Origin of the sequence: Roseobacter sp. HKCCD5988, from assembly GCF_037830355.1 — a bacterium.
In the GTDB taxonomy this organism is placed as follows: Bacteria; Pseudomonadota; Alphaproteobacteria; order Rhodobacterales; family Rhodobacteraceae; genus M30B80.
This window is the reverse complement of record NZ_JBBLYJ010000001.1, coordinates 899,488-1,013,553: the sequence shown is the minus strand read 5'-3', so window position 1 is coordinate 1,013,553 and position 114,066 is coordinate 899,488. Positions and strand designations below refer to the sequence as shown.

111 protein-coding genes, 2 tRNA genes and 1 pseudogene (1 of these 114 only partly in view) are annotated in these 114,066 nt (G+C 55.1%); 48 read left to right on the top strand and 66 right to left on the bottom strand.

From position 1 onward, the window contains the following. The 7 genes from AAC636_RS05055 to AAC636_RS05025 form a co-directional block, all read right to left on the bottom strand. Positions 1-927, bottom strand: coding sequence for a dihydroneopterin aldolase (locus AAC636_RS05055; RefSeq protein WP_340300609.1), 927 nt, complete (start codon positions 925-927; stop codon positions 1-3). Between the two features lie 115 nt (positions 928-1,042). Beyond that, positions 1,043-1,747 carry a cell wall hydrolase gene (locus AAC636_RS05050; protein WP_340300608.1) on the bottom strand — a complete coding sequence of 235 codons (705 nt, stop codon included), beginning with the start codon at positions 1,745-1,747 and terminating at the stop codon, positions 1,043-1,045. A gap of 179 nt (positions 1,748-1,926) precedes the next feature. Further along, the gene (locus AAC636_RS05045) at positions 1,927-4,458 is read right to left on the bottom strand and encodes a putative PEP-binding protein (protein WP_340300607.1); all 2,532 of its coding nucleotides are present in this window, start codon (positions 4,456-4,458) and stop codon (positions 1,927-1,929) included. An 83-nt stretch (positions 4,459-4,541) separates the two neighbouring features. Then, on the bottom strand, positions 4,542-6,620 hold the full coding sequence (gene glyS / locus AAC636_RS05040) for a glycine--tRNA ligase subunit beta (RefSeq protein ID WP_340300606.1): 2,079 nt from the start codon (positions 6,618-6,620) through the stop codon (positions 4,542-4,544). Positions 6,621-6,644: 24 nt separating this feature from the next. After that, complete coding sequence (locus tag AAC636_RS05035) at positions 6,645-7,337, bottom strand: FkbM family methyltransferase (RefSeq protein WP_340300605.1); 693 nt, start codon at positions 7,335-7,337, stop codon at positions 6,645-6,647. Beyond that, positions 7,334-7,873, bottom strand: a complete 540-nt coding sequence (locus tag AAC636_RS05030; RefSeq protein ID WP_340261148.1) for a DUF6446 family protein — start codon at positions 7,871-7,873, stop codon at positions 7,334-7,336. The genes AAC636_RS05035 and AAC636_RS05030 overlap by 4 nt, the downstream gene beginning before the upstream one ends. Continuing rightward, positions 7,870-8,808 (bottom strand): glycine--tRNA ligase subunit alpha, encoded by a 939-nt coding sequence (locus AAC636_RS05025; RefSeq protein WP_340261149.1) that lies wholly within the window; start codon positions 8,806-8,808, stop codon positions 7,870-7,872. Before AAC636_RS05025 ends, AAC636_RS05030 begins: the two co-directional genes overlap by 4 nt. A 184-nt stretch (positions 8,809-8,992) precedes the next feature. Between AAC636_RS05025 and AAC636_RS05020 the strand changes: the two genes are divergently transcribed. The 5 genes from AAC636_RS05020 (at position 8,993) to AAC636_RS05000 (ending at position 16,044) form a co-directional block, all read left to right on the top strand. Beyond that, on the top strand, positions 8,993-10,771 hold the full coding sequence (locus AAC636_RS05020) for a peptidoglycan-binding protein (RefSeq protein ID WP_340300604.1): 1,779 nt from the start codon (positions 8,993-8,995) through the stop codon (positions 10,769-10,771). A 127-nt stretch (positions 10,772-10,898) separates the two neighbouring features. Continuing rightward, on the top strand, positions 10,899-11,885 hold the full coding sequence (gene cobS, locus AAC636_RS05015; protein ID WP_340300603.1) for a cobaltochelatase subunit CobS: 987 nt from the start codon (positions 10,899-10,901) through the stop codon (positions 11,883-11,885). Between the two features lie 17 nt (positions 11,886-11,902). Further along, on the top strand, positions 11,903-13,813 hold the full coding sequence (gene cobT / locus AAC636_RS05010) for a cobaltochelatase subunit CobT (protein WP_340300602.1): 1,911 nt from the start codon (positions 11,903-11,905) through the stop codon (positions 13,811-13,813). After that, the gene (locus AAC636_RS05005) at positions 13,806-15,629 is read left to right on the top strand and encodes an aminopeptidase P family protein (protein WP_340300601.1); all 1,824 of its coding nucleotides are present in this window, start codon (positions 13,806-13,808) and stop codon (positions 15,627-15,629) included. The genes cobT and AAC636_RS05005 overlap by 8 nt, the downstream gene beginning before the upstream one ends. Positions 15,630-15,699: 70 nt before the next feature. Next, positions 15,700-16,044 (top strand): DUF427 domain-containing protein, encoded by a 345-nt coding sequence (locus AAC636_RS05000; RefSeq protein WP_340261153.1) that lies wholly within the window; start codon positions 15,700-15,702, stop codon positions 16,042-16,044. 11 nt (positions 16,045-16,055) lie between these two features. Here AAC636_RS05000 and AAC636_RS04995 read toward each other — a convergent pair whose 3' ends face one another. The 3 genes from AAC636_RS04995 to AAC636_RS04985 all read right to left on the bottom strand — a co-directional run bounded on the left by AAC636_RS04995 (position 16,056) and on the right by AAC636_RS04985 (position 20,291). Next, a complete protein-coding gene (locus tag AAC636_RS04995; protein ID WP_340301090.1) occupies positions 16,056-17,723 on the bottom strand; it encodes a chloride channel protein in 1,668 nt (555 codons plus the stop codon). Between the two features lie 113 nt (positions 17,724-17,836). Further along, complete coding sequence (gene metG, locus AAC636_RS04990) at positions 17,837-19,549, bottom strand: methionine--tRNA ligase (protein WP_340300600.1); 1,713 nt, start codon at positions 19,547-19,549, stop codon at positions 17,837-17,839. Between the two features lie 82 nt (positions 19,550-19,631). Further along, entirely contained in the window at positions 19,632-20,291 is a 660-nt protein-coding gene (locus tag AAC636_RS04985) for an ImuA family protein (protein ID WP_340300599.1), read from the bottom strand. A 115-nt stretch (positions 20,292-20,406) separates the two neighbouring features. Here AAC636_RS04985 and AAC636_RS04980 point away from each other — a divergent pair, with 115 nt between their 5' ends. The 4 genes from AAC636_RS04980 to AAC636_RS04965 are packed head-to-tail and all read left to right on the top strand — an operon-like array spanning position 20,407 to position 23,855. Beyond that, a complete protein-coding gene (locus AAC636_RS04980) occupies positions 20,407-21,453 on the top strand; it encodes an aldo/keto reductase (RefSeq protein ID WP_340300598.1) in 1,047 nt (348 codons plus the stop codon). Further along, on the top strand, positions 21,453-21,944 hold the full coding sequence (locus AAC636_RS04975) for a lipocalin family protein (protein WP_340300597.1): 492 nt from the start codon (positions 21,453-21,455) through the stop codon (positions 21,942-21,944). Before AAC636_RS04980 ends, AAC636_RS04975 begins: the two co-directional genes overlap by 1 nt. 42 nt (positions 21,945-21,986) lie before the next feature. Further along, the gene (locus AAC636_RS04970) at positions 21,987-22,898 is read left to right on the top strand and encodes a DMT family transporter (RefSeq protein ID WP_340300596.1); all 912 of its coding nucleotides are present in this window, start codon (positions 21,987-21,989) and stop codon (positions 22,896-22,898) included. A 9-nt stretch (positions 22,899-22,907) separates the two neighbouring features. Beyond that, positions 22,908-23,855, top strand: a complete 948-nt coding sequence (locus AAC636_RS04965; protein ID WP_340300595.1) for an AEC family transporter — start codon at positions 22,908-22,910, stop codon at positions 23,853-23,855. On the opposite strand, the gene AAC636_RS04960 is transcribed toward AAC636_RS04965, so the two are convergent. The 7 genes from AAC636_RS04960 to AAC636_RS04930 all read right to left on the bottom strand — a co-directional run bounded on the left by AAC636_RS04960 (position 23,856) and on the right by AAC636_RS04930 (position 28,688). Continuing rightward, positions 23,856-24,698, bottom strand: coding sequence for an ATP-binding protein (locus tag AAC636_RS04960; RefSeq protein WP_340256281.1), 843 nt, complete (start codon positions 24,696-24,698; stop codon positions 23,856-23,858). Positions 24,699-24,713: 15 nt separating this feature from the next. Further along, positions 24,714-25,607 (bottom strand): twin-arginine translocase subunit TatC, encoded by an 894-nt coding sequence (tatC, locus tag AAC636_RS04955; RefSeq protein ID WP_340300594.1) that lies wholly within the window; start codon positions 25,605-25,607, stop codon positions 24,714-24,716. Then, positions 25,604-26,209, bottom strand: coding sequence for a Sec-independent protein translocase protein TatB (gene tatB / locus AAC636_RS04950; protein ID WP_340300593.1), 606 nt, complete (start codon positions 26,207-26,209; stop codon positions 25,604-25,606). Before tatB ends, tatC begins: the two co-directional genes overlap by 4 nt. Before the next feature lie 83 nt (positions 26,210-26,292). Then, positions 26,293-26,514 carry a twin-arginine translocase TatA/TatE family subunit gene (locus AAC636_RS04945; RefSeq protein WP_317656028.1) on the bottom strand — a complete coding sequence of 74 codons (222 nt, stop codon included), beginning with the start codon at positions 26,512-26,514 and terminating at the stop codon, positions 26,293-26,295. Positions 26,515-26,573: 59 nt separating this feature from the next. Beyond that, positions 26,574-26,717 (bottom strand): hypothetical protein, encoded by a 144-nt coding sequence (locus tag AAC636_RS04940; RefSeq protein WP_340300592.1) that lies wholly within the window; start codon positions 26,715-26,717, stop codon positions 26,574-26,576. Then, the gene (locus AAC636_RS04935; protein ID WP_340300591.1) at positions 26,718-27,821 is read right to left on the bottom strand and encodes an ABC transporter ATP-binding protein; all 1,104 of its coding nucleotides are present in this window, start codon (positions 27,819-27,821) and stop codon (positions 26,718-26,720) included. Between the two features lie 87 nt (positions 27,822-27,908). Beyond that, positions 27,909-28,688 (bottom strand): SDR family oxidoreductase, encoded by a 780-nt coding sequence (locus tag AAC636_RS04930; protein ID WP_340252072.1) that lies wholly within the window; start codon positions 28,686-28,688, stop codon positions 27,909-27,911. 171 nt (positions 28,689-28,859) lie between these two features. On the opposite strand from AAC636_RS04930, the gene AAC636_RS04925 reads away from it, so the two are divergent. The 4 genes from AAC636_RS04925 to AAC636_RS04910 all read left to right on the top strand — a co-directional run bounded on the left by AAC636_RS04925 (position 28,860) and on the right by AAC636_RS04910 (position 33,390). Then, on the top strand, positions 28,860-29,555 hold the full coding sequence (locus AAC636_RS04925) for a hypothetical protein (RefSeq protein WP_340300590.1): 696 nt from the start codon (positions 28,860-28,862) through the stop codon (positions 29,553-29,555). Further along, entirely contained in the window at positions 29,449-29,877 is a 429-nt protein-coding gene (locus AAC636_RS04920) for a Hint domain-containing protein (RefSeq protein WP_340301089.1), read from the top strand. Before AAC636_RS04925 ends, AAC636_RS04920 begins: the two co-directional genes overlap by 107 nt. Positions 29,878-29,945: 68 nt before the next feature. Beyond that, complete coding sequence (locus AAC636_RS04915; protein WP_340300589.1) at positions 29,946-31,565, top strand: peptide chain release factor 3; 1,620 nt, start codon at positions 29,946-29,948, stop codon at positions 31,563-31,565. Between the two features lie 139 nt (positions 31,566-31,704). Beyond that, on the top strand, positions 31,705-33,390 hold the full coding sequence (locus AAC636_RS04910; RefSeq protein ID WP_340300588.1) for a DEAD/DEAH box helicase: 1,686 nt from the start codon (positions 31,705-31,707) through the stop codon (positions 33,388-33,390). A gap of 27 nt (positions 33,391-33,417) precedes the next feature. Here AAC636_RS04910 and AAC636_RS04905 read toward each other — a convergent pair whose 3' ends face one another. From AAC636_RS04905 to AAC636_RS04800, 22 genes and pseudogenes are all read right to left on the bottom strand, one after another. Next, positions 33,418-35,097 carry a ribonuclease J gene (locus tag AAC636_RS04905; RefSeq protein ID WP_340300587.1) on the bottom strand — a complete coding sequence of 560 codons (1,680 nt, stop codon included), beginning with the start codon at positions 35,095-35,097 and terminating at the stop codon, positions 33,418-33,420. After that, the gene (locus AAC636_RS04900; RefSeq protein ID WP_317656040.1) at positions 35,097-35,873 is read right to left on the bottom strand and encodes a type III pantothenate kinase; all 777 of its coding nucleotides are present in this window, start codon (positions 35,871-35,873) and stop codon (positions 35,097-35,099) included. The genes AAC636_RS04905 and AAC636_RS04900 overlap by 1 nt, the downstream gene beginning before the upstream one ends. A 12-nt stretch (positions 35,874-35,885) precedes the next feature. Continuing rightward, a complete protein-coding gene (locus AAC636_RS04895; RefSeq protein WP_340300586.1) occupies positions 35,886-36,641 on the bottom strand; it encodes a biotin--[acetyl-CoA-carboxylase] ligase in 756 nt (251 codons plus the stop codon). Next, complete coding sequence (gene nuoN, locus AAC636_RS04890; protein ID WP_340300585.1) at positions 36,631-38,067, bottom strand: NADH-quinone oxidoreductase subunit NuoN; 1,437 nt, start codon at positions 38,065-38,067, stop codon at positions 36,631-36,633. The genes AAC636_RS04895 and nuoN overlap by 11 nt, the downstream gene beginning before the upstream one ends. A gap of 10 nt (positions 38,068-38,077) precedes the next feature. Further along, on the bottom strand, positions 38,078-39,622 hold the full coding sequence (locus tag AAC636_RS04885) for an NADH-quinone oxidoreductase subunit M (RefSeq protein ID WP_317656046.1): 1,545 nt from the start codon (positions 39,620-39,622) through the stop codon (positions 38,078-38,080). Between the two features lie 9 nt (positions 39,623-39,631). Next, positions 39,632-41,773 (bottom strand): NADH-quinone oxidoreductase subunit L, encoded by a 2,142-nt coding sequence (gene nuoL, locus AAC636_RS04880; RefSeq protein ID WP_340300584.1) that lies wholly within the window; start codon positions 41,771-41,773, stop codon positions 39,632-39,634. A 4-nt stretch (positions 41,774-41,777) separates the two neighbouring features. Further along, positions 41,778-42,086 (bottom strand): NADH-quinone oxidoreductase subunit NuoK, encoded by a 309-nt coding sequence (nuoK, locus tag AAC636_RS04875; protein WP_317656049.1) that lies wholly within the window; start codon positions 42,084-42,086, stop codon positions 41,778-41,780. A 68-nt stretch (positions 42,087-42,154) separates the two neighbouring features. Beyond that, positions 42,155-42,769 carry an NADH-quinone oxidoreductase subunit J gene (locus AAC636_RS04870; RefSeq protein ID WP_340300583.1) on the bottom strand — a complete coding sequence of 205 codons (615 nt, stop codon included), beginning with the start codon at positions 42,767-42,769 and terminating at the stop codon, positions 42,155-42,157. Between the two features lie 15 nt (positions 42,770-42,784). Beyond that, a complete protein-coding gene (locus tag AAC636_RS04865; RefSeq protein ID WP_340300582.1) occupies positions 42,785-43,189 on the bottom strand; it encodes a carboxymuconolactone decarboxylase family protein in 405 nt (134 codons plus the stop codon). A gap of 23 nt (positions 43,190-43,212) precedes the next feature. Then, positions 43,213-43,707, bottom strand: a complete 495-nt coding sequence (gene nuoI, locus AAC636_RS04860) for an NADH-quinone oxidoreductase subunit NuoI (protein ID WP_317656054.1) — start codon at positions 43,705-43,707, stop codon at positions 43,213-43,215. Positions 43,708-43,710: 3 nt separating this feature from the next. Beyond that, positions 43,711-44,748 (bottom strand): NADH-quinone oxidoreductase subunit NuoH, encoded by a 1,038-nt coding sequence (gene nuoH, locus AAC636_RS04855; RefSeq protein ID WP_317656056.1) that lies wholly within the window; start codon positions 44,746-44,748, stop codon positions 43,711-43,713. A gap of 7 nt (positions 44,749-44,755) precedes the next feature. Further along, positions 44,756-45,142: a hypothetical protein gene (locus AAC636_RS04850; protein WP_340243618.1), complete on the bottom strand. Its 387-nt coding sequence runs from the start codon at positions 45,140-45,142 to the stop codon at positions 44,756-44,758. Between the two features lie 49 nt (positions 45,143-45,191). Further along, positions 45,192-47,213 carry an NADH-quinone oxidoreductase subunit NuoG gene (nuoG, locus tag AAC636_RS04845; protein ID WP_340300581.1) on the bottom strand — a complete coding sequence of 674 codons (2,022 nt, stop codon included), beginning with the start codon at positions 47,211-47,213 and terminating at the stop codon, positions 45,192-45,194. A gap of 70 nt (positions 47,214-47,283) precedes the next feature. Then, positions 47,284-47,727, bottom strand: a complete 444-nt coding sequence (locus AAC636_RS04840; RefSeq protein WP_340300580.1) for a DUF5333 domain-containing protein — start codon at positions 47,725-47,727, stop codon at positions 47,284-47,286. Positions 47,728-47,844: 117 nt separating this feature from the next. Then, positions 47,845-49,131: an NADH-quinone oxidoreductase subunit NuoF gene (gene nuoF, locus AAC636_RS04835; RefSeq protein ID WP_317656062.1), complete on the bottom strand. Its 1,287-nt coding sequence runs from the start codon at positions 49,129-49,131 to the stop codon at positions 47,845-47,847. Between the two features lie 3 nt (positions 49,132-49,134). Then, positions 49,135-49,407 (bottom strand): DUF5337 domain-containing protein, encoded by a 273-nt coding sequence (locus AAC636_RS04830; protein WP_317656064.1) that lies wholly within the window; start codon positions 49,405-49,407, stop codon positions 49,135-49,137. Positions 49,408-49,533: 126 nt separating this feature from the next. Next, complete coding sequence (locus tag AAC636_RS04825) at positions 49,534-50,223, bottom strand: hypothetical protein (RefSeq protein WP_340300579.1); 690 nt, start codon at positions 50,221-50,223, stop codon at positions 49,534-49,536. Positions 50,224-50,426: 203 nt separating this feature from the next. Then, positions 50,427-51,272, bottom strand: a pseudogene (nuoE, locus tag AAC636_RS04820) (NADH-quinone oxidoreductase subunit NuoE); the annotation flags it as partial. Between the two features lie 66 nt (positions 51,273-51,338). Next, complete coding sequence (locus AAC636_RS04815) at positions 51,339-52,562, bottom strand: NADH-quinone oxidoreductase subunit D (RefSeq protein WP_340243165.1); 1,224 nt, start codon at positions 52,560-52,562, stop codon at positions 51,339-51,341. After that, positions 52,559-53,182: an NADH-quinone oxidoreductase subunit C gene (locus AAC636_RS04810; RefSeq protein WP_340300578.1), complete on the bottom strand. Its 624-nt coding sequence runs from the start codon at positions 53,180-53,182 to the stop codon at positions 52,559-52,561. The genes AAC636_RS04815 and AAC636_RS04810 overlap by 4 nt, the downstream gene beginning before the upstream one ends. A 48-nt stretch (positions 53,183-53,230) precedes the next feature. Next, positions 53,231-53,764: a NuoB/complex I 20 kDa subunit family protein gene (locus AAC636_RS04805; RefSeq protein WP_317656068.1), complete on the bottom strand. Its 534-nt coding sequence runs from the start codon at positions 53,762-53,764 to the stop codon at positions 53,231-53,233. Then, on the bottom strand, positions 53,755-54,120 hold the full coding sequence (locus AAC636_RS04800; protein ID WP_317656069.1) for an NADH-quinone oxidoreductase subunit A: 366 nt from the start codon (positions 54,118-54,120) through the stop codon (positions 53,755-53,757). Before AAC636_RS04800 ends, AAC636_RS04805 begins: the two co-directional genes overlap by 10 nt. A 258-nt stretch (positions 54,121-54,378) precedes the next feature. On the opposite strand from AAC636_RS04800, the gene ptsP reads away from it, so the two are divergent. Further along, positions 54,379-56,628, top strand: a complete 2,250-nt coding sequence (ptsP, locus tag AAC636_RS04795) for a phosphoenolpyruvate--protein phosphotransferase (RefSeq protein ID WP_340300577.1) — start codon at positions 54,379-54,381, stop codon at positions 56,626-56,628. Positions 56,629-56,631: 3 nt separating this feature from the next. On the opposite strand, the gene AAC636_RS04790 is transcribed toward ptsP, so the two are convergent. Further along, positions 56,632-57,381 carry an SDR family NAD(P)-dependent oxidoreductase gene (locus AAC636_RS04790; protein ID WP_340300576.1) on the bottom strand — a complete coding sequence of 250 codons (750 nt, stop codon included), beginning with the start codon at positions 57,379-57,381 and terminating at the stop codon, positions 56,632-56,634. Positions 57,382-57,513: 132 nt separating this feature from the next. Here AAC636_RS04790 and acuR point away from each other — a divergent pair, with 132 nt between their 5' ends. From acuR to AAC636_RS04770, 4 genes are all read left to right on the top strand, one after another. Continuing rightward, entirely contained in the window at positions 57,514-58,191 is a 678-nt protein-coding gene (gene acuR, locus AAC636_RS04785) for an acrylate utilization transcriptional regulator AcuR (protein WP_340300575.1), read from the top strand. After that, positions 58,173-59,165 (top strand): acrylyl-CoA reductase (NADPH), encoded by a 993-nt coding sequence (gene acuI, locus AAC636_RS04780; RefSeq protein WP_340300574.1) that lies wholly within the window; start codon positions 58,173-58,175, stop codon positions 59,163-59,165. Before acuR ends, acuI begins: the two co-directional genes overlap by 19 nt. Positions 59,166-59,243: 78 nt before the next feature. Then, complete coding sequence (locus AAC636_RS04775; protein WP_340301088.1) at positions 59,244-59,903, top strand: dimethylsulfonioproprionate lyase family protein; 660 nt, start codon at positions 59,244-59,246, stop codon at positions 59,901-59,903. 20 nt (positions 59,904-59,923) lie between these two features. Beyond that, on the top strand, positions 59,924-61,519 hold the full coding sequence (locus tag AAC636_RS04770) for a GMC family oxidoreductase (protein WP_340300573.1): 1,596 nt from the start codon (positions 59,924-59,926) through the stop codon (positions 61,517-61,519). Here AAC636_RS04770 and AAC636_RS04765 read toward each other — a convergent pair. After that, a complete protein-coding gene (locus AAC636_RS04765; protein WP_340300572.1) occupies positions 61,516-61,992 on the bottom strand; it encodes a GNAT family N-acetyltransferase in 477 nt (158 codons plus the stop codon). The genes AAC636_RS04770 and AAC636_RS04765 overlap by 4 nt on opposite strands. A gap of 82 nt (positions 61,993-62,074) precedes the next feature. Here AAC636_RS04765 and AAC636_RS04760 point away from each other — a divergent pair, with 82 nt between their 5' ends. The 4 genes from AAC636_RS04760 to AAC636_RS04745 all read left to right on the top strand — a co-directional run bounded on the left by AAC636_RS04760 (position 62,075) and on the right by AAC636_RS04745 (position 64,483). Beyond that, a complete protein-coding gene (locus AAC636_RS04760) occupies positions 62,075-62,677 on the top strand; it encodes a flavin reductase family protein (RefSeq protein ID WP_340300571.1) in 603 nt (200 codons plus the stop codon). A gap of 88 nt (positions 62,678-62,765) precedes the next feature. Beyond that, the gene (locus AAC636_RS04755) at positions 62,766-63,638 is read left to right on the top strand and encodes an S-methyl-5'-thioadenosine phosphorylase (protein WP_340300570.1); all 873 of its coding nucleotides are present in this window, start codon (positions 62,766-62,768) and stop codon (positions 63,636-63,638) included. Positions 63,639-63,661: 23 nt separating this feature from the next. Then, positions 63,662-64,201, top strand: a complete 540-nt coding sequence (locus AAC636_RS04750; protein ID WP_317656083.1) for an adenine phosphoribosyltransferase — start codon at positions 63,662-63,664, stop codon at positions 64,199-64,201. A gap of 197 nt (positions 64,202-64,398) precedes the next feature. Beyond that, positions 64,399-64,483, top strand: a tRNA-Leu gene (locus AAC636_RS04745). Positions 64,484-64,545: 62 nt separating this feature from the next. Here the strand turns inward: AAC636_RS04745 and AAC636_RS04740 are convergent. Further along, a complete protein-coding gene (locus AAC636_RS04740) occupies positions 64,546-64,857 on the bottom strand; it encodes a DUF6280 family protein (protein ID WP_317656084.1) in 312 nt (103 codons plus the stop codon). Between the two features lie 218 nt (positions 64,858-65,075). Between AAC636_RS04740 and efp the strand changes: the two genes are divergently transcribed. Beyond that, positions 65,076-65,639 (top strand): elongation factor P, encoded by a 564-nt coding sequence (gene efp, locus AAC636_RS04735; protein WP_317656085.1) that lies wholly within the window; start codon positions 65,076-65,078, stop codon positions 65,637-65,639. A gap of 65 nt (positions 65,640-65,704) precedes the next feature. On the opposite strand, the gene AAC636_RS04730 is transcribed toward efp, so the two are convergent. From AAC636_RS04730 to AAC636_RS04715, 4 genes are all read right to left on the bottom strand, one after another. Further along, a complete protein-coding gene (locus AAC636_RS04730; RefSeq protein WP_340300569.1) occupies positions 65,705-66,526 on the bottom strand; it encodes a rhomboid family intramembrane serine protease in 822 nt (273 codons plus the stop codon). Positions 66,527-66,566: 40 nt separating this feature from the next. Beyond that, a complete protein-coding gene (locus AAC636_RS04725; protein ID WP_340300568.1) occupies positions 66,567-67,391 on the bottom strand; it encodes a hypothetical protein in 825 nt (274 codons plus the stop codon). Between the two features lie 280 nt (positions 67,392-67,671). Then, positions 67,672-69,060 (bottom strand): TolC family outer membrane protein, encoded by a 1,389-nt coding sequence (locus AAC636_RS04720; RefSeq protein ID WP_340300567.1) that lies wholly within the window; start codon positions 69,058-69,060, stop codon positions 67,672-67,674. A 68-nt stretch (positions 69,061-69,128) separates the two neighbouring features. Next, complete coding sequence (locus tag AAC636_RS04715; protein WP_340300566.1) at positions 69,129-69,782, bottom strand: protein-L-isoaspartate O-methyltransferase family protein; 654 nt, start codon at positions 69,780-69,782, stop codon at positions 69,129-69,131. 232 nt (positions 69,783-70,014) lie between these two features. Here AAC636_RS04715 and AAC636_RS04710 point away from each other — a divergent pair, with 232 nt between their 5' ends. The 7 genes from AAC636_RS04710 (at position 70,015) to AAC636_RS04680 (ending at position 74,987) form a co-directional block, all read left to right on the top strand. Continuing rightward, complete coding sequence (locus AAC636_RS04710; RefSeq protein WP_317656092.1) at positions 70,015-71,031, top strand: rod shape-determining protein; 1,017 nt, start codon at positions 70,015-70,017, stop codon at positions 71,029-71,031. 71 nt (positions 71,032-71,102) lie between these two features. Continuing rightward, on the top strand, positions 71,103-71,495 hold the full coding sequence (locus AAC636_RS04705) for a bactofilin family protein (RefSeq protein ID WP_340300565.1): 393 nt from the start codon (positions 71,103-71,105) through the stop codon (positions 71,493-71,495). 29 nt (positions 71,496-71,524) lie between these two features. Next, positions 71,525-72,238 (top strand): leucine-rich repeat domain-containing protein, encoded by a 714-nt coding sequence (locus AAC636_RS04700; RefSeq protein WP_340300564.1) that lies wholly within the window; start codon positions 71,525-71,527, stop codon positions 72,236-72,238. A 96-nt stretch (positions 72,239-72,334) separates the two neighbouring features. Beyond that, positions 72,335-72,408: transfer RNA gene (locus tag AAC636_RS04695), tRNA-Cys, on the top strand. 295 nt (positions 72,409-72,703) lie between these two features. Continuing rightward, the gene (locus AAC636_RS04690) at positions 72,704-73,657 is read left to right on the top strand and encodes a sulfurtransferase (protein ID WP_340300563.1); all 954 of its coding nucleotides are present in this window, start codon (positions 72,704-72,706) and stop codon (positions 73,655-73,657) included. Positions 73,658-73,668: 11 nt separating this feature from the next. Then, positions 73,669-74,814 carry a YeeE/YedE thiosulfate transporter family protein gene (locus AAC636_RS04685; protein ID WP_340300562.1) on the top strand — a complete coding sequence of 382 codons (1,146 nt, stop codon included), beginning with the start codon at positions 73,669-73,671 and terminating at the stop codon, positions 74,812-74,814. Beyond that, positions 74,811-74,987: a hypothetical protein gene (locus AAC636_RS04680; RefSeq protein ID WP_340297382.1), complete on the top strand. Its 177-nt coding sequence runs from the start codon at positions 74,811-74,813 to the stop codon at positions 74,985-74,987. The genes AAC636_RS04685 and AAC636_RS04680 overlap by 4 nt, the downstream gene beginning before the upstream one ends. Positions 74,988-75,026: 39 nt before the next feature. Here AAC636_RS04680 and AAC636_RS04675 read toward each other — a convergent pair whose 3' ends face one another. Beyond that, positions 75,027-76,196, bottom strand: a complete 1,170-nt coding sequence (locus AAC636_RS04675) for a pyridoxal phosphate-dependent aminotransferase (protein WP_340300561.1) — start codon at positions 76,194-76,196, stop codon at positions 75,027-75,029. A gap of 156 nt (positions 76,197-76,352) precedes the next feature. Between AAC636_RS04675 and ltnD the strand changes: the two genes are divergently transcribed. From ltnD to AAC636_RS04625, 10 genes are all read left to right on the top strand, one after another. Then, the gene (ltnD, locus tag AAC636_RS04670) at positions 76,353-77,246 is read left to right on the top strand and encodes an L-threonate dehydrogenase (RefSeq protein WP_340300560.1); all 894 of its coding nucleotides are present in this window, start codon (positions 76,353-76,355) and stop codon (positions 77,244-77,246) included. Between the two features lie 4 nt (positions 77,247-77,250). Next, positions 77,251-78,522, top strand: coding sequence for a 3-oxo-tetronate kinase (otnK, locus tag AAC636_RS04665; RefSeq protein WP_340300559.1), 1,272 nt, complete (start codon positions 77,251-77,253; stop codon positions 78,520-78,522). Next, positions 78,519-79,166 carry a 3-oxo-tetronate 4-phosphate decarboxylase gene (gene otnC, locus AAC636_RS04660; protein ID WP_340300558.1) on the top strand — a complete coding sequence of 216 codons (648 nt, stop codon included), beginning with the start codon at positions 78,519-78,521 and terminating at the stop codon, positions 79,164-79,166. Before otnK ends, otnC begins: the two co-directional genes overlap by 4 nt. Further along, on the top strand, positions 79,166-79,927 hold the full coding sequence (locus AAC636_RS04655; protein ID WP_340300557.1) for a hydroxypyruvate isomerase family protein: 762 nt from the start codon (positions 79,166-79,168) through the stop codon (positions 79,925-79,927). Before otnC ends, AAC636_RS04655 begins: the two co-directional genes overlap by 1 nt. Positions 79,928-79,936: 9 nt before the next feature. Beyond that, the gene (nanR, locus tag AAC636_RS04650; protein ID WP_340300556.1) at positions 79,937-80,725 is read left to right on the top strand and encodes a transcriptional regulator NanR; all 789 of its coding nucleotides are present in this window, start codon (positions 79,937-79,939) and stop codon (positions 80,723-80,725) included. After that, a complete protein-coding gene (locus AAC636_RS04645; protein ID WP_340300555.1) occupies positions 80,722-81,969 on the top strand; it encodes a ribulose-bisphosphate carboxylase large subunit family protein in 1,248 nt (415 codons plus the stop codon). Before nanR ends, AAC636_RS04645 begins: the two co-directional genes overlap by 4 nt. Continuing rightward, complete coding sequence (locus AAC636_RS04640; RefSeq protein ID WP_340300554.1) at positions 81,966-83,336, top strand: four-carbon acid sugar kinase family protein; 1,371 nt, start codon at positions 81,966-81,968, stop codon at positions 83,334-83,336. Before AAC636_RS04645 ends, AAC636_RS04640 begins: the two co-directional genes overlap by 4 nt. 3 nt (positions 83,337-83,339) lie before the next feature. Further along, positions 83,340-84,179, top strand: coding sequence for a phosphogluconate dehydrogenase C-terminal domain-containing protein (locus tag AAC636_RS04635; protein WP_340300553.1), 840 nt, complete (start codon positions 83,340-83,342; stop codon positions 84,177-84,179). Positions 84,180-84,349: 170 nt separating this feature from the next. Then, on the top strand, positions 84,350-85,522 hold the full coding sequence (gene rhmD / locus AAC636_RS04630; protein ID WP_340300552.1) for an L-rhamnonate dehydratase: 1,173 nt from the start codon (positions 84,350-84,352) through the stop codon (positions 85,520-85,522). 29 nt (positions 85,523-85,551) lie between these two features. Further along, positions 85,552-86,490, top strand: coding sequence for a 2-hydroxyacid dehydrogenase (locus AAC636_RS04625; protein WP_340297401.1), 939 nt, complete (start codon positions 85,552-85,554; stop codon positions 86,488-86,490). Positions 86,491-86,544: 54 nt separating this feature from the next. On the opposite strand, the gene denD is transcribed toward AAC636_RS04625, so the two are convergent. The 7 genes from denD to AAC636_RS04590 are packed head-to-tail and all read right to left on the bottom strand — an operon-like array spanning position 86,545 to position 93,809. Next, the gene (gene denD, locus AAC636_RS04620; RefSeq protein ID WP_340252212.1) at positions 86,545-87,510 is read right to left on the bottom strand and encodes a D-erythronate dehydrogenase; all 966 of its coding nucleotides are present in this window, start codon (positions 87,508-87,510) and stop codon (positions 86,545-86,547) included. Further along, positions 87,510-88,394 carry a sugar kinase gene (locus AAC636_RS04615; protein ID WP_340297403.1) on the bottom strand — a complete coding sequence of 295 codons (885 nt, stop codon included), beginning with the start codon at positions 88,392-88,394 and terminating at the stop codon, positions 87,510-87,512. Before AAC636_RS04615 ends, denD begins: the two co-directional genes overlap by 1 nt. 32 nt (positions 88,395-88,426) lie before the next feature. Further along, positions 88,427-89,587, bottom strand: coding sequence for a fumarylacetoacetate hydrolase family protein (locus AAC636_RS04610; RefSeq protein WP_340261221.1), 1,161 nt, complete (start codon positions 89,585-89,587; stop codon positions 88,427-88,429). A 13-nt stretch (positions 89,588-89,600) separates the two neighbouring features. Further along, the gene (locus AAC636_RS04605; RefSeq protein WP_340261222.1) at positions 89,601-90,977 is read right to left on the bottom strand and encodes an FAD-binding oxidoreductase; all 1,377 of its coding nucleotides are present in this window, start codon (positions 90,975-90,977) and stop codon (positions 89,601-89,603) included. Between the two features lie 8 nt (positions 90,978-90,985). Beyond that, on the bottom strand, positions 90,986-92,176 hold the full coding sequence (locus AAC636_RS04600) for a mandelate racemase/muconate lactonizing enzyme family protein (protein WP_340297404.1): 1,191 nt from the start codon (positions 92,174-92,176) through the stop codon (positions 90,986-90,988). Next, positions 92,173-92,775: a LysE family translocator gene (locus tag AAC636_RS04595; protein ID WP_340252224.1), complete on the bottom strand. Its 603-nt coding sequence runs from the start codon at positions 92,773-92,775 to the stop codon at positions 92,173-92,175. Before AAC636_RS04595 ends, AAC636_RS04600 begins: the two co-directional genes overlap by 4 nt. Beyond that, on the bottom strand, positions 92,769-93,809 hold the full coding sequence (locus tag AAC636_RS04590; RefSeq protein ID WP_340297405.1) for an L-idonate 5-dehydrogenase: 1,041 nt from the start codon (positions 93,807-93,809) through the stop codon (positions 92,769-92,771). Before AAC636_RS04590 ends, AAC636_RS04595 begins: the two co-directional genes overlap by 7 nt. Before the next feature lie 170 nt (positions 93,810-93,979). Between AAC636_RS04590 and AAC636_RS04585 the strand changes: the two genes are divergently transcribed. The 3 genes from AAC636_RS04585 to AAC636_RS04575 are packed head-to-tail and all read left to right on the top strand — an operon-like array spanning position 93,980 to position 96,600. Next, on the top strand, positions 93,980-94,741 hold the full coding sequence (locus tag AAC636_RS04585) for an SDR family oxidoreductase (RefSeq protein WP_340252227.1): 762 nt from the start codon (positions 93,980-93,982) through the stop codon (positions 94,739-94,741). An 18-nt stretch (positions 94,742-94,759) separates the two neighbouring features. Then, positions 94,760-95,683 (top strand): NAD(P)-dependent oxidoreductase, encoded by a 924-nt coding sequence (locus tag AAC636_RS04580; protein ID WP_340261227.1) that lies wholly within the window; start codon positions 94,760-94,762, stop codon positions 95,681-95,683. A gap of 26 nt (positions 95,684-95,709) precedes the next feature. Beyond that, positions 95,710-96,600 (top strand): phytanoyl-CoA dioxygenase family protein, encoded by an 891-nt coding sequence (locus AAC636_RS04575; RefSeq protein WP_340252230.1) that lies wholly within the window; start codon positions 95,710-95,712, stop codon positions 96,598-96,600. Between the two features lie 16 nt (positions 96,601-96,616). Here the strand turns inward: AAC636_RS04575 and AAC636_RS04570 are convergent, their stop codons facing one another. From AAC636_RS04570 to AAC636_RS04560, 3 genes are all read right to left on the bottom strand, one after another. Further along, a complete protein-coding gene (locus AAC636_RS04570; protein WP_340261228.1) occupies positions 96,617-97,381 on the bottom strand; it encodes an SDR family NAD(P)-dependent oxidoreductase in 765 nt (254 codons plus the stop codon). Between the two features lie 14 nt (positions 97,382-97,395). Beyond that, the gene (locus AAC636_RS04565) at positions 97,396-98,100 is read right to left on the bottom strand and encodes an RraA family protein (RefSeq protein WP_340261229.1); all 705 of its coding nucleotides are present in this window, start codon (positions 98,098-98,100) and stop codon (positions 97,396-97,398) included. Between the two features lie 92 nt (positions 98,101-98,192). Further along, a complete protein-coding gene (locus tag AAC636_RS04560) occupies positions 98,193-98,675 on the bottom strand; it encodes a hypothetical protein (protein WP_340261230.1) in 483 nt (160 codons plus the stop codon). Between the two features lie 132 nt (positions 98,676-98,807). On the opposite strand from AAC636_RS04560, the gene AAC636_RS04555 reads away from it, so the two are divergent. Beyond that, complete coding sequence (locus AAC636_RS04555; protein ID WP_340261231.1) at positions 98,808-100,589, top strand: IlvD/Edd family dehydratase; 1,782 nt, start codon at positions 98,808-98,810, stop codon at positions 100,587-100,589. Between the two features lie 38 nt (positions 100,590-100,627). Beyond that, a complete protein-coding gene (locus AAC636_RS04550; protein WP_340300551.1) occupies positions 100,628-101,365 on the top strand; it encodes an SDR family oxidoreductase in 738 nt (245 codons plus the stop codon). A gap of 73 nt (positions 101,366-101,438) precedes the next feature. Here AAC636_RS04550 and AAC636_RS04545 read toward each other — a convergent pair whose 3' ends face one another. From AAC636_RS04545 to AAC636_RS04505, 9 genes are all read right to left on the bottom strand, one after another. Next, positions 101,439-103,151, bottom strand: a complete 1,713-nt coding sequence (locus AAC636_RS04545) for a dihydroxy-acid dehydratase (RefSeq protein ID WP_340261232.1) — start codon at positions 103,149-103,151, stop codon at positions 101,439-101,441. 19 nt (positions 103,152-103,170) lie between these two features. Further along, a complete protein-coding gene (locus tag AAC636_RS04540) occupies positions 103,171-104,073 on the bottom strand; it encodes a DMT family transporter (RefSeq protein ID WP_340261234.1) in 903 nt (300 codons plus the stop codon). 9 nt (positions 104,074-104,082) lie between these two features. After that, the gene (locus AAC636_RS04535; RefSeq protein ID WP_340300550.1) at positions 104,083-104,805 is read right to left on the bottom strand and encodes an SDR family oxidoreductase; all 723 of its coding nucleotides are present in this window, start codon (positions 104,803-104,805) and stop codon (positions 104,083-104,085) included. After that, positions 104,802-105,692 carry an NAD(P)-dependent oxidoreductase gene (locus tag AAC636_RS04530; RefSeq protein WP_340261237.1) on the bottom strand — a complete coding sequence of 297 codons (891 nt, stop codon included), beginning with the start codon at positions 105,690-105,692 and terminating at the stop codon, positions 104,802-104,804. Before AAC636_RS04530 ends, AAC636_RS04535 begins: the two co-directional genes overlap by 4 nt. A 20-nt stretch (positions 105,693-105,712) precedes the next feature. Beyond that, on the bottom strand, positions 105,713-106,777 hold the full coding sequence (locus AAC636_RS04525) for a Gfo/Idh/MocA family protein (protein ID WP_340261238.1): 1,065 nt from the start codon (positions 106,775-106,777) through the stop codon (positions 105,713-105,715). Between the two features lie 9 nt (positions 106,778-106,786). Then, positions 106,787-108,277, bottom strand: coding sequence for a UxaA family hydrolase (locus AAC636_RS04520; protein WP_340261240.1), 1,491 nt, complete (start codon positions 108,275-108,277; stop codon positions 106,787-106,789). 95 nt (positions 108,278-108,372) lie between these two features. Next, positions 108,373-110,001 carry a TRAP transporter large permease gene (locus tag AAC636_RS04515; protein ID WP_340261242.1) on the bottom strand — a complete coding sequence of 543 codons (1,629 nt, stop codon included), beginning with the start codon at positions 109,999-110,001 and terminating at the stop codon, positions 108,373-108,375. A gap of 2 nt (positions 110,002-110,003) precedes the next feature. Continuing rightward, complete coding sequence (locus tag AAC636_RS04510; RefSeq protein WP_340252258.1) at positions 110,004-110,807, bottom strand: TRAP transporter small permease subunit; 804 nt, start codon at positions 110,805-110,807, stop codon at positions 110,004-110,006. 101 nt (positions 110,808-110,908) lie between these two features. Beyond that, positions 110,909-111,922, bottom strand: a complete 1,014-nt coding sequence (locus AAC636_RS04505) for a TRAP transporter substrate-binding protein (RefSeq protein WP_340252260.1) — start codon at positions 111,920-111,922, stop codon at positions 110,909-110,911. A 195-nt stretch (positions 111,923-112,117) separates the two neighbouring features. Here AAC636_RS04505 and AAC636_RS04500 point away from each other — a divergent pair, with 195 nt between their 5' ends. The 3 genes from AAC636_RS04500 to AAC636_RS04490 all read left to right on the top strand — a co-directional run. Beyond that, positions 112,118-112,789 (top strand): GntR family transcriptional regulator, encoded by a 672-nt coding sequence (locus AAC636_RS04500; RefSeq protein ID WP_340261243.1) that lies wholly within the window; start codon positions 112,118-112,120, stop codon positions 112,787-112,789. 31 nt (positions 112,790-112,820) lie between these two features. Continuing rightward, on the top strand, positions 112,821-113,666 hold the full coding sequence (locus AAC636_RS04495) for a fumarylacetoacetate hydrolase family protein (protein WP_340261244.1): 846 nt from the start codon (positions 112,821-112,823) through the stop codon (positions 113,664-113,666). Positions 113,667-113,735: 69 nt separating this feature from the next. Next, on the top strand, positions 113,736-114,066 hold the start of the coding sequence (locus tag AAC636_RS04490) for a LysR substrate-binding domain-containing protein (protein WP_340300549.1). It continues 650 nt past the right edge of the window; the window shows 331 of its 981 coding nt (coding positions 1-331); its start codon is at positions 113,736-113,738; its stop codon lies off the right edge, out of view.

The following is a 114,066-nucleotide window of genomic DNA, read 5'->3' as shown; positions in this document are numbered from 1 at the left end:
TTAAAGATCAGGCATCACGTCAAACGGCCATGCCTGCACAGGGATAGACGATTTCAACGGCGGGTGGCCGCCCAAATAAACAATACGCTGCGCCTCAAATTGCTCGGCCAACCACAGCGCCAATTGCTCCCCCGTCACTTTAGCCCCTTTGGGTGGTTCGGCACTGTCCAAAACCAGTTTTGAAGGGGCCCAAACCGAAATTTGCCCCTGCCGCATGGCCCAGTCCAATTCTGTGCGACTGTCCACCACCACACAGCGATCATCGCAAGAGGCCAAGACCCAAGCGTTCTTTTCCATATCCAACAGATCAATCCGCCGCTGCGGCAGGCCGTGGCGGGCTTGGGGCTGCGCCAAGCCCGTGCTGCCCACGCATAGAATGACAGGGGCACCTGCCTGCTCAAGGTGATCCAGAAGCTGCGCCAAATCAGGGCGTGCAATTGCATCATTGGCCAAATACACGATCAAAGGATGCGGGCCATCATCCGCAAGAAGACTAAGGCGCTGATTGGTCTCTGCTTCGCGCATAATCTCGACCCCCAAAACATAGGGCCCGCGGTCCAATTTCTCAATTCGCACGAAACAGCGCGCAGCCAATGGGTGGCTCAAGACCCGCTCTGCAATTCGCACCGAGAGCGTTTCCAGCAAATTGACACGACCCTGCGCAAGTTCGGCATCAATCGCCTCGACAATGCGGTCATAGGACAAAATGCGATCCACATCATCCTCGGCGCTTTCCGCCTGAGAGCGCACCTCTACGACCACATTAAAACGGATACGCTGCAAAATCCCGCGCTCGGCTTGAAAGGCGCCGATTTCAACATCCCGCTCATGATTAGACATCGAAATACGATCAAGGGGGGCATCTGTGGCAGTCGCCTTGGCCCGCTCGGACGGGTGGGCAAAAGCAAGTCGAATATCATCCATCATAGGCGTAGGCTTTCGTGATCGTCTTTTTGCAGGTTGCATAGCCCAAAACAAAGCAAAAGACAGGCGTCAAAACCGCCGCAACCCGCGCTATCAGCGACCCACTCTTGCGCTGCGCTTAATATTGCTGACGATAGAACAGATGCTGCCCAATCGTGGCAGTGCGGGGATAAACCCGTGCCCAGTCAGGATGGACATAATCCGCATGATAATGCGTAGCCCCTGAGGTGAGGGTGCGCGGCGCGCCATCCATCATCAAACGGGCGATGCGCGTCAGGCGGTCCCATGTGGCACGATCCGTCACATTTTCAGGGATGCCATCACAGGCATAGGTGAATTGGCAGGCCAAGTGTCGATGCGCGTTTTGGTAGACGACATCGCAAATGTTATCTGGATAATTGTCGTTATCCACGCGGTTCAAAATCACTTCGGCCACGGCATATTGACCGCGGATCGGTTCACCACGCGCCTCGAAATAAAGCGCCTCGGTGAGGCATCGATGCTGCGCGTTACTGCGTGGACGGGGCAAAGACATCAATTGGGCTTCATTATAAATCTGACGCAGCGGCCCATTTCGACCAAAGGGGGAGCGCACAGCCGCACCCAAACGGGCAACTTGTGAGGGGCTGATGCCGCGCAACGCAGCGCGCTCATCAAACATCAAAGACGATAGGCGCAACTCCATCGAACCGGCTTGCGGCTGCGAAGATGACATAACAACGGGATAATCCCCATCATAGATTGAGGACGTTTCCGCCAAGGCGGCATGTGACATAAATAACAAGGAGGCCGCAATCGCAGCGCATGCCTGTTTGAAACCCATTACCTCTGCTCCTTGGGGTTGATCCCCAATGTCGCAATCCGTTGATCAGAATGCGACAGAGCCATTAGCACGGTTTTCTAAAACCGACAACTTGACCCACGTTTTTGCGTTTGACGCGCAGCACACCGCATCATTTAGACGTAGGCCTTGGCAATTCAGATGGCAGACTCAGCGCAATATCAACGCTTTGTGGGGAGAGTCTCATCCTCCAACACCCATTGTGCCGCCGACAGCTTGGCCAAGGGAACACGGAAAGGTGAACAAGACACATAGTCAAAACCAGCGATCCGCGAAAAGCGGATCGAATCTGGATCACCGCCATGCTCCCCACAGATGGAGAGGGTCACTTCGGGGCGGACAGCGCGCCCACGTTCTGCGCCGATGAGCAGCAATTCACCCACCCCTTCCGCGTCCAAGCGAGTAAACGGGTCTTCCACAAACACACCTTGCTGAACATAGGCCGACATAAAGCGCCCCGCATCATCGCGCGACAAACCATAGGTCATTTGGGTTAAGTCATTGGTTCCAAATGACAAAAAGGACGAAGATTCCGCGATCTCACCTGCCCGCAACGCTGCGCGCGGCGTCTCAACCATTACCCCAAGGCGATAGGTGAAACTTTTGCCGTTTTGGGCGGCAACGGCGGCGGCGACCACATCCACCCGTGATTTTACCAACTCAACCTCGCGCTTGGCCGAAACAAGCGGGATCATGATTTCGGGAACAACGGGATTTTTCCCCTCGCTTGCGGCAATGGTTGCCTCAAAAATCGCACGGGCCTGCATGTCATAAATCTCAGGCACGGTGATCCCAAGACGCACGCCGCGCATCCCCAGCATTGGGTTATATTCTTGCAACGATTCAATGCGCGCGGCCACGCGGCTTACGGGCAAATCCAACGCTTCGGCCAAGGCGCGAATGCCATCGCGATCTGAGGGCAAGAATTCGTGCAAAGGCGGGTCAAACAGTCGGATACACACGGGCTTGCCCTGCATCCGTTTAAACAGCTCGGTGAAATCCCCCCGTTGCATCGGCAATAATCGGTCCAAGGCTGCCGCGCGGTCACTTTCGGTTTCGGCAAAAATCATTTCGCGCATCAAAGTCAGGCGATTTGGATCAAAGAACATATGCTCTGTGCGGCACAATCCGATCCCGTCAACACCGAATTGCTGCGCGGTTTCCACATCCTCAACTGTGTCCGCATTGACGCGAATGCCGATGTCGCGAATTTCATCGGCCCAGTGGATCAGCGTGGCAAAGGCCCCGCCGACAGCAGGCTCGATCATCTTGGCCGCCCCCACCAAAATATCACCAGAGGAGCCATCAACAGTAATCACATCCCCCTCATGGAACACGCGCCGCCCTGCGGTGGTGAGCGTTTTCTTACGCATATCCAGTTGCAGGCTGCTTGCGCCTGTCACACAGGGCAAACCAAGCCCGCGTGCAATCACGGCGGCATGGCTGGTCATACCACCCCGCTCGGTCAAAACGGCCTGCGCAGCGTGCATCCCACGCACATCTTCAGAACTGGTTTCGCGTTTGACCAAAATTGTGGCTTCGCCTTGCGCAGCCAAGGCCTGGGCCGCGGTAGACGAAAAGACAATCTTGCCGGTCGCAGCCCCAGGTGCGGCGGCAATACCACGCCCCAAAACATCACGCGGGGCCTCGGCATCCACCTGACGGTGCAACAATTGCCCCAAGGAAAAGGGCGGTATCCGCGACAAAGCCTCGCCGCGCGAAATAACGCCATCATTGGCCAAATTGACCACCGTTGCGACTGCCGCGCGTGCAGACCGGGGCGCGCGCACCGCGTCAAGAATGTTCAGCTGACCATTCATCAAGGTGAATTCAATCTGCATTTCTTCGCGCAATTTCTCACGCATCAAAGCGCCCGCAGCGATCAAGTCATGATAGGCCTCTGGCGCCGCATCTTGAAGGGAATGGCCACGCGCATCACTGCGGACGTAGAGCGCATCATCATCACGCAATGCCACCCGGCCCTGCGCCTGCGACACGAAACGACCGATCACATCGGCGTCTCCCGTGTCGGGGTCAATCATTTGAACGATACCAGAGCCCGAAACGCCCTCACCGACACCCAGTGCCATGCGCTGCACCACAAGACCAAGCCCCGCATCAGCAGGTGCGCCTTGCGCCTGCCGCAACAGCCGCGCGGTTGTCCCCTCCCACGCCCGCGCCATAGAGCGCAGAACCTCGCGCAACTGCACGGCGGGGTCTTGGGGAAAGGCCTCCTCCGCTTCATCCTCGAAATAGTCTTTGGCAATCCGTGGGGTCAGTGGCCCCTCAAATTCATCGGCATCCAGACGCAAGACATCCACCGCATAGGCGCGGATGAAATTGACATAAAGCTGATCTGCCGCGCTGCGCCCATGAACCTTGGCCAAATGCTCAGCCAATTCGTCATTCATCCCGATATTTAGCACCGTGCCGGGCCCGCCCCAATCCGCAGCTTGGCTGCTGGAGCGCACAGAAACCAAGGCATGAGGGCCAAACTCAGCCCAAAGCGGGGCCAGATCAGGAACCACCCCTTGCGCGATTTGGCGCACAGCGTCAAAGGACAAAGCCGCTGTCAAAGGCACGGGCAAAGCCAAGCGCACCAAACGCTGCAAGCATTTGGCGCGATTGCCATGAGTGGCTGTGTGCATATCCGCCGTGGCGGTGATCAGCGTATAGTCGGGGCGATTTTTCATTTGCAATTCTTACTCTTAGCCGAAACTGGCCAAGACACTAAGATATAATCATAACGCGATCTGTAAAGCGCCGCGATGCAGCATTACCCCTCTATGCGCGACAAATCGGCGACCTTGCCACAAGTTTCCACGATTTCATGCAGCAAGTTCAGACGATTGCGCCGCACTATTTCACTATCCGCATTGACCTGCACCTTTTCGAAAAAGGCATCAATCGGCCCGCGCAGCGCGGCCAAAGCGGCCATGGCGGTCGCAAAATCCTCAGACGCTAGGGCGGGGTTGGCCGCGTCCCGCGCCGCGGCAAGGGCCGCGAAAAGCGCGCGTTCTTCATCGGTTTCTGCAAATTTCATATCTGCACCAAACCGATATTCCACCCCATCCTTAGCCTCTGCTTGCGTCAGGATGTTGTTGGCACGGCGATAGCCTTGGATCAGATTTTCACCATCATCGGTCGACAGCACCGCCTGCACGGCGCGCGCCCGCGCCACGACCAAGGCCAAATCATCATTGCCCGCCATCGACAGGCAGGCATCAATCACATCATGGCGAATGCCCTCATCGCGCAAATGCACCTTGAGGCGGTCGTGGAAGAACGAAAGGAGGTCTGTGGCTGCAGCCTCAGGTGCATCAGACCCAAAACCCGCACCACGCGAAACGAAGGGGACGGATAGGTTCAAGCGCACCCCATTGTCCAAAATCAATCTGATCACCCCCAAGGCCGCACGGCGCAGCGCGTAGGGGTCTTTGCTGCCTGTTGGTTTCTCATCAATCGCCCAGAAGCCCGTCAGCGTGTCGATCTTATCGGCCAAGGCCACGGCAACGGACAAAGGCGCGTTTGGCACATCATCTGACGGGCCAAGGGGTTGGTAATGTTCCTGCGCAACCGCTGCAATTTCAGGCGCATAGCCTGCCTCAGCGGCGTAATAGCGCCCCATCAGACCTTGCAATTCAGGGAATTCATAGACCATCTCAGAGGACAAATCCGCTTTGGCGATTTTGGCCGCTTGGCGCGCCTGATCTGCGTCCGCCCCCACAATGGGGGCCAGTTCCGCCGCCAACTCCGCAATCCGTTTGATCCGCGCGGCCTGCGAGCCAAGTTTCGCCTGAAAGGTCACATTCTCAAGGCTTTGCGTCCATTGGGTGATATCCGATTTGGCAACGCGCAAATCATTTTCCCAAAAGAATTTCGCATCTGACAGACGCGCAGAAAGCACCTTTTGATTGCCCGCCAAAATGGTCGCACCCTCATCTGCGGTGATGCGGTTGGCGACGGTCACAAAGCGCTCAATCCGCCCTGTCTTGGGGTTCTTCACAGAAAAGAATTTCTGATGCTCTTTCATCGAGGTCTGCAAAACCTCTGGTGGCAGGTTCAAGAAATCCGCGCCAATCTCGCCCATCAAAACAACGGGCCATTCCACAAGGCCCGCCACCTCGGCCAAAAGGCCGCGATCTTCGACCAATTCCATCCCCGCGGCGAAGGCCATTTGACTGGCCTCGTGCCAAATGGCATCTGCGCGTTCATCTGCGCGCAAGATCACATGGGCACGTTTCAGCTTGGCTTCATAATCCTCAAAACTGCTGACAGCAAAGGCATCAGGAGCCATGAAGCGATGGCCGCGCGTTTTGTCACCCGCCACAATATCATCAACCTCGAAGGGCACAACGCGTGCGCCCGCCTCATCGGTCAAGAGGCATAGGATGGAATGCAAAGGCCGCACCCAACGCAAAGACCCTGCCCCCCAGCGCATGGATTTCGGCCATGGGAAATTGCGAATGACCGATGGCACCAATTCTGCAATAATATCCGCAGCATCACGCCCCTTATGGGTGATACGGGCGACATAAATCTCGCCCTTTTTATCTTCGCGTGTCTCAAGCGCATCGCGTGACACGCCTGCGCCGCGCAAGAACCCTTCGATCGCCGCCTCTGGTGCATCCACGCGCGGGCCTTTGCGTTCTTCTGTTGTAGTTGGGGAATTGGCGCTCAGCCCGTCCACCACCAAACACAGGCGGCGGGGGGTCGCAAAACTTGCCGCAGATGCATAGCTCAGCCCCGCATCAACCAGACCATTGGTGACAAGCGATTTCAAATCCTCGGCCGCTTTGGCTTGCATGCGGGCAGGGATTTCTTCGGAAAACAGTTCCAGCAGAAGATCGGGCATAGATTTCGTCCTATTGCGGTCGCGTTAGATCCAATCAAGATTGACGCGGGTGATCGGATAGGCCTCGCTCAGGCGTTCGCGCAAAGCGCGGAAACGGGGGCGGAGCTCTTTGAATTTATTTTCATGGGTTTCAGCCACAGTCAGGCGGATTTTGTCAAACAGGCCCGCCGCCTCCATCGCTTCGAGAAGGTCAAGCTCAGCGCCCTCGACATCCATTTTGACAAAGGCGATTTCGCCATGCTCTGCGATGAGATCACGCAAAAAGGCCGGGAAATCCAACAGGCGCACATCTATCGCGTGCCCCAGATCCTGATCAATCATCCGCCCGCCCTCCAAGACAGTGGATTTGACGGATGCACCTTTCGGGTTTTCGTCAAAATTGACAGCCCGCATCAATTGGATCGTGCCTTCGCGCGTGCCAAGTGCCGCTTCGTGAATGGTTACGTTTGGCGCATCGGCAAAGCGTTTCTTCAACGTATCAGTACAATAGGGATCAGGATCAAATGCGTGAACATGGGCGCCTGACGCGGCAAGCTGTGCGGTCACATCCCCAACATTCGTCCCACAATCGCAAAACACATCACGCGGGGTCAGCATCGACACAACCCCCATCAACAGCCCATCCGCCTGCGCCTTGCGCGCACTACGGCGCGCGCGGCGGCGGAACCGATCAAACTCCGCTTGCAGCTGTTCAAGTTCGGTGAGGGTTTCGGTCATTGCATACCCTCAGGGACAGGCGGGCACCCTTCTGGCACAGGATCCTCATTAAAGGCCGCTTCGCCGCACGGGTTGATCTGCCGCCAAGCATGGCCCTGCCCTACGTCATCCAAGGCAACCACGATATCGACCCCATAGACAAAATCGCGCGCACCCAAATAGGCGGTTGCGCGCCCCGCCTCTAGGGCGGCACCAATCGCCTCGGCGTCAAAACATTGGAACCAAGATGGCGCGATCAAGGGCGTTGCACCCTCATAGAGTTCTGCTGCTGAAATCAGCACCTCTTGGCCTGCCTCAAGATCAAAACAGGCGCGGAACCGAATGGGCGAGCTGTTGCTGTCAATGCCATCGAAGTTGGAAATGGCCAAAGGCATGGGCGCGCCATCAACGCTGAGCGTGATCTGCCCGCGCGGATCATCGGGCATCACAGGGGCGTAATAGGCGCGGGTCTGCGCATACCACATTCCCGCCCCTGCCGCCAAAGCCGACAGGGCAATCGCCGCCACCACAAAACGACCCAAGCGTTTACTGCTCATGCGTGCTGCCCCTCATCAAATCCGCCCGCCTCAGTTTGTACGAAAGCGTCAGCGCAAAGTTTCGCCAATGCGCGCACGCGACCAATGTAACCTTGCCGCTCCGTCACCGAAATGACCCCACGGGCATCCAACAAGTTGAACATGTGGCTTGCCTTGATGCATTGATCATAGGCGGGATGCGCCATGATGATCCGCTTGCCTGTTTTGGGATCAATATTTTCTGCGGCAAGGATGCGCTGACATTCCGCTTCGGCCTCTTCGAACTGACGCAAAAGAATATCTGTATTGGCCGTGTCAAAGTTAAAACGGGAATATTCTTCCTCGGTCTGACGGAAAACATCCCCATATTTCAACGCAATCGGTGCATCTGGATCATTAAACGGCATCTCCATCACATGATCCACGCCCAGAACATACATCGCCAGACGCTCAAGACCATAGGTCAACTCGCCCGACACAGGGTGGCAATCATGCCCGCCCACCTGTTGGAAATAGGTGAATTGGCTGACCTCCATGCCATCACACCAAACTTCCCAACCAAGGCCCCAAGCGCCCAAAGTCGGACTTTCCCAGTCGTCCTCCACAAAGCGAATGTCATGCATCGCCATATCAATCCCAATGGCCTCAAGGCTACCAAGATAGAGATCTTGCAAATTGGGCGGGCTTGGTTTCATCAGCACCTGATACTGGTAATAATGCTGCAAGCGGTTAGGGTTCTCCCCATACCGGCCATCGGTGGGGCGGCGCGAGGGCTGCACATAAGCTGCTGCCCAAGGCCGCGAGCCTAAGCTGCGCAAGGTTGTGGCAGGGTGAAAGGTTCCCGCCCCGACCTCCATGTCATAGGGCTGCATCACGGCACAGCCTTTCTGCGCCCAGTAGGTTTGAAGACGCAGGATGATCTCTTGGAAACTGCGGGGCTTTTCCATGCGCGACATTGATCGTTCCTTGGGCTTAACGAAAGTTGTCGACCACATAGGACGCAGGATGCCGAGGGTCAATCACAGCTTATGAGCTGCGCGATGGGAAATTTAGGAAATTATTGGTGAAAACGGGGTGCATCCCGTCCGTTTCGCGGATAACCTGAACAAAATCATCCTTAAGGTTACGGATTAGGGCAGTATGCAAAATCACGGGGTTCGGGCAGGTCAGACTGCGCGGTTGCGGGCGGCAATTGTGATCTCTTTGGCCGTTCTATGCGCCAGTCTGATTGGCCACGCGCCACAGGCCCAAGCGCAGGCCCAAACAGATTTGGTTTGGGTGCAAATCGAAGCGCATCCTGATCTGGTTACAGCGCAATCGCGTCTGCGCGTCTGTGAGAGTCGCAGCGCCACCATGGGGGTAGCAGGGTTCATGATGCGCACGGGCCTATATGCACTGGCCCTCGGCCCCTATCCGCGCGAGGTCGCACAGGAACGCCTGCGCGATCTAAGGGCCTCGGGTCAAATCCATAGCGACAGCTATATGCAAACGCCGAAAAATTATACGCGCCAATTCTGGCCTATTGCGGCCCAAGCGACAGCACCGCAGGTGATCGCAATTGAACCTTTGCCCGAGATCGCGCCACAAGACGCGCCTGAAAAACCATCACAAACACCCGTGGAACCAAAAGCCGCCCCCGTAACCACGCCCCAACCAGATGCGCTACCGCAACAAACCCTTGCCCTAGCGCGCGCAGGCGAAGCAGATCTTGATCCCGCCGCGCGCGATGATCTACAGCGCGGGCTGCTATGGTTCGGGCTTTATGATGGGGCGATTGATGGGGTATTTGGCGCGGGCACGCGGGCGGCCATGGCGGCATGGCAGCGCAGGAATGACTGGCCCACAACGGGGGTATTAACCGCCGCCGAACGGTCAGATTTGATCGCGCAATGGCAAGCAGATTTGGGGGAACTTGGGCTAGAGCGGATCACGGACACCCGCGCGGGCATCGCAGCACTCTTGCCCATGGGATATGTGGAATTCGCGGCCTATGCCTCCCCTTTCGCGGTCTTTGCACCGACAGATGCTCGCGGGGTCGAGGTCGTGCTGATCTCCGCCGAGGGGGATCAGGCGCGGCTGCAGTCTTTGTTCGAGATCGTAACGAATGCCGACATCATGCCCGAAGGGGGCTTGCGCGATATGCTGCGGGGCCGTTTTGATATTGCCGCCAGTGATGCGGCACGCTTTACCACTGGTTTTGCCCGCTTAGAGGGCGGCGCGATTAAGGGTCTGATCATCCGCGGCCCCGCTGCTGAATATACCCCCATCGCACGGCTGATGCCGCAGATTGAGGAAAATTTCTTGGCATTAGAGGGCGTGTTAGAGCGTGACACCGCACAAAGCGGCACATCACCCGCGCTGAATGCATCGGAAACAGAGCCAAGCCCCCTTGCGCAACGCTCAGGCGTTTTTGTGACGGACACTGGCCATGTCCTAACCCATGCAAGCCTGCCGCAAACCTGCCCTACCCTGCGCCTCAATGATGCGATTGCCGCGCGGGAGATTTACCGCGACAGCGCCCTTGGGATTGTGGTGATTGCGCCAGACACCCCGCTGACCCCACCAGATTTGGCTGAATTTACCGCAGCCTCGCGGATGGGATCGGCGCAGTATATCGCTGGATTTGCCTATGAGGGCAGGGTTTCAGCCGCAACCTTGCGACCCTTGGAGGACGCAGGCCCCGCCTATCCAACCCCCTCGCAAACCGAGTTGGGCGGGCCCGTTCTTGATGCCACAGGCGGGCTTTTGGGGCTTTATCGCGGGGGGGCTGTCACGCCTGCTGCCGATATCACCACAACGCTTGCGGCGGCAGGGCTGCCTGCCCTGCCCCGTGTGATCCGAGAGGAACCGCTGCGCGGCGAGACCTTAGCGCGGCTTGCGCAGGCGATTACGGCAAAGGTGACCTGTCTTTCGCGTTAAGCGTGTATTTTGGCAGAAATAGCCCCAAATCGGAGACAAAATTCCTACGCCCCTTCCCCTTGCGGCGCGGCGCGATATGTTGCACCACCACAGATGACGCATTTTAACTCCCCCGAGGTTTTACGATATGGCAGATGGCAGCTTGGCAATGGATGCAAAACCCACCGAAGAAATTTCGGTGCGGGATGTCTTTGGCATCGACAGTGATATGAAGGTTAAAGGCTTTGCTGACGCGACTGATCGTGTGCCTGAGATCGACTCAACCTATAAATTTGATCGCGACACCACATTAGCGATTTTGGCAGGGTTTTCTCATAATCGCCGAGTGATGATTCAAGGCTATCACGGCACAGGGAAATCGACCCATATCGAACAGGTCGCCGCCCGCCTGAACTGGCCCGCCGTGCGCGTGAACCTCGACAGCCATATCAGCCGTATTGACCTCATCGGCAAAGACGCCATCAAACTACGCGATGGTAAGCAGGTGACCGAATTCCATGAGGGTATCCTTCCTTGGGCTTTGCGCAATCCTGTCGCCATCGTGTTTGACGAATATGATGCGGGCCGCGCTGATGTGATGTTCGTGATCCAGCGCGTGCTCGAGCATGATGGAAAGCTCACCCTGCTTGATCAAAACGAGATCGTTCAGCCGCATAAATATTTCCGTCTTTTCGCAACGGCAAACACTGTCGGTCTGGGCGATACCACAGGTCTTTATCACGGGACGCAGCAGATCAACCAAGCGCAGATGGACCGTTGGAGCCTCGTGGCGACCTTGAACTATCTCAGCCATGATGCCGAAGCCGCAATCGTTCTGTCAAAGGCCCCCCATTACAACACGGCAGAGGGGCGCAAAACGGTCAGCCAGATGGTCACAGTTGCAGATCTCACGCGCACGGCCTTTATGAACGGCGAATTGTCGACTGTGATGAGCCCGCGCACCGTCATCAATTGGGCGCAGAATGCCGAGATTTTCCGCGATACGGGCTATGCGTTCCGTTTGTCCTTCCTCAACAAATGTGACGAGCTCGAGCGCCAGACCGTGGCGGAGTTTTATCAGCGCTGCTTTGATGAAGAATTGCCAGAAAGTGCTGCAAGCGTCAGCCTTGGCTAAGGAAAGACCGACACCCAATGGGCAAGCCCACCGATAATCCAGCCGATCCGTTCAAAAAGGCGCTTGCCGATGCAACACGGGTTTTGGCCAATGACCCCGATCTTGGGGTCAGCTATTCGGTTGACCCGCCCGGTGCAAGCAATGACACGATCCGCCTGCCGCAAATCAGCCGCCGCATGAGCCGTGATGAGGTTCTGCTTGCGCGTGGCACGGCTGATGCGTTTGCACTGCGTCATCGCTTTCACAACCCCCGCATTGCCGCGAAATACGAACCCACGGGGCCTATTGCGCGCGATTTGATGACGGCGATTGAAACCGCACGTTGCGAAGCCATTGGTGCCCGCGTCATGCCTGGCACAGCAGGGAATATTGACGCAAAAATCGGCGCAGAGGCGCGGCGCAAGGCCTATGGTGAAATCACCGAGCGCAGCGATGCGCCGCTGTCGACCGCGGCGGGATATATGCTGCGCCAGATTGCAACAGGCCGCCCGCTGCCCCCTGAGGCGCAAAATATCGTAGAGCTGTGGCGCCCCTTCATTGAAGAACGCTGCGGCGAAAGCCTAGATGCCCTCAAAGGGTCACTGGACGATCAAGCCGCCTTTTCGCGCGTTGCGCGGCAATTCATCTCTGATCTGGGATATGCTGACCAACTGGGCGATGATCCCGACCAATTGGACGACCAAGAGGACGAGGACAGCGCCGATCAAGATCAGGATCAAGAAGAAACACCAGACAGCACAGGCGATAGCGAAAGTCAGGGAGATGACAGCGCCGATGCCGACCCAGAGCGTTCGCAAGAAGAACAGCAGGACGCCTCTCAGGCACAGGTGCAAATGGATGAAAACGGCGATGCCGAGGAGGGCGAGGAACAAGAGCTGCCCGATGGGGACGCGCCCGTTGAACCGCCCCAAGCGCCCCCTCATTCGGATGCTGATCCAGATTACACCGTATTCTCAACCGCCCATGACGAGGAAATCGCCGCCGAAGATTTGGCCGAAGCGCAAGAGCTTGAACGCCTGCGCGCCTATCTTGATCAGCAGTTGGAACCTTTGAAAGGCGCGGTCAGCCGCTTGGCAAATAAACTCCAGCGCCGCCTTCAGGCACAGCAAAACCGCTCGTGGGAGTTTGACCGCGAAGAAGGAATATTGGATGCAGGCCGCCTTGCGCGGGTTGTAGCCAATCCTACAACGCCTTTGTCCTTTAAGGTGGAAAAGGATACCGAATTCCGCGACACGGTGGTGACGCTTCTTTTGGACAATTCAGGCTCGATGCGCGGGCGGCCCATTTCCATCGCGGCAATCTGCGCCGATGTTCTGGCGCGCACGCTAGAGCGCTGCGATGTAAAGGTCGAAATCTTGGGCTTTACCACGCGGGCGTGGAAAGGCGGCCGCGCGCGCGAGGAATGGCTTGCACAAGGCCGCGCGCAGCAACCCGGTCGTCTGAATGATCTGCGCCACATCATCTATAAATCAGCCGATGCCCCATGGCGGCGGGTGCGCGACAATTTGGGCCTGATGATGAAAGAAGGCCTTTTGAAAGAAAACATCGATGGCGAGGCGCTGGAATGGGCGCATAAGCGGATGTTGGCCCGCCCCGAAGCCCGCAAAATTTTGATGGTCATCTCGGATGGCGCGCCTGTCGATGACAGCACCCTATCCGTGAACCCCGCGAATTACCTCGAAAAGCACCTGCGCGATGTGATCAGCATGGTTGAACGCCGCCGTGCCGTTGAATTGCTGGCGATTGGCATTGGTCATGATGTAACCCGCTATTACGAGCGCGCCGTGACGATCACTGATGCCGAACAATTGGCAGGGGCAATCACCGAACAATTGGCGGCCCTCTTTGACAATGACCCACGGGCCCGCGCCCGCGTTATGGGACTGCGCAGCGGGGGCGCAAAATCAGGGTTATATCGGTTTGGATAAGCGGGCAGAGTTTCAAAGTTTTGATACTGCCTCCCGCCCCGACCAAGGCACCCCACGCGTGGCTGCTTTGCGTGATTGTTTCCCAAAACTTGGGGTGGATGGTGTTTTAGTGCCGCGCGCCGATGCCCATCAAGGCGAATATGTTGCGCCTTGTGATGCACGGCTTTTGTGGTTGAGCGGATTTTCAGGCTCGGCTGGGTTCTGTGCCGTTCTCAAAGATCAGGTTGGTATCTTTATTGATGGCCGTTACCGCCTGCAGGTGCGCGATGAGGTCGATTTAGACATCTTCACCCCTGTAGATTGGCCCAAAACCAAACTTGAAACATGGCTGCCCACAGCATTGCCGAAGGGCGGCGTGATCGGGTTTGATCCATGGCTGCACACAACGGCCGAGATTGATCGCTTGGCCGAGGCCGTTGCCGGCCATCAGATCACCTTGCGCCCTCTTGCTGAAAACCCAATTGACGCGCTTTGGTCTGACCGCCCGCCGCCGCCTGATGGGAAGGCGAGCGCCTATCCACTGCGCTATGCGGGCCGCAGCGCCGTTGAAAAATGTAGCGAAGTTGGGCTTGACCTCGCCGCCCAAGGCGTGAGCGCCGCTGTGCTCAGCCTGCCCGACTCCATCTGTTGGCTTTTAAACATTCGCGGCGCCGACCTGCCGCATCTTCCCGTGGTTCAGGCCTTCGCCATTCTCTCAAGCACAGGCAGCATCACCGTATTTGCCGACCCTGCGAAATTCGTGGATGTTGCTCTGCCCGATCAGGTCACGCTTTACCCTCTTGACCGCTTTGAGGAGCGGTTGCGCCAAGAGGCAAACTCTGGCCCCATCCGCCTTGATCCCAAGACCGCCCCACATAAGCTGCGGATGATTTTGGCCGAGGCAGGGGCAGAAATTGACGAAGGCCCCGAGCCTTGCACCCTGCCCAAAGCGCGCAAACATCCCGCCGAGATTGACGCAACCCGTGCTGCACATCTGCGCGATGGGGCCGCCATGGTGCGGTTTTTGCATTGGTTTGATCACCGCGCCCCTCAAGGCGGGTTGACCGAAATTGAGTGCGTCTGTGCGCTTGAACGCTTTCGCCGCGAGACAGGCGCGCTGCAAGATATCAGTTTTGATACAATCGCAGGCGCAGGCGCACATGGCGCGATTGTGCATTATCGCGTGAGCGAGGCCACCAATGCGCCGCTTGCGCCAAACACGCTGTTTTTGATCGATTCAGGCGGGCAATATCTTGATGGCACCACCGACATCACCCGCACCCTGCCCGTGGGGGATGTTGGGCTTGAGGAAAAACAGGCCTTTACCCAAGTTTTGCGTGGCATGATTGCGCTGTCGCGCGCGCGCTTCCCCAAAGGATTGGCAGGGCGGGAATTGGATGCATTGGCCCGCACCCCCCTCTGGGCCGCTGGACGCGATTATGACCACGGAACAGGTCACGGTGTCGGGGTCTATCTCAGCGTGCATGAGGCCCCGCAACGGATCAGTCGCGCCTCGGATGTGCCCCTTGAGGTTGGGATGATTTTATCAAACGAACCAGGCTTCTACAAAGAGGGGGCTTATGGGATCCGCATTGAAAACCTGATTGTCGTCCAAGAAGCCGCCCCAATTGCGGGGGGGGATGCGCGGACGATGTTGGAATTTGAAACTTTGACCCTCGCCCCCATTGATCGGCGGTTGGTGGTCAGCCATGACATGGCGGCGGCGGATATCGCATGGCTGAACGAATATCACGCCCGCGTGGCCAAAGCCCTGATGCCGCTGGTGCCGCCCGAGGCGCAGGCATGGCTGCGACAGGCCACTGCGCCCATCGCGTAGTCTTTCCGTTACCTTCCCTAGCTATTCTCAGACCAAGCCTGTATGAGAGGCCCAAGAAGGAGATCTATTCATGACCAACACAATGTCGATTCGCCCTGCATCGGGGAAATATGTTGTGCGCGCAGGCGGCGCGATCGTGGCGGAATCTGCTGCGGCATTGGAATTGAAGGAGGGCGATTTGCCCGCCGTGATCTACTTTCCGCGCGAAGATATCGCCATGGCGCTTTTGGAAAAGACCCAAAGCACCACCAAATGCCCCAAGAAGGGAATGGCCAGCTACTATGCCATTTCAACGGCATCAGGGCAGATTGACGATGCGGCGTGGTCTTATGAAGACCCAAAAACGGACGAAGCCCAAGCCATTAAGGGTCATATCGCCTTCTTTACCGACCGCGTCACAGTCGAGCGTATCTAACAGCGTGTCCGTCAGCTGTGCTCTTCAGCGGCAGTGTCCGCCATGGCACGGGTATAGGCTTTGAGCGCATCAATATGGAACACCGCCCCCTCTAGGGCGGGCGGCCCATCCTGCGGATTTTCTTTGATCACGGGAATGTAATCCGCTTCGGTTTTCTCAAAAATCGGCATGATGGTTTCAAGCGTATCCTCAAGCGTCACAAACACCCCTTCCGCAACCTGCGCCAAGAGGGCATCAGCGGGCGCGGCACGCGGGTCAGTCATGGGCCGCATGATCCGCCCTGCCCCGACCATGGCCAACAAATAGGCCTGTGGCCCTGCCGCCAAATGGATGTTTCGCCGTTCAAGTTGGGTCAAAAAGAACGAGCGATCTACAAGGCGGCTGGCAAGCGCCGTGGAAAGGGACACAGAAACCATCACCGCAAGGCCCGTTTGCCAGTCGCCTGTCAGTTCAAACACAATCAACGTGGTTGAGATGGGCGCGCCTAAAACAGCGGCGGCAACCGCCCCCATCCCTGCCAAAGCGTAGAGCGTCACCGACCCTGACATCTCGGGCAGGATTGCGGTCGCGATCAAACCAAAGGCAAGGCCCGTCAGCGCGCCAATCATCAATGAGGGGGAAAACACCCCGCCCCCCATGCGCCCCGCAACCGTGATTGCCACGGCAACCGTCTTGAGAACGGCGAAGATAATCGCCTCATGCAGCACCAATTGCCCCGTGAGAGCGGCGCTCGTGGTCTCATAGCCCACGCCAATGATATGGGGGAAGAAAATCGCAAAGCCGCCCAGTAACGCCCCCGCAATCGCAGGGCGCAAGAACCGCGGCAAGCGCAGGAAATTTTGCACCCGAGTGCCTTGGTCATCGGCCCAAAAGGCCGCGCGGATAAACACCACGGCAACAAGCCCACAGATCAATCCCAACATGAGATAGGCGGGCAGTTCCGCGTAAAAGCCCAAGGCGCTTTCACGACCCAATGTGAACTCGGTCACATCGCCCAAGGTGAGGCGACTGATCACTGTGCCTGCCACACTGGCAATTACAATGGGCGCAAATGCATGCACCGCGAAATGGCGCAAGATCACCTCAAGCGCGAAAAGCGCCCCTGCAATTGGTGCATTGAACGAGGCGGAAACAGCCGCGGCCACCGCGCAGCCCAACAAATCCCGCCCCGTGATCCCATCGGCACGAATAAGCGCGGAGATTTTACTAGAGATTACGGCAGCCAAATGCACCACAGGCCCCTCTCGACCCGTAGAGCCGCCTGAGCCAAGCGTGATTAAGGACGCCGCAGCCGAGGCAACGCCCGCGCGTATCTCAACGCGACCTTCATTCAGCGCGGCCCCCTCAATCACATCCGCCACAGAGCGCACCCGCCCATCAGGCGTAAAGCGATGCAGGATCATCCCCACCAAAAGCCCCCCCAAAATGGGGATCAGCAAAATCAGATACCACGGCAAACTTTCGGCGTAGCTGTGCAAATGACGGATATCTTCGGTGCCATAAAGCGTGGCTTGCAAGCGATCTACACCAAGGCGGAACAAAACCGCCGCACTGCCTGCTGCCCCCCCAAGCACAAGCGCGATAAACCAAAACTGAATTTGGCTTGGGCCTTTGCGGCGCAGGATAAACCATGCCTCCGACAACAAGGCGCGCTGCTGGCGCCATGTTGCTGCCAACATCGCCTTAAGGGGGTGTTGCCCAGATCGGGACGGGTCTTTATCCAACTTACCAGCCTTTGCGCCGCGCCTCTATAACCACCAAAGGCCCAAAGAGGTTGAAATTCAACCCTCTATCAGCTGCGCACCCCCGCAAAGCGGGCTTGCCATTCTTCGCGCTGCTCGTCACTGATCTTTGCGAAAAGAACCTCAGGCACAGTGAAGCCCTGCCCAGCTGGCAGCCGCGAGAGGCCTTCTGCGACATCTTCGGGCCATGCGTAATCTTTGCACCCCATCGCATCCAACATTGCCTGTGCGGCATCTGGGATGAACGGCGCAGACAAGAGCGCATAAAACGGGATGAGGTTCAGAGAAAACCGCGTGATGGCCGCGGCGCGATCTGGATCTTCCTTGAACACAGTCCAAGGTGCTGCAGATTGCAAATATTCATTCCCCAAAACCCAAATTGCGCGCAATTCGGCGGCGGCTTTGCGAATTTCAATCGCCTCCATATGCGCCTGATAGGCCGCAAGGCGGGCCTGTAAATCAGCCATCACTTGGGCCTCTTGTGCGCTGTAGTCGCCCGCCTCAGGGATCACTTCACCGAATTTTGAGCGGCAGAATTTGGTGATCCGACTGACGAAATTGCCCAGAACATCGGCCAAATCCTTGTTCACGCCTGCTTGGAAATTCTCCCAAGTGAATTCGCTATCCGAGGTTTCTGGCGCATGGCTCAGCAACCACCACCGCCAATAATCCGAAGGCAGGATCGACAAAGCCTGATCCATGAACACGCCACGCCCTTGGCTGGTCGAGAATTGGCCGCCATCATAATTGAGATAGTTGAAGGATTTGATGTAATCCACCAGCTTCCATGGCTCGCCAGAGCCTAAGATCGTTGCAGGGAAGCTCAAGGTATGAAAGGGCACGTTATCCTTGCCCATGAACTGGACGTAACGCACATCTCGCGCGCCCTTGTCTGTGCGCCACCACCGCTCCCAATCATCTCCCTTGCCTGCGTCAACCCATTCTGCGGCGCAGGCGATATATTCAATCGGCGCATCAAACCAAACATAGAAGACCTTGCCCTCCATCCCTGGCCATTCATCCTTGCCCTTTTTAACAGGGATGCCCCAATCCAAATCGCGCGTGATCCCACGATCTTGCAACCCGTCCCCGTCATTGAGCCATTTTTTGGCGATAGAGGTGGTTAGAATTGGCCAATCTGTCTTGCTGTCGATCCACGCGTTCAATTGATCCCGCATAGAGGATTGGCGCAGATACAGATGCTTGGTCTCGCGCACTTCCAAATCCGTTGAGCCAGAAATCGCACTGCGCGGGTCAATCAAATCGGTCGGGTCAAGCTGCTTGGTGCAGTTCTCGCATTGATCGCCGCGGGCCTTGTCATAGCCGCAATTGGGGCATGTGCCCTCAATGTAGCGATCAGGCAAAAAGCGGCCATCGGCATTGGAATAGACCTGCCGCTCGCTCACCTCAGAGATCAGCCCTGCCTCGGCCAAACGGCCTGCAAAATGCTGGGTCAATTCGTGGTTTTGCGGGCTAGAAGACCGGCCAAAGTGATCGAAACTCAGGCGAAAACCCTGTGCAATCTCAGCCTGAACTGCGTGCAGTTTGGCGCAATATTCAGCGACATCCATGCCCGCTTTGGCGGCAGCTAATTCGGCGGGCGTGCCATGCTCATCTGTGGCACAGAGAAATAAAACCTCACGGCCCCGACCGCGGTTGTAACGGGCGAAAAGATCAGCAGGCAATTGGCTGCCTACGAGATTTCCCAAATGCTTGATCCCATTGATATATGGGATCGCCGAAGTGATCAGAACACGCTCCATCACGCCCGCCTTGTCTTAGATGATTTCCTTCGCTCTCGCGTCTAACCCAAAGCAAAGCGGATGGCTAGACGGTGCAAAGATGTCAAACAAAACTGGGCGCTATGGATTTCGCACAAAGGCCTGAGGATGCGCGCGTTACACGCCATGCGGCGGGCGGGGCAAGGCGCGCGCGCAGACGTTGCATATGCCATGCGCGCCCCTCTAGGCCTGCAGGCAGATTTCCTGCAAGCGCCCCTTGCATGGATAAGGCCCCATGATTGGCCGCTAAGGAAAAGCGCGTCTCAACCCCTGCTGCGCCCCCATGATGCGGTGTTAAAATCGCGGCGAAAGGCTGCTTTCCCGCATGTTCAGCCGCCAGATGCAAACGGCGGATCGCGGTCAGGTTGGGTGGCTCTAGCACTTCGGCAACCACAGTTTTACAGGCCCCGCTGCGCAAAGCCCCCTCCATGCACCATAACAGGTCTTCGCGCCGCTCAGGCGCGACAAAGATCATGCGGGCAGGGTCAATCTCCTCCGCCACGGCCTGCATATGCAGATGATCAGGGTGCCACGCAGGTCGGATCCAAAGCACCGCCCCCTCCATCCGCGCCGCCGCCCAAAGCGCCAGACGCCGCCGTGCGGGGCCGCAAAACTCATGCACCCGCCCAAGCCGCAAATCACACCCCTCGAAAAGGCGCAAAGACGGGTTTGCCCGCGCCACAGAGGCCGTAATGTGATCAAAAGAGGCATGGGTGATTTGCATGAGGCCAGACTAAATGTTCTTCTTTTGTTCTGCAAGAAATTTTCGCACTTCCCTTGCCCTTCTTGGGCATCTCGCTACCAATAACGCGGAAGATAGCAGCGAAGGATAGGATGGGATGCGCAAAATTCAGCTTGGCACCACAGACACAATGATCACCGATTACTGCCTTGGCACGATGACATGGGGCAACCAAACCCCAGAGGCAGACGCACATCGCCAAATGGATATGGCGCTTGCGGCAGGGATCAATATTGTCGACACCGCCGAGATGTATCCCGTTAACCCTGTGCGGGCGGAAACAGTCGGCAATACCGAAACCATTCTTGGCAATTGGAACCGCGCCAACCCTGCGCGGCGCGGCGATTATATCTTGGCCACCAAAATCACGGGCAAAAACGCCGCGTTTGTGCGCATGGGTGAGGATATAACAGCCGCAAGTTTTACCGCAGCACTCGATGCCTCGCTCGCACGACTGGGCACAGAGTATATCGACATTTACCAAATGCATTGGCCCAATCGCGGTTCGTATCATTTCCGCCAAAACTGGGGCTATGATCCTTCGGCACAGGTGAAATCCGTGACGCTGGCCCATATGGAAGAGATCTTGGATGCAGCAGATCGGATGATCAAAGCAGGCAAAATGCGCTATTTCGCGCTGTCCAATGATACGGTCTGGGGCGTTGCGCAATGGATGCGCCTTTCCGAAGAGCGCGGCCTGCCGCGTGTGATGTCCTTGCAAAATGAATATTCGCTCCTGTGCCGCCTCTATGACACAGATTTTGCGGAACTGGCCGTGAATGAGCAGCTGACCCTGCTGGCCTATTCGCCCCTTGCCGCGGGCCTTTTGACGGGAAAATACCAAAACGGGGCCATTCCAGAAGGCTCGCGCATGGAGGGTAACGGGGATTTGGGCGGTCGCAAAAGCCCGCGCGTCTTTGATGCGGTCGCAGCCTATCTAGACTTGGCGCAAAAGTACGGTATTGATCCAGTTCACATGGCTTTGGCCTTTACTGTGCAGCGCCCTTTCTCCGTCTCGACCATCTTTGGCGCAACCACAAGCGCACAGCTTGCCCGCATTCTAGATGGCTTGGATGTGACCCTATCGGGCGATGTTCTGGACGAGATAGACGCAATCCATCGCGCCCATCCGTTGCCCTATTGATGCGCCTGCGCCTCACCCAAACCGCGCTCCTATTGGCCCTGTGTTTGATCACAGCCTGTAGCCCGCCCATGATGGGGGCAAGACGGGCGGATGCACCGATTGCCTCGACCACGCGGTTTGAAGCCGCACGATTTGCGGGGCCATGGGTGATGCGCCACGCCATCGATAGAACCGCGGCGCGCAACCTCAGCTTTGAGGAAGGCAGCGGCCAAATCATAGGTTTGCGGTATGTGGATGGGTCTGGCCAAAGGATGGCGCTGACCTCGGACGGCCCGCACCCTGCCCGCTTTACAGATGCGCGCGGGCGGGCGCTTTGGGTGCTTTGGGTTGATGATGACTATCGCACAGCATTGCTAGGCGCGCCTGACGGGCGCTTGGCGTGGATCATTGACCGCAGAACAACGGGGGGCGATGATCGCATTGACGCTGCATTGCGCCTTGCTGCGGCCAATGGCTATGATCCAAATGATTTTATCGCGCTGAACCCATGACTGCACGCTTGCCCTTTCTCAGGAAAGGCGCAATCTGATCGCATGCCAATTTGGATTGCCGCCACCATCTTTGCTGCCTTCATGCAGAACCTCAGGTTTCTGTTACAGCATCACTTGCGCAAAAGTGCGCTGTCGACCGCAGGCGCCACTTGGGCGCGGTTTCTTTACAGCGCGCCCATCGTGGCCTGTGGCGTGATCCTATATGCCCGTATACGCGGGTTTGATTTGCCACAGATCCAACCCCAGTTCTGGGCCTATATCGTTCTTGGCTCATTGGCCCAAGTTCTGGCCACAGCCTGTGTTGTGGCGCTGTTTGGGTTTCGCAACTTCGCAATTGGCGTGACCCTGAAAAAGACGGAAACCATCCTGACCGCCTGCCTCGGTTTGGTGGTTTTGGGCGAAGGCGTATCGCTGTGGGTTTTTGCCGCCATCGTGGTTGGGGTGATCGGCGTTATTTTGATCTCAGACGGGGGGCAAAAGGGCGATGGTCAAACCCTTCTCGCACGCTTCGCCACCAAGGCCGCATTTTTCGGGCTGGCCTCTGGCGGGCTTTTCGGGGTGTCTGCCGTGACCTATCGCGGCGCGATCCTAAGCCTTGAAGGGGGGGATGCGCTGCTGCGATCTGGATTTGCCCTTGCGGTGGCCTGCGCCATTCAAGCCAGCAGTTTGGGCCTTTGGATTGCTTGGCGCGAGCGCGTACAAATTGGTTCTGTGCTGCATCAATGGCGCATTGGACTTGCCACGGGGGCCACCTCACTTTTAGGTTCACTTGGATGGTTCTTGGCCTTTGGCCTGCAAAATGCGGCATTGGTCAAAGCGGTCGGGCAAGTGGAATTGGTCTTTACCTATCTCTTTTCCATCTTCTGGCTCAAAGAACGCAGCACCAAAAAAGAGGTGATGGGATTGGTTCTGATCCTCGCCGCGCTGCTCGCCATTATCCTGCAAGAGGCGTAAGAAAGCGCCATGTTCACAATACCCCTCGCCATTGCGCCGATTTTCGTTCTGATTGCCACAGGCTACGGCCTGCGCCGCGCGGGCCTGCCCTCGGCCGAGTTTTGGAACCTCAATGACCGTCTGGTCTATCTGGTTCTGATGCCTGCCATCTTCTTTGACAGCATTTCTACGGCCGATTTGGGCGCTGCTGCTTTGGGTGGCTTTTCCGCATTGCTCTATGCGGGTTTTTTCCTGGGCATCATTGCGGGGCTCATCGGGGCAGGCTTAATGCGCCACCATGGGCGCGCCGCGGGCAGTTCTTTGGTGCAAGGGGCGGGACGGTTCAACACGTTCATCGCCCTTGCTGTCGCGGGCGCCCTCTATGGGCCTGAGGGGTTGGAGCTTGCGATTTTAGGCGCGGCCATTCTGGTGCCTGTGGTCAACCTAACAGTGGTGACCACGCTTGTCCTCATGTTGCCACAAGAGCGCGGCACGGGGATTGGCGGCCAGATCACGGCCACGCTGAAAAATCTTGCGAAAAACCCTTTGATCCTGTCGATTGCCGCTGCCATGGCATGGAACCTTGCAGGGTTGCCGCGGGTGCCAGTTTTTCACGACAGCCTCGAAATTCTGGGCCAAGCGGCCCTGCCCATCATGTTGCTGTGCGTTGGGGCGAACCTCAAACTGCGCGGCCTCTCGGCAGAGGCGGGGCCATTATTTCTTGCAGCCATCGCAAAGCTTGGCTTGTTTCCTGCCGCAATTATGGGGTTGGCTTTGATCCTCGATGTGCCGCCCCTACAAGCACAAATCGCGCTGACCTTTGGCGCGCTGCCAACAGGTGTGGCCGCCTATACATTGGCCCGACAAATGGGAGGGGATGCGCCGCTTATGGCCGCGATGATCACGGTGCAAACGCTGCTTTCCTTCGCAACCATGCCATTGTGGCTGAGCCTTGGGGAGCGGATTTTCGGTCTGTAATTATTTCAGCGCAACGCCGTGTCGACCTGCCAAATCAGTGAAAAATTGCCATGCCACGCGGCCTGACCGCGCCCCGCGCGTTGCAGTCCACTCAATCGCCTCGGCACGCAACTGATCTTGGGGCACAGCCACGCCATAGGCACGGCAATAGCCGTCAATCATCTCGAAATATTCGTCCTGCGTGCAAGGATGGAACCCGAGCCACAGCCCAAACCGATCCGAGAGCGAGACCTTCTCCTCCACCGCCTCAGACGGGTTTATAGCACCGCTGCGCTCATTCTCGATCATATCCCGCGGCATCAGGTGACGGCGGTTAGACGTGGCATAGAAAATCACATTTTCAGGGCGGCCTTGCACACCACCATCCAAAACCGCCTTGAGCGATTTATAATGTTGGTCATCATGGCTGAAGGATAGATCATCACAAAACAAGATCACGCGTGCAGGGGCCGCGCGCAACAGTGTCAAAAGCCTGCCAATCGTGGGCAAATCTTCGCGCTGCATTTCCACCAATTTGAGCGGCAGACCCTCGGCCACCACGGCCCCATGTGCGGCCTTAACCAGCGAGGATTTTCCCATCCCCCGCGCGCCCCATAAGAGCGCGTTATTGGCGGCATAGCCGCGCGCGAATTGGCGCGTATTGGCCATAAGCGTGTCGCGCGCGCGATCCACGCCCACCAACATTTCAACACCCACGCGCGAAATCTGCGCGACAGGTTCCAAATGATCAGGATCTGCATGCCACACAAAGGCATCAGCTGCACCCCAATCAGGGGTTTGCGCGGCGGGCGGGGCCATCCGTTCTAACGCATCCGCAATTCGGGCAAGCTGCTTTTTCGCCATAGCCATTACTACCGTTTACTCTTTCTGCGCCGCGTCCTTTGCGGGTGCTTCATTAGCCTCGTCTTCATCCCATAGGCCTTCGGCCTTGAGGCGCTCCTTACGCTTTTTCTCAACCATGGCGACCAAGAAAATGGAAATCTCGTAAAGCCCATAAACGGCGCTGAAAAGGATCAGCTGCGTGACAACATCTGGCGGGGTCACTAAGGCTGCAACGACCAAAATGCCCACAATCGCATATTTGCGCACATCGCGCAGACCTGCCGCTGAAACCAAACCCGCCTTACCCATCAAGGTCAAAAGCACGGGCAGCTGAAAGCACAGCCCGAAGGCAAAGATAAACTTGAGCGCCAGATCAAGCGACTCGCGCACCGAACCGAGAAAGACCGTTTGCAGCTCTTGTGAGGGCGCGGAGGGTTGGAACTCCCCCTCCCCTGCAATCAAGTTGGCCAAGGCAGGGATCGCATCGGAAAACCCGATGAAGAAATTCATGGCCAAGGGCGTAACGATGAAATGCGCGAAGGCAGCCCCTAAGAGAAACAAAAGCGGCGAAGCAATCAAGAAGGGTAGAAACGCATTTTTCTCAGTCTTATAGAGACCAGGTGCCACAAAGCGCCAAAGCTGATGCGCAATCACAGGGAAAGAAATTGCAAAGCCCGCGATCACCGAAATACGGATCAAGACAAAGAATTTCTCTTGCGGGGCAGTGAAGATCAAACGTGCATCTTCGCCCCGCGCGCGCAAGACATCGGCCAGAGGTTGCGAAATAAATTCAAGCAATGGTTCGGCTACAGTGAACATAATCACCATACCCGCCACAAAGGCCAAAACCGAGCGGATCAACCGCGTGCGCAATTCCGCCAAATGCTCAATCAATGGAGCGGAATGATCTTCAATCTCGTCTTCGCTCATGCCTCATCCGCCTTTTTCGCGCGGGGTTTAGGGGCCGCTTTGGGCGCAGTGGTCTTGGCCTTTGCAGGCGCAGCCTTGGCCCGTGTCGTTTTTGCGGGTTCGGCTTTTTTCGCAGGTGCCTTTTTCGGCGTGGCCTTGGGGGCCGCCTTTGCTTTGGGCGCAGCCCTTTTGGCAGGCGCGGCTTTTGCCTGCACTGGCGCCTCGCTTGGCGCCTCTGCAGGCTCACTGCGCTTAACGGCAGGTGCGGGGGCTTGGGTCGGATTTCCTTGCGCGCCCGCAGGTTTACCCTGATTGCCCGTCTTCAGCGGCTTGTCGCTGTTGAAATCTGCATCCAGATCAAGATCCGCGTTGAGAGATTGCTTGACCTTATCCAGACCATATTGACGCGGATTGGTCAGGGCTTTCATCTCGCGGTTCATTTCGCGCATGCCCGTTTGATCGGCCGCATCATTCATAGCCGAGGTAAACTCGCGCGCCATGCCCTTGATGCGCCCCACAAACAGACCCGCTTTGCGGAACATGACAGGCAAGTCTTTTGGCCCGACAACGATCAAGGCAACAATGCCGATCACCATCAATTCCATCCACCCGATATCAGGCATGGCGTCCCTCTCGTGACAAACCGCGATTAGCGCAGGGTTTCATGATCCAGCCCCGCGCCAATGCGCAAGGCCAAAGACGATCATTAGGCCTTGTCACGCTCATTTTCAGGGGTGACATCGCGCGCGCCCTCACCATCGGCAGCTTTATTTTCAAGCTCCTCGGTGCTGTCTTTGACGCCGCGCTTAAAGGCGGTGATACCTTTCCCCACTTCGCCCATCAGGCCCGCGATTTTGCCGCGCCCGAATAGAACCAGCACGACCACCGCAATCAGCAAAAGCCCTGCAGGGCCAATATTGTTGAACATTTCGCTCTCCCATTTCAGCGCAGGCTGATGACACAATTCGCACATCAACCGCGCCGTGTTTATATCTTGGCCTCAACGCCATAGCCCCCAAAGGCCAATGCCGCTTGCCCACCAAAGAATGTCGCGAAATCCTGCGCCGCCTGCAAGGGGCAAAACGCCCCTGCACGCGGGAAACTGATCACGATTGTATAATGGAGGCCCATTTAGGATGCTTTGGCCGCAGGAAAGACAAAACATTTCTCGCGGCGCAGGCTCAACCACATCGCGGTGCCTTTCTTGGGCAAAAACACGCCCGGCACTGTGGCACGGATCACCTCGCCGTTGAAATCCATGCGAAACTCAACAAGGCTTTCATGGCCCATGAAGCGCGCGCGCTCGACCATGCCGCGTGCTGGCACACCATCGCTGACAGTAGGGTTTGGGCCACGACCACCCCTATCAAAATCAATCTTCACATGTTGGGGGCGAAAGACAATCTCAACCGCCGTGCCATCGGCAAAACCCGGCGCCAAGAATTGCCCAAAGGCGGTGTCAGTCAGCGCCCCGTCCACACGGCCAGAGATGACATTCACATCCGAGAAAAACGCCGCCGCCGCTTTGTCCACGGGGGCGTTGTAAATATTATAGGGCGCGCCCTGTTGCACGATATGACCGTTGCGCATCAAGGCGATTTGATCCGCCATGCGCATCGCTTCTTCGGGCTCATGGGTGACAAGAACCACCGCTGTGCCCTCTTCTTTCAGCAATTCCAATGTTTCATCGCGGATGCCATCGCGCAGGCGATTGTCCAACCCCGAAAAGGGTTCATCCATCAGCATCACTTTGGGGCGCGGCGCAAGCGCGCGGGCCAAGGCCACACGCTGCTGCTCGCCGCCCGACAGCATATGGATGCCTTTTTCCCCATAGCCTTTGAGATCGACACGGGCGAGCAATTCCTCAACCCGCGCGCCCACTTCAGGGCCGCGCCCCTTTAGACCAAAGGCAATATTTTGCGCCACGTTGAGATGCGGAAAAAGCGCGAAATCTTGAAAGATCAAACCGACCGACCGCGCCTCGGGGGGCAGATGCAGCCCTGGATCGGAGACAGTGACACCATCAAGCGCAACTGTCCCACCCGTTTGACGCTCAACGCCCGCGATGACACGCAATGTGGTGGATTTTCCGCATCCCGAAGGGCCAAGCAAACACATCACCTGCCCAGCCGCCACCGACAAGGATATGCCCCGCACCACTTCCGTCCCATCAAAGACGCAAGAGAGGTTGCTTACCTCAAGCCGCGGGGAATTTTGGCGCGGGACTTGGTTCATAGGGCGCTTGCATCCTGATAAAAACACTCAACTTGGTCAGCTATCAGGCACAAGCCCCCCTTTCAAGCGCCGCTTTGCTGCGGCCTCTCAAATGGTGATGGCGTTCTGACCACCATCCAAGAGCACATTTTGCCCCACCATGAAGCCCACATGTTGCGAGCATAAAAAGGCACAAGTAGCGCCGAATTCCTGCGCCGTGCCATAGCGCCCAACGGGTAGGGTGCCAAAGCGGCGGGTGCGTGCCTCCTCAACACTAATCCCCTCGCGCTCCGCCACGCCCTTATCAAGCGCATCGGCGCGATCCGTGGCGTGGATACCAGGCAAGAGATTGTTGATGATCACCCCTTTGGCCGCAACCTGTCGGGCTGTGCCCGCAACATAGCCCGTCAAGCCTGCGCGTGCAGAATTGGACAAGCCCAATTGTGGGATCGGTGCCTTGACCGATTGCGAGGTGATATTGACCACACGACCCCATGATTTTTCCATCATTTGCGGCATGTAATGTTTCATCAGCGCAATCGGCGTCAGCATATTGGCATCCAGCGCCTTGATGAAATCATCGCGCGTCCAATCCGACCACAAACCTGGTGGGGGGCCGCCCGCATTGGTCACAAGAATATCAATTGCACCTGCCCCCGCGATCACATCGGCGCGCGCCGCCTCATCGGTGATATCGGCGGCAATCGCGGTGACTGAAACGCCATAGGTGTCGCGAATATGCGCGGCAGTCGCCTCAAGCGCCTCTGCACCGCGGGCATTGAGCACCAGATCAACCCCTGCCTCAGCCAAGGCTTCGGCGCAACCGCGCCCCAAGCCTTTGGACGATGCACAAACCAATGCGCGCTTTCCCTTTATGCCCAAATCCATAATCTGCTCCCTCGCATTCTTTACTATCTTTCCTTGCGCGCAAGCGCGCCTCAGGGGGCAAGTTAGGTGCCTGTTGCTGCCAAATCCAGTCTTGCGTGAGATTTACCTTTCACCAAAAGCGCCGCTTGACCGCGCACTGCCCCGTTTCTATTGAGAAAAAAGGAGGGTGAAATGGCCAGCTTACCCGCGCAATTAAAATTCGATGTTTATCCTGCCACGCAGTTCTGCGTGGATCGCGGCGCCAATGAAGGCGATGCGCTTGGCACCTTTGACGAGGTGGAGGCAGGCGATATCTACCGCATGCGCAAAGATGCCAGCGCCCTCACCCTTGCCATGCGGGATGATGCCGATGGCACGCAGTTGGTGGCCGAAGGCAGTCAATTGGGCCGTGCAGGCGACAAGCTGACAATTGCAGCCTGTCACCAATTGATGACCCCAGACGGGACTTTGGCCGAAATCCTGACCCTGACAATCTGGCCTGCAGGCCAACCCGCCCATTACATCCTGCCGCTGTGCAATCTTGAGCCGGGTGAAGATTATGAATTGGTGGGCTCTGAGGCCGAAACAGCATCGCTGCGCTTTGCTGATATTGCCTGCCTGTCCTTTTTGGCAGGCACGCACCTTACCCTTGCCTCTGGCGCACAAATTGCCGTTGAGGCGCTGCAAGAGGGCGATCTGCTGCTGACCCGCGAAAATGGGGCAGCCTATTCGGTAGATTGGGCGCACTGTGTTGCGCGGCACAGGCAGCACAGCGCCCGTTCTGATCCGCCAAGGCGCGTTAAACACGGCGCGAGATTTGGTTTTGATGCCGAACCATCGCCTCTCTGTATGGCAACGCCAAGATATGCTTGGCACAGGCCGCGCTGAGGTCATGGTCAAGGCCGCCCATTTGATCAATGGCAGCACCATCACACGGCTTGAGGGCGGCTTCTTTGATGGGTTTCAAATCCTGCTTGCTCGTCACGAAATCCTTTATGCCGAGGGGATCGCGGTCGAAAGCCTGATGGTTACAGGACAAACCCGCCCCGCCTTGCCCGAAGCGATCCTTGCAACCGCCGCGCCCGATCTGAGCCCCGAATTACGCACCGCGCTTGAGCTTGACGCGCTGGCGCTTGCCCGCGCAGGGGGTGATCTCGCCAAGGCGCTTTACGAGGCATCACTGGGTGGAAAAAAACGCCCTAACCCATAGCATATTCTCATCACCCTGCCGCATCATCCCCCTTTCCAAAGGGCGCATCGCGCCATATACCGCGCCCCATGTCCGATATATCGCCTTCACCCCTCGCCAATCGCCCTGCCCTGCCGCCTGAAATCGGGCGCAGACGCACCTTCGCGATCATTTCCCACCCAGACGCGGGCAAGACCACGCTGACCGAGAAATTCTTGCTCTATGGCGGTGCGATTCAAATGGCGGGTCAAGTGCGCGCCAAAGGCGAAGCACGGCGCACGCGCTCGGACTTTATGAAAATGGAACAGGATCGCGGCATCTCAGTCTCGGCTTCGGCCATGTCCTTTGACTACCGCGAGTTCCGCTTTAACCTTGTGGACACCCCGGGCCACAGCGATTTCTCAGAGGATACCTACCGCACACTTACGGCGGTGGATGCTGCCATCATGGTGATTGATGGGGCCAAGGGCGTAGAAAGCCAGACCCAAAAGCTCTTTGAGGTTTGCCGCTTGCGCGATTTGCCCATCCTCACCTTCTGCAACAAGATGGATCGCGAAAGCCGCGACACATTCGAAATCATTGACGAAATCCAAGAGAACCTTGCGATTGATGTGGCCCCCGCCAGTTGGCCTATTGGGATGGGGCGCGATTTCTTGGGGTGCTACGACCTGATCCATGATCGGCTTGAATTGATGGATCGCGCAGATCGCAACCGCGTTGCCGAAACGGTCAAGATGAGTGGGCTAGACGACCCGAAACTTGCGGATCACATCCCCGAAGCACAGCTTGCCAAGCTACGCGAAGAAATCGAGATGGCGCGCGAATTGCTGCCCGCCTTTGATCGCGCCACATTCCTTGCGGGTGCGATGACCCCGATTTGGTTCGGCTCGGCCATCAACTCCTTTGGGGTGCGGGAATTGATGGAGGGCATTGCCGAATTCGGCCCCGCGCCACAGGTGCAAACGGCCGATCCGCGCGAAATTGCGCCAGAAGAAGGCAAGGTAACGGGCTTCGTGTTCAAGGTTCAGGCCAATATGGACCCAAAACACCGCGATCGCGTGGCGTTTATTCGTTTGGCGTCAGGACATTTTGAGCGGGGCATGAAACTGCATCATGTGCGCTCTAAGAAACCGATGGCTGTATCCAACCCTGTGCTCTTCCTCGCCGCTGACCGCGAATTGGCGGACGAGGCATGGGCAGGCGACATTATCGGCATTCCCAATCACGGGCAGTTGCGCATCGGGGATGCCCTGACCGAAGGGGAGGCGCTGCGCTTTACAGGGATACCCAGTTTCGCGCCTGAATTGTTGCAAGTGGCGCGCGCCGGCGACCCGATGAAAGCCAAACACCTTGAAAAGGCCCTGATGCAATTCGCCGAAGAAGGGGCTGCAAAAATCTTTAAGCCACAACTTGGCTCAGGTTTTATCGTGGGTGTGGTGGGCGCGCTGCAATTCGAGGTTCTCGCCAGTCGGATAGAACTGGAATATGGGCTGCCCGTGCGTTTTGAAGCCAGCCAATTCACATCGGCCCGATGGGTGCATGGCGCGCGCGATAAGGTCGATGCATTTGCGACCGCCAATAAACAACATATGGCGGTCGATAATGATGGTGACCCTGTGTATTTGACGCGCCTGCAATGGGACATTGATCGTGTCGAACGAGACTACCCCGATGTGCGGCTATCGGCGACCAAGGAATTGATGGTTTAACACCCCGTTTGACCCTTGCCGCGGTTTCGGCTAAATGCTCGTCCATTCTTGGCAATCTGGCCAAGGATCACGCCGCGGAGCGCGCGAGGATATGCGCTCCTTCACATATGCCAGTTGAGACTGGCCAGAACGGACGCATATGACCAAATTCACCGATCTAAACCTCAATCCGAAGGTTCTGAAAGCTATATCTGAAGCAGGGTATGAAACCCCAACCCCCATTCAGGCAGGCGCAATCCCCCCCGCATTGGAAGGGCGCGATGTTTTGGGGATTGCCCAGACGGGCACAGGCAAAACTGCCAGTTTCACATTGCCCATGATCACGCTTTTGGCACGGGGTCGGGCACGGGCGCGGATGCCACGCAGCCTTGTTCTTTGTCCCACCCGCGAATTGGCGGCACAGGTGGCCGAAAATTTCGACACCTACACCAAGCATCTGAAACTGACCAAGGCCCTGCTGATTGGCGGGGTGTCATTCAAAGAGCAAGACCTTCTGATTGATCGGGGTGTCGATGTTCTGATCGCAACACCGGGCCGTCTCTTGGATCATTTCGAGCGCGGCAAACTGCTGTTGACAGGCGTTCAGATCATGGTGGTGGATGAGGCCGACCGCATGTTGGATATGGGCTTTATCCCCGATATTGAGCGGATTTTCTCGCTGACGCCCTTCACGCGCCAAACCTTCTTTTTCTCTGCCACGATGGCCCCAGAGATTGAGCGGATCACCTCGACCTTCTTGTCAAACCCTGCGCGGATCGAAGTGGCACGCCAATCCACGACATCCGACACCATCACGCAGGCGTTGTTTTCCTTCAAACCCACCCGCCGCGACACAAGCGCGAAAGAAAAGCGCACCATGCTGCGCGCCGCAATTGCCGCAGAGGGCGAGGGTTGCACAAATGCCATCATATTCTGCAATCGCAAGGTGGATGTCGATATAGTCGCAAAATCGTTGAAGAAACACGGGCTGGATGCGGCCCCTATTCATGGCGATTTGGATCAATCGCAACGCATGCGCACCTTGGATGGGTTCCGCGAAGGAAGCCTTCGCTTTCTTGTGGCCTCGGATGTGGCCGCGCGCGGCCTTGATGTGCCAAGCGTAAGCCACGTGTTTAATTATGACGTCCCCTCTCACGCCGAGGATTACGTCCACCGTATTGGCCGCACGGGCCGCGCAGGGCGTAAGGGCCGCGCAATCACCATCGCGGTGCCTGCAGATGAAAAATATCTCACAGCGATTGAGGCCTTGATTGGCAAGCCCATTCCGACTGATGAGCCCCTACCATGGAGCCCCACAAGCGCGCAAAAACCTCATGAAGCGGACGCGGCGAATGATGACCGCGACAAACCCCGCCGCAGCCGCGGGGGGCGTGGTCGCCGCAAGTCGCACGAGGGCGATGAAGGCAGCACAGCAAAGACTGAAACACAGACCGAAGCGCCCAAAGCGGTGTCCGAAGACAACACTCCGCCCCAGCCAACGCCGAGCAGCGCGACGCCACGCCCCGAGCGCAGCCATGACCGCCATGAGCGCGGCGGACGCAATCGCGGCGGACAAGGTGGCGGACATCGTGTTGTTGGCATGGGTGAGCATTTGCCAAGCTTCATCGCGCTCAGCTTTGACGAACGCCGCGGGCCAAGCAGCAGCTATGTTCCTGCCGATGCAGAGGATGAGCAGAGCCAAGCTGAGGCGCAAGAGATTGAGACACCAGTGGCCGCCACGGAGGAGGCCCCAAAGCCAAAGCGCAAGCGCAGCCCGCGCAAACCTAAAGAAAAACCTGAGGCGGAAGGGGCAGAAACCCCCGCTGAACCAGTATCAGAAGAATAAAAAAACGCCCCATCTTGGGGCGTTTTTTTATTCAGCGACAAGGCGGCTGATGATCACGCTGACCTCAGGCTTTTTGCCGATTTCGGCCTGAACAGATTGGCGGATGGCGCGGCGCACCGCCTCCTCAATCTTGTCGTCATCACGGGTGATCTTGCGATCCAGACGCGGCAGAAGATCGGCCAATTCATCCTCGAGCATCTCGGTTAAACTGCCATGGCCATTGCGCAAATGATCTGGCAGGCCACGCAGCTCGACCCACGCATCTTCAATCAAGCTGTCATCCTCATCGACAATCAGCGCCGCAATCACGAGGCCGTTGAGGGCCAGTTTCATGCGATCACGGATCACCCCGTCATAGGCGCCCACCCGTGTGCTGCCATCTAGGTAATCGCGCGCGACCTCGACATATTCGACCGCAGCGGGCGCATTGCCTGACAATTCCAACATTGTGCCATTTGGCGCAACAAGGCCAAGCATTCCCTTTTCCATGGCAAGCCGCACATGTTCGCGCAAATGGCGGAATTCACCATGATTGGGCACAAGGATACGCGGACGCAAAATATCATGCATCTTTTCCAAATCGGGGCGATTGGCATGGCCCGACACATGGAAAAAGCCCGATTGTTCATCCACGATCTCTACCCCGATTTCTGCAAGCGCGTTTTGAATGCGCCCCACAGAGACCTCGTTGCCCGGGATGGTTTTGGACGAGAAGAGGAACATATCGCCCTCTTTCAGCTCCATCCCCAAATAAGAGCCGCGCGATAGGGCCGCCGAGGCTGCCCGCCGCTCCCCCTGACTGCCTGTCACAATCAGCATAAGGTTTTCGCGTGGGATATCGCGGGCCTCCTCAACTGACACGGTCGAGGGGAAATCAGTCAGCACGCCCGCCTCGACCGAGGCGCGGATCATGCGTTGCATTGCACGGCCCAGCAGACAGACGGAACGGCCATTGGCCACTGCGGCATCGGCCAAGGTTTTCACCCGCGCAACATTGGAGGCAAAGGTGGTCGCCACCATCATGCCCCGCGCGCGCCCAATCAGCGCTGTGATGGGTTCTGGCAACTGGCTTTCGCTGCGCCCCTCATGGCGCGAAAACACATTGGTGCTGTCGCAGATATAGGCCAAGACCCCCTTCCCTGCGATCTCACCCCACAGGGCTTCGTCAAAAGGTTCGCCGACCATCGGGTTCGTGTCAATTTTGAAATCACCCGAATGCACCACGCGGCCATGTTCCGTGTCGATAACAAGGCCCGAGCTTTCAGGGATGGAATGCGAGACGGGGGCGAATTGCACCTTGAAAGGGCCTGCTTCCACCACTTCGGGATAGGCCCCAACGACCCGCACCTGATCAGGGTCGTGACCCGCCTCTTCCAATTTGCGGCGGGCATGGATGGCCGTGAAATTACGGGCGTAAACAGGCGCGCGCAGGCGCCCCCACAAATGGCCAAGGGCGCCAACGTGATCTTCATGGGCGTGGGTGATGAAAATCCCCTCAAGGCGATCTGCACGTTCTTCCAACCACGCGATATCAGGTAGGATCAGGTCAACGCCCGGTTGACCATCCATGTCGGGAAAGCTGACGCCGCAATCGACAAGGATTAAACGCTCCGCACCTTGTTCTCCAACACCATAGACATATGCGTTCATTCCGATCTCACCTGCCCCGCCAAGGGGAAGATAGATCAGCCTGTTTCGATCGCTCATCAGCTTGCCTGTTCCTCGTTATATTTATGGATCACGGTCAGACCATGCATGGTCAGATCATCTTCGATCCTGTCAAACAACACATCGCCCGTAGAGAAGAGCGGCGCAAGCCCCCCTGTCCCAACTATCCGCATCGGGCGGTCGCGCTCGGCGCGAATGCGGTCACAAATACCACGCACAAGGCCTACATAGCCCCAAAACACGCCCGACTGCATGCAAGCCACCGTATTGGTGCCAATCACCGATTGCGGTTTTGTCACATCCACATGGGGCAAGGCGGCGGCTGCGTGGTGCAATGCTTCAAGGCTAAGATTGACGCCCGGCGCAATGACACCACCCACATAAGCGCCATCTTCGGCCACAACGTCAAAGGTGGTTGCTGTGCCAAAATCCACCACAATCAAATCGCCGCCATGGCGATCATAGGCGCCCGCGGTATTGACCAAGCGGTCAGGCCCCACTTGCGTGCCTGCATCCACCCGTGGCGGCACAGGCAAGAGACACTCAGATTTACCAACCACAAGCGGGCGGCAGTCGAAATAGCGATCACACAACACGCGCAAGTTAAACACCACGCGCGGCACAGTTGAGGAGATAATCACCGCGTCAATCTTGGGTTTTAGCCCATAATGATCCATCAAGGTTGAATACCAAACGTAATATTGATCTGCGGTGCGTTGATGCTCGGTTGCGGTGCGCAATGTGCACAGAAATTGCGCGCCATCCCATAGGGAAAACACCGTATTCGTATTGCCGCAATCCACGCAAAGAAGCATCTCGCACGCCCCCTAAAAATAAATATCCGCCGCCGCAATGGCACAAGGCCCGCTTGGCGTGGTTAATATCAGATTACCAGTTTCATCGACATCGTCAAAAACGCCACGAATGTCCCGATTGGGCAAACGCGCCAAAATGACTTGGCCGCGCTTGGCCGCGTGGGTCATCCATGCGGCGCGCACAGGGGCAAAACCCTGCTGAGAGATCTGCGCCTCCCAATGCGCCATGCGCGGGGTCAGCTGATCTAAAAAGGTTTCAGGGTCTGGGCATTGGCCTGCAACGCTGAACAGATCAATGGGCGCAAGCGCGCCCTCCTGAAGGCCCGCCACATCTGGGCTGTGTCGAAGGTTCACACCGATGCCGATCACCAAATGGCCCTGCTTGCCCGCAGCGATCCCGTGGCTTTGCAGCAGGATGCCTGCGATTTTCTGGCCCTCAAGCAGCACATCATTGGGCCATTTTAAGGTCAATGCGTCAGGCGCCACATAAGTTGACAAAGCATCGCGCAAGGCCAGCGCCGCGGTGAACGAGCGTAAAGCTGCCTCTTGCGGGGGGCAGTTGAGTGGCAGGATAAGTGAGGCTGTGAAATTACCAAGGGGGGCGCGCCATGCCCGCCCCCGCCGACCATATCCCGCCTCTTGGGTATGGGCCAAAATCCATATGGGTCGCTCTAGCGGCGCGGCGCGCAAGCGCCGCTCCGCTTCGGCCATGGTGCTGTCGACACGGGCCAAAATGACCCGTTCAACCGCCGTGCTGTCAGCGCACAAGTGCCTGCGCCGCGTTGGCCGCCAAATGGTCAATACCGAACAAATTCACAATGCCCGCAATCATGACCACGGCGGAAATCGTCAGGCCCAAGAATTGGATGATCGACATCCGCCCATCTAGGCCTTCGCGCGGTTCGCCAAAATACATGAAATAGACGATACGCAAATAATAGTAAGCGCCGATCACAGAGGCGATGACCCCTGCCACGGCCAACCAAACCAAGCCTGCATCAACAGCCGCTACCAAGACCGCGTATTTCGCGAAAAAGCCCAACATGGGTGGGACACCTGCGAGACTGAACATCAGCACCAAAACCGCCAAGGCCTGACCCGATTGTGCGGTGGCATAGCCGTTCAAGGCAGAGATGTCAGTGACGGGGTAACCATCTTTCTCCATCGACATAATGAAGGAGAAAACACCAATATTCATGGTCACATAAATCGCCATATAGATCAGCATCGCCTCGACACCCTGCCCCGTGCCAGAAGCCAGACCCATCAGGGCAAAGCCCATATGCCCGATGGAGGAATAAGCCATCAGGCGTTTGATATCGGTTTGGCCAATGGCTGCAATGGCCCCGACAAACATCGACAAAACCGCCAAGGCCGCAACGATCTGCTGCCAATCGGAAATGGCCATGCCAAAGGCATCGTAGACCACACGGGCAAATAGCCCCATTGCGGCCATTTTCGGCGCTGTCGCAAAAAGGGCTGTCACAGGGGTCGGTGCGCCCTCGTAAACATCAGGTGTCCACATGTGGAACGGGGCCGCTGATACTTTGAAGGCCAGACCTGCCGCCATAAAGACAAGGCCAAACACCATACCCAACGACATACCGCCCATCGATGCCTCGATGATGCCAGCAAAAAGCGTGGTGCCCGCAAAGCCGTAAACGAGGGACGCGCCATAGAGCAAAAGACCCGAGGAGAGAGCGCCAAGGACGAAATATTTAAGGCCCGCTTCGGTTGAGCGGACACTGTCACGGCGCAAGGCGGCAACCACATAAAGGGCTAGGGATTGCAGCTCCAACCCCATGTAAAGCACGATCAAATCACCAGCAGACACCATGATCATCATGCCAACAACCGCCAAGGTGACAATCATCGGATATTCAAACCGACCAAGGCCCGATTTCTGCATCGCCTCTTGGCCCACGATCAAAATTGCCGCCGCGGATAAAAGGATCACAATTTTGGCAAAGCGCGCAAAATCATCAACCACGATCATGCCACCAAAGCTGCTTGCATCGCCTTGACCTGTTGCCGCGACATAGAGCGCCATAATCGCAAAGACTGCGGCGGTCGCGTAGGTCAAGGCAGGCGCCATGCCATCTTTGGTTGTGTAAACAGCCAACATCAGCCCCGCCATCGCATAGATGGACAGGACAATCTCTGGGATCAAAACTGCGAGGTCTGCGCCGATCATTAGAAATTCCTCAATGGCTGGCTGCAAGCGCAGTTGCGGGGGCAAACTCCGCAACGCTTGTGTGATAATTCGACAAAAGCGCCTCTACCGAGGGGCCAATAATATCGGTGACGAGGCTCGGATAGACACCCAATAGAATGGTCATCACCACCAATGGCGCGAAAATCGCCTTTTCGCGCGCGGTCATGTCGGTGATGGATTTCAGGCTTTCCTTAATCAGGTCACCAAACACCACGCGGCGATAGAGCCACAGCGCATAGGCCGCCGACAAGATCACGCCTGTTGCCGCCAAAAGCCCAATCAGCGTGTTCACATGGAAAACACCCATCAAGGTCAGGAATTCGCCGACAAAGCCCGATGTGCCAGGAAGGCCCACATTGGCCATGGTGAACAGCATGAACACCGCCGCATAAGCGGGCATCCGATTTACCAGACCGCCATAGGCATCAATCTCGCGCGTGTGCATGCGATCATAGATGACGCCAACACAGAGGAACAACGCCCCCGAAACAAAGCCGTGGCTGATCATTTGGAAAATCGCGCCATCTACACCTTGTTGATTGGCGGCGAAAATCCCCATCGTCACATATCCCATATGCGCAACTGATGAGTAAGCGATCAGCTTTTTCATATCTTCTTGCACCATCGCGACCAGTGAGGTGTAGATGATCGCAATCACAGACATCCACAGCACCAATGGCGCCATGATGTCAGAGGCGACTGGGAACATTGGCAAGCTAAAGCGCAAGAAACCGTATCCGCCCATCTTCAGCAAGATTGCCGCCAGAACCACAGAGCCTGCGGTTGGCGCCTGAACGTGTGCATCGGGCAACCACGTATGGACAGGCCACATTGGCATTTTGACCGCAAAGGACGCGAAGAAAGCAAGCCAAAGCAACATCTGCATCCCACCTGCAATCTGCCATCCAAAGAGGCTGATACCTGCCGCCGAGAATTCATGTGTTAACAATGTGGGGATATCGGTGGTGCCTGCATCAATATACATCGCCACCATCGCCACCAGCATCAGCACCGAACCAAGGAAGGTGTAGAGGAAGAATTTGAACGCCGCATAGATGCGGTTTTTGCCGCCCCAAATCCCAATAATTAGGAACATCGGGATCAGGCCTGCTTCGAAGAACAGGTAGAACAGCACCAAATCCAATGCCACAAAGACGCCGATCATCAGGCTTTCGAGAACCAAAAGCGCGATCATGTATTCTTTGACGCGATGCTCTACACCCCAACAGGCAGCAATTGTAATCGGCATCAAGAATGTGGTCAGCAGAACGAATAGCACGCTGATCCCGTCCACACCCAATTTATAGCTAAGGCCAAAGAGCCATTCGCGTTCTTCCACCATTTGGAAGCCCGTGTCATTCGCATCGAATTGCACAAGGATCGCCAAGGAGATCAGGAAGGTTGCGGTGGTGGCTGCCAGCGCCAAACGCTTGGCTCCAAGCTGTGCCGCCTCATCCTCGCCGCGCAAAAACAGCGCAAGGATAAGGGCCGCAACCATAGGCAGGAAGGTGACGATGGAAAGTAAGTTGTCCATGGAAATCCCTTAGCCTCCGATCGAAAGGCTGATCCATGTGATCAGTGCTACCACACCGACCACCATGGCAAATGCATAATGGAAAACGTAACCCGACTGCGCACGCCCTGCGAGGCGGGTTAAGAAGGGGATGATCCCAAGGGCAAGGCCGTTGATCCCCCCGTCAATGATTTTGGTATCGCCAAGCTTCCAAAAGACACGGCCAATCACCTGAGCAGGGCGCACAAAGACCGCGTCATAAATCTCGTCAAAATACCACTTGTTCAGCAAGAACAGATAAAGCGGGCGGTTAACCGCTGCCCAACGGGCAGGAAGGCTTGGGACAGCGATGTAAAAGATATAAGCCACAAGCAGCCCGCCCAACATCGCGATAAACGGCGCAACTTTGACCCATTTGGGCACTTCATGCGCGTCACTGAGAACGGTATTGTCAGGGGCTTGGTGAATGGCCCCTTCACCGGGTGCGCCCGTAAAGACATAGTGATGTTCAGCTTCGGCTGTGCCCTCATGCGTGGCGGCATGGGTGGCATCATGACCTTCTTCGGCCATGGCCGCATCAGTGTGACCTTCGGTGCCATGGGTTGCGTCCCCCTCACCATGGGCCATCGCCTCAGCATAGGGGACGCCAAAGAATTTACCGACCTCATCTGGATGCCCAAAGAACGGCTTCAGCCAGATCATACCTGCAAACACCGCACCAAAGGCCAGAACGCCAAGCGGGATCAACATCACCACAGGGCTTTCATGTGCGTGATCATGCGTGTGCTTGTCACCCCGCGGGGTGCCAAAGAAGGTCAGGAACATCAAACGCCATGAATAGAAGCTGGTGAAGGCAGCAGCGATCACCAACATCCAGAAGGCGTAATGGCCCAAACCACCGCCAAAGGCATAGGCGCTTTCAATCACCGCGTCTTTGGACAGGAACCCTGCAAAGCCATAATAGGTCAGCGGGATACCAACGCCCGTGATGGCCAATGTGCCAATCAGCATGGCCGCGAATGTATAGGGAATCTTCTTCCGCAATCCGCCGTAATTGCGCATATCCTGCTCATGATGCATCGCGTGGATGACGGAGCCTGCGCCAAGGAACAGCATGGCCTTGAAGAATGCGTGGGTGAAGAGGTGGAACATCGCCACCGAATAAACCCCAACCCCTGCCGCAACGAACATGTATCCCAATTGCGAACAGGTGGAATAGGCGATGACGCGCTTGATGTCGTTCTGCACCAATCCAACAGTGGCCGCAAAGAACGCGGTCAGCGCGCCAAGGATGATGATGAAGTTTGTGGCATAGGGGGCGTATTCCATAATCGGCGACATACGGCAGACCAAGAAGACCCCCGCCGTCACCATGGTTGCAGCGTGGATCAGCGCGGATACAGGGGTCGGGCCTTCCATTGCGTCAGGCAACCATGTGTGCAGCAAGAGCTGCGCCGATTTCCCCATCGCGCCGATGAACAACAGCATTGCGATTGTATTGGCGGCATTCACCTCAAAGCCGAGGAAGGCAAAGCTTTGCTCTGCCAATTCCGCACCCATCGGCAAAATCACATCAAATTGGATCGAGTCCGCCATCCAATACAGACCGAAGATCCCCAACAGGAAGCCGAAATCGCCAACGCGGTTGACGATAAAGGCCTTCATCGCCGCCGCACCTGCGCTTGGCTTGCGGAAATAGAAGCCAATCAAAAGATAGGAGGCGACCCCTACCCCTTCCCACCCGAAGAAGAGTTGCAGCAGGTTATCCGCGGTCACCAGCATCAGCATGGCAAAGGTGAAGAACGACAGATAGGCAAAGAACCGCGGGCGATAGCTTTCGCCTTCGCGGAAATTGTCGTCATGCGCCATGTAGCCAAAGGAATACAGATGCACGAGCGCCGAGACAGAGGTGATCACAATCAACATAATCGCCGTCAAGCGATCAATGCGAATGGCCCAATCCGTGAACAGGCTGCCTGATTCCACCCAACGCAGGATTGAAATGGAATAGGTTTCGCCATCAAACCCGATGAACAGGGCCCAAGACAGGATCATCGACAAGAATAAAAGCGCGGTTGCAATGATGCAGGCGAGTTGTTCACCAAACCACCGCCAGCCAAAGCCAGCCAAAAGCGCGCCGATGAGCGGTGCAAAAAGCAGGATCGTTTCCATCGGCTCAGCCCTTCATATTCGAAACATCTTCAACCGCGATGGTGCCACGGTTGCGGAAGAAACAGACAAGGATCGCAAGACCAATCGCGGCCTCTGCCGCGGCGACTGTCAGGACGAACATGGTAAAGACCTGACCCGTCAAATCCCCTAAATAGGAGGAAAACGCGACAAGGTTGATATTCACCGATAGCAAAATCAATTCGACTGACATCAGGATCACGATGACATTCTTCCGATTGAGGAAGATGCCAAAAATCCCGATCACAAAGAGCGCAGCCGCCACCGTCAGGTAGTGTTCCAGTCCGATCGTCATCTCGTCCCTCCGAGGGGGTTTCCCTCATGGTCATTCAATATTCTGCGGGGCTAAAAGCCCCGCTTATGTCACAGCCCTTGACCAGGCTTTACGTCTTTTAGTTCCATCGCTTTCGCAGGATCACGATACATCTGCGCCAAGACATTCTGGCGCTTGACGTCCACGCGGTGGCGCAGCGTCAGAACAATCGCGCCCACCATCGCAACCAACAAAACCAAACCTGCCAATTGGAACACCAACAGGTAATGATCATAAAGGATCATCCCCAAAGCTTTGGTATTGTGCATCTGATCGATTGCGGGGGTTGGATTGCCCAAGCGGGTATCAATCCCCTCTGAAAAGGCCCATGTGCCATAGGCAAGGCCCAGTTGGATCAACAAAATAACACCAATCAAAAGCGCAAGTGGCATATATTGCGCCATTCCCGCCTTAAGTTCGGCGAAATCAACATCCAACATCATCACCACAAAGAGGAACAACACCGCCACCGCGCCCACATAGACAATGATCAACAGCATCGCGACAAATTCAGCGCCCAAAAGGACGAACAAACCCGCGGCAGACAGGAAGCTGAGGATCAGCCACAGAACCGAATGCACGGGGTTGCGGGCCAGCACCACCAAAAGTGCTGCGGCAACCAGAACGGTTGAAAACGCATAGAAGGTGATATCGGCCACGCCCATATTTCAGTCCTCGCCTTAGTCAATGGCCGCTTTGGCCAGTTCCATCGCTTTGTTCATCGCAGGCACACCGCCAAACATCGCGGCCATGCCAATGGTCTCAGCAATCTCTTGCGGGCTTGCCCCTGCCTCGACCGCGTGGCGCACCGTCATACGGATTTGCGCCTCGGCCAATGCGCCCTGAACGGTCAGACCATGCAGGGTCAAAAGCAGCCGCGTTTTCGCGTCCAAACCCCCCGGATTGAATTGCTTTCCAAAGAAAGCCTCCATCATTTCGGCGGGCATGGTGGGCCAAAGTTTATCAAGATTTGACGCAGTAATATTCGCCATGGCGGGGTTAACCGCCTTGAGGAAGTCCTGTGTCATCTCTTGCGTTTGGCGCATCAATGCCTCGAAAGGATTCTGGGGGGACTCGTTACTCATTTTACACACTCACAGGTTCGGACTTACCGATACGGCGCGTCCAACTCTAGGTTGCGGGCAATTTCCGCTTCCCATCTCTCACCATTGGCCAGAAGTTTGGCCTTGTCGTAATACAGTTCTTCACGGGTTTCAGTGGCAAATTCGAAATTCGGCCCTTCAACAATCGCATCCACAGGGCAAGCCTCTTGGCAGAAACCGCAATAGATGCATTTGGTCATATCGATATCGTAGCGCGTGGTGCGGCGGCTGCCGTCCTCGCGGGGTTCAGCGTCAATTGTGATCGCCTGTGCGGGGCAAATCGCCTCGCATAATTTGCACGCGATGCAGCGCTCTTCGCCATTCGGATAGCGGCGCAGCGCATGTTCGCCCCGAAAACGCGGCGACAACGGCCCCTTTTCATGCGGGTAATTGACGGTCGCTTTGGGGGCAAAGAAATACTTAAAGCCCAGCTTGAAGCCTTTAAAAAAGTCGACCAGCAAGAAATATTTTGCAGCGCGGGTATAATCGATCTGTGTCATCGTTCAGCCCCCAATTGCCCAACGGGCATATGCCCCACCAAAGAGTTCAAACTTTGCGAGGAAAGCGACCAAGACGACCCAAGCCAAAGACATAGGCAGGAACACTTTCCAACCGATGCGCATCAATTGGTCATAGCGGTAGCGCGGCACAACCGCCTTTACCATCGCGAAGAAGAAGAAGAATACGGCCATCTTAGCGACCATCCACAGCGCGCCATCTGCCACCCCTGGAATGGGCGATAGCCAACCGCCGAAGAACAACAGCGTCATCAGCGCGCACATCAAGAAGATCGCGATATATTCGCCGGCCATGAACAGCAAGAACGGTGTCGAAGAATATTCAACCTGATAGCCCGCGACCAATTCCGATTCCGCTTCGGGCAGATCGAAGGGCGGGCGGTTGGTTTCAGCAAGCGCCGAGATGAAGAACAAAAACACCATCGGCAAATGCGGCAACCAATACCACGAGAACAGGCCGAAATCCCCGTCCTGCGCGCGCACGATATCGCCAAAGTTCAGCGATCCAGTCGAAATGATTACCCCAACGATGATCAGACCAATGGACACCTCATAAGAGATCATTTGCGCTGCCGAGCGCAAAGAGCCAAGGAACGGATATTTCGAGTTGGACGCCCATCCCCCCATGATCACGCCGTAAACCTCAAGCGAGGAAATCGCGAAAACATACAGGATTGCCACGTTCAAATCGGCCAAAACCCATGTATCGTTGAACGGGATCACCGCCCAAGCAATCATGGCCAAGACAAAACTGGTCATTGGCGCCAGAAGGAATACGGGGCGATCCGCACCAGCGGGGATCACGACCTCCTTCACGACATATTTCAGCGCATCGGCCACGGTCTGCAACAGGCCAAACACACCCACCACATTGGGGCCGCGGCGCATCTGAACAGCCGCCCAAATTTTGCGGTCGCCATAAACAAGGAAAAGTAGCGAAACCATCACAAAGCCGATCACAAGCAAACATTGTGCTGCGATGATCAGCATCATTCCGGGCGTGGTTGATAAGAAACCGTCCATGTCGTCCTCAAACCGTCGGTATGCCGTTATCCTGACAGGCCGCAACGATGACTTCTGCATCTATCGTCTGCGACCCGAGCGGGAGCGATGGCGAGATGGTGTAAACCGCATCTCCGCGCCAAATGCCACCCTCTTCGTATACATTTGTGCGCACATGTCGCGCAAAACCATATCCGCGGATCAGCGCATATTGCGCTGCCGCACATTTGGCATAGTCCTCGACATTACTTGTCGTGGCCGCGCCTGACATTTGCACGATGAAATTCACCAAGTCGTCGTCCAGTAGTCTTGTCTCTACACCGTCATAAAAAGCGGGTGGCCCTTGATCGTAACGCGGAATGGTCTGGCATCCCGCAAGGCCTAAGCCCGCCCATATCAGCCCCGCGACCATCATAGAACCCCGTTTCGAGATAATATGATGTAAATCGCGGAACATCATTTCTTCATTCAGCCGCCAATGCGGCCGCATTACGCGCCTTTGCATTCGCCGATAGCTCGGCCATCAATTGGCTGGCGCGGGCAATCGGGTTGGTTAGGTAATGATCTGCAATGGCCGATTTGAAATCTGCCTTACCCAAGGCCTTTTCCGTCAAAGCCGCGCCTGAATTCGCGGGCAACTCGTCCACCATAGCCAAATGTGGCACGGCTTTCACTAAGGCCTGACGCAATTGGGTTTGGGTGTCGTAAGGCAATGTCGCGCCCAATTCAGCGGACAGCGCGCGCAAAATCGCCCAATTTTCCTTGGCTTCATTGGGAGGGAAATTCGCGCGCAGCGCCAATTGCGGACGCCCTTCGGTGTTTACGAAGAGGGCGTTTTCTTCGGTATAAGCTGCAGCAGGCAGAATGACATCCGCACGATGCGCGCCACGATCCCCATGGCTGCCTTGATAGATAACAAAGGCACCATCGGCGATCTCAACCTCATCTGCGCCGAGGTTATAGATGACATCCGCATCTTTTACCGCGGCGGTCAGCCCCCCCTTGGTAACAGCGCCCACATCCATCGCGCCCACGCGGGCCGCGGCCGTGTGCAAGACCAAGAGGCCCGATTTGGTTTTCTCAGCCAAGGCTTGCGCTGCGGCCAAAACCGCCTCGCCATCGGCCTCACGCAGGGCCCCTTGGCCGATGATGACCAGTGATGCCTGTTTTGCGACCGCCCCTGCCGCACAGGACAAGGTTTTCTCCAAGGCCGCACGATCTGTGCCTAGATGTGCATAGTCATAGGTCAGATCAGCCGCTTCGCCGATCACCTCGACATTTGCGCCGCGCGCCCATGCTTTGCGAATCCGCGCATTAAGCACGGGGGCCTCAAGGCGGGGGTTGGTGCCGATTAGAATGATATGATCTGCGTGATCAATATCTTCAATCGCCGCTGTGCCCACATAGGCCGCGCGATTGGCTTCGGGCAATTTCGCGCCATCGGTGCGGCATTCTACAACGCCACCTTGACCCTCGATCATCTGTTTCATTGCGAAAATCGCCTCAACGGGGGCCAAATCACCCACGAGACCTGCAATTTTCTTAGCGCCTTTCAGCGCCTCCGCGGCTTTGGCCAAAGCCTCGCCCCAGGTTGCTTTGCGCAATTTACCTTTTTCGCGGATATAGGGCACATCAAGACGCTGGCGGCGCAGGCCATCCCACACAAAGCGGGTTTTATCCGAAATCCATTCCTCGTTCACGCCATCATGGTTGCGCGGCAGGATACGCATCACTTCGCGCCCTTTTGTATCCACGCGAATATTGCTGCCAAGCGCGTCCATCACATCGATAGTCTCGGTCTTGCTCAACTCCCAAGGCCGCGCGGTAAAGGCATAAGGCTTGGAGGTCAGCGCGCCCACGGGGCACAGGTCGATGATGTTGCCCTGCAAGTTCGAATTCAGGGTTTCCCCAAGATAAGAGGTGATCTCTGCATCCTCACCACGGCCGGTCTGGCCCATTTGGGTGATCCCTGCCACCTCGGTGGTGAAGCGCACGCAGCGCGTGCAGGAAATGCAGCGCGTCATGTGGGTTTCGACCAAGGGGCCCAAGTCCAAATCTTCTGATGCACGTTTGGGTTCGCGATACCGGCTAAAATCCACGCCATAAGCCATGGCCTGATCTTGCAGATCACATTCACCGCCTTGGTCACAGATTGGACAATCAAGCGGGTGGTTGATCAGAAGAAACTCCATCACCCCTTCGCGGGCTTTCTTGACCATAGGCGAATTGGTTTTCACCACAGGCGGCTGACCTTCTGGACCGGGGCGCAAATCGCGCACCTGCATCGCGCAAGAGGCCGCAGGTTTGGGGGGGCCACCCACTACCTCAACCAAACACATCCGGCAGTTGCCCGCGATGGAGAGGCGCTCGTGATAGCAGAAGCGCGGAATTTCGATTCCTGCGACTTCACAAGCTTGGATCAGGGTCATCGCCCCTTCCACCTCGATCTCATTCCCATCAATTACGATTTTTCTCAGGTCGCTCATGCGCGCGGTCCTTCGTTGGCCTCAGGGCGGGTCTGGAATTTATGCCCTGCAAATTCGCTTTTGGTGCCTTCTAACCCTCAATAAGCAATCTGCCAACGGCTGACTGCGAAGAAATTTCGTCGCGGCCCAATCTGCACATAGATTGGGCATCTTCGACACTTGCTTCGCGCTCTGCCAGATAGGCCGCTGCTAGGGCACGGTATCGTGCTTTGTCAGCATCGCTATCGAGATAGTCTTCTAGCTCAGCACGCGAATAGCCCAAGGATATGCCGCGATCAACCAAGCTTTGTGCAAACGCCCAAGCGCGCAGAATCCGTGCATTGATACTGTCACAACGATTGCGCACCAATCGCCCGATTGAGATGACCAAAAGACCCTCATGAATTTGGGGATCGTTGCGCAAGGCATCAAAGCGATCCTCAGCCCTTGCAGGCATCGCCGCTGCCGCCAAAAGCAGCGTAAGGACCAAGGCGCGCACCATCGCGCGCGGGCCATTTCGAGGGGATTTGTGCATCTGCGTTACCATATTCAAATCAGGCCACATCGGGTGCCAGAGCGCAATTCACAAGCCCGTGCAGAGCTTAGGCCAACGGTAGATATAAAAACGGGGCCGCAAGGGCCCCGTTCTCTCTCATTCTGCTGCAATCGCGGCACCGCGTTTTGATTTGATACGATCTTCAATTTCATCACGGAAATTGCGGATCAAACCTTGGATCGGCCATGCAGCCGCATCACCAAGCGCGCAAATTGTATGACCTTCAACCTGCTTGGTCACATCAAGCAGCATATCGATTTCTTCAACCGATGCCTCGCCTTTGACCAAACGATCCATCACGCGCATCATCCAGCCCGTGCCTTCGCGGCAAGGCGTGCATTGGCCACAAGATTCGTGCTTGTAGAATTTCGACAAGCGCCAAATCGCTTTGATGATGTCTGTGGATTTATCCATCACGATCACCGCAGCTGTGCCAAGCCCAGAGCGCTGTTCGCGCAGATAATCAAAATCCATGATGGCCTCGCGCATATCCTCACCACGGATACAGGGCACAGATGATCCACCGGGAATGACCGCCTTAAGGTTATCCCAGCCACCGCGAATGCCGCCGCAATGACGCTCGATCAATTCCTCAAAGGTGATCGACATCGCCTCTTCCACCACGCAAGGGGTGTTCACATGGCCAGAAATCGCAAAAAGTTTTGTCCCTGCATTATTGGGGCGCCCAAAGCCCGCAAACCATTCAGCCCCACGGCGCAAAATGGTCGGCACAACCGCGATTGATTCGACATTGTTCACCGTGGTCGGGCATCCATAGAGACCCGCCCCCGCAGGGAAAGGTGGCTTCATGCGTGGCATGCCTTTTTTGCCCTCAAGGCTTTCAAGAAGCGCAGTTTCCTCGCCGCAAATATAGGCCCCTGCCCCGTGATGCAGGTATAGATCAAAATCCCAACCCGATTTCGCGGCATTTTTGCCCAGAAGGCCCGCATCATAACATTCGTCAATCGCGGCCTGCAGGGCCTCGCGTTCGCGGATATATTCACCGCGGATGTAAATGTAGCAGGCATGGGCCCCCATCGCGAAAGAGGCGATCAAACATCCCTCAATCAGCGTATGCGGGTCATGGCGCATGATCTCGCGGTCTTTACAGGTGCCAGGCTCAGACTCGTCCGCATTCACCACCAAGTATGACGGGCGACCATCGCTTTCCTTCGGCATGAAGGACCATTTCAGACCTGTGGGGAACCCTGCCCCGCCACGGCCCCGCAATCCCGATGCTTTCATGATCTCAATGATTTTGTCACGGCCCAGCGCAATCAGGTCTTTGGTGCCATCCCAATGGCCCCGCGCCTTTGCGCCTTTCAGGCTGCGCTCATGCATCCCATAGATGTTGGTAAAGATGCGGTCTTTATCCTGAAGCATGTCCTAGTCCTTGTCGTTCTGGCGCTGCCCGTGCCCCGCACGGAGTTTTTTACGGCCTTGCCATACCTGATACGTTACCACAAGCGCCCAGAAAAGGGCCGCAATTGCCGCAAGGTCAAACAAAAAAGCCAGTCTCGCAGGCCACCCAAGATGGGCGCCGATGGCCTGCATCAACATCCACAACAGCATTGCCCCCGCAATAACCAAGGCAGCCACCCGCCCCTTACGGTCGAGCGCGGCATCTTCAGCGTTTTGCATGGGCAGTTTGCGGGTCATTCATTTGGTCTGCAACATGGCATGTCATTTGCTCGGGGTTTTAACGGGGGTGGCTGGAAGCTGCAAGAAAAAGCGGCCCCGCATCTTGGATGCAGGGCCGCCTTTTGAAGGAATTCGCATTAGGACTTAGTAGACATCCCCATCGCCAACGCGTTTTGAAAATTCCGTTTGCCCACCTGCGGCCAAGGTTTTGACTTGCGCAACCCAATTATCGCGGCTGACACGGCCCTTGAACCCTTCGAGGTTCTGATCAACCCATGCAACCTCATCCGCCGTCCAAGAGGCAACTTGGTCAAAATGGTAAAACCCTAGACGATTAAGCAATGCCTCCAGTTTCGGGCCAACGCCTTTGATCATTTTCAGATCATCCGCCCCCGAGGCGCGCGCGGCGCTCAAGGCGGCAGGGCGCGTACCCGCGCCTGTGGTGGCCGCGGGTGCGGCGGCTTTGGCAGCCGCTTTGGGTTTTGCTGTGGCTTTGGGTTTCGCCGCTGCCTTTGGCTTGGGAGCGGCTTTTGGTTTTGCAGCAGGTTTTGCAGTTGCGGATGCTGCAGGTGCTGCCGCCTTCGGGGCTGCGGGTTTTGGCGCTAAGGGCTGTGGCGCAGAAACACTCTTATCGGCGGGCTCAGGCAAGCTGCGACACAGCGTGAGCATCAAAAACAACCCCACACCGACTGCCACGATCACGGCCGCAAACACCGCTTGCATAAAGCTCCAATCGCCAAGGACTGCCACAAGCACCCCTGCAAATGCCCCGACCAATGCCGCCAAGCCCCATGACACAGCTGCACAGGTCAAACCCCCTGAATTCTCGCTCATTTATTTTCCCCGGTCTGATCGTAGATTTTTGATCACTGATTTCGACATGCGCCTGTCGCGCCTTAATGCCCCGCAACTTACCCTATCTTTTCACATATAAAAAACATCTTTTCATGGGGTGACATGTAAAAAACCCGCCATAAAGGCGGGTTTTTTGTGGAATTGATCCGAATTTTGAGTGGTAAAGCCGCTTATTCGCTCGACTTTGGCTTGCGCGATGCGGGCTTTGCTGCCGCCTTTTTGGCAACTGGTTTCTTCGCAGCAGGCTTTTTCGCAGGCGCTTTCTTCGCCGCATTTGCGGGTTTGGGCCGCGCGGCCTCCTTGGGAATACCGGCCGATGACTGCTTACCCCAAGGGGCCAGCAATGGCACCTCGGTGCCATCAATCCGCTTGACCGTATCACCGATATCTGCCGCCAATCGCGCAGAGGCATTCAGCGGATCGCGGCCCTTTTCATGCGCGGCCAAACTGGTCAGACCCGATGCAGGCTCAGATGTGTAGCGGCCATTTTGTGGCCCAGGTGTCGGCACCTTGCCTGCCGACAATTCATCAATAATCTCAGACAGGCGCGCCGCCGTCAGGTCTTCGTAATAGTCCTTGCCGATCTGCGCCATTGGCGCGTTGGAACAGGCGCCCAAACATTCGACCTCTTCCCACGAGAACTTGCCATCTTTCGACAGCTCATGCGGGTTGGGGGCAATTTTCTCGCGGCAAATGCCAATCAAATCTTCCGCGCCACAGATCATGCAGGAGGTGGTGCCGCAAACCTGAATATGCGCCACGCTGCCCACGGGCTGCAATTGGAACATGAAATAGAAGGTCGCGACTTCCAAGGCGCGGATATAGGCCATGCCGAGCATATCAGCGACATATTCAATCGCAGGCTTGCTGAGCCACCCTTCCTGTTCTTGTGCGCGCCACAACAGGGGAATAATCGCCGAAGCCTGACGTCCTTCGGGGTATTTGGTGATCTGCGCCTCAGCCCATGCCTGATTTTCAGGGGTAAAGGCAAAGCTATCTGGCTGTTCCGAATGAAGGCGTCTGAGCATCGTAAAGTTTTCCGTCAACAGGTTGAACGCGGCGGTGATCCCGCCGCTGCAAAGGCCGATCCGAGATCAGCGGTCAATCTCACCAAACACAACATCAAGCGACCCAAGAACAGCAGACACATCCGCCAATTGGTGGCCGCGGCATAGGTGATCCATCGCCTGAAGATGCGCAAATCCAGGGGCGCGGATCTTAGAGCGGTAAGGTTTGTTGCTGCCATCAGAAACCAGATAGACACCAAACTCACCTTTCGGGGCCTCGACCGCGGCATAAATTTCGCCCTCAGGGACGTGGAAGCCCTCGGTATAAAGTTTGAAGTGATGGATCAGCGCCTCCATCGAGGTTTTCATCTCACCGCGTGAAGGCGGGGTGATCTTGCCGCGTGCTAGAACATCGCCCTGATTTTCGGGCAGTTGCAACTTGGCACAGGCTTGGCGGATGATCGAAATGGATTGGCGCATTTCCTCCATGCGGCACAGGTAGCGATCATAGCAATCGCCATTCTTGCCCACAGGGATTTGGAATTCGAACTCGTCATAGCATTCATAGGGCTGTGCGCGGCGCAAATCCCATGCCAAACCAGACCCGCGGGCCATAACCCCCGAGAATGCCCAGTTTTGAATATCTTCTTCAGTGACAATGCCAATATCGACATTGCGCTGTTTGAAGATGCGGTTTTCGGTCAAAAGCCCGTCAATATCTGACAATACGCGCGGGAAGTCCTGCGCCCATGTATCGATATCCGCAATCAATTCAGGGGGCAGATCTTGGTGCACGCCACCGGGGCGGAAATAGGCCGCGTGCAAACGCGCACCACAGGCGCGCTCGTAGAACACCATCAGCTTTTCGCGCTCCTCAAAGCCCCAAAGGGGCGGCGTGAGCGCGCCCACATCCATCGCCTGCGTGGTCACGTTCAGCAAATGGTTCAAGATACGCCCGATCTCGCAATAGAGAACACGGATCAACTGGGCGCGGCGCGGCACCTCGACACCTGTCATACGTTCGATCGCCAAGCACCATGCGTGCTCTTGGTTCATCGTGCCAACGTAATCCAAACGGTCGAAATAGGGCAGGTTTTGCAGATAGGTGCGGCTTTCCATCAGCTTTTCTGTGCCGCGATGCAAAAGGCCGATATGCGGATCACAGCGCTCGCAAATCTCGCCGTCCAATTCTAGCACCAAACGCAACACGCCATGCGCGGCGGGGTGTTGGGGCCCGAAATTGATATTGAAATTGCGAATTTTCTGCTCGCCTGTCAGCGCGTCTTCAAATCCTTTGGAGCCGTCCATCATTTCTGCGCCTCCTTGGCTTGGTCTGCCTTCTCATCCCCGGGCAGCACATATTGCGCGCCTTCCCATGGGCTCATGAAATCAAATTGGCGGTATTCCTGAACCAGTTTTACAGGCTCGTAGACCACGCGCTTGAGCGCCTCGTCATAGCGCAGCTCAACATAGCCAGTGGTCGGGAAATCCTTGCGCAACGGATGACCGCGAAAGCCGTAATCGGTCAAAATGCGGCGCAGATCGGGGTGGCCCGTGAAAAGGATGCCGAACATATCGAACACTTCGCGCTCAAACCAATTCGCCGATGGATGAATCGACACGATAGAGGGGGCCATCTCATCCTCGCGCAGCGCTGCTTTAAGGCGGATGCGTTGATTTTGATACATAGACAAGAAATGCCAGACCAAATCAAAGCGCCGCTCTCGACCGGGGTAATCCACAGCGGTCACATCGACCAAGGTCGAGAAGGCGCAATTGCGGTCGAGTTTCAAGAATTCCACGAAATCCAACAGATGGGCCAAAGAGACCTCAACCGTCAATTCGCCGCGTATGATGGCGCTGCCCATCACGGCTTCGGGCTGCTTTTCGGCCAGATAATTCGCCAATTCTTGCAAGGCCTGGTCGCTCATTGCGTCACTCTCTTTTTGGTTCGGGCGCCTTGCGCCCAAAGATGCGCCTTAGCGCGTAATCGTTCCCGTGCGGCGGATTTTGCGCTGCAACTGAAGGATACCATAAAGCAGCGCTTCAGCGGTCGGAGGGCAGCCAGGAACATAAATATCCACTGGCACAATCCGATCACAGCCGCGCACAACGGAATAGCTGTAATGGTAGTAACCGCCGCCATTCGCACAAGATCCCATCGAGATCACATAGCGCGGTTCAGGCATCTGGTCGTAAACCTTGCGCAACGCAGGGGCCATTTTGTTGGTCAAAGTGCCCGCCACGATCATAACATCCGACTGGCGTGGCGAGGCGCGTGGGGCGATCCCGAACCGCTCCGCATCATAGCGCGGCATTGAGGTGTGCATCATCTCAACCGCGCAGCACGCCAGACCAAATGTCATCCAATGCAAGCTGCCCGTGCGCGCCCAGTTGATGATGTCCTCTGTCGAGGTCAACAAAAACCCTTTATCCTGAAGCTCGCGATTAAGCGCTTGGGTGGCGACCTCTTTGTCCACACCTGCGGTGTTTTGACCTGTCATCACTCCCATTCCAGCGCTCCTTTCTTCCATTCATAGGCAAAGCCAATGGTCAGCACGCCTAAGAACACCATCATCGACCAGAACGCCGTCATCGACATATCTGGGAAGGCAACCGCCCATGGGAACAGGAACGCGATTTCCAAATCAAAGATGATGAACAGGATCGACACCAAATAGAAACGCACATCAAATTTCATGCGCGCATCATCAAAGGCGTTGAACCCACATTCATAGGCGGAAACTTTTTCAGGATCAGGATTGCGCACAGCGACAATCACAGCAGCCAAAATCAGGATCAGGCCAAGGCCGATGGCCATGGCAAGAAAGATCAAAATTGGCGCGTATTCAGAAAGAAGGTCTTGCAAGATGCTCTCCCTCGGTTGTCAGGAACCGTGGCAAAGGGTGTCCGGTCAGCGCAGGGTCTAGCGCCAAGCCTTGAAGTGGTCAACCGATGCGCGCGCATTGCGCACGTTTTGTCGCTGCTTTTTTCAACCAAAGGCCCGAGTTTCGTGCAAATTTATGCCGCAAGGCGCAGATTGCGCTAACCCTATGTTGCGCGACACCTGCATCGGGCGGTATGTCTAGGCCGAACGACAAGCCCCCATGGGGCTAAATGAGGGACTATGCCAGAGCGCACGGAAACCGAGAGCCGCAAATTGCTGCGCCGCTTGCAAGCCAGTTTGGCCGAAGCAGGCGCAGGACAGGAGCGACTTGACCGTATCACCCATCTGATCGCCGATTCGATGGGCACGGAGGTATGCTCGATTTACCTGCTGCGCGATTCCGACACCCTCGAGCTTTGCGCGACTGAGGGCTTGGCCCCCGAGGCCGTTCACGTCACCCGAATGCGCCTCGGCGAGGGTCTGGTGGGGCGCGTTGCCCGCGATGCCCGCCCCATTAACACCCCCAACGCCCCCGCCGCGCGTGGATTTCGTTATATGCCCGAGACGGGCGAAGAGCGGTATTCCAGTTTCTTAGGCGTGCCAATCCAGCGCTTAGGGGAACGGCTTGGCGTTTTGGTTGTGCAATCGAAAGAGGCGCGCAGCTATTCGGAAGATGAACTCTATGCCCTAGAGGTTGTCGCGATGGTTCTGGCTGAAATGACAGAACTTGGCGCCTTTGTCGGTGAGGGCGAGGCTTTATCGGCTCGTCACCAATCGCAGGTGATGATCCGTGGCGGTGTCGCGCAAGAGGGCGTGACCGAAGGCGCGGTTTACCTACACGAACCACGCGTGGTCGTCACCCGCCCCGTGGCCGATGATCCAGAGGCCGAACAAGCCCGCCTATCAGATGCAATCGCCACGCTGCGCCAATCGGTTGATCAGCTTTTGACCCGTATGGACAACGATGACAGCGAGGAACGCCAAGTTCTCGAAGCCTATCGCATGTTCGCCAATTCGCGCAGTTGGATCAAACGGATGCAAGAGGACATTGCGCGAGGCCTATCGGCCGAAGCAGCCGTTGAAAAAGAACAATCGGCCGCCCGCGCGCGGCTAGAAACTGTGCCTGACGCCTATTTGCGCGAACGTTTGCAGGATTTAGACGACCTTTCAAACCGCCTTTTGCGGATTTTGACAGGTCAAGGCGGCGACACGGGCGCGGAAATGCCCGAACACCCGATTCTCGTGGCACGCAACATTGGGCCAGGGGAATTGTTGGATTATGGCCGCCGCCTCAAAGGGGTGGTGCTTGAGGAGGGATCGGTTGGAAGTCACGCGGCGATTGTGGCCCGCGCCCTTGCCATTCCGCTAATCATCAATGCCAAACGTATCACAACCGAGGCGCTGAACGGTGACCCGATTTTGGTCGATGGCGAGCAGGGTATCGTGCATTTGCGGCCCGAAGAGAATGTGGCCAAGGCGTTTCGCGATAAAATCGCCATGCAGGCCGCGGCGCAAGAACGCTATGCCTCGATCCGTGACAAACCCGCCGAGACGCTTTGCGGCACGCGTATCACGCTTGAGATGAATGCGGGCCTTATGGCGGATCTTCCCTCCCTGCCCTCGTCTGGTGCGGAGGGCGTGGGGTTGTTTCGCACGGAATTGCAATTTCTAACGCGCAACCAAGTGCCACGGCGCGGGGAATTGGCCGCGCTCTATTCTCGCGTCATGGATGCAGCAGGCGGCAAGCGCGTGGTGTTTCGCACGCTTGATATAGGCTCGGATAAGGTGCTGCCTTATATGAAGCGGCCAGAGGAACCAAACCCCGCCTTGGGGTGGCGCGCGATCCGCGTGGGTCTTGATAAACCGGGCGTTATGCGAATGCAGTTGCAGGCCCTAATCCGCGCGGCACAAGGCCGCCCGCTTTCGGTCATGTTCCCCTTTGTGGCCCAGCTTGAAGAATTCACCGAGGCCCGTGATCATCTTTTGCGCGAAATGGATCGCGAAGCGGCCTTGGGACATATCTTGCCCAAAACCCTTAAAATCGGGGCCATGCTGGAAACCCCAAGCCTTGCTTTCGCACCGCGCCAATTTTTTGAAATGGCTGATTTTGTCTCAATCGGCGGCAATGACCTTAAGCAGTTCTTCTTCGCCGCTGACCGCGAGAACGAACAGGTGCGCCGCCGCTATGACACGCTCAATGTCAGTTTCTTGAATTTCCTAGAAATGATCGTCACGCGGTGCGCGGAAACTGAAACCGATTTATCATTTTGTGGCGAGGATGCAGGCCGCCCCCTTGAGGCGTTGTGCTTTGCCGCGATGGGTTTGCGCAAATTGTCGATGCGCCCCGCCTCCATCGGCCCCGTCAAAAGCCTCTTGCGGCGGGTTGATTTGCGCGAACTGCGCGCCGTGATCCGCGAAGCGCAGGCAACAGGGGCGATGAGCGTGCGCAGCGCGGTTGCAAACTGGCTCGCTCATCAAAACGGCCATTAGGCCCTAGCTGCGCAGCGCAGGCAGCCCAACGCCTGTCGACTCAAACCCCCCATCCGCAGCCAGTATTTGACCAGAGATGTAGCTCGCTTTTTCACTGCATAGGAAGCAGATCGCTTCAGCAATCTCACGCTCGGACCCATAACGATTGAGCGGGATCGCATCATGATAGGCGGCGATGATGGCGGGCGAATGCACCGCAATCGACAATTTCGTGCGCACAGGGCCAGGGCAGACGCAATTCGAACGAATGCCGTATTCGCCCAATTCTGCCGCCTGCTGTTTGGTCAAATGAATAACAGCCGCCTTGGTCGTGCCATAAGCCACCCGCAAGGTTGACGCCCGCAGACCCGAAATTGACCCAATATTGACAATCGCGCCATGGGTTTCCTTTAGCGCAGGCGTCATCGCCTGTGACATCAGAAAAACGCCATCTAAATTGGTCGCCATGACACGGCGCCATGTTGTGAAATCGCATTCTTCAATCGGCCCAAATTCCGCGACACCTGCATTATTCACCAAAGCATCCACGCGCCCCATTTTGGCGCTGATCTGGGTCGCCAGTTCTGCCACAGCCTCAGGGTCTGAGACATCGCAAACAAACCCTAGGGCCCCATCACGCGGGTTGGATGTCGCGCCAAGTTCGGCCGCATCGCGATCCACCATCGCAACCCGCCAGCCCATCTCAAGGAAAAGATCAGTGGTGGCCAATCCGATACCGCGCGCGGCCCCCGTTACAATCGCTACTTTGCTCACCTGTTTGTCCCTCCCTTTATGTTGGCTTTGCCGTGGCATCCTGACGGGTTCCGCGCTCGTGGCAAGCGGAATTTATGCCGCCCGAAAAATGAGGGCTTTTATTATTAGACCGAGCCGTCTAAGAAATATCGCATGAGCTTAGCCGATGTGACATATGACGCCCCCAAACGCCGTGGCCGCCCCGCCACTGCGCCCCAAGACGCGGCCACCTATCAGCGATTGATCCGCGCAGGGTTGGTGCATCTCACAGAGCGGGGTTATTCTGCGGTCGGGCTTGATATGATCCTGACGCATGCCCGTGTGCCAAAGGGCAGTTTCTATCATTATTTTCCCAACAAGGCCGCCTTCGGTCGCGCCGCCATCGCGGCCTATCGCGCCTATTTCGTGGCAAAGATGGAACGCCACTTGAGCGATGACAGTCTTGCCCCGCTTGCCCGTGTCGCGGCCTTTGCTGCGGCGGCCGAGGCGGGCATGGCCCGTCACGGCTTTCGGCGCGGATGTTTGATTGGCAATCTGGGCCAAGAAATGGGCGCATTGCCCGAAGAATTTCGCGCCGATCTCATTGCGACCTTGGAAGATTGGCAAGCCCGCTTGGCGCGGGTTCTACAGCTTGCCCAAAATCAGGGCGAGATATCCCCCCATCAAAACCCCGCCGATCTGGCGCAAATGTTCTGGATCGGATGGGAGGGCGCCGTTTTGCGGGCCAAATTGGAACGCGGGCCTGCGCCCTTGCGCCTGTTTGCAGCGCGATTTCTTGCACAACTTAACACCACCCCAAAAGGAGATGCCCCATGTTCGATGCCATCGTAATCAGCAAAGCGGATGATCAGCAAAGCGTGGCCTTGCGCCAAATCGCCAAGGAAGACTTGCCCGAGGGGGATGTTTTGGTCGAAGTGGCTTGGTCAACCTTGAATTACAAGGACGCGCTCGCCATCACAGGGGCCGCGCCAGTGGTGCGCAGTTTTCCGATGGTTCCCGGCATTGACCTATCGGGCATCGTCCGTGAAAGCGCAGATCCACGCTATAATCCCGGCGATCGGGTGGTCTTGAACGGATGGGGTGTTGGTGAAAAACATTGGGGCGGTTTGGCGCGTTTCGCACGCCTCAAGGGCGATTGGTTGGTTCCACTTCCCGATGGTGTCAGCCTGCGCCAAGCGATGGAGATCGGGACAGCAGGATATACCGCGCAGCTCTGCGTCAGCGCCTTGTTAAAGGCCGGTCTCACGCCAGAGGCGGGCGAGGTCGTGGTCACGGGGGCCGCGGGCGGTGTTGGCAGTGTTGCAGTGGCCCTTTTGGCGGCGAAAGGATTTACTGTCTGTGCGGTCACGGGCCGCGCCGAGGAAGAAGCCTATCTTAAATCCTTGGGCGCAAGCGAAATCCTGCCGCGAGAGGAATTCGCAGGCAAACCCCGCCCCCTCGACAAGGAGCGTTTCGCAGGCGCGGTCGATGTTGCGGGCAGCACCGTCTTGGCTAATGTTATCTCGAAAATGAAATATCGTGGGCTTGTCGCCGCCTGTGGCCTTGCCGCAGGCATGGATTTGCCAAGCTCGGTCGCGCCCTTCATTTTGCGCGGGGTCAGCCTATTGGGGGTCGACAGTGTCATAGTGCCGCGCGATGAGCGGATTGATGCATGGGCGGCCCTGGCCAAAGATTTGGATATGAGCAAATTGGCGGCAATCGCCCATGAAATGGCCCTTGAAGATGTCATCGCAGAGGCGCCAAAATTTCTTGAAGGTAAAATCCGCGGCCGCGTGGTTGTGCCTTTGAATGCGGCACTGGCCTAATAGGGCCCCAAAAGGATAGCAGCTATGACAGCCCCCCTTGCCCCTTTAGCGCTTGAGGTTGAGGCCCCAAAGCGGCGTATGGCCTTTCCAAATTGGGTCTATCTCTTGCGCGAGTTTGAGGCGCTTTACAGGCGCGGCTCGGCGGGGGGATCAAAACCAATCCGCAGCCACCGCAAACGGGTGCGTGAAGGCATCTCGCAGGTATTTGACACAAATCCCGCGGTGATGCCGCGCGGGCCATTGCTTAAACCCGTCACCGACCATTTGCCCCGCGCCCTTGATCTGGGCGAGCGGGGTTTGGTCGCGGGATTGTCGCGCGCGCTGTCGCGGGTCGCAACCGAACTGACATGGGAATACCGCTATGAGAAAGTGCCAAAGGCCTTGGCGCAGAAATATGCCTATTGCGAGATATTGGCGCCGCGCGGGCCGATCTATTCTGAAAAGATGATCTTGGGTTTTGTTCTCTTTGCCCCCCGCACCACTTACCCGCAACACAGCCATGCGGAAATTGAAGAAAGCGATATCTCGGTCGCGGGCGATTGGTCTGAAAACGAGGTCGCAGTTCATGCGCCAGGTTCGTTAATCCTAAACCGCCCCGGTGACGAACATCGGATCACAACGGCGGATCTTGATCCCTGCCTCTTGGCATATGCATGGCTTGGGCCTGAAAGCAAACTTTCAAGCCCAGGGATGAAGCTTTCTGCAACAAGAAAAGCCCGTATTGAAGCGGGCATATAAAAAGCAATCGAGGTCAAATCATGCAGGCAGCGGATATTGTGATTGTCGGCGCAGGGTCAGCGGGATGTGTGTTGGCCAATCGCCTGTCTGAAAATGGCAAGCACAAGGTCGTGTTGTTAGAGGCGGGTGGGCATGACCGCCACCCTTGGGTGCATATCCCCGTGGGATATCTCTATGCGATGGGAAATCCGCGCCTTGATTGGTGCTATAAAACCGCGCCTGTGGCGGGGTTGAATGGGCGCGCGCTCAACTATCCGCGTGGGCGGGTTTTAGGGGGCTGCTCCTCAATCAATGGAATGATCTATATGCGCGGCCAAGCGCGCGATTATGATCTTTGGCGCCAGATGGGCAATACGGGCTGGGGATGGGAGGATGTCCTGCCCTATTTCAAACGCTCGGAAGATTATCATCGCGGCGCGGACGCCCTGCATGGCGCAGGCGGCGAAATGCGCGTGGAAAATCAGCGCCTGTCATGGGAAATTTTAGATGCGGTGCGGGAAGCCGCCGCTGAAATGGGCATCCCGCCCTCAGATGATTTCAACACAGGCGACAATGAGGGCGCGGGATATTTCGAAGTGACCCAAAGAGGCGGTTTGCGGTGGAATGCGCGCCGCGCCTTCCTTGATCCTGCCAAAACCCGTAAGAACCTGAGCATCGTAACGAATGCCGAGGCCGAGCAAATCGTCATCACCGAGGGGCGCGTTCGCGCCTTGCGCTATCGTCAAAACGGGATCGTCAAAGACATCCAAATCCGTGGTGAGTTGGTCTTAGCCGCAGGGGCAATTGGCACACCGAAACTTTTGGAGTTGTCAGGGATCGGCCAAGCGGAGCGCCTACAGGGTTTGGGCATACCCGTGATCCAAGACAGCCCCGAGATTGGCGAAAACCTCGCCGATCACCTTCAGATCCGCACGATTTTCCGCATTTCAGGCGCAAAAACACTCAACACCCTTTACGCCTCGCTCTGGGGGCGGGCCAAAATTGCGCTTGAATATGCACTCAAGCGATCTGGCCCGGTGGCCATGGCCCCCTCACAACTGGGTATTTTCACGAAATCAAGTTCCGATTACGAAACCGCTAATATCGAATATCATGTGCAGCCCCTATCGCTGGAAGCTTTTGGTCAGCCTTTGCATGACTTCCCCGCCCTCACCATCTCGGTCTGCAACCTGCGCCCAGAAAGCCGCGGTTCGGTGCATATCACCTCGCCCGATGCAAAGGCCGCCCCTGTCATTGACCCGAATTACCTATCGGCTGAAGCTGATCAGCGCGTGGCGGTCGATAGCATCAAACATGCCCGCCGCCTGATGCAAACCGAACGCTTGCGCGCCTTTGCACCGCAAGAAATCAAACCCGGCACCCATATCAATAGCGAAGGTGATCTGGTGTGCGCCGCAGGCGATATCGCAACCACGATTTTTCACCCTGTCTCAACCGTTCGAATGGGAGCGGCTCAAAACGCGCCGCTTGACCCAGAGTTGCGCTTGCGCGGGATTTCGGGCCTGTCTGTGGCGGATGCCAGCGCGATGCCATCCATCCCCTCGGGAAATACCCATGCGCCCGTGACCATGATTGCCGAAAAAGCCGCAGATTTGATCTTGGCGCGCCTCGCTTAGGCGCCCCAACGCGTCACTTTCCCCGTGACCCCTGACCAATCTCCAACGCCCAAAATGCGAGCAGGGTTGGTGGGTGGTGGCATCTCTACCCCCTCGAGGCGGTGAAACCCGAAGCGGCTATAATACGGGGCATCCCCCACCAACATGGTGCGCGACCAGTGCAAGGCGTCAGCCCGCCGCAGACCTTCACGGATCAGCAGCCCGCCCAAACCTTCCCCCTGACGGGTGGGATGCACGGCAATCGGGCCAAGCAACAACGCCTCTTTGGCCCCGACACGCACGGGCCAAAAGCGGATCGCCCCACCAATCGCGCCATAGTCATCGCGGGCTATGAGACAGAGCCCCTCAACAGGCGGTACCCCATCACGCAAGCGATAGGAGCTCAGGGCCGTGCGCCCGGGCGCAAAGCACAGATCGAAAAGGGCTTCGACCTCCCACCAGTCATTTGGCTGCTCTTTGGCTATATCGACCATTGGCTGCTCATGTAATGCCTCTGGTCAAACTGGTAGCACGGCGCTAGCTCAATGCCAAACCGAAGAAGCAAAAGGCGCGGCGATGTTCTATAAACCTGATGACGGCCACCCCCTGCCCCACAACCCATTCAATGCCATAGTCGCACCGCGCCCGATTGGGTGGATTTCGACACGGGGGAGCGATGGTCAGGACAATCTTGCGCCTTATTCCTTTTTCAACGCAGTCGCCTATGTGCCGCCACAGGTGATTTTCGCCTCGACCTCGGCCAAAGCGGATCGCGGCGACACCAAGGATAGCGTGGCCAATATTCGCGAGACGGGGGTGTTTTGTGTTAATCTAGTGGGCTACGAGATGCGCGATATGATGAACCAAAGCTCTGGCCCGTGGCCAAGGGGCGTGGATGAATTCACCCATGCACAGATCGCCCGTGCCCCCTGTGAAACCATTGCGGCGGCGCGGGTGGCCAACGCCCCCGCAAGCCTTGAATGCAAACTGACCCAAATCGTTGCCTTGGACGGGGCACATAATTTTGCGGTCTTTGGCGAAGTGACGGGGGTTCATATCCGCCCCGATTGCCTGAATGATGGCCGCTTTGACATCACCCGCGCGGGCGTGATTTCACGGCTTGGCTATCAGGATTACGCGCAAATCGGTGAAATTTTCACCATGACGCGGCCTGAATAGGCCAAAATACCAATTCGCGGGTTCCCTTCCCCCCCGCCGCTTGCGATACTGCGCGCTTGGATTTGGAACCAACCCATGGAGGGGCAGGATGACAGAGCGCGTGATTGGCGTGATCGGCGGCTCGGGCGTCTATGAGATAGACGGGCTTGAGGGCGCGAAATGGGCTGAGGTGAACAGCCCATTTGGCACACCCTCTGACGCCATCCTGACGGGCCGCCTGAGCGGGGTCAGCATGGCCTTTTTGCCCCGCCACGGGCGCGGCCATGTCCACAGCCCCACCACGGTGCCCTATCGCGCCAATATTGACGCGCTAAAACGCCTTGGGGTGACCGATTTGATCTCTGTCTCCGCCTGCGGGTCATTCCGCGAAGACTTGGCGCCTGGTGATTTCGTCTTGGTTGATCAATTCATCGACCGCACCTTCGCGCGCGATAAATCTTTTTTCGGCACAGGTCTGGTGGCCCATGTCAGCGTGGCGCATCCAACCTGCGCGGATCTCAGCGCAAAATTGGCCAAGGCCGCAAGCGCAAGCAGCGCAAAACTGCATCAAGGCGGCACGTATCTGGCGATGGAAGGCCCGCAATTCTCGACCCTCGCGGAATCACTGATGTATCGCAATGAATGGAAGGCCGATGTGATCGGCATGACCAATATGCCAGAGGCAAAATTGGCCCGCGAAGCGGAGATGTGCTACGCCCCGATTGCAATGATTACGGATTATGACAGTTGGCATGCAGATCACGGCGCAGTGGATATCACCGAGATCATCAAAACCCTCACAGGAAATGCAGAGAATGCGCGCAAAACCATAGCCGCCTTGCCTGCGCTTTTGGGGCCTGAGCGCGCGCCTTGTCGGTGCGGCTGTGATCGCGCATTGGATCACGCCATCATGACGGCCCCCGATAAGCGCGACCCTGATATGGTCACCAAGCTAGCTGCGATTGCAGGCCGCGTGCTGTAAGGCCCGCCGAACGGAGAGACGCTATGACGCCCCAAAAAACGGTTCAGGATTATATCCGCACCATTCCCGATTTCCCGCATGAGGGGATTTTATTTCGTGACGTGACCACGCTTTTTGCAGACCCGCGCGGGTTTCGATTGGCTGTGGATCAATTGCTTGCCCCTTATGTTGGGCAAAAGATTGATAAGGTCGCGGGGCTTGAGGCGCGGGGGTTCATCCTTGGCGGCGCGGTCGCGCATCAACTGGGCAAAGGTTTTGTTCCTATTCGCAAGAAAGGCAAATTGCCCGCGGCCACAATCAGCGAAGATTACGCATTGGAATATGGCACCGCCACTGTCGAGATCCATGATGATGCTTTCGAGGCGGGTGAACGTGTCCTGCTCGTGGATGATCTCTTGGCCACTGGCGGCACGGCGCGAGCGGGCATTCACCTGATTGAGCGCCTCGGCGCGCAGGTGACGGGCTGCGCCTTTGTGGTTGATCTGCCCGAATTGGGGGGGCGCGCCAAGCTTGAGGAGATGGGCCAAAGCGTTCACGCGCTCTGCCAATTCGATGGGCTATAAAATTTTTCGCAATTTCACCAAAATTTAACGCCCTGCCCTGTATCGAAGGGGCGTTCGCCAGCACGTGCGAACATGTTGCTTGCTAACCCAAACCCTCGCCTCGCTCATATTATGGGCGGGGCGAATTTTGGATGTAGGGGATGGAACGTGCCTTGGCCGCTTGCGGGGCGGGAAACTTTCCTCTAGTCAAACCCTGTGGCCGCTTGCTGGAACTGGTAGACAGACCGGACTTAAAATCCGAGGCTTTCGGGCGTGTGGGTTCGAGTCCCACAGCGGCCACCACCTTCCCCAAAAAAAACGCGCCCCAATGGGACGCGTTTTGAAAGATCAGGCGTGACGTTTGATCAGGCAGCTTCGGCCTGATTGCGGCGTTCGCTTTCCTCGCGGCTCAGCGCAACAGAGGTGCGCACGCCAGAGGCCACAAATTTCATCAAGCCTTGAACAACGCGCTCATTGGGGTCGATCCCTGCACAGCTGAGCACCTCGCGCCCATCACGGGAGCGCGCCCAGCGTGCGATTTGCTCTGGACCGTTGCCGAATTTCTTGTCATCGGCGATTGCATCATCAAGCGCGGCCAAAACAACGGCAGCAAATAACTTGCGTGCGCGTTGACCTTGCTCGTAATTGAAGGCGGTGCCATCAACGAAATCTCGCATTTCGTCGTCCTTTTTATTTTTTGCTCTTGCGTTTTGCGGCGTGGGGCCCCTTATGCACATGTTCTAAGCGATTCTGGTATGCGAATATTGCATACCTCGTATGCGTTTTTTGCATGGGATCGCATTTAAAGCTGCACGGCGCTTGTGTATTGCCACCCTAATATCGCCTAGATATAGGGAGCATTAATCAATCATCAAGGTTTGCTAGGGTTTACAATATGCCTAAAATCAACGGCAATGAAATTCGTCCCGGAAATGTTTTGGAACATAATGGTGGCCTCTGGGCCGCTGTAAAAGTGGATCACGTGAAGCCTGGTAAGGGCGGTGCTTTTGCTCAGGTCGAGATGCGCAATCTGCGCAATGGCAGCAAATTGAACGAGCGTTTCCGCTCTGCGGACAAGGTAGAACGCGTGCGTCTTGAACAAAAAGACCAGCAATTTCTCTATGAGCAAGATGGAATGTTGGTGTTCATGGACGCCGAAACCTATGAGCAGATCGAATTGCCTGCGGAATTGTTGGGCGACCGCCGCCCCTTCTTGCAAGATGGGATGACCATCGTGGTGGAATTCCATGAAAGCGAAGCGCTCAACGCAACCTTGCCTCAGAAAGTCACCTGCAAAGTTGTGGAAACAGAACCCGTGGTAAAGGGCCAAACAGCCGCGAATAGCTTTAAGCCCGCAATCCTCGACAACGGCGTAAAGGTTATGGTTCCGCCCTTTGTCGGCCAAGAGGAAATGATCATCGTGAACACCGAAACGATGGAATATTCCGAACGCGCCTAAACACGCACGCGGTCGGTCAGATCAAATGCCCTGCGCGATGCGTGGGGCATTTTTCGTTTGGCAGATCACTTTGACCAAGGGTTGTCGCCGCGCGTCTTGCGGGTCACCCGCGGCACACGGGTGACTGCGGGTGGCGCATTTTTGGGCCGACCCACAGCAGGAATTCGGCTTTGGCCGAAGCGATATTGCGCCTCTTCATGGGGGGGAACCCCCGCGGTGCGCGCCCAAAAAGCCTGAGCGCCACGATTGATCCAAAACGGCAGCATCAATGCGAAGCCCACGATAAACCCGCCCGCATGGGCCCAATAGGCCACACCGCCACCTGTCGCATCCATCGACAGACCATTAAACAGCTGCAGCCCAAACCATAGCCCCAACATGGCCCATGCGGGCACAGTGAAGACTTTGAAGAAAATGATGAAGATAAAAAGGATGTCGATCTTCGCGCGCGGGAATAACAGCAAATATCCCCCCATCACCCCAGCGATGGCCCCAGAGGCACCCACCATCGGCACTTGCGAAGCGGGGTTTGACAAAATTTGTCCAAACCCCGCTGCGAGCCCTGCGACAAGGTAAAAGGCCAAAAACCCAACATGCCCGAGCTGATCCTCTAGGTTATCGCCAAAAATCCATAAGAACAGCATATTGCCGATCAGGTGCATCCAGCCGCCATGCAGAAACATGGACGTAATCAAACTATGGGGATCTCCGCCCTTCAGCACTTCGGCGGGGACAAGCGCCCAACTGTCAAAAAACCGCGCAAGACCTGTAGGGGTCGATGAAAGTTCGGGGTAATAGCCCAGAAACACAACAACATTCACCAAGATCAGACCGATCGTGATCACGGGCTTACGGTTGGATGGGTTATGGTCGCGTATCGGAAACATGACACTGCCATCTTCGCGGGACCGCGCCTGTCGTCAAGGCTTATCCATCCAGTTTCTCAGCCGCGAGGATCATACGAATTTCGCGGCGCACCAATTTGCGCAGAATGCTGGTAATCCGTTGCCCCAAATCACCCTGCAATTCCTCGCGGACAACACGCGCAACAAGGGCGCGTAACGCAACTTCGTCTTGCTCGGCCAAGATGAGATCGGCCTCTTTTGCAGCGAACCGCATATGCGGGGCATGGCACAAGTCATCAACAAGATCCTCCGTTGCAAGATCATCTTCTTGCCCCTCTGGCTCGGGCTCAATCGTGTAGACAGGGGGGGGCTCCGCTTTGGGCTTGGCCCTCAATGGCGGCGGCGGCGCGGCGAAGCGGGTCAGGGTTTCCACCTCCTCGTCATAGCCATCTTCATCGGCTATCTCGGTTGATATAAAATTATGATGCCTTTCAGGCGCGTCTTGTTGCGCTGCATCTGCCTGATCAGGCAGGGGATCTGCAGCGGCAGCCAAGGCAGCACCAAGCGCATCTTGCGGTGCGGCTGATGGCGAAGCGCCGCCATCTGCATAATCCGCCAAGCGATCTTCACGCGCCCAAGCCCGTTCATCGCCAGACGCGTGATCTGCAGGATCAAGGGGAATCACTGCCCAAGGGTTTTCAGGCTCACTCACCCGTTGGCTTGGGGACAGCACCAATTTTTGCTCAACAGCGTCACCAACTGGGCGCGTTGGTCGCAAGTGTGGTTCTGCGCGCAGCGCGCGGCGCTCGGCCGATGACACCGTTTGCGCGGGCGCTGTCTTAGCCACCAAACGGCGGATGGAAGAGAGCACATCCTCTATATCATCGCCGTCTTTATCTTCGCTCATCCCGTCACCCCAAATGCCATCCGCTTTGCGGTCTTGTTGCCGATCTCACCTGCATCGCGGGGCAGAACATTTTGATCACAGTAAAATAGTAAATTATTTATGTATTTATTTAATTATATACTCTGCAAGAAAGTCAAACAGCAACGTAAAGAATTCTGCCGATGCGGCAGCTGCGACACGTGACACGGCAGGGCGGATGCAAGACCAGTGGCCTAGATATGAAAAACCCGCCCCATGGGGCGGGTTTCATCGAGCCTAGTCGCGACTTGGCCGTTTGGGCTTACTCACGCCCTAAGCGTTCCAGAACACCGTCAAGGCGGCTGCCTTGCACCGATGGGCGGCCAAGTGGTGCGCCTGAGAAGCGCGTGCCATAGGCGTCAGCATCGTATAGCTCTACATCCAGCCCCATCGCCTCTGCGGTCAGCCCGCCCATCGCATTTAAAACGCTGTAGCTTGCCGTATAGAGATCCGTCTGCGCCTGAATGCGGGCTATGCGCGCATCAAGCAGATCTTGTTCCGCATTCAGCACATCAAGCGGGGTGCGCGCACCCAAAGACGCCTCTTCACGGACGCCTTCAAAGGCCAGCTGCGCCGCGTTAATCTGCTGCTCGGTGGCCGCAATTTGCGCGGATGCGATAGAAAGGCGCGCATAAGCATTGCCCAAGTTTTGGATGACAGTTGCGGTCTGGCGGCTCAAATTGGATTGAGAGGCTGCAAGATTGGCCAGCGCAGTCCGCTCAAGAGAGGCCAGCCGCCCACCTTGGTAAATGGGTTGCGTGATGGTCAGCGACAGACGCTCGCTGTTTCCGATGGTATTGGGGGCCCCTTCCCGCGTGTCTGTCGAGGTCGCGCTCATGCTGACAGTTGGGCCATAAGCGGCACGGGCCGCGGTCAAATTATATTGATTGGCCGTCACCTCATGCTGTGCGGCGAGGATCAAGGGGGCTGAGCTGCGCGCAATCATTTCCGCTGCCTCAGCAGATGAAGGTAATTCGGGCCGCGCACCTGGTGCGCCAAGTGCCTCTGGTGCTACGCCCACGGCCAATTGATAAAGTTCGCGACTGATGCTGAGCGTCCCTTGCGCCGCTGCCAAAGCGGATCGTGCCGCAGCCATCTGCGCCTCGGCCTGCGCAACATCGGTTCGGGTGGCCTCGCCTAAATCAAAGCGATCTCTTGCGGCGCGTAATTGTTCCTCAACCACCCGCAAATTGGATTGACGCACATTCACCACCTGAACATCGCGCCAGACATTCATATAGGCCGTGACAGCATCAAGCAGCACCTGCCCCTCAAGCCCCAAAAGCTGCGCTTGGGTGGCCTCGGCGGAGGCCCGCGCCGCCGCAATCTGAGCGCTGCGACTGCCACTTGCAAACAGCACCAAATCTGCGGTGAGGGCAATGGTTTCGGTCAAGCTGCCTGCCGCGTCCGTGCGCGCCCGCTGTGCAACCATATTGAGGGTGGGTCGCAACGCGGCAACGCGCTGCGCAATGCCTTCATCAGCAACTCGCGCAAGATAGCGGTTTTGCTCGAGCAGATCGGAATTTTCATAGGCCGCTTCCATCGTGGCCTGCAACCCTTGTGCGCTCACCTGCCCTGCCCCGAGAACGGACAGGGACATGGCCAAAGAGGCGCCAAAGATCTGAAAGGATTTCTTGATTCGAACACTCACAAGCAACACTCCCTCACGGGACCCATAGGCGCCCCAAATTCACTTCGTGCCGCCGCTGATGCGCGTGCTTAGAGCTGAAACGCCGCTTCGCGCTTGAACCCGTCTAAAACAGGCGCATTGGCATGGCACAACAGCCGCCAATTCATTTGGCCGTCAATTTTGCGCCCAATCCGCAATTCGCAAAGTTGACCAACCGCGAAGATCGCGCCCATGCGGCCACCTTCCTTCAATTGATCCGTCAGGCTTGTGGGCATGGTTTCAACAGCCCCGTTCACAACTATGACGTCATAGGGGCCATATTTGGTCGCGCCTCCAACATGGCTTGCGCAAATCATTGCGGCATTATCAACAGATTGTGCTGCGAAATTTGCTTCTGCCTCTTGGGCAAAGTCGGCATTTTCTTCGACCGCGACCACAGCCTCGGCCATATGGGCCAACACCGCACTGGAATAACCAAGGCCTGCGGCGACATCGAGAACCAGATCACTCGGGCCAATGTCGAGCGCGTCCAACATTTTCGCAAAACTGCGGGCTTCAAGGACCACGCGACCCGCCCCAAGGATCAGGTTTTCACCAATATAGGCCACATCCTGCATATCGGCGGGCACATAGGCCTCGCGCGGGATGGCAAGCATAGCATCAATCACCTGGAATTTCGTGACATCTGAGGGGCGCACTTGGGTGTCTACCATCGTGACGCGGCGAGATTTAAAGTCGGCCATTCAACTGAACCAATGAGTCTAGTTTACGTTGTTCTTGCTATGGCACATGGCGGGCCCTCGTGCAACGCCTGCTGGGCGCTTTGGTGCAAGTTAGGTCTGCTTTGCCGCATCCTTGCCCAAAATTCCCCCGCAATGGGGTGATAGACGCGCGCATCACATTAGATTAACACTTGCGCAAGGGCGGCCTGATTGATGCCCATCTGTCAGTTTATTTGTATTTCGGTTAACCAGTATGACGTCAAAAATCAGCATTGATCTTGGCACGGCCAACACCGTTTTCGTGGATAGCGAGTCGGGCGTGATCTTGGATGAGCCATCTGTCGTGGCGTTTCACATCAAAGACGGGCGCAAAAAGCTGTTCGCGGTGGGTGAAGATGCCAAATTAATGCTCGGCAAGACGCCGGAATCGATCCAAGCCTGCCGCCCCCTGTCCGATGGGGTCATCGCCGATTTTGATGCAGCTCAAGAAATGATTGGCGCGTTTTTCCGCAAGGCCTTGAACCGTTTCATGCTGCGAAAGCCGATTGTCTATGTCTGCGTGCCATATGGCGCCACCCCCGTTGAAAAGCGTGCGATCAAGCACTCGGTCGAAGCAGCAGGGGCGCGCAAAGTTGGGCTAGTCGAAGAACCGATGGCCGCCGCACTTGGTGCGGGCCTGCCTGTTCTTGACCCACGCGGCGCGATGATTGTCGATATTGGCGGCGGCACAACCGAAGTTGCCGTTCTCTCCCTGGGCGGCATTGTCACAGCACGCTCAGTGCGCATCGGGGGCGACCATTTTGATGAGGCTATCTCAAACTTCATCAAGAAAAACTACAATTTGAACGTGGGCGTCTCATCCTGTGAAAAGCTCAAACATGAGATCGGCACCGCCATCTTCCCCGCAGATGGTAAAGGACGGAGCGCCACAGTGCGGGGGCGCGATGCCTTTAATGGCCTGCCCAAAGAGCAAGTTGTGACCGAACAGGATGTGGCCGAGGCACTGCACCCGCTTATCGAACAGATTTGGACGGCGGTGATGTCACTGCTCGATCAAACACCGCCCGATCTGGCATCGGACATCCATGAATATGGGTTGATGCTTACAGGCGGTGGCGCGGGCCTCAGGGGCATTGACAAAGCCTTGTCTGACCTCACGGGCGTTCCTGCAACCGTGGCCGAAAATCCCAAATATTGCGTGGCCTTTGGCACCCAAATTGCGATGAATTTGGGCAAGCGTATGGAGCACGCTATACAGCGCGATCCATAGGGTCGCAGCGGATTGACCCTTGGCCCTCCAAAGGCATATTATATCATATTGATAATTTTTCTGGATGAATGATGACGCCGTTCTCTCCCACAAGCCCGAATGAACCCAACCTTGACCGCCCACGCGGCACCGCGTCTGCAACAGTCATCCATGCAGGTATGACGATTGAGGGGAAGTTGCGCAGCAATGGCGATGTCGTCATCGAAGGCAGCGTGACGGGCGACATCACGGGTCATAACGTCACCATTGCCCACGGGGCTAAAGTGCGCGGCACAATCACCGCTGACATGGTTAAAATCGATAGCCAGTTCGAGGGCACGATCACCTGCAGAAAGCTGCAAATCGACAGCAACGCGCAAGCGCGCGGCGAATTCAACCAAAACATCCTCGCCGTGGCCTTTGGCGCGCGCTTTGAAGGTAATGTCACCGTGAAGCAGCAATCTAGCATGGTGATGAACGATTGAACCGCGCAGCAATCAATAGGTACAGCACCATGAGCGCAGAGTATGAAAACGCCAATGAACTGGTCTTTGTGTCCAATGCCTCGCAGATGAAACTTGCGCGCAGCATGGATGTTGAGGCGCCATCGACCGAATATTTGCGTAACCTGCCCGAATACGCCGCCGATTACTCAATTTGCCAAGGCATGATCGCAGATTGTTTGATGAGTGATGGTCAATCGCTTGATCTTTCGGGGCTTAACAATTTGGTGGAATTGCCCTCAAGCATCGCCAAATGCAGCAATTTGCGCAGCCTGAACATTTCAAACACCCGCGTCACCAGTCTACAGCCTTTGCGTGGCCTGTCTCATCTTGAGCGCGTTTCAGCTTGGGCCGCGCCAATTAGTGATCTCAGCCCCGTGGCGGGTATGCGCAGCCTGACCCATCTGCAGCTTGGGGGAACATTTATATCGGACATCACAGCTTTGCGCGAATTGACGGGGCTGCGCTATCTCGATGTATCTCATAGCCGCGTTGCGGATATCAGCCCGTTGAGCCTGTGCAAAGATCTGCGGGAATTGATTCTGCGTGACACCGAAGTTTATGACATCACGCCGATTGCGCGGCTGCAACGGCTTGAGATCCTTGACCTCAGCCTTTGCCCCGTGGATCCATCCATGATCCAAACGGGGCCTCGCATCAAAATCGTGATCCGTGAGGCCGATGCGGTGGAAAAACCAAGGCGCAAGGGACTGTTTTCAAGCTAACCCCACCCGTTCTTCCGCGCGTTTTGCCCTCTTACCACTTGCGCAAGCGCAAACCTTGCAGTAGCACCGCCCCATAGACACCACAGATACCCCGAAGGCGAGTTGGCGGAGTGGTGACGCAGCGGATTGCAAATCCGTGTACACCGGTTCGATTCCGGTACTCGCCTCCACTTGCCCCCAGTTTTAGTATCCTCATACAAAAATCGTCCTAAGCGGGTAGATTGTTCGCGCCATTCGTGCGTCCATGCAAAAAAGAACGAAAATGTTCTGTTGAATTGAAAATTGCGGAACAAATTTCCTCGATCAACTCTGCGACTTGACAGGAATTCTGCCGATCCACCTTGCTTAGAATTTTGGCCGCCTTCGGGGCTGTTTTCTGATGTGCTGTCCCCTTGTCAGTCATGCATTCTCACGTCACATGCGGCGCCATAATCGTCCCTCTCACCCGAAAAACGAGGCCATGAGATGAAACTTCTTTCTTATGCAGCCGCAGCCCTAGTGCTGATGGCAAATGTTGCAGCAGCGCAATTTGGCCCTTTGGTCAGCCCCGCTGAATTGAACGCCAGCTTGGGCACAAATGCGCCCGTTATCTTGGACATTCGCGCGCCTGCCGCAGCCGAAGGTCAAGAAAATGTAAATACCTACAGAGCAGGCCATATCAAGGGCGCAATCAACGCCCCCTATGGTCGGTTCCGTGGGCCTGCTGAAAATCCTGGCCAATTGCCCAGCGCCGAAGAGCTGACCGCATTGTTGCGTGAATTGGGTTTGCGCCAGAACCAGACTGTTGTGATTGCCCATCAAGGCGCGAATGAAACCGATTTCGGTGCCGCGGCGCGTGTTTATTGGACGTTGAAATCCGCAGGTTTCGGAAATCTGTCGATCCTCAATGGCGGCGTTGCCGCATGGACGGAGGCAGGGCTTGCACTGTCGACCGAGGCAACCACCCCAATTCCAAGCACGATCACTGTCACCCTCTCTGATCAGTGGACAGCCACGGCAGAGCAAATCCAGACTGTGATTGCAGGCGGCAGCAATGGTTTGTTGCTTGATGCGCGCCCTGAAAGCTTCTGGAACGGTGACCAAAGCCACCCTGCCGCTGCCCGTCCAGGCACGCTGCCGCAGTCGCAATATTTTGTGCATAGCAGCTGGTTCGACAATGGCCCTGCAATTGTGGACGCCGATGCCGCGCGTGCTTTGGCCGAGGCCGAGGGGTTCACGGATGCAGAAACCTTGGTGTCTTTCTGCAACACCGGCCACTGGGCTGCAACCAACTGGTTCGCCCTCTCGGAATTGGCAGGGATTGAGAATGTGAAACTCTACCCCGAATCCATGGTCGGATGGTCGAATGCAGGTTATGAGATGGCCAATGTCCCAGGCCCAATCCGCAACCTGTGGAACCAGATCAAATCGGTTTTCTAAGGAGAGACGCAATGGCGCCGCTGGCCCAAAGCGACCAAAGCAGCCACTTAGACCGCCCCCAACGCCCCGCGCGTTGGGGGCGCCTTGCCTTGCTGATTGGCGCGATTTCTTTTGTTTTGATCCTTGCCGCCGCTGCGGGTGCGCGGTTCGGTCTGCTTTTGCTGATCGGTCTTGGCCTTGGTGCAACGCTCGAAGGGTTGCGGTTTGGCTTTGCGGGGCCGTGGCGCGCGATGATCCTGCGCCGTGATCCATCGGGCCTCTTTGCGCAGCTCTTGGCCATCGCCCTTGTGGCCGCTGTGGCCTTCCCGCTATTGGCCAGCCATTCGGGCGAGTTGATCGGGGCCCATGCGCCCATCGGGTTTGCCATGGTGGGCGGTGCTTTTGTCTTTGGCATCGCAATGCAAGTGGTTCTGGGCTGTGGCTCTGGCACCTTGGTTAATGCAGGCAGCGGCAATCCCGTGGCATTGGTCGCGTTACCTTTCTTCGCCATCGGCAGCTTTCTTGGCGCTGCACATCTCAACTGGTGGACGTCACTTGGCACTTTGCCTCTTGTCGCGCTTGAGGGCGGCGCAGGCCTTGGCCTGACCCTTATGGGGCTTGGCAGTGTCGCGCTCATGGTGTGGATTTTCGCCGAACAAGGCCAACGCCGCCTGCCCCGCCGTCTTGTGATGGCCGCAATATTGGTCGCTCTCTTGGCACTGGGCAACCTTGTGGTCGCAGGGCAACCTTGGGGCGTGGTTTACGGTCTTGGCCTTTGGGTGGCTAAGTGCGTCAGTGCGACAGGCGTTGATCTGACGCTCAACCCGTTTTGGGGAAGCCCCGCCCATGCTGAACGCATCGCGCAAAGCCTTTTGACCGATGTTACCTCGCTCACCAATCTTGGCCTGATCGGGGGCGCATTCATCGTGGCCGCATGGCGCGCTGGCCTCTCGCAACCAATCCCGCGACTGCCCTTGATTGCGTGGGGTGCTACGATCCTTGCGGGGCTTGCGCTTGGCTACTCCTCACGCCTTGCCTTTGGCTGCAATGTGGGTGCCTTTTTCAGCGGCATTTCCACAGGCAGCCTGCATGGATGGGTTTGGTTTGCAGCAGCCTTTGTTGGATCCATCATCGGTGTGCGTCTGCGCCCGCTTCTACAACTGGAGCCCCGCACATGACATTGTCTCGCAAACATAGGGTCATCGCGCTGTTCGTGATGATCGGCGCTCTTTTGGCTTTTGACCTTAGCCACAGCGCACCGCTTGATCCATTCCGCGCGCCTGCCATTCTGGCACTGGGTTCAGGTCAAGCCGCCAGCGGCGCGCATTGCGCCACAGCGCCCAGATCTTAAAAAATGACGCGCGAAGGGTCATCTTCGCGCGTCATTGCATCACAACACCTTCGCAATACGATCAAGCGCAGCGAGGATATTCTCGGTGGAATTGGCGTATGAAAAGCGCACATAGCCCTCGCCCATCGCGCCAAAACTCGTGCCCGCCACTGTGGCCACGCCCGCCTCGTTCAGGAACAGGTTCTGTGCCTCCACGGCAGTCATGCCTGTGCCCGAGATATTTGGGAATGCATAAAACGCACCCGCCGCATCGGTGCAGGTCACGCCTTTGAGGGTGTTCAACCCCTCAACAATCACTTGTCTGCGCGCATCGAATTGGGCGACCATCTCGCGCACGGCATCTTGAGGGCCATTGAGCGCCGCAATCCCTGCAAATTGTGTAGCGGCATTCACACAGGAATGGTCATTGATGCACAGGCGGGTCACATGCGGCACGCAGGCCTCAGGCCAAACGGCATAACCCAAACGCCACCCTGTCATCGCATAGGTCTTTGACCACCCATCTAGCATGATCAATCGATCCCGAATTTCGGGATATTGCAGAAGCGAAACATGCTCGCGCCCGCCATAAAGCATGTTGGAATAGATCTCATCCGACATCAGCGCCACATGGGGATGATCCAAAAGACCCGCGACTAACTTGTCGATCTCTTCCTTCGGGGTCACACCGCCCGTTGGGTTTGCGGGCGAGTTGATGATGATCAACCGCGTCTTGGGCGTGATCTGTGCCAAGACCTCCTCTGCCGAAAAGGAAAACCCGTTTTCCTCGCGCAGCGCAATCGGCACAGGGGTTGCCCCTGAATAGCGGATGACAGATTCGTAAATCGGGAACCCAGGGTTGGGATACATTACCTCGGCGCCAGGCTCGCCGAACATCATCACCGCAAAGAACATCGTGGGTTTACCCCCAGGAACGGCGACCACACAATCAGGGTTCACCTCTACCCCATGGCGGCGATGCAAATCGGCGGCCACCGCCTCGCGCAGTGCGGGCAGGCCATTGGCGGGCGTATAGCCATGATGACCATCCCGCAGCGCCTTGATGCCTGCCTCAACGATATGCTCAGGCGTCCGAAAATCGGGCTGACCGATGCCCAGATTGATGATGTCGCGCCCCTCGGCGGCCAAGGCTTGCGCGCGGGCCAAAACGACAAAGGCAGATTCCGTGCCCAAGCGAGACAGGCTTTGGGCGAATTTCAAGTCAGACATGCACGCTCCCTCTATGATGCGCGGCCAAAATGGCCACTCTTTTTTGGTATACCAAACTTGTGATACCCAAGGCACAGAGCTATGTGAAGAGGGCAGCAACCTCAAGCATGACGCGCGAAGGCTTGCATCTCACAACTTAGGCAAAGGGGCCGAGACATGCAAAAGATCGGGATTATCGGATTGGGGTCTATGGGCTATGGCATGGCGCGCAATCTGATCAAGGCGGGTCATCAGGTTTGGGGCCATGATATTAACCCCAATGCAGTCGCGCGACTTGTGGCAGATGGCGCACAAGCAGGTGCGCTCCTAGATCATGCCGAGGCTTTGGACGCGCTAGTTGTGGTCGTGCTCAACGCGGCGCAAACCGAAGCCGTCCTTTTCGGCCCTGAGGGCGTGGCGGCGGCGCTTCAACGAAACACCGTGATCCTTTCTTGCGCCACAATCCCCCCTGCTTTTGCCGCCGAAATGGAAGCGCGCGCAGAAAGCGCAGGGCTGCTTTATCTGGACGCGCCAATTTCTGGCGGGGCGATTAAGGCTGCCTCGGGTGAGTTGACGATCATGGCCTCGGGGCGCAAAGCGGCCTTTGATGCCGCAAAGCCCGCACTCGATGCCATCTCTGCAAAGGTCTTTGAAATGGGCGACCGCGCGGGGGCAGGCTCCGCGATGAAGGCCACAAATCAAATGTTGGCAGGTATTCACATCGCCTCAATGGCCGAGGCGATCACCTTTGCGCTGGCACAGGGCATCTCTCCTGAGCGGTTTTTAGAGGTGGTGTCGCAAAGCGCGGGAACCAGTTGGATGTTAGAAAACCGCGCCCCCCACATCATCGAAGGTGATTACACCCCACGCAGCACCATCAATATCTGGCCCAAGGATTTGGGGATTGTGATGGATATTGCGCAAAACTCGGGCTTTTCTGCCCCGATCACTGAGGCCGCGCTTGCTTTATTCAAGGAGGCCGCGGCGCAGGGTCTTGGGGCAGAGGATGATGCAGCCCTTGCCAAACTCTATGCCAAGGCCGCAGGTCTGACCTTACCCAAGGGACAATAACACAATGACCACGCTTTTTGGTGCAATTGCCGATGATTTCACTGGCGCCACGGATCTTGCCGGGCTTTTGGCACGCAGCGGATACCCTGTTTCCTTGCGGATTGGCGTTCCTGAGGAACCGCCACAAGACACAAGCCCCTTTGAGGTCATCGCCCTTAAAATCCGCACTGAGCCCGTGACAGATGCGGTTGCAGAGGCGCGCGCGGCCCTAGCATGGCTCAAGCGCGCGGGAGCACAGCAATATTTTTGGAAATACTGCTCAACCTTCGACTCGACCCCAGAGGGCAATATCGGGCCAGTGGCCGAGGCGATTATGGCCGATCTGGGTGTCGCGCAGACGATCTATTGCCCCGCCTTTCCCGAAAATGGCCGTGCCATTTTCATGGGCAATTTGTTTGTGGGCCAAGTGACGTTGTCAGAAAGCCCGATGAAAGATCACCCCCTGACGCCCATGCGCGACAGCAATCTGATGCGGCTTTTGCAGCCGCAGGTGCGTGGAAAAGTTGGGCTGATTGACCGCCTGACTGTCGCCGCAGGGGCCGCTGCGATTAAAAAGGCTTGTGCAGACTCGGCCGAGAAAAACGTGGCGCATATCGTTGTTGATGCGGTGGAGAACGCCGATCTTGCGCGGATCACCGAGGCCTGCGCCGATATGCGGTTTTTGACAGGCGGCTCTGCGATTGCGATGCAGATCCCCCAGATTTATGCCAAGCGCGGCCTACTGGCTGCGCATGAGATAGAAACCACATCCCGCGACATCGCGCCAGAAGGGGTCGTTTTATCTGGCAGTTGCTCTGCCATGACAAATGCACAAGTTGCGCGGTATCAATCCCAAGGAAAGCCCAGTTTCCAGCTTGACCCCCTAAGCCTGAAGGCACGAGGCCTGCAACCCGCCATGGATTGGCTTGCAGCGCAAGATCTCGCAGCGCAGCCCCTAATCTATGCGACCGCAACACCCGATGCGGTGCGCGCCGCACAAGACCAATTGGGGAAGGCTGAGGCGGGCGCAATCGTTGAGGCGGCACTTGCAGATTTGGCCGTTGCCGCACGCGATCAGGGCGCACGGCGGATTGTGGTCGCGGGCGGGGAAACCTCAGGCGCGGTCACAAAGGCCCTGCGGGTCGACAGGTTGGATATCGGGCCTGAAATTGCCGCAGGCGTGCCATGGTGTTTTTGCACATCAGAGGGGCAGGATATCGCCCTCACCCTCAAATCTGGCAATTTTGGCGCAGAAAGCTTTTTCAGTGATGCTTTCGCAAAATTGGAGGACGCATGAGTTCAGAATCCAAACTGCGCGAGCAGATTTGCCTCTTGGCGAAATCGATGTTCGATCGTGGCCTGACGGGGGGATCAACAGGCAATATCTCCGCCCGCACCGAAGATGGGGGGCTTTTGGTTTCGCCTACGGGCAGTTCTTTTGGGCGGCTTGATCCCGCAGAATTGTCCCGCTTCGATTCAGCGGGCCGACATATCGCGGGCCTGAAACCAACCAAGGAAATGCCGCTTCACAGTGCCTTTTACGAGACACGAAAATCAGCAGGCGCGGTGGTTCATTTACACTGTTGCCATTCTGTGGCGTGGTCAATGATGCCTGAAATTGACCCCAACAATGTGCTGCCGCCGCTGACCCCTTATGCGATCATGAAACTGGGCAAGGTGCAGCTTTTGCCGTTCTTCATGCCAGGCGATGCCGCAATGGGCGAAGCCCTGCGCAGTCTAGGGGGCAAGCGCAGCGCCGTCTTGCTTGCCAATCACGGCCCAGTGGTTGCAGGCAAAGATGTCGAGGCCGCCTGCAACGCAATTGAAGAGCTGGAGGAAACAGCCAAGCTTGCGATCATGATGCGTGGCTTTGATGCCCGCGCCTTGACGCCTGCACAGGTGCGCGATGTCGTGCGTAAATTCGAGGTGGAGTGGGATTGATGCGTTTTTCTGCAAATTTAGGGTTTCTATGGGCTGACCGCCCCCTGCCTGATGCCATCCGCGCTGCAAAAGCGGCAGGGTTTGATGCGGTCGAATGTCATTGGCCCTATGCCCATGACCCGCACAACGTAAAGGCCGCCTTAGACGAAACGGGTCTTGAGATGCTTGGGCTCAACACAAGCCGAGGCGATGTTGCGGCTGGCGAAAACGGATTGGCCGCTTTGCCCAACCGCGAGGCAGAGGCGCGCGCCGCGATTGATCAAGCACTCGACTATGCCCACATCATCGGCGCAGGCGCTGTGCATGTGATGGCGGGCTTCGCCAGTGGCGCAACCGCCCATAAGACCTTTGTAGTCAATCTGCGCTACGCGACCACACAGGCCGCCGAAAAGGGCATCACAGTATTGATTGAGCCCCTCAATCACTATGATGCAAAGGGCTATTTCCTTTCGACAACCGCACAAGCGGTCGCCATCATAGAAGAGGTCAAAGCCCCAAATTTGCGGCTGATGTTTGATTGCTATCATGTTCAGTTGATGGAGGGGGATTTGACCAACCGCCTCAGCCGCCTTCTGCCTGTGATTGGGCATATTCAATTTGCCTCTGTGCCTGATCGTGGCACCCCTGATCATGGTGAGGTGAATTATGGGCATATCTTCTCCCATATCGACAGCCTTGGTTGGGCCCGTCCGATAGGTGCAGAATATAAGCCGAAAATCGAGACAGACCTGACCTTAGACTGGATGGCACAGTTTCGCTGATCCCCGCGCATGTTTGGGATTGCGGAGGGTCTTTTTCTGCGCCAAACTGGTATGACCAGTATACCAGAATCATGGCAGCCCATGTCCGACCGCGACCAGATCATACGGCCCAAAAAACTGTCAGACGAAGTCGAAGATCGCCTGTTGGCCTTGATCCGCGCGGATGACCTCAAACCAGGTGATGCTTTGCCAAGCGAGCGCGCCTTGATGGCGCGCTATGGCATTGGCCGCCCTGCCATTCGCGAAGCCATGCAAAGCCTGCAGCATAAAGGCGTGATTGATATCCGCCACGGCGGCAAGCCGCGCGTGGCAACCCCATCCTTGGATGGGGTTATTGATCAATTGGGCATTTCCATGCGCCATATTCTGACGCATTCGCACTCCTCTCTAGAACATCTCAAGGAGGCGCGCGTGGCCCTTGAGGTCGAAATGGTGCGCATTGCCGCAGAACGCCGCAGCGCAGATGACTTGAACGATTTAGAACAGCTTTTGCGCGCCCAAGCCGCCGCCAAGCGCGATGTGCCGCTTTTTACCCAGATAGACGGGCAGTTTCACCGCCGCATCTCGGCCATATCGGGCAACCCGATCTTTGAAACCCTGACCCATGGCGTGTTCTCTTGGATGAGCGCCTTTCATAAAGAACAGGTTCACAAATTGGGCCTAGAGCCACTGACCTTGACCGAACATCGCGCCATTTTGGATGGAATTGCCCGTAAAGATACCAATGCCGCCGCCCGTGCCATGCGCGAGCATTTGGAGCGCGCCAATGCCCTATATCATCAGGATCACGCGCAATGAGCGACAGATTTGAAGCAGATTACCTGATCGAAACCCCGATTGACCCTGCCCGCGCCGCCGCCGTGATGGCGGGCGAGCAAAGCGCGGGCACCTTTGTAAAAGTGCCGGGCGAAACGCCAGAACTACAGGCCCGCGCGGGGGCCCAAGTGGTTTCCCTAACTCCGCTTGATGCAACCGACAGCCCAAGCTTGACAGGCGGGCAGCAGGGCACGCGCTATCAGCGCGCCAAGGTCACACTCAGTTGGCCCTTGGATAATATCGGCCCCGATTTACCCAACCTCATGGCTACGGTCGCGGGCAATCTTTTCGAATTGGCGCAATTCTCAGGGCTACGTTTGCTGGATATCCGCCTGCCGCGCGCATTTGCGGATGCCTATTCTGGCCCAAAATTTGGGATCAGCGGCACCCGCAAATTAGCAGGGATTGCGGATGGCCCGCTGATTGGCACGATTATTAAACCCTCTGTCGGGCTTGACGCGCAGGAAACTGCCAAATTGGTCGGCACACTCGCCGAAGCGGGCATTGATTTCATCAAGGATGATGAATTGCAGGCCAATGGCCCTGCCTGCCCCTTCGAGGAGAGGGTGAGCGCGGTGATGGATGTCATCAACGCCCATGCCGACCGCACTGGTAAAAAGGTCATGTATGCCTTCAACCTAACAGGCGAAGTCGATGAGATGCGCGCCCGACATGATTTTGCCCTCTCAAAAGGTGCAACTTGCGTGATGGTCAGCCTCAATTCGGTCGGCGTGGCGGGCTTTTTGGGCCTATCACGGCACAGCGCGCTGCCTCTTCATGCTCATCGCAACGGATGGGGATATCTCAGCCGCGCCAAATTGTTAGGATGGGACTATGCGGCATGGTCAAAAATCTGGCGCTTGGCGGGGGCAGATCATATGCACGTCAACGGCCTCCAAAACAAATTCAGCGAAAGTGACGCAAGCGTCATCGCCTCGGCCAAATCTTTGCTCACCCCACTCTTTGGCGATGCACCCTGCATCCCGATGCCCGTCTTTTCATCGGGCCAATCCGCGCTGCAACCCCCTGAAACCTATCGCCACCTCGGCCATGCAGATTGCATTTATGCAGCAGGAGGTGGGATTATGGCCCACCCTGATGGGCCGCGCGCAGGTGTCGCGGCATTGCGGCAATCGTGGCAAGCGGCGATGGCGGGCATCCCCGCCGCTGATTATGCCAAATCCCATCCCGAGCTTGCCCGCGCGCTAAAGGCCTATGCGAAATGACACTTCCCGTTGGGCCATTAATTGCCTTTTTGGGCGATGATTTCACAGGCTCCGCCGCCACGATGGAGGTGTTGAGTTTTGCAGGCCTGCCAACGGTGCTGTTCCTTGCGCCTCCGACAAAGGCGCAAGCGGCGCGATTTGGCGCGATGCGGGGCATCGGCATTGCCACCACCGCGCGCAGCCAATCACCCGATTGGATGGCCAGACATCTGCCACCCCTTTTTGCGCATTTGGCCGCTACGGGCGCGCCCCTGTTGCATTACAAAACCTGCTCCACCTTGGACAGCGCGCCGCATACAGGCTCGATTGGCAAGGCAGTTGAATTAGCCCTTGCGGTGCGCGGCAGCGATTGGGTTTCTTGCTTGATCGCCGCACCACCGTTACGGCGCTACCAAGCCTTTGGTCAGCTATTTGCCGCCGCAGGGGACGCCATCTTTCGGCTTGATCGCCACCCTGTGATGGCATCCCACCCCGTAACCCCGATGCAAGAGGCCGATGTGGCCATGCATCTGCGGAAGCAAACCGGCCTGCCGCTTGCGACACTGACGCTTGAGCATCTCAACCCCACAGGCCTTGCATCCTTGCGCGCCAACGCGCCCGCGAAAATCATAACGCTTGATTGCATCGACATGGATCACGCGGCGCAACTGGGCGCGTTGATCTGGGATGCCGCAGGGGCGGATGGACATCTGGCAATAGGCTCGCAGGGGGTGGAATATGCACTGGTGGCCCATTGGCAAAAATCGGGCATTATACCCCTGCCCGAACCCGCCCCAAGTTTTGGCAAAGTGGATCAGGTGATTGCGATTTCGGGCTCTGTCTCACCCACCACTGCGGCGCAAATTGCCCGCGCTGAAGAAGATGGGTTTGTCGTCATCCCACTGGACGCTGCCGCACTGATCAAGGGCGGCGATAGCGCCAAGCGGGCTATGACCAACAGCTATGAAGCCGCACACGCCGCGCTCTCCCAAGGGCGCGATCCGCTGATTTGCAGCGCGCGCGGGCCAGATGACCCGGCCGTTGCGGCCATGCGCGCGGCGCTGTCAGCATCTCAGCATACACCGCATGAGGCCAATGCGCTCATCGGCACAAGTCTCGGCGCGCTTTTGCGTGATCTTTTGCGCGGCACGGTCGTTGCGCGCGCGATCATTGCAGGCGGCGACACATCAGGCTTTGCCGCTCAAGCGCTCGGGTTGTTTGCCCTCACCGCGATTGGCGCAACCACGGCAGGCGCGGCCCTTTTGAAAGGGCATAGCGACACACCCGAATTTGATGGTTTGGAATTGGCCCTAAAGGGCGGGCAAATGGGTAGCCCTGATTATTTCTCTTGGATCAAAAACGGCGCGCGTGCCGAAGCGAAAGGATAGATCATGACAAAAATTGCACTTCTTGGTGCGGGCGGCAAAATGGGTGTGCGGATTGCGCGCAACCTTATGCAAAGCAGCTATCATCTTGCCCCCGTCGAAGTGACCGAGGCAGGCCAAGCACGCCTTAAGTCGGAAACGGGGCTTGATTGTGTAGCCGCTGAAACCGCCCTTAGCGATGCGGATGTTGTTGTCATGGCTGTGCCAGATCGCCTGATCGGCAAAATCGCGCATGGCTTTGTGGATCAATTGAAATCTGGCGCGGCCGTGATCGTGTTGGATGCTGCCGCACCCTATGCAGGTCAGATGCCCGTGCGCGAAGATGTCACTTATTTCTGCACGCATCCCTGCCACCCCCATATCCTAGAGGCACATGACAGCATTGCCGCGCAGGAGGATTATTTTGGTGGGATCGCCGCGCCGCAGGGCATTGTCTGCGCGCTGATCCAAGGGCCAGAGCCGCATTATGCGCTATGTGAAGATATCGCCAAAGTGATCTATTCCCCCGTTGCGCGCTCGCATCGGTGCAGCCTTGAAAATATTGCTGTTCTGGAACCCGCCCTTTCTGAGACGGTCGGGGCAACAATGGCCTTGGCGCTACGCGAGGCAACAGATCGCGCCGTATCCATGGGCATCCCTGAGGCGGCCGCACATGATTTCATTTTGGGCCATCTCAAAATTGAATTGGCCATCGCCTTTGGCATTTTCCCTGAGGGCAAATTTTCAGACGGGGCCTTGATGGCGATTGATAAGGCGCGCTCTGTGATCTTCCAACCCGATTGGCTAGATCGCGTCTTTGATCTGGCCGCCGTCAAGAAATCCGTCACTGAAATCTGCGAAGATTAACGGTGCGGCAGTGAAATCAAAGCGTTTCTATTGCCGTTAAAGTGCAAATATGCCCTGCATCATCAGATTAATATGGTTGCACGAGCCAACCTATTGCTGAAAGATTTTTGTGAAGATCAACGAGTTGGCGATACTCCAAAACCCGCTGCTGCAAATCGAGGACTGATGGAATGGATTTTACTATCAAACGGGTCACTGTTAGCCGTGTTGAAGGAAGTGGAAGCGGTGGGGACTATTTCCAGCAAAGCAAAGACCACTGGCTCATAGGCTCTTTGATCGCCAATCCGATGTCAGGGCACGATGACTATAAAAAAGTGAGAACAAGCTGGGGAATAGACGTTCTAGGATCGATAGTAGTCGAAATCGAAACTTCTAATGGGACAATTGGAGTTGCAACAGGATTTGGTGGTGCGCCTGCAGCTTGGATAATTAATCATCATTTTAACCGTTTTTTGGTTGGCCAAGACGCAAGAAATATTAATCTTATTTGGGATCAAATGTATCGCGCCAGCTTGCCCTACGGGCAAGCTGGTTTGCCAATAGCGGCTATCTCTGCTGTTGATTTGGCCTTGTGGGATTTACTGGGAAAACTACGCGACGAGCCTGTCTATAATTTAATTGGCGGGTGTAGCCGTCCAGAAATATCGTTTTATTGTACCGGCCCTAATGCCAAAGCCATAAAAGACATGGGCTTTTGGGGGGCGAAAGTACCGCTTCCTCATGGCCACTATGATGGAATTGATGGAGTAAAACAGAATTATCAATTTCTGAAAAAGCAGCGGGCCGAAATCGGAAGTGATTTTCCTTTGATGGTGGACTGCTACATGTCCTTAACTCCAAGCTATGCTGTCGAACTTGCAAAAGCTTGCTCTGATCTGAACATTTATTGGTGGGAAGAAGTACTGCAGCCGACAGATATTGAAGGCTATCGCATAATAAGAAATGCTCATCCCACACTAAAGTGGACGACAGGTGAACATAACTACACTAGGCATGGATTTAGAAAGTTAATTGAGGAACGAACCATCGACGTTCTTCAACCTGATGTCATGTGGGTAGGCGGCTTAACTGAACTTCTACGCATTGCGGCACATGCATCAGCGTATGATATTCCCATTATTCCTCATGGCTCCGGTCCTTATAGTTACCACTTTATAATGAGCCAAAACGAACAACCGAGATGCGAATATGTTACATCAGCACCTGATGGAACCTATATACGACCGGTTTTTGGTGAATTGTTTAGCGACGAACCCGTACCAAAAAATGGAAAACTCAAATTAGAGTCGAAACCGGGTTTTGGGATGACGCTCAATCCTGATTGTAAACTTGCACAATTCTGAACTTTAAATAGATATAAGTGGAGCTCCTTATGACTGACGTACTTGCAATTGGGCCATACAGCGAACGTGATATTTCAGGTCTAAAATCTGCTTTTGATCCTATTTTTTTGGACACGCCTTCTCAAATGCATGAACTCGATGCAAGCGAGCGATCAAAAATAAAAGCACTTGCGTTCAAGGGGCACACCTCGTTTGGCGCTAATGAAATCGCAATGCTTCCAAACCTAAACCTCATAGCAAATTTTGGGGTTGGGTATGATGCTATTGATATTTCGGCTGCAAATGAACGAAACATCAAAGTTACCAACACTCCAAATGTTCTTAATGATGACGTGGCGGATCTAGCCGTTGCAATGTTGTTGATGCAAGTCCGAGAAATGGCTCAAGCTTCCGAATGGGCACATTCAGGAAACTGGAAAACTGCAGGCGAATACCGCCTAAATCGAAAGTTCTCCGGTGGGCGCGCGGGAATCGTTGGCCTTGGTCGTATCGGACGAGAAATTGCTAACCGTTTAGCGGCCTTTAAAATGGACATCCACTATTACGCTAGAACAGAAAAAGAAACCCCAGGTTGGACCTATCATTCAGACGTCACGAGCCTGGCCGCAGCGGTGGATTATTTGATTGTCGCTGTAGTAGGCGGTCCAGACACTATAAATTTTGTATCGCGCGAAGTCATTGCAGCATTGGGCCCCCGCTCGATAATTGTGAACATCTCACGCGGAAGCACAATAGACGAAGAAGCTATGCTCGAAGCGCTGGAGACTGGTAAAATTGGCGGCGCTGCATTGGACGTGTTTCTCAACGAACCCAACATTAATCCGAGATTTTATAGTTTGCCAAATGTAGTGGTTCAGCCGCATCAAGGCTCTGGAACAGTCGAAACCCGTGACGCTATGGCGGCTCTTCAACGAGACAACATTCACGCGTTCATTCAAGGATCCAATTTGATCACACCCGTCAATTAACCCAAAATAAAAACCCCCGAAAAACGGGGGTTTTTTGATGATATACGACCTAAGTCAGGCTGCAGGTTTATCGTCTTCCAAATAATATCGGATGTTATCCTCAAAACTTTCATCTGCACTTAAGCCAAGTTTAAGAGCTTTTTCAGGGCGCAAATCAAAACGCCATCCTTTGCAGATTTCTTCAATCATTGGTTGCGCTTCAAATTTAATTAGCTTGGCTGGCTCCGGTCCAGCGACCACTGTCAAGGCTTCAATCATCTGACGAATTGTCCAAGTTCTACCGGGCATCATCATGCATCGGTTTTGGCCGAGATCTTCCTCGTTAACCTCTGCTCCGCGAATAAGGTTTTCGACACATTTGCGCGGCGACAGATAGAAATGCGGAAAATCATCACTAACAGGGCAAATTGCCTCTTGCCCATTGAGCGGCTCGCGCAAAATCGATGACATAAAGCTCGAAGCAGCGCGATTTGGTTTGCCTGGGCGCACTGAGATGGTAGGCAAGCGGAAGCCGCGACCGTCGATATAACCTTTGCGGCTAAAATCATTCACCAACAATTCGCCCATCGCCTTTTGCGCACCATATGAAGTTTGTGGATTTAGAAAAGTGTGATCCACAATCGGGTCGGGCACTTCACCCCCATAAACAGCAATTGAAGAGGTAAAGACCACTACCGGCTTAGTCTGCAACTCGCGCGCCCGCTGCAATACGTGGAGCGTCCCCATTAAATTAATCGACAACCCAGCATCAAAATCCTCTTCTGCATGGGCAGAGACAATGGCAGCGAGTAGATAGATCACATCCACATCTGCTCCGAGCGTGGCAGCCACTGAAGCGGGATTACTGATATCACAGGAAACGCAATCGACGTCGAACGGGGCCTCTACCATTGCGGGGTCAACAATATCAGCCAAAGTGATTTTACGGATTTCTTTTCCACGCAACTGCCCGCGTGCTGCCAATGATCGCGCCAGTTTTTGTCCCACGACGCCACCGCCGCCAATAATCAGAATATGCATTACTTTTCTCCCTTAAAAATCTGTGGCACCAAAGCTCCGCGATATTGGATAACCTGACCTGCAAGCTGCATCGCGGCTAATGCGGCCTCTTCCAAAGAGCAACCCTGCGCTACGTTTGCTACAAAAGCTGCGCCAAAACTGTCCCCCGCAGCGGTACTATCGACCACATGGTCGACGGGCCGACACGGTAAGACACGCACCCCGCCTGCTTCATCCCACAATTGCACATCGCCCGCGCCATCTTTAAGCGCGATGATATGTGCCCCTGCTGCGCGGTAGCGGGCAATCGTGTCTGACGCTGTCGCTCCCTCAAACAAGATTTGTTCTTCATCAAAAGACGGCAAAATAATATCAGCCACTGCTGCACCAGCCATTATTCCTGTCTGCATAGTCGCATGATCTTCCCACAAACGGGGGCGAAGGTTTGTATCAAAGGCGATCATGGTCCCTTGTCTACGCGCCTCCGCCAATGCGGCGCAAAGGGCCGCGCGCCCCTCAGGCGAAAGGATTGCTAGGGTGATTCCAGAAAAATAGATTACATCGCAGCCGGCAAGAGTGGCCTGAAGCCATGCGGGATCATCAGCGAGGCAACGCGCAGCAGATTGGCTGCGCCAATAGGAAAAGCTGCGCTCGCCCTGATCCAGGCTGATCATGTAAAGCCCAACGGTTTGATCCGGGATCACGCGCAATGCCTTAGTATCGATTCCACCTGCCTCCATAAAGGCGCGCATCTCGCCTGAGGCTGCATCCGCACCAATGCAACTGCCATAGGACACTGACCATGTCTTTGGCAAAATGCGGCGGGCATACCATGCGGTGTTAAACGTATCCCCCGCAAAGCCGCGCCGATAGAGGCCACCGCCCTGATCGGACAGCTCAACCATACACTCACCCAAAGAGATGAAGGACGACCCCATTAAATCAATCTACGCTCTGCCAAATTGCGCATCAAAGCCGCCATACCAAAGCGCCATTCGGGGCATTCGGTCGACAGTCGCACAGTGTTTTGCAACGATCCAAGCCGCGCTTCAGTAATGGTAACCACATCGCCACCATGATGGGTAAAGCCCTGACCTACTGCGTCGCGATCTTTGACGGGGGCAAACATTGTTCCCAAGAACAAGAAAAACCCATCAGGATATTGGTGATGTCGCCCGATGGTCTGCGCCACAATATCGGCAGGGTCACGACTGATCTTGGTCATCGATGAATGCCCTTCAAGAACGAATTCATCTTCGCCCACAACCCGCATGGAAAGCTCCGCCGCTCGAATATCATCAAGGCTGAAGCTGTCATCAAACAGGCGCAGGAATGGGCCAATTGAACAAGACGCATTATTGTCTTTAGCTTTACCCAAAAGAAGCGCAGAGCGCCCCTCTACATCCCTAAGATTAACATCATTACCAAGCGTAGCGCCTACAATCACGCCTTTAGAATTGATTGCCAAAACAATTTCTGGCTCTGGGTTATTCCAACTGGACATCGGATGCAGCCCAACTAAAGCGCCGTAGCCCACCGATCCCATTGGTTGCGATTTGGTGAAGACTTCCGCGTCAGGGCCAATGCCCACCTCAAGATATTGCGACCAGAGCCCCTCTTCTTGGAGAACCGATTTCACCTTCATCGCCGCCTCTGATCCGGGCTCAATGCCGGACAAGCTGTCGCCAATCACCGCTTTCACGCGCGCGCGGATCCCGTCAGCCAAATCGGCATTGCCTGCCGCCTGCTCCTCAATAACACGCTCGACCATGCTTTCGGCGAAGGTCACGCCAGACGCTTTAATCGCTTGCAAATCGGGTGGGGCCAAAAAACGCAAAGCATTGGCATCGCCTGTTTGCGCAGCGGAAAGGCTGCTTTCAACCAGATCATCAAGACCACATATCACATCGCCCTTAGCAGCACGGGCGGTCGCCGCAGGGTGCTCACCTTCCAAAAGGTCATGCATGGTGGGACAAGCGCGGCTCGTGATATCAAGCACATCCCCTCCCTCAAGCCTAACAAGCGCAGGCCCCACATCAGGTCGCCAGACGCGGCCTACATAAGTTCCTTTTGGATCAAAATCTTTTGTGGAAATCATGCCTTGCCCTTTCCTAATGCGCTGGAAACATCTTGTTCGGATTGAGAATATTTTTCGGATCAAAAGCCGTTTTTATTGCCCGCATGTAAGCCACTGCCGCGCCATGTTCAGCATTCATGAATTTGACTTTGCCAAGGCCAATCCCATGCTCGCCCGAGACAGTGCCCCCCAAGCGTAGCGCGGTTTCAGCTAAGGCCGTGGTGAATTTTTCGGCCCGCTCCATTTCATCTGAGTCATTCGGATCAACACTGAGGCCTGCGTGGAAATTTCCATCGCCAACATGGCCAACAATCGTTGCGGTGAGCCCCATTGCCTTTGCATCGCGTTGCGCCTGCAACACGGCCTCGGCCAATTTTGAGATCGGGACGCACACATCTGTGGGCCAAATATGGCCGCCCTGCCCTAAGGCCGCACTGGCGTAATGGGAATTGTGGCGGATCGCCCAAAGGGCGTTGCGCGCTTCAGTGGTAGTGGCTGTCTCAAACCCATCTGAGCCAAACTCGCTTGCGATATCCGCAAAAGAGCTCATCTGCTCTTTGACACCCGCCTCTGTGCCGTGAAATTCTAAAAATAAATGCGGTATTTCGGGGAAATCTGATTTTGCATATGCGTTAAAGCCACGCACCATCATCTCATCTACCAATTCGATGCGCGCCATCGGAATACCCGACTGGATCGTTAAAATGACACAATTGACCGCATCCTCGACGCTCGGAAAACGGCAAGTGGCAGCCGCAATTGTTTCAGGCACACCGTGCAATTTCAGGGTCAACTCAGTGATGATCCCAAGCGTTCCCTCCGAACCGATCAAAAGATGGGCCAAGTCATAGCCAGTCGAGGATTTGCGCGCGTCTGAACCTGCGCGGATAATCGTGCCGTCTGCCATCACCGCCTCAAGGGCAAGGACATTCTCACGCATCGTTCCGTATCGCACTGCAGTTGTGCCAGAGGCGCGGGTGGCGGCCATACCCCCGACTGACGCATCTGCGCCAGGATCTACCGAGAAAAACAAACCCGTTGCGCGCAATTCCTCGTTGAGGGATTTGCGCGTGATGCCGGGCTGCACAGTCACCTTCAAGTCTTCAGCATCCAAGGACAGCACGCGCGCCATGCGCGACATATCCAAGCTGATCCCCCCTGCAACGGCGAGATGCTGCCCCTCCAAGGACGATGCAGCGCCATAAGCTACCACGGGACATTCTTGCGCGTGGCAGATTTTGAGAATTTGAGACACTTCCTCGGTCGTCTCAGGATAGGCAACGGCATCGGGTGGTGTGTTGGGATAATAGGTCTCATTTTGACCATGCAGGTTCAAATCAGCTGCGCTAGTAACTAAGCGTTCTCCCAACAGTGCGCTGAGCTCAGTAATGGCCTGTGAATGATCACGCATGTCATCCCTCATTGCGATACACGGCGCGCAGTTGTGAAAGCGCGATCAAGATCAGGTATCAATTCCATGCCCAAACCTGGAGAACGGCTAACAGAAATTTGGCCGTTTTTGACTTCGGGTAAACATGTCACAATTTCTGCATACCACCCCTTATAAAAAGCGCGTACGCTTTCTTGGATCAGGGCATTGGGTGCAGAGAGCGACAAATGCGTGGAAGCCGCTAAAACTACCGGACCTGTGCAATCATGCGGTGCCACTGGAAGTTTCTCTGCCTCGGCCATCGCAGCGATTTTCCGAGCAGCAGTCAAGCCGCCACACCATGATAAATCCAACATAACGACGCCTGCTGCCTGCGAGGCCAAAAGATCACGAAATGCACCGATTCCATTAAGCGTTTCAGAGGCACAAACAGGTGCGGGGCTTTCTTGAGCATAACGTGAAAGGGCTGCAAAATTATCCATTCGGATCGGGTCTTCATGCCAATAGGTCTGATAGGGTTGAAGCGCCCGCGCAATGCGAATTGCAGGGGTCAATTGCCACATCGAATGGAATTCGACCATAATATCCATTTGATCACCAACGGCGCGGCGAATTTTCTCAAACGGCGAGAGCGCCAATTTCAATTCCTCAGCCGAGATATGCGATCCCTCATTAGCCTCTGCCGCCGCATCAAATGGCCAAATTTTCATTGCGGTAATCCCTTCTTCCAGAAGAGACTGAGCCAAATCGTCCGCTCGATTCAAAAATCCATTTAGGTCATCATATCGATCATCCGCACCGAGTCCGTAATTCTTGGTAGTCTGGCCTTCATTTTTTTTGATGTAATCATTGCCTGCACAAGTGTTGTAGGTACGAATGCTATCACGAGTGAAACCGCCTAGTAGCTGCGCCACTGGCTGGCCTGTGGACTTGCCCCAAAGATCCCAAAGCGCAATATCAAATGCAGAATTTCCCCGCGCCTCAGCGCCTGTTGAGCGCCACCCGAGATAGCCCTCCACTTTGCGGGCCAGATACTCAATACGCAATGGATCCTCACCAATTACCAATGGTGCAAGGGTCTCATGAATATACGCTTCTACTGCGCCTGAGCCAAAAAATGTTTCGCCAAGGCCCATCACACCGTCATCTGTATGCACATGCAGCCATACCAAGTTGGGCCGTTCCTTAACCCGGATGGTTTCCAATTTGGTAATTTTCATCCCTGACCTCCGAAACTTGACCATAGGGCCAAACCAACAACGCTGAGCATGGCCAATGCCATGAAAATATTAATGATCCGCTGCGTTCGAGACGGCAGATCAAGGCGATGCAGCGTCACCCCCGCCCAAAGCCACGCCAAATGGATAGGAATCCAAATCGCATTGGCAATCAGGATTTTCATGGCAATCTCAAAGACCAAGTTATCGGGCGCAAATCCAAAACCAGTCATCAGCGATGTATTGACGGCATAGGCCTTGGGGTTAATCGCTTGTAGCAAGATACCCCCCAAGATGCCTGGCGGAGTGGCAGCCTCGATAAAAGCGATTTTTGCGCCTGCAAAACCAATCTTCGTCGCGAGATAGAGCAGATAGGCCACCGAGGCCCCCATTAGCACCACGCGCAACCATGGCACAGACAAGACCACCGCCGCTAATCCAGACACGACTGCCAGCATCACCAAATTTGTGCCAATAAACAAACCTAGAACATAGCGCAAAGAGGGCTTGAACCCATAAGCCGCGCCAAAGCCCGCGGTGCTAAGAACACCCGGCCCAGGAGTGATGATAAGCAAAATGACAGCAAGCGCAAAAGTCAGCACGGGCCAAACTCCAATTGCACTTTCATGGCCTGAGTGCGGTCATTGGCCATCGCAAAAGCCGCCGAAAATTCCGCCCAAGCAAAACTATGCGTAATCAGGGGCCGCGTGTCGATCAGCCCATTTTGCATCATCCGCACAGCCATTGCGAATTCCTCATGGAAGCGGAAAGAGCCCATCAGTTGTAATTCGCGCGCGGTGATCTGCATCATGGGAAGCTGCATATCCCCAGACATCCCCAATTGCACAAGACGACCTTGGGGGCGGATCGCGAGCAGTGCAGAAACAAGGGCCACTTGCGCGCCTGAACATTCAAACAACGCATCAACTGTGCCTTTGCCTTCTTCATACGGGCTTAGCGCCTCTGGGTTGCGCGCGGTGTTCAGACAGACATCTGCACCCGCTTTGCGCGCATAGCTTAACATCGTGTCGCTGATATCTGTGGCGATGATTTCGCCTGCGCCCGCACGGCGCGCAGCCATAATGGCCAAAACGCCAATCGGGCCGCATCCCGTCACTAAAACGCTCTGGCCCACCAGGTTCCCTGCGCGGCGGACTGCGTGCAGCGCCACAGCCAAGGGTTCGGCCATCGCAGCCTCAGCAGCACTCAAACCATCGGCTTTAACACAGTTTTCTGCGCGCACTGTAATTACTTCTCGAAATGCGCCTTGGATATGGGGAAAAGGCATAGCCGATCCGTAAAACCGCATGTTAAGGCATTGATTGGGCAATCCGCGCCTACACTCGACACAAGTGAAACAGGGACGCGAGGGTGAAATGGCAACCAGATCCCCAACCGCCAAGCCCGTTACCTCTGGCCCAATTTCAGTGATCTCGCCCGCCACCTCATGACCCAAGATCATCGGCTCACGCAGACGCACGGTGCCAAAGCCGCCATGGTTGAAATAATGCAAATCTGACCCGCAAATCCCCCCTCGGCGCAGGGCAACCTGCACTTCACCTTCCGATGGACAGGCCGTCTTACAGGTCCCAACGCGGAGGTCTCCAGAGCCATGTACGAATAGCGCTTGTGCCACAACAATATCCTCGTTTTTCAAACGTCAGGCTTTCTCTTGCGCCAACCTAAAAATGGTATACCATTTGAGCATAGAGCGCGGGATTTACAAGAAATGTCAAGGGCGCGAGTGGCGCTTGGTTCGGCTAAGCCAATCAAAAATCAGGGTGCGAAAAACCCAGAGGAGAAACAATGAAACTGTTTAGTCTAAGCGGGCGACGTGCTTTGATTACAGGCTCTTCAATGGGTATTGGATACGCTTTGGCTAAAGGTCTGAGTGACGCAGGCGCTCAAGTTGTGCTGAATGCCCGCAATGCAGACCGCCTTCATGCGGCTACCGAAGACCTACGCGCAAAAGGGGCAAATGTTTTGGCATTAGCCTTTGATGTAACCGACCCAGTCGCAGCGCGCGAAGCGATTGATGCCTTCGAGGCAAAAGAGGGTGCAATTGATATTTTGGTGAATAATGCAGGTATGCAACATCGTGCGCCATTAGAGGACTTTCCAGCCGATGCTTTTGATCGGTTGATGCGGACAAATGTGAATTCGGTTTTTTATGTTGCCCAAGCAGTGGCACGCCACATGATCGCACGAGGCAAAGGCCGCATTATCAATATTGCAAGCGTACAAACCGCCCTCGCCCGCCCCTCTATCGCACCTTACACGGCGTCTAAGGGCGCGGTTGCGAACCTCACCAAAGGGATGGCGACCGATTGGGCGAAATACGGGCTCAACTGCAATGCCATTGCGCCTGGCTATTTCAACACACCGCTCAACGCGGCCCTTGTTGCTGACCCCGAATTTTCCGCGTGGCTTGAAAAGCGCACCCCTGCAGGCCGCTGGGGGGAGGTGGATGAATTGGTGGGCGCGTGCGTGTTTTTATCTGCGGAAGCATCCAGTTTCGTGAACGGCCACACGCTGTTTGTCGATGGCGGCATCACCGCAAGTCTATAGGAAAGGGAGATCCATATCATGACAAAAAAACCCGTTATCGGTTTTATCGGCGTAGGTTTCATGGGCCATGGGATGGCGAAAAACATCCTAAAGGGCGGGTATGAACTTTGGATCTTGGGCAACCGCAACCGCGCGCCTGTCGAAAGCTTGCTCAGCATGGGTGCAAAAGAGGCCGCATCGCCACAAGACATGGCCTCAAAATGCGACATCATCCATCTGTGTCTGTCCAACTCGCCCCAGGTCGAAGCGGTGATCACGGGCGAAAGTGGCATCATCGCAGGTGCGCGCAAAGGTATGATTGTGATCGACACGACCACCGCTGATCCAACATCAACGCTGGCTATGGCAGAAAAGCTTTCAGTGGTTGGCGCGCATATGGTGGATGCCCCCTTGGGCCGCACGCCCAAAGAGGCCGAGGAAGGGATGCTTGACGCGATGTTGGGCTGCGATGCTGCACTGTTTGATCAGGTGCATCCGGTCATTGATTGCTGGGCTGGCACCATCACGCGCATTGGCGAGGTGGGCACAGGCCACAAGATGAAGCTCTTGATGAATTTCTTAGGAGCCGCTTATGCTGCTCTTTATTCCGAGGCTACTGTTCTAGGCGCAGCAGTTGGGATCTCACCCCACGCGTTTCGCGAAGTGATTGCACCCAGCCGTCTTGGCTCAGGCTTCTTTGGTACATTCATGCAATATGTCTGCGATAGGGATGAGAATGCGCATAAATTCTCGATTGAGAATCTGTCAAAGGACATCCGCTATGTGAATGCGATGGCAACAGATGCGGGCGTGATGAATGTCATGGCATCCGCTGCGCGGCATTATTTCACCCATGCCGAAGCCATCGGAAAAGGCGGAGATTTTGTTCCAATGCTGTCGGATCACATTGGCAACTTAAACGGAATGGATTTAGCCGCCGAAGTAGCCAAAGGTAAAAAGTAGCACCTGCATCAAAAAGGAGGCTAACCATGCTATCCAAAGACGAGATCGCATCCTACCAAAAGAATGGCTATCTGATGGTGGAGGATGCAGTCAGCCCCTCCCAATTAAACGAATTGCGCCGCTTGACCGCGCAGTTCATTGAGGCTTCCCGCGATGTACGCGAAAGCAACGCGGTTTATGATCTCGACAAGGGCCACGGGCCAGACACCCCGCGCCTAACCCGGATCAAAATCCCGCATAAGCAGCATCCCTATTTCTGGGAGGTGCTGCGCAATTCACGCATGACCGAGGTGTTGGCAAGCCTGCTTGGCCCCGATACAGCCATTATCACTTCTAAGCTCAACACCAAGGCACCAGGCGGTGGGGCAGCGGTGGAATGGCACCAAGATTGGGCATTTTATCCACATACTAACGATGACCTTCTGGCCTTTGGCCTGATGCTTGAGGACGTGGATGCGGCCAATGGCCCATTGATGGTGATCCCTGAAACCCATCGCGGGCCAATTTTGGATCACGGCATAAACGGGGTTTTCGCGGGCGCGATCAATCCCGATGACCCACTCTTTGAGCGCGACAAGATTGTAACTTTGACAGGAAAAGCAGGATCAATGACGGTGCATCACGCCCGCATTCTGCACGGCTCAGCCCCGAATGTCAGCGATAGACCGCGCTATATTCTGTTCTATGAAATCGCCAAGGCAGACGCATGGCCGATCCTTGGTGCCGCTTCGTATATCCACGAATTGGGTCAGCGGCGGTTTTGGGAAGATTTACAGGAACGCATCATCACAGGCAAAGCCTGCCTAGTGCCCCGTCTTGAAACAGTGCCTGTGCGTATGCCCCTGCCACCTGCGCCAGACAACAGTTCAATTTTCAAAACTCAACAAAGCGCAGGCGCGAAAAGTGCGTTTCAGTGACAACGAGCGCGGACCTTCAATAAGTCGCGCGCCCACCTGACAGGTCAAAAACTGATGCAGTGGTAAAGGAATTCTCGCGGCTCACAAGCCAAGCGATCATTGCCGCTGCCTCATCAACTTCTAGAAAACGATTACGTGGGATCTTTGAAAGCATATAATCTATGTGCTGCTGCGTAATCTGATCGAAAATCGCTGTGCGTGCTGCGGCAGGTGTTACACAATTAACTGCAATGTCGTGGTTCGCGCATTCCTTTCCTAGTGACTTAGTAAAGCCAATGACACCAGCCTTCGAAGCGCTATAAGCGCTTGCATTGGGGTTGCCTTCTTTACCAGCGATAGACGCAATGTTTACGATCCGACCAAAATTGCGTTCCATCATTCCAGAAATCACAGCTTTGTTCGTGTAATACGTGCCCATCAAATTGATGTCTATAACCCGCCGAAATTCGTCATTGGAATACTCCGCCACCGTCGCGTTATCGCCTGCAACACCCGCACTATTCACAAGGATATCGATGCGTCCAAACGCGGTCTCAGTTGCATTAACCGCTGCCTCAACAGAACTGTAATCGCTTACATTACAATCAAGAGCCTGAACCCGCCCAATCGCAGACAAGCTTTTGACCGCTTTATCATTTAGTGCCGAATTCATATCCCAAAGCATAACACTAGCCCCGGATCGCAATATTCGTGATGCTACAGCATAACCTATGCCTTGCGCGCCACCCGTCACCACCGCACAAAGGCCCTCTAAGTTAATCCTGCTTTCAGTGTCTGACATAACTTACTCCCTAATTAATCGACTATTACTGCACGCCCATCATTAATCATCTCGGAGATAATGGGCATTTCGCAAAATCCACTGCGGACTTTTTCATCCAATGCATCTTCAGCTGCGCTGATTTCATTTATTGTAGCAATAACTTCATCAATTCGAGCAAAAGGTACTACTACCACGCCGTTTATGTCAGCCACGATAATATCACCACTTTGCACATTTCGTCCGCCAACTATGGCGCCGAAACCAACACGAGCAGGCCCATTGGAATAGGGCGAATTAGGGCTAAGACCCGTACAAAAAACTGGCAAACGGGTTTCCAAAATCCCCTCATAATCACGCATTTCGCCATCTGTAACGAACCCCGCCGCACCCTTGTTCTTTAGCATGCCACAGAAGCGATCCCCGGAAGCCGAGCAGTTTTTACCGCCTTGCATTGCAGCAATGACTATATCTCCCTTTTGCAAAACATGCAGCGCACCCATTGTAGCAAGAATTTCTGCTGGGCCATTTTCAGCGACAAGTGCCACCCCCACGGTGGTGTAAAGATCTTTATCTCGAGTAGCTGCAAAAAGGGGCTTAATACTACTGTCCATCGCACCCTGCCCCTCCATGGCGTCACAGACATAGCCGGTAGGTATATTCTTAAAAGCAGCAATTTGTGCTGAGGATGGGCGCTTGAAGTTCTCACAAATAGTCAAAATTGGTGGTTCAAAAATCACGTTATTTTCTCCTGTTATAAAACAGCCAATCAAACTTTTTTCATTCTAACTAATCAATATCCAGGCAAGCGAATTGAGTGGCTTTTACACCATCAATCAAGGCCTGCTGCGCGTGATGTGACCCTGGCCAATGCAAGACCAGAGGTCGTTGCGAGGCACTGTGCTTTTTGCCTTTGAATTATTTCTCCTGATAGTTCGGATAAAGCGAGCGCTAGCTCTTCCAAACGATCGCACTGCAACAAACCGCTGAGCATATCGTATTTAAGCCCAATCGTCATAAGAGCAATTAACTGCTCGTCAACTCTGCCGCGGATATTTGACATCGCAGAACTGATGCCCTCATCAAACTGACCACGGGCTTCGATAAAACATAAGGTCGCGACCGAACTCATATCTTCAGACTGAGTGAGACACGGATATAGCGCTTCATTGATGCACGACAGTACTCCCTCTTCGTCCTGAGTACCATCAGACAAGCACGTGTTGAGTGTTAGTCGTGCATCTTGCGCTAATGCAGGGCCCGAAAAAACTAGCATGCAGGCCACTGTGAGGAATGACCAAAATTTCGTTTTCATAATGTTTCTCAGTTCAAACGCTTTACTCTTGCATTTGGTATACCATTTGCATTTTGTATAACAAGAACACTTTGACGTTTGACTTTATTAGAGCTGCTAACCCCAGCGAAGCCGCTCGATCAGGAGATTACAATGTCTGACACTCGCGCCAACAAACGTTTCCGCTCACAAGAGTGGTTTGATAACCCCAACAACCCGGGGATGACTGCTCTCTATGTTGAGCGTTATCAGAACTCGACGTTTTCACGCGAAGAATTACAAAGTGAGCGTCCAATCATTGGCATCGCTCAAACGGGATCTGATCTGGCACCATGTAATAAGATACATGTTTTCCTGATGGAACGGATCAAACAAGGCATTCGTGAGGCAGGCGGAGTTCCAATGGAATTTCCCGTCCATCCAATTCAGGAAACAGGCAAGAGGCCAACTGCAGCGCTTGATCGCAACCTGCAATATCTTTCGTTGGTAGAGGTTTTGCATGGTTATCCTATCGACGGAGTGGTGTTAACCACAGGATGTGACAAAACAACCCCAGCAATGTTGATGGGAGCAGCCACTGTCGATTTGCCAGCAATCGCGCTTAATGGCGGACCAATGCTTGACGGTTGGTGGAATGGAAAGCGAGCGGGTTCCGGCATGATCGTATGGGAAAGCCGTCGCCTGCTTGCTGCTGGTGAGATAGACTACGAAGAGTTCATGTCGCGGGTATGCTCGTCAGCGCCTTCACTCGGGCATTGCAATACCATGGGGACAGCTTCGACTATGAACGCCATGGCTGAAGCCTTGGGAATGTCTCTGACTGGAAACTCGGCTATTCCTGCACCATTTCGTGAGCGGATGACAATGGCTTACGAAACAGGCAAGCGAATTGTACAAATGGTTCATGAGGATCTAAAACCTTCCGACATCATGACGCGCAAAGCTTTTGAAAATGCTATCGTCGTTAATGCGGCGATTGGTGGTTCGACAAATGCTCCACCTCATTTGCAGGCGGTTGCCCGTCACATAGGTGTAGAACTTAACGTACGGGACTGGGAAAAGATCGGCTATGACGTACCACTAATGCTTAATATGCAGCCAGCAGGCGAGTATTTGGGGGAAAGCTTTTTCAGAGCCGGCGGTGTTCCTGCTGTTATGGGAGAACTACAAAAGGCAGGCCGCATACATGAAGATGTAATTACTGCGACAGGTAAAAGTATGGGCCAAAACCTGGAAGGTCAGGTCTCTCGTGACCACAGCGTAATTACGACTTATGAAAAACCGCTGCGTAAAAATGCAGGCTTTAAGGTGCTCTCAGGTAACCTGTTTGACTCAGCTTTAATGAAAACCTCTGTGATTTCGGAAGACTTTCGCAAGCGCTTCCTCTCAGAACCCGGGAGTGAGGGCGTATTTGAGGCTAAGGCAGTGGTTTTTGAGGGCCCTGAAGATTATCACGAACGAGTTAATGAAGCCTCTTTGGGCATCGATGAGCACACCATCATGTTTATACGTGGCGTTGGCGCCGTTGGCTATCCTGGCTCAGCGGAAGTTGTGAACATGCAGCCACCTGATCACATCATTCGTCAAGGTATCAGCCACTTGCCGACCGTGGGAGATGGGCGTCAATCAGGTACATCTGAGAGCCCATCAATCCTGAACGCTTCGCCAGAAAGCGTAGTTGGAGGTGGCCTTGCCTATCTAAAGACAGGCGACCGGGTAAGATTGGATTTCAACAGTTCAACATTGCACGCATTAGTTGATGATGCCGAGTGGCAAGCCAGAATTGATGCTTGGATCCCTCCTGAATTACATCATCAAACCCCATGGCAGGAAATTTATCGTACTCATGTGGGCCAGCTAGCCGATGGAGGTTGCTTAGAATTAGCGACTGCGTATCAGAAGATTGGGCGTGATCTACCCAGGGACAATCACTGAAGCCACCGCATAAGATCAATCGAACAAGGAGGCCTAATATGTCCAAAACTATTATCATTACAGGCGGCGGCGGCGGTGTCGGACGCGCCACAGCGCAACATTTCCTCGCCAATGGATGGCAAGTCGGCTTAATCGGCCGCAGATCCGCCGCTTTGGAAGAAACCGCGGCAAAAAATAAAAATACACTTATTTTACCATGTGATGTCACTGACGAAACCCAAGTGGAAAGTGCGTTTAACACTGCCTACGAGGCATGGGGGCGATTGGACGCCGTATTCAACAATGCCGGCATGAGCCTCGGAGGCGCGCCAATCGACGAACTTTCAGTGGACGACTGGCGTAATCTTATTGATATCAACGTTACAGGCAGCTTCATTGTGGCCCGCGCCGCTTTTAGGATCATGCGACATCAATCGCCACAAGGCGGCCGCATTATCAACAATGGATCTGTCTCTGCCTATGTACCACGTTGGGGCTCTGCGCCGTATACAGCTTCAAAACACGCGATTACCGGTCTTACTCGCTCAATCAGCCTTGACGGACGTCCATTTAACATTGCTTGCGGGCAAGTTGACATCGGCAACGCACTTACCGACATGGCCAGAAAAATGACAAAAGGTGTACCGCAAGCTGATGGAAGTATCGAAGTAGAGCCGGTCATGGATGTGTCTAATGTCGCAACATCCGTGCTTCATATGGCAAATCTTCCTTTGGAGGCCAATGTCCAGTTTATGACAGTCATGGCTACGAATATGCCATATATTGGACGTGGCTAAATTATTAGTGGAAGGGAGAACCGCCCTTCCACTCGCCACCTAACGCTGTAAGCGCGAAGTCACTCTTTTTCCGCTATCGTTTTACCGGCTTAAGAAATTGGAAATCACAACCCTGTTCTGCCTGTGTGACTTCGGTAGCATAGAGCTTATTATATCCACGCAAATTCTCAGGCTCTTCGAGATCAGATACCCATTCTGACCGACGCTTATCTAATTCCTTTTCATCGACCAACAAATCAATACGCTTGTTAGAAACAGAAATGCGAATGCGATCTCCATTTCGCACGAGTGATAGCGGACCTCCTATGGCTGCTTCAGGAGACACATGAAGCACAATAGTACCGAAAGCAGTTCCAGACATTCGGGCATCAGATATCCGCACCATATCTTTCACACCCAATTTGCTGAGCTTTTTAGGAATAGGTAAATACCCCGCTTCAGGCATCCCAGAGTCACTTTTTGGCCCTGCATTTTGTAGAACCATAAAGTCATCGCTAGAAATATCTAAATCTGGATCATCAACTCTTGCAGCTAAATCTTCGAGAGAGGAAAAAACAACGGCACGGCCCTCTGCTTCAAAGAGATTTTTGTCGGCCGCAGCCCGCTTAAATATTGCACCATTTGGAGCCAAATTTCCAAAAAGAGCAATCAACCCTCCTTCTGGCTCTAACGGCTCCTGTGCACGTGCTATAACCCTCGTATCTATGTAGCCGTCATCTGTCTCCAATCGATCGCCAAGCGTTTCACCGGTCACACTAATTGTATCCAAGTGTAGCAGGGGACGTAATTCGCGAAGTACAGCTCCCATCCCACCCGCGAAGAAAAAATCTTCCATGTAATGTGAGCCCATAGGCTTTAGATTAACGAGGACTGGTGTCGTATCCGATAGCTCGTTCAATCGCTCTAAAGAAACGTTTATCCCTAGCCGACCAGCAACGGCAGTTAGGTGCACTATGGCATTAGTTGAGCCGCTTAGCGCGAGCAAAACCCTGATTGCGTTTTCAACGGATTTTTCAGTTATGATTTCACTAGGAAGTATGGGTTTTTCAACCATCCGCGCCGCGGCCAAACCAGACGCTTCAGCCGCTCTAAGGCGATCCGCATGCACCGCGGGTATAGCGGCCGTACCAGGAATGGTCATTCCTAGAGTTTCAGCAACACAAGCCATTGTTGAGGCAGTGCCCATAACTGCACAACTGCCTGCAGTAGTGGCTAGCCGACCTTCAATATCATCGATTTGGTCTTTTGAGACATCACCAGACCTGAACTTAGCCCAAAACCTGCGACAATCGGTGCAAGCTCCTAGCCTTTCTTCACCATAGCGGGAAGTCATCATTGGACCACCAACCAGCTGAACTGCCGGTAAATTTGCTGAAGCCGCACCCATTAATTGAGCCGGCACAGTTTTGTCGCAGCCCCCCATCAACACAACGGCATCCATTGGCTGAGCTCTTATCATTTCCTCGACGTCCATCGACATCAAATTTCTAAATTTGAGACTAGTTGGATTAAGAAAAACCTCGCCAAGCGATATGGTCGGAAACTCAATGGGCAGTCCCCCTCCTAGAAGAACGCCCCGCTTAACCGCCTCAAGCAATTCAGGGAAATGCCGATGGCAATTGTTAAATCCAGAATAACTATTGGCTATTCCAACAATAGGCTTTTTCAAAACCTCTTTTGAGTATCCCATTGAAGCCGCAAATGAGTTCCTCAAATACAATGAGAAATCTTGGTCACCGTAATTGGTAAGTCCCTTACTGAAGCCGACTTTTTTCTCTTTTGACATAATCACCCCAAAAGAAGACTTATCCAACGCGATTGGCCTGCACTTTTTTGTCACGTTCTCTTCGCCAAATATAGAGACCAGAAGCGATGATAACTGCAGCCCCGGCTAAAGTCCAAACCGTTGGATATGTGTTGAAAATTACCACACCTACCAACGCAGCCCAAAAAACCTGTGTGTAGATAAGCGGAGCTAGAATTGATGCGTCAGCCCAACGATGGGCAGTGGTAACCGCAATATGGCCCATAGCACCGCAGAAACCAATTATGCCTAGGACGGCCCAGTCAACGCCGTTATTTGGCCATACCCAAACATTTAAAGCAAATGGCGCTAGCACTATTGTAGCAATTCCGCTGGACCATACCTGTTGTGTTGCATTGGTCTCTACACCGGCTAACAGCCGGGTCATGATGAAATATGTCGAAGCCATCAATAACGTGCATAAGCTTAGAAGCATTGCTGGATGAAACGATTGCCCCCAAGGCTGAATCACCAGAAGAACCCCGAGAAAACCAACGCACACTGCAATAATACGACGCAAACCCACTTTTTCACCAAGAATTGGGATAGCCATTAAGGTTATTACAATGGGTCCAGCAAAAGAAATCGTAGTAGTCACGGTAATGGGAAGAAATTTTAGAGCTTGAAAGTTCAAAACAGTACCCATGAAAAGAGCACAAGAGCGCAATATTTGACGCTTTGGCGCGTTGGAATGAAACACCTCAAATCCTTCACGCGGCACATAAATTACTAGTGAAATCAGAAAGTGTCCTGCGTACCGAATAAAGACAATCTGCAAAATAGGAATGCCAACTATACTCAACCATTTTGCAGACGTATCAATGCCAGTGAAAAATATCACCGCTAGGGTCATGGCAAGCACGCCAGCCAAAACTCGATGCTCTCTGGGCTCCGGGACGTTCATGTTTATGAATTACATCGTCATGCCACCGTCAATGGCAACACATTGACCGGTCATGTACTTCGTTTCGTCGGAGGAAAGATACACCACAAGCTCTGCGATTTCATCCGCGGTACCAAGTCTTCCCATTGGCTGTCGCGCAACAAAATCTTTCATCGCCTGATCGTAATCACCTGTTGCATGCAAACGGCCCTGTAAACTTGGTGTATCTACGGTGCCAGGTGCAATACAATTCGCGCGAATACCGCGCGTAATATAATCGGCGGCAACCTGTTTGGTTAGGGCAATAGTTGCGCCTTTAGATGTCCCATAAATAAAGCGGTTGGGAAGACCGCGGAGAGATGAACATACTGATGCAATGTTCACAATGGCTCCCTTACCACGCTCCAACATCCCAGGAACAGCGGCTTGGATTGCGTGAAAATGGGCCCGCACGTTCAGGTTCATCGCCAAGTCAAAATCTTCATCGGTTGCTTGCTCAATCGTACCAGAATGCACAATCCCAGAGCAATTCACCAAAACGTCTGGCTGTGCTTTAGTCACTGCAGCAACCAGAGCAGCCTTATCAAGAACATCAAGGGCAAAGGCTTCCGCGACATTCAAGTCAGACAGAAATTTATCATGTAAATCCGTGGCAATAACGTGTGCGCCTTCACGCGAAAGCGCAATAGCACTGGCCCGCCCAATCCCCTGCCCAGCAGCAGTTACAAATACGCGCTTACCTTGTAATCTCATGATGATTTCCTTCCCAAATTTTCAACCATCCAGTCCACAATCTGTGGGACCATTAAACCCCCTGCGCCACTTTCAACAATTTCGGCAAGCGTGGCGTTAGCTGCGCCTGACATACGGCTATTAAGGCCCAAATCTTGGGCCATTTGTCGATAATAGCCGACATCTTTAGCCGCATTTTGTGCTGAGAACGCCAGATCGATCTGCCCTTCGGTGGCGTAATTTCGAACAAATTGCATCATACCTGAATGGTTTGGTCCTGCCGCCATCACCTCATAAAGAGATTGACGCGCGATTTTCGCCTCATCGGCGAGAGCAAAAGCCTCTGCCATAGAAATCGCCGTAGTCATGGCAAAGTAATTGTTGATCAACTTAATTGTGTGACCATTCCCAAGCTTGCCTAAATGGAAAACATTTTCACCCAAGACGTCCAGAACCGGCTTCACGCGTGTGTAAGCATCTTCATCGCCGGCACACATAATATTTAATTTGCCATCATAGGCGTGGGCAGGGGTGCGCCCTAAAGGTGCATCAAGATAAATCGCGCCTTTCTCAGCCAACGCCACTCCGATCTTTAGCGTGGACGCCGGCAGCGAGGTGCCAAAATCAATCACAATTTGATTTGGCTTTGCGCCCGCAAGCACACCGGCCTCGCCAAAAATTCGCGCTTCCACCTGTGCCGATGTACCCATGCAAAGCATCACAATATCGACCGACGCTGTTAGACTTGCAGCGTCTAGCGCTTCAACCGCGCCTTTTGCAGCGACTTCCTCGATCCCACTACGATCTTTGTGCCCCAAAACCGTTACAGGATGACCCGCTGCCAAGAGGCGGGAAGCCATCGCTCGCCCCATAAGACCCAGTCCAATAAATCCAATGTGTTCAGCCATATGCTCTACCTTTTATCTTTTCAAATACCACGGAAATCTTGGGGAACCTCGCCACGAGATACAGGCTTTCCGAGCTTTGCCGACAAGGCAGCAGCAAGCGTCATTTCCATCGCCAGAATACCTTGGGATCCAGTGCACAGGACATCATCATGTGCACCATCTATAACCGCAGCGAACCGCTCCATCTGAGCAAGGATCGGATCAATAGAATTATAAGCAGGCGCTTCAAATTGAGACAGACCCCGTCCCCATTCAACTTCACCGGAGTAATTGGCCCTCCAAATCTTTCGTGACGGAAACTCCATCGAAGCTCTTGTACCAGAGATCTTAATATAGTCCTGACCTGTCCCTGCAATATTTGGATTTTCGAACGTTCCCGCCTCAAAACTCCAAGGCGAAGCCCCAGCATCAGAGATTAAAAAAGATCCTAAAGCTCCATTTTCAAATCTCAACGCCAATGAAGCGGTGTCTTCGATTTCTAACTTGCGGCGAGCAGATGAAGTCAGTGCTGTTACCTCACTGATTTCACCAATTAAAAAGTTTAGTAAATCGATTTCGTGGATCAAATTTATCATAAGAGGACCCGCACCTGGCTTACGGCGCCAAAGTGGGTCGAAATAGCTGTCATTTTTGCGTAGCGACCAAAAACCTTGAACACCAACCAAATCACCGAGACTTGAAAGCTCTTCACGCGCCGAAACCGTGAAAGGATGGCAGCGCCGATGATGCCCAACAACCAGCGGGATGCCAGCTTTTTCGAAAGCATCAACAACTGCAAGAGCCTCACCGAGTGTTGCCGCCACGGGCTTTTCAAGAAGCACTCCGAGCCCTTTATCCAAAGCCGACATAGAGTTCTCGTAGTGAGCTGGAGTCGGTGTCGCAATGACAGCAGCCCTAACATTTTTGGGCAAGTCATCCAAGGTAGCCACAGCAGACAGGCCGCTTTCTGTAAGTTTAATCCGCCGGGCTTCATCCGCCTCTACAACAGCAACAAGATCAACAAAATCAGACTTTTGCGCCACTTCTACATGGCGCGCTCCAATTAATCCTGCTCCGATAACACAAATTGGGAGAGGTTTTTTCATAATCCTACCTTACATCACCGCGCCAACTTGCCATGGTACAAATTCAAAATCACCCAACCCCTGCGTCTCAGATTTTGATTTCTCACCAGACGCCATACGTAACCAAGCATCATAGATTTCACGTCCTACTTGCTCGACAGATGCGCCATCGGTGAGAATACGACCGGCATTCACATCCATGTCTTCAATAAGTCGGTTATACATCTCAGTGTTTGTTGCTACCTTTAAAGTCGGTGAAGGCTTAGAGCCAAAAGCCGAACCGCGCCCTGTCGTGAAGACAACTAGGTTACAACCACTTGCAATTTGTCCCGTAACACTTGCCGGGTCATATCCGGGGCTATCCATGAAAGTGAACCCCTTGGCTGTGACCGGCTCAGCGTATTTATAAACACCGGTAAGCGGAGTGGTCCCGCCCTTGGCCGCTGCGCCCAAGGATTTTTCCAAAATTGTGGTCAAACCGCCCTTCTTATTTCCGGGAGAAGGATTGTTATCCATCGACCCCCCATTGCGCGATGTATAAGTTTCCCACCATTTAATTAATTCAATCAGCTTATCGCCAACTTTGCGATCTACCGCACGGGCCGTCAAAAGGTGTTCGGCCCCATAAATTTCAGGAGTTTCGGCCAAAACTCCCGTGCCTCCCTGCGCAACTAATAGATCACATGCATATCCAACTGCTGGGTTAGCGGTAATTCCAGACCATGCATCTGATCCGCCGCATTGAAGGGCAACCATTAACTCAGATGCGGGACATTTCTCACGCTGGGCTTCATTTACCAAAGGCAGCATGGCGTTAATTTTTTCGATACCCCATTCGACTGTCCGGCGAAGTCCACCGATATCTTGAATATTCATTGTCTGAAACAATGGGCCAGGCTTCAAACCATAGGCTTCGATCAGCCAATCAATTTGCATCATCTCACAGCCTAAACCGGCCATAAGAACTCCACCAACATTTGGGTTTCGTGCATATCCCCAAAGAGTTCGCTGCAGCAGCTCAAAGCCAGTGCCGTCTCCACCCATTGCACAGCCAGTTCCATGGACGAATGCAACCACCCCGTCTACATTCGGATACGCTGCGAGACGTTCAGAGGTAAAATGTTCGGCGATTAAGCGAGCCGCAGTTGCAGAGCAGTTAACGCTGGTTAACACTGCAATATAATTACGGGTACCAACGCGACCCGTGGCACGTCGATACCCCATAAAATAATCTGTCTGATCTGCAGCAAGGACAGGACGCAGATTAGTCGAATATTCATACTCGGTATCTACGTTACGGAATTCCAAGTTGTGCGTGTGGACATGCGAACCCTTCGGTATGTTGCAACCAGCGTAACCAATGGTTTGCGAATATTTGATAATTGCTGAACCCGCCGGAATATCCTCTGAAGCAACCTTGTGACCTCGAGGAATTTCCTGCACCGCACCTTCATCGCCAATTTTAAGAGTTTCTAGGGCAGTAACAACATTATCAGATTGGGAAAGTCTTACTGTCTTCATATGCACACACCACTAAACTTAACGTCCATAAAAGAACGCGCGCAATTTATTTCACAATTACGCGCGCTCCAATTTTGATCAGTTATTGACCTATCCTAAAGGAATAACGTCACCATGTTAGGCCAAATAAGCAATACACCCAAAGCGCAAAGCTGCAGAAGAATAAAGGGCAGGAAACCTCTAAAAATGGCCGTCAATGTGATATGCGGCGGCGCAACCGATTTTAGGTAAAACGCCGCTGGTCCGAATGGTGGCGACAGGAAGCTTACCTGCATGTTCATACAGAACACCACACCAAACCAAATTGCGACATAGCGAGGCTCGAGCTGGCCTATTAGTCCTATCTCCTCAATCGGAAGCCTTGTCACAATGGGCAAAAACACTGGCATGACCAAAAGCACAATGCCAATCCAGTCCATAAACATGCCCATGATGAGGAAGATGAGCATCATCATCAAGATAACGCCCATTGTCGGCAACTCCGAGGCAACGATCAAGTTAGCCACGTAAGTTGGTCCCCCAGCTAGCGTGTATGATGCTGCCAAAGCTGCGGCACCGATAGTGACCCAAATAATTGTACCGGTAGACTTCAAAGTCCTCATAAGGCTGTCCCAGACAATCTCGAAGGTCATTTCGCGACGGACTAACCCAAGCACAAACACTGCTATCACGCCCATCCCAGCAGCCTCTGTGATCCCAGTAATACCCATATAGATGGAACCCAGAACAACACCAATCACGATCGTAGGGGCAATCAAGCCTTTGCCCATCTCCCAACCACGTTCGGTGCGTTCTTTTCCAACCAACAAAAAGACGGTCGCTGTAGCCAGAGCAAAGGCTCCAACAATGTAGGGAATATCAGCAACCATCCCCAACGGAATTGGATCAATACCTTCTACGATTTTATTATCACCAGTGAGCGTGAAAAACACCGCTCGGATGAACAGGACACCCGTCACCCACATGGCGAACTTAGCGATAAAGCCAAGGAACAACATACCCTTTTCGGACCCACTAGGCATCGAAGGATCAGGCTCCGGTAGAGGAGCAAGTGACGGGTTTAGGTTGGTGCGGATCAAGATATAAAGAATGAAAAACGTCGCCAACATGAAGCCAGGTAGGAAGGATGCTGTGAACAAAGCCTTGATCGAAGTTTCAGTCACCAAGCCATAGAAGATCAAAACGATAGATGGCGGGATCATTGTACCCAACGAGCCAGACGCACAGATGGTTCCGATTGCCAGATTTTGATTATATCCAAGACGCAGCATTTGAGGCAAAGCGATGAGGCCCAGAAGTACAACCTCACCACCAATAATGCCGGACATGGCAGCCATAATGACCGCCATAATCGCGGTAACTACTGCAATACCACCCCGAGTTCGGCTCAACCAAACGTTCAGAGAACTGTACATGTCTCGGGCGATACCACAGCGCTCTAGTAGTGCCGCCATGAAGATAAAGAGAGGAACCGAAATCAGAACGTAGTTTGTCATCTGGCGATAAATTGCCTGACTGAGAACGGCCAATGGGCCAGAGCCAAAATCTCTGAAGATGAATTCCGGACCAAACTTCATACCCAGAACAAGAACTGCCAACGCAGCCGATGCAAACCCAAGCGGCATACCAATCGCCAACAAAGCAAACATTGAAAGGAGCAGAACAAGACTAATTGTGCCGATGTCATTAGTCTTGATCCACGAAAATAATTCCAAAAATTCCATGTTTACTGCTCCAAAGTCTTACGAATATTTTCGATTTCCGTTTCATCAATGTCATCGTGGGCAAGGTGCTCAGGAGCCTTGTTCCAATCTGAGAAGAGGTTGGACACAGCTTGGACAGCGACCAAGCTGATGATGGCCAGAAGTGAAGCCTTCAATGTGCCTGGGATGGGTGGATCCCAAAACGTTCCGAAAACCTCCATACGGGCCCAACGTGCTGCCGCATCGTTGTAGCCCCCCCAGACAAGCGCAAAGGCAAAGAAAACGATTAAAACAACAGAAATAACGTCAGCAGTTTTTTGCGCCCAGCGTGGCATCATATCGTAGATAACGTAGATCCGAATATGGCTTCGCTGCTGCATGGCGTACTGACCAGCGAACAAGAACACGAAAGCAGCAATCCAAAGCGACATCTCGTTGGCCCACAAAGTTGGCGCTGAAAATACATACCGCGCAACCACCTCGTAGAACATTACCATCACAATTACAGCAATCGCGATCATGGTAAGCCTGGACGTCACCAAAGTTAGTTTGTCAAAAAAGCCGTCGGGCACGGGCTCAATCGCACCTTTGGTGTCAGAAAAATAAAGCGAGGTCATGATTAAAGTAAAGGCAACTGATACCCAAGTAACCGGTACAATTGGCCGCCCTTCAGGCCGGATCATCTCATACAGGCCCATACCTTCCTCTGCCCACAAATGGGTGGACAAGAGATACAAGTAGATGACGCCCGTAATACAGCCAGATGCAATCGCTAGCATTTTTACTGGTTGGCGCATCTTCCCCAACCAAAGACTATTAGTCTGCATAATTTGCCCCAATCACGTGTTGGTTTAACCCTGCTGGAAGGGGCTGGCGAACCTGGTAGTTCGCCAGCCCCGAGCTAACCGCTAATTGCGGCCATTGAGCATTAGTTGATCAGGCCCAGAACGGTCATGTACTCAACATGGCTGTCTACCAGCGCAGCTGCCTCAGGCGAACGTGTTGCCCAGTCAGCCCAAGCTTCTTGAGCCATCGAGCGGAACATCGCACGATCTTCTGCCGACCAGTCGTGAAGCACGATACCATCGGCTGTCAACTGAGCCGCCGCTTCGGCGTTTGCAACGTCCATGTAAAGGGTCAGCTGCAGAGAAAGCTTCTGCCATGCAACTTCCATGATGCGCTGCTGCTGCTCAGTCAAACCATCCCAAACGTCCTTGTTACAGGCTAGGTGGTCAGATGGCATTGAGTGGAAGCCAGGGAATGACGCATGCCCTACGATGTCGTAAAGACCCATTGCTACGTTGTTAGCAAGCGCAGAAGCGTCGGCGCCGTCGATCACACCCGTCTCAAGAGCGGTAAAGATGTCGGTAAAGTCCATCACGATAGGCGATGCGCCGAGCTTCTCAAAAATCTCGGTCTCCATTCCAGGAGGCGAGCGGAACTTCCAACCTACAAGATCTGCTGGTCCAGCGATTGGACGGGAAGAAGACATCGACTCTTGGCCAAACAGCGACCAGCCGATGAGCTGCATGTTGTATGCATTGTACAGCTCCTGGGCATCGTCGTATCCACCGCCTTGGTAAAGCCACGAATACTGCTGCCATGGAGTGTCATAACCACCCATGATATCGCCCAAGAATTGGAAGGCAGGGTTTTTACCAGTTTGGTAAGCGGCGCCGGTTGCGTCGCAATCCAGAATGCCGTTAACCGCAGCGTCCCAAGTTTCAACAGAACCCACAACAGATGAGGAGAAGAACATCTCTACAGTAATGTCTCCACCCGACATTACGTTAACGTCGTCAGCCCACTGTGTAATATGACGACCAAGCGGCGTTTCAGCAGCGTGGTGAGTTTGGATCCGGAGATTGACCGGGTCCGCTGCCGCTGCGCCGGCGACCATAGCACCCGCTGCAGCTGTTACTAAAAGCGATTTAATTTTCATCGTTCCTCCCTTTGCGGCTTTAGCCGCTGAGTATTTTGCTGCTGTACTGCAGCTTTTAAAATTCGATGGCGCACCATCTAGAATCGACGGTAGCCAAAGCGCTATCGACAATCAACAACTTTTGGTATACCAAAATTTTTCATCTCAATTATTTCAAACGTTGATTATTGGTTTGTTGTCGATTGTGAAATTTCTATGTCAGAGTTTTCATCGCAAAATTTGGCCGACCAAACGGCTCTAAAGCTCAGAAGATGCATCCTTAGAGGTGACATCAAACCTGGCGATCCAATCAAAGAACGAGACACCGCCATCGTGATGGGTGTGAGTCGTACGCCGATGCGCGAGGCGATCCGTATGCTATCCAAGGAAGGGCTCATTGAGCTTCGGCCAAGCAGGAGTCCAGTAGTTGCAGAGCTGAATATAACATCCGCAACAGAGCAGGCTGCAGTCCTTATTGCTTTGGAAAATCTTTCCGTTGAACTAGCGTGCGAAAACGCGACCGAGAAAGATCTCGAGGACATGCAGCAAATTGTTGAAAATATGGATGCGAATTTCTACCAGTTCGACCCCCTCGACATGTTTGAGATTGACATGTCGTTTCATACAGCTATCGCCAAAGCGTCGCACAACTCGGCACTAGCAAAGACACATCAAGCCTTTCAGCAACGGCTATGGCACGCACGCTATTTAGCCGCGCGGGAACGTCGCAACCGAGATCGTGTCGTCAGTCAACATAACTCTATCCTAGAAGGGTTAAAAATGAGAGACAAACGGGCCGCTTGCAGCGCAGTGGGAGCGCATCTGTCGCAATTAGCCGAAGATATTCGTCAACAGATTACAAACCAAAATGCCCGGAAGGGTACATAGCAAGATCAAATCAAGAGTAGGAGAATAATAGATGAAATTACTGCGCTACGGCCCCCAGGGTCAGGAAAAGCCAGCTATTCTAGATGCAGAAGGCCAAGTGCGCGACCTGTCAAGCCATGTCGCCGATTTCGCAGGCGCAGCCGTGTCACTTGAGGCTTTGGACGCAATCCGCAAAATCGACATCTCAACTCTACCCGTTGTTGCCAATCCTGGTCGGATTGGGGCCTGCCTTGCCTCTGTGCCTAATTTCTATTGCATTGGCTTAAACTACGCCAAACACGCCGCCGAGACAGGCGCAGAGCCCCCAAAGGAGCCCATCATTTTCTCCAAAGCGACCTCATCCTTGTCTGGCCCGTTTGACCCCGTGGTCATTCCGCGCAATTCGGTCAAAGCCGATTGGGAGGTCGAGCTTGGAGTGGTGATCGGCCGCGAGGCGCTTTATGTCAGCGAGGCAGATGCGCTCTCTTACGTGGCGGGCTATTGCACCATTAACGATGTCTCAGAGCGCGAGTTCCAAATCGAAAAAGGTGGTCAGTGGATCAAAGGCAAATCTGCTCCAACCTTTGGCCCTACAGGCCCCTATCTGGTCACCGCAGATGAGGTTGGCGATCCGCAAAAACTGGGGCTAACCTTGTCGCTGAATGGCGAAGTTGTGCAGGATTCGAACACCGATGATATGATTTTTGGTGTCGCGAAAATCATCTCCTACATGAGCCAATTCATGAAACTGGTTCCGGGCGATATCATCGCGACAGGCACACCTTCGGGCGTAGGTATGGGGATGAAACCGCAACGGTTCCTCAAGCCAGGTGATATGATGGAGATCGAAGTGAAGGGTCTCGGCGCACAAAAACAAACAGCCGAAGCTGCAAGCTAAGGCCATCTAAGTTTCCCAAGGCGGGGTTCGCCCGCCTTGGTTTTTTATGTTCGGCCAAAGGTTGTCCCCATGTCGCGCACGCCCAACCTTAACGGTTTTCTGTATTTCGAAACCGTGGCACGGCGGGGCACGATCAGCCGCGCCGCCGAAGAGATGTCAGTATCGCCCTCAGCGGTCAGCCAACAAATCAAACTTCTTGAACAAAATCTGGGCGTAAAGCTGTTCCGTCGTCAGGGGCGTATGTTGAGCCTGACGCTGGAAGGCGAGCAACTGTTTCAATCGGCCTCCGTGGCGCTTCGCATGCTGCGCGACACAAGCCGTCATTTCAAACGCGGGCGCGAAACTTATCAGCTGAATATGCGCGTAACCCCCAGTTTTGGGGTGCGGTGGTTGGGGCCCC

Bases quoted from the DNA above. Each gene is read 5' to 3' on its own strand.
- AAC636_RS05055 (WP_340300609.1), bottom strand. From the start codon at position 927: ATGATGGATGATATTCGACTTGCTTTTGCCCACCCGTCCGAGCGGGCC.
- AAC636_RS05050 (WP_340300608.1), bottom strand. From the start codon at position 1,747: ATGGGTTTCAAACAGGCATGCGCTGCGATTGCGGCCTCCTTGTTATTT.
- AAC636_RS05045 (WP_340300607.1), bottom strand. From the start codon at position 4,458: ATGAAAAATCGCCCCGACTATACGCTGATCACCGCCACGGCGGATATG.
- glyS (WP_340300606.1), bottom strand. From the start codon at position 6,620: ATGCCCGATCTTCTGCTGGAACTGTTTTCCGAAGAAATCCCTGCCCGC.
- AAC636_RS05035 (WP_340300605.1), bottom strand. From the start codon at position 7,337: ATGACCGAAACCCTCACCGAACTTGAACAGCTGCAAGCGGAGTTTGAT.
- AAC636_RS05030 (WP_340261148.1), bottom strand. From the start codon at position 7,873: ATGAGCAGTAAACGCTTGGGTCGTTTTGTGGTGGCGGCGATTGCCCTG.
- AAC636_RS05025 (WP_340261149.1), bottom strand. From the start codon at position 8,808: ATGTCGCGCATGGAAAAGCCCCGCAGTTTCCAAGAGATCATCCTGCGT.
- AAC636_RS05020 (WP_340300604.1), top strand. From the start codon at position 8,993: ATGCAAAATCACGGGGTTCGGGCAGGTCAGACTGCGCGGTTGCGGGCG.
- cobS (WP_340300603.1), top strand. From the start codon at position 10,899: ATGGCAGATGGCAGCTTGGCAATGGATGCAAAACCCACCGAAGAAATT.
- cobT (WP_340300602.1), top strand. From the start codon at position 11,903: ATGGGCAAGCCCACCGATAATCCAGCCGATCCGTTCAAAAAGGCGCTT.
- AAC636_RS05000 (WP_340261153.1), top strand. From the start codon at position 15,700: ATGACCAACACAATGTCGATTCGCCCTGCATCGGGGAAATATGTTGTG.
- AAC636_RS04995 (WP_340301090.1), bottom strand. From the start codon at position 17,723: ATGTTGGCAGCAACATGGCGCCAGCAGCGCGCCTTGTTGTCGGAGGCA.
- metG (WP_340300600.1), bottom strand. From the start codon at position 19,549: ATGGAGCGTGTTCTGATCACTTCGGCGATCCCATATATCAATGGGATC.
- AAC636_RS04985 (WP_340300599.1), bottom strand. From the start codon at position 20,291: ATGCAAATCACCCATGCCTCTTTTGATCACATTACGGCCTCTGTGGCG.
- AAC636_RS04980 (WP_340300598.1), top strand. From the start codon at position 20,407: ATGCGCAAAATTCAGCTTGGCACCACAGACACAATGATCACCGATTAC.
- AAC636_RS04975 (WP_340300597.1), top strand. From the start codon at position 21,453: ATGCGCCTGCGCCTCACCCAAACCGCGCTCCTATTGGCCCTGTGTTTG.
- AAC636_RS04970 (WP_340300596.1), top strand. From the start codon at position 21,987: ATGCCAATTTGGATTGCCGCCACCATCTTTGCTGCCTTCATGCAGAAC.
- AAC636_RS04965 (WP_340300595.1), top strand. From the start codon at position 22,908: ATGTTCACAATACCCCTCGCCATTGCGCCGATTTTCGTTCTGATTGCC.
- AAC636_RS04960 (WP_340256281.1), bottom strand. From the start codon at position 24,698: ATGGCGAAAAAGCAGCTTGCCCGAATTGCGGATGCGTTAGAACGGATG.
- tatC (WP_340300594.1), bottom strand. From the start codon at position 25,607: ATGAGCGAAGACGAGATTGAAGATCATTCCGCTCCATTGATTGAGCAT.
- tatB (WP_340300593.1), bottom strand. From the start codon at position 26,209: ATGCCTGATATCGGGTGGATGGAATTGATGGTGATCGGCATTGTTGCC.
- AAC636_RS04945 (WP_317656028.1), bottom strand. From the start codon at position 26,514: ATGTTCAACAATATTGGCCCTGCAGGGCTTTTGCTGATTGCGGTGGTC.
- AAC636_RS04940 (WP_340300592.1), bottom strand. From the start codon at position 26,717: ATGGGCCTCCATTATACAATCGTGATCAGTTTCCCGCGTGCAGGGGCG.
- AAC636_RS04935 (WP_340300591.1), bottom strand. From the start codon at position 27,821: ATGAACCAAGTCCCGCGCCAAAATTCCCCGCGGCTTGAGGTAAGCAAC.
- AAC636_RS04930 (WP_340252072.1), bottom strand. From the start codon at position 28,688: ATGGATTTGGGCATAAAGGGAAAGCGCGCATTGGTTTGTGCATCGTCC.
- AAC636_RS04925 (WP_340300590.1), top strand. From the start codon at position 28,860: ATGGCCAGCTTACCCGCGCAATTAAAATTCGATGTTTATCCTGCCACG.
- AAC636_RS04915 (WP_340300589.1), top strand. From the start codon at position 29,946: ATGTCCGATATATCGCCTTCACCCCTCGCCAATCGCCCTGCCCTGCCG.
- AAC636_RS04910 (WP_340300588.1), top strand. From the start codon at position 31,705: ATGACCAAATTCACCGATCTAAACCTCAATCCGAAGGTTCTGAAAGCT.
- AAC636_RS04905 (WP_340300587.1), bottom strand. From the start codon at position 35,097: ATGAGCGATCGAAACAGGCTGATCTATCTTCCCCTTGGCGGGGCAGGT.
- AAC636_RS04900 (WP_317656040.1), bottom strand. From the start codon at position 35,873: ATGCTTCTTTGCGTGGATTGCGGCAATACGAATACGGTGTTTTCCCTA.
- nuoN (WP_340300585.1), bottom strand. From the start codon at position 38,067: ATGATCGGCGCAGACCTCGCAGTTTTGATCCCAGAGATTGTCCTGTCC.
- AAC636_RS04885 (WP_317656046.1), bottom strand. From the start codon at position 39,622: ATGGACAACTTACTTTCCATCGTCACCTTCCTGCCTATGGTTGCGGCC.
- nuoL (WP_340300584.1), bottom strand. From the start codon at position 41,773: ATGGAAACGATCCTGCTTTTTGCACCGCTCATCGGCGCGCTTTTGGCT.
- nuoK (WP_317656049.1), bottom strand. From the start codon at position 42,086: ATGACGATCGGACTGGAACACTACCTGACGGTGGCGGCTGCGCTCTTT.
- AAC636_RS04870 (WP_340300583.1), bottom strand. From the start codon at position 42,769: ATGGGCGTGGCCGATATCACCTTCTATGCGTTTTCAACCGTTCTGGTT.
- AAC636_RS04865 (WP_340300582.1), bottom strand. From the start codon at position 43,189: ATGAGTAACGAGTCCCCCCAGAATCCTTTCGAGGCATTGATGCGCCAA.
- nuoI (WP_317656054.1), bottom strand. From the start codon at position 43,707: ATGACACAGATCGATTATACCCGCGCTGCAAAATATTTCTTGCTGGTC.
- nuoH (WP_317656056.1), bottom strand. From the start codon at position 44,748: ATGGACGGTTTCTTATCAACCACGCCCGGAATGATGCTGATCATCGCA.
- AAC636_RS04850 (WP_340243618.1), bottom strand. From the start codon at position 45,142: ATGATGGTCGCGGGGCTGATATGGGCGGGCTTAGGCCTTGCGGGATGC.
- nuoG (WP_340300581.1), bottom strand. From the start codon at position 47,213: ATGAGCGACCTGAGAAAAATCGTAATTGATGGGAATGAGATCGAGGTG.
- AAC636_RS04840 (WP_340300580.1), bottom strand. From the start codon at position 47,727: ATGCACAAATCCCCTCGAAATGGCCCGCGCGCGATGGTGCGCGCCTTG.
- nuoF (WP_317656062.1), bottom strand. From the start codon at position 49,131: ATGCTTCAGGATAAAGACCGCATCTTTACCAACATCTATGGGATGCAT.
- AAC636_RS04830 (WP_317656064.1), bottom strand. From the start codon at position 49,407: ATGACCCGCAAACTGCCCATGCAAAACGCTGAAGATGCCGCGCTCGAC.
- AAC636_RS04825 (WP_340300579.1), bottom strand. From the start codon at position 50,223: ATGAGCGAGAATTCAGGGGGTTTGACCTGTGCAGCTGTGTCATGGGGC.
- AAC636_RS04815 (WP_340243165.1), bottom strand. From the start codon at position 52,562: ATGATGGACGGCTCCAAAGGATTTGAAGACGCGCTGACAGGCGAGCAG.
- AAC636_RS04810 (WP_340300578.1), bottom strand. From the start codon at position 53,182: ATGAGCGACCAGGCCTTGCAAGAATTGGCGAATTATCTGGCCGAAAAG.
- AAC636_RS04805 (WP_317656068.1), bottom strand. From the start codon at position 53,764: ATGGGAGTGATGACAGGTCAAAACACCGCAGGTGTGGACAAAGAGGTC.
- ptsP (WP_340300577.1), top strand. From the start codon at position 54,379: ATGCCAGAGCGCACGGAAACCGAGAGCCGCAAATTGCTGCGCCGCTTG.
- acuR (WP_340300575.1), top strand. From the start codon at position 57,514: ATGAGCTTAGCCGATGTGACATATGACGCCCCCAAACGCCGTGGCCGC.
- acuI (WP_340300574.1), top strand. From the start codon at position 58,173: ATGTTCGATGCCATCGTAATCAGCAAAGCGGATGATCAGCAAAGCGTG.
- AAC636_RS04775 (WP_340301088.1), top strand. From the start codon at position 59,244: ATGGCCTTTCCAAATTGGGTCTATCTCTTGCGCGAGTTTGAGGCGCTT.
- AAC636_RS04770 (WP_340300573.1), top strand. From the start codon at position 59,924: ATGCAGGCAGCGGATATTGTGATTGTCGGCGCAGGGTCAGCGGGATGT.
- AAC636_RS04765 (WP_340300572.1), bottom strand. From the start codon at position 61,992: ATGGTCGATATAGCCAAAGAGCAGCCAAATGACTGGTGGGAGGTCGAA.
- AAC636_RS04760 (WP_340300571.1), top strand. From the start codon at position 62,075: ATGTTCTATAAACCTGATGACGGCCACCCCCTGCCCCACAACCCATTC.
- AAC636_RS04755 (WP_340300570.1), top strand. From the start codon at position 62,766: ATGACAGAGCGCGTGATTGGCGTGATCGGCGGCTCGGGCGTCTATGAG.
- AAC636_RS04750 (WP_317656083.1), top strand. From the start codon at position 63,662: ATGACGCCCCAAAAAACGGTTCAGGATTATATCCGCACCATTCCCGAT.
- AAC636_RS04740 (WP_317656084.1), bottom strand. From the start codon at position 64,857: ATGCGAGATTTCGTTGATGGCACCGCCTTCAATTACGAGCAAGGTCAA.
- efp (WP_317656085.1), top strand. From the start codon at position 65,076: ATGCCTAAAATCAACGGCAATGAAATTCGTCCCGGAAATGTTTTGGAA.
- AAC636_RS04730 (WP_340300569.1), bottom strand. From the start codon at position 66,526: ATGTTTCCGATACGCGACCATAACCCATCCAACCGTAAGCCCGTGATC.
- AAC636_RS04725 (WP_340300568.1), bottom strand. From the start codon at position 67,391: ATGAGCGAAGATAAAGACGGCGATGATATAGAGGATGTGCTCTCTTCC.
- AAC636_RS04715 (WP_340300566.1), bottom strand. From the start codon at position 69,782: ATGGCCGACTTTAAATCTCGCCGCGTCACGATGGTAGACACCCAAGTG.
- AAC636_RS04710 (WP_317656092.1), top strand. From the start codon at position 70,015: ATGACGTCAAAAATCAGCATTGATCTTGGCACGGCCAACACCGTTTTC.
- AAC636_RS04705 (WP_340300565.1), top strand. From the start codon at position 71,103: ATGACGCCGTTCTCTCCCACAAGCCCGAATGAACCCAACCTTGACCGC.
- AAC636_RS04700 (WP_340300564.1), top strand. From the start codon at position 71,525: ATGAGCGCAGAGTATGAAAACGCCAATGAACTGGTCTTTGTGTCCAAT.
- AAC636_RS04690 (WP_340300563.1), top strand. From the start codon at position 72,704: ATGAAACTTCTTTCTTATGCAGCCGCAGCCCTAGTGCTGATGGCAAAT.
- AAC636_RS04685 (WP_340300562.1), top strand. From the start codon at position 73,669: ATGGCGCCGCTGGCCCAAAGCGACCAAAGCAGCCACTTAGACCGCCCC.
- AAC636_RS04680 (WP_340297382.1), top strand. From the start codon at position 74,811: ATGACATTGTCTCGCAAACATAGGGTCATCGCGCTGTTCGTGATGATC.
- AAC636_RS04675 (WP_340300561.1), bottom strand. From the start codon at position 76,196: ATGTCTGACTTGAAATTCGCCCAAAGCCTGTCTCGCTTGGGCACGGAA.
- ltnD (WP_340300560.1), top strand. From the start codon at position 76,353: ATGCAAAAGATCGGGATTATCGGATTGGGGTCTATGGGCTATGGCATG.
- otnK (WP_340300559.1), top strand. From the start codon at position 77,251: ATGACCACGCTTTTTGGTGCAATTGCCGATGATTTCACTGGCGCCACG.
- otnC (WP_340300558.1), top strand. From the start codon at position 78,519: ATGAGTTCAGAATCCAAACTGCGCGAGCAGATTTGCCTCTTGGCGAAA.
- AAC636_RS04655 (WP_340300557.1), top strand. From the start codon at position 79,166: ATGCGTTTTTCTGCAAATTTAGGGTTTCTATGGGCTGACCGCCCCCTG.
- nanR (WP_340300556.1), top strand. From the start codon at position 79,937: ATGTTTGGGATTGCGGAGGGTCTTTTTCTGCGCCAAACTGGTATGACC.
- AAC636_RS04645 (WP_340300555.1), top strand. From the start codon at position 80,722: ATGAGCGACAGATTTGAAGCAGATTACCTGATCGAAACCCCGATTGAC.
- AAC636_RS04640 (WP_340300554.1), top strand. From the start codon at position 81,966: ATGACACTTCCCGTTGGGCCATTAATTGCCTTTTTGGGCGATGATTTC.
- AAC636_RS04635 (WP_340300553.1), top strand. From the start codon at position 83,340: ATGACAAAAATTGCACTTCTTGGTGCGGGCGGCAAAATGGGTGTGCGG.
- rhmD (WP_340300552.1), top strand. From the start codon at position 84,350: ATGGATTTTACTATCAAACGGGTCACTGTTAGCCGTGTTGAAGGAAGT.
- AAC636_RS04625 (WP_340297401.1), top strand. From the start codon at position 85,552: ATGACTGACGTACTTGCAATTGGGCCATACAGCGAACGTGATATTTCA.
- denD (WP_340252212.1), bottom strand. From the start codon at position 87,510: ATGCATATTCTGATTATTGGCGGCGGTGGCGTCGTGGGACAAAAACTG.
- AAC636_RS04615 (WP_340297403.1), bottom strand. From the start codon at position 88,394: ATGGTTGAGCTGTCCGATCAGGGCGGTGGCCTCTATCGGCGCGGCTTT.
- AAC636_RS04610 (WP_340261221.1), bottom strand. From the start codon at position 89,587: ATGATTTCCACAAAAGATTTTGATCCAAAAGGAACTTATGTAGGCCGC.
- AAC636_RS04605 (WP_340261222.1), bottom strand. From the start codon at position 90,977: ATGCGTGATCATTCACAGGCCATTACTGAGCTCAGCGCACTGTTGGGA.
- AAC636_RS04600 (WP_340297404.1), bottom strand. From the start codon at position 92,176: ATGAAAATTACCAAATTGGAAACCATCCGGGTTAAGGAACGGCCCAAC.
- AAC636_RS04585 (WP_340252227.1), top strand. From the start codon at position 93,980: ATGAAACTGTTTAGTCTAAGCGGGCGACGTGCTTTGATTACAGGCTCT.
- AAC636_RS04580 (WP_340261227.1), top strand. From the start codon at position 94,760: ATGACAAAAAAACCCGTTATCGGTTTTATCGGCGTAGGTTTCATGGGC.
- AAC636_RS04575 (WP_340252230.1), top strand. From the start codon at position 95,710: ATGCTATCCAAAGACGAGATCGCATCCTACCAAAAGAATGGCTATCTG.
- AAC636_RS04570 (WP_340261228.1), bottom strand. From the start codon at position 97,381: ATGTCAGACACTGAAAGCAGGATTAACTTAGAGGGCCTTTGTGCGGTG.
- AAC636_RS04560 (WP_340261230.1), bottom strand. From the start codon at position 98,675: ATGAAAACGAAATTTTGGTCATTCCTCACAGTGGCCTGCATGCTAGTT.
- AAC636_RS04555 (WP_340261231.1), top strand. From the start codon at position 98,808: ATGTCTGACACTCGCGCCAACAAACGTTTCCGCTCACAAGAGTGGTTT.
- AAC636_RS04550 (WP_340300551.1), top strand. From the start codon at position 100,628: ATGTCCAAAACTATTATCATTACAGGCGGCGGCGGCGGTGTCGGACGC.
- AAC636_RS04545 (WP_340261232.1), bottom strand. From the start codon at position 103,151: ATGTCAAAAGAGAAAAAAGTCGGCTTCAGTAAGGGACTTACCAATTAC.
- AAC636_RS04540 (WP_340261234.1), bottom strand. From the start codon at position 104,073: ATGAACGTCCCGGAGCCCAGAGAGCATCGAGTTTTGGCTGGCGTGCTT.
- AAC636_RS04535 (WP_340300550.1), bottom strand. From the start codon at position 104,805: ATGAGATTACAAGGTAAGCGCGTATTTGTAACTGCTGCTGGGCAGGGG.
- AAC636_RS04530 (WP_340261237.1), bottom strand. From the start codon at position 105,692: ATGGCTGAACACATTGGATTTATTGGACTGGGTCTTATGGGGCGAGCG.
- AAC636_RS04525 (WP_340261238.1), bottom strand. From the start codon at position 106,777: ATGAAAAAACCTCTCCCAATTTGTGTTATCGGAGCAGGATTAATTGGA.
- AAC636_RS04520 (WP_340261240.1), bottom strand. From the start codon at position 108,277: ATGAAGACAGTAAGACTTTCCCAATCTGATAATGTTGTTACTGCCCTA.
- AAC636_RS04515 (WP_340261242.1), bottom strand. From the start codon at position 110,001: ATGGAATTTTTGGAATTATTTTCGTGGATCAAGACTAATGACATCGGC.
- AAC636_RS04510 (WP_340252258.1), bottom strand. From the start codon at position 110,807: ATGCAGACTAATAGTCTTTGGTTGGGGAAGATGCGCCAACCAGTAAAA.
- AAC636_RS04505 (WP_340252260.1), bottom strand. From the start codon at position 111,922: ATGAAAATTAAATCGCTTTTAGTAACAGCTGCAGCGGGTGCTATGGTC.
- AAC636_RS04500 (WP_340261243.1), top strand. From the start codon at position 112,118: ATGTCAGAGTTTTCATCGCAAAATTTGGCCGACCAAACGGCTCTAAAG.
- AAC636_RS04495 (WP_340261244.1), top strand. From the start codon at position 112,821: ATGAAATTACTGCGCTACGGCCCCCAGGGTCAGGAAAAGCCAGCTATT.